Raw genomic sequence first — 112,661 nt, 5'->3', positions numbered from 1 at the left:
ATGATGTCGCGCTGGCCGGCGACCATGGCGGTCAGCAGGCCGACGACACCGACGACGACGAAGAAGCGGCCCCGGGGAGTGAGCAGCCGCCAGGGGCGTCCCACCGGACTCAGACCCGGCCCGTGGCACCGGCTCGCGCGGCGGGGCCGGGCCGGTCGGGCAGGCGGACCGAGGAGACGGCCGCGGCGATGATGTCGGTCACCGTCCGGCGGGCCAGCTGGGCCTCGGTCGAGAGCAGCACCCGGTGCGCGAGCACCGAGACGCCGAGGGCGGCGACGTCGTCGGGGCTGACGTAGTCACGGCCGGCCAGGGCGGCGTACGCGCGGCTGGCGCGGAGCAGCTGCAACGTGGCCCGGGGCGAGGCGCCGAGCCGGAGGTCACGCGAGTTCCGGGTGGCGTTCACCACCTGCACGAGGTAGTGCTTGACGGCCGGGCTCACGTAGATCGTCTTCACCGCGTCGATCAGCCCGCGCAGGGTCGCGGCGTCGGTGACGGGCGAGAGGTCGTTCAGGGGGTCCGCCGTGCCGTGCGACTCGAGCATGTCGAGCTCGGCGCTGGGCGTCGGGTAGCCCATCTCGATCCGGGCCATGAAGCGGTCGCGCTGGGCCTCGGGGAGGGGATAGGTGCCCTCCATCTCGATCGGGTTCTGGGTCGCCACCACCATGAAGGGCGCCTCGAGCAGGTACGTGGTGCCGTCCACGCTGACCTGGCGCTCCTCCATCGACTCGAGCAGGGCGGACTGCGTCTTCGGTGAGGCGCGGTTGATCTCGTCGCCGACGACGATGTTGGCGAAGATGCCACCCGGCTTGAACTCGAACTCGCGGGTCTCCTGGTTGAAGATCGAGACCCCCGTGATGTCGGAGGGGAGCAGGTCGGGGGTGAACTGGATCCGGCGGACCGAGCCGGCGATGGAGCGGCCGAGAGCCTTGGCCAGCATGGTCTTGCCCACGCCCGGCACGTCCTCGACCAGCAGGTGGCCCTCGGCGAGCAGCACCGTCAGAGCCATGTCGACCGAGCTGCGCTTGCCCTCGATCACCGACTCGATGGCCGCGCGCACCTGTCCCATCACCGCGACGACGTCACCGAGGGAGTAGGCGTTGCCTGCCTCGTCGAGGTCGGTCTTCTCGTAGCTCAGACTCACGCCTGCCTCCGTCCGGTGAGGACCCCGCCGGCGTCGATCCGCACGTCGTATGCGTCCCCGCGCCGCGCGCGGGCGTCAGCTCCGTCGCGGTCGTGGTCATCGTATGCGTCCTCTGATCGGGACGCTGCCAAACCCTACGCGGTCCTTCAGCACGCCAGCCGGGGTCGGAAGAGCCACCGGTGGGGTGTCCGGCGTGCTCAGGGGGTGCAAGTGGAGGGAAGTGGAGTAGAGTGGTGGAAATTGGAGCACGCGGGGGCGTATCGACCGGGTCACGGCCCGACCGGGTACCGGCTCGAGACCGACTGACTGACGGGCGAGGGAGGTGCAGCCGTGTTCCTGGGCCTGCACACCCCGAAGCTCGACGAGAAGGGACGACTGATCCTGCCCGCCAAGTACCGCCCGAACCTGGCCGACGGCCTGGTCATCACGCGGTTCCAGGAGCGTTGCCTGGCGATCTGGCCGATGGCGACCTTCGTCCGGCTGGCGCAGTCGGTCGGGGGCTCCTCGTCCAGCCAGCAGGTGCGGGACTACCAGCGGATGCTGGCCGCCGGCGCCTCGGACGAGACGCCGGACAAGCAGGGCCGGATCACCATCCCGCCGCACCTGCGGGCGTACGCGGGGCTGGACAAGGAGTGCGTGGTCTCCGGCGTCTTCGACCGGCTGGAGGTCTGGGACCCCGCCAGCTTCGAGCAGTACCAGCAGGACAAGGAAGCGGGCTTCGCCAGCTTCGACGAGGGCGGCTTTCCCCAGTCCGTCCGCACCACCACCTAGCTCCACCGAACGAGCAGCACCACCCAGCAGGACAGCAGGACCAGCACCACCCAGCAGGACCAGCAGGAGATCGAGTACGCGCGGCGCGTGTGCAGAGGCTTCAACCCGAGGGTCCGACACCCTGGCGCACCTTCCCCGGTGCCAGGTGGTCGATCCGGGCCCCGGGTTGAAACCCCCGCACACGGGTCGTCTGAGCTGAAGGGTCGAGATGTCGCCGTCGGACGAGCGGGTGCACGTGCCCGTGATGCTGTCCGAGGTGGTGGCGTTGCTCGCGCCGGCACTCACCCCGGCGGATGCCGACGCCGACGCCGACGCCGCTCCCGTCCTGGTCGACGGCACCCTCGGCCTGGCGGGGCACGCGGCGGCGCTGCTGGAAGCCTGCCCGCAGGCCCGACTGATCGGCCTGGACCGCGACCCCCAGGCGCTGGCCCGGGCGCGGGTCCGCCTCGCCCCCTACGCCGACCGGGTGACGCTGGTCGAGGCCGTCTACGACGAGCTGCCGGACGTTCTGGCCGACCTGGGTCACCCTCGCGTCCAGGGGGTGCTGCTCGACCTCGGGCTGTCCTCGCTGCAGATCGACGACCCAGCCCGCGGGTTCGCGTACGCCCAGGACGCCCCGCTGGACATGCGGATGGGACGGCAGCAGCTGACCGCCGCCGAGGTGCTGAACACCTACAGCGCGGCGGAGCTGGCCCGGATCCTGCGTCGTTACGGCGAGGAGCGCTTCGCCGACCGGATCGCCCGCCGGGTCGTCGAGGCCCGCAGCAGCGAGCCGTTCACCAGCTCCGGCCGGCTGGTCGAGCTGCTGTACGCCGCCATCCCCGCCGCCACCCGCAAGACCGGCGGCCACCCGGCCAAGCGCACCTTCCAGGCCCTGCGGATCGAGGTCAACGCCGAGCTGGCCGCGCTCGAGTCCGTGCTGCCGAGCGCCGTCGCGGCCCTCGCGATCGGAGGCCGGATCGCCGTCCTGGCCTACCACTCGCTGGAGGACCGGCTGGTCAAGCAGCTGCTGGCCGTCCGCTCGACCGACCGGGCACCACGCGACCTGCCGGTCGTGCCGGCCGGGATGGGTCCCGAGCTCCGGCTGCTCACCCGGGGGGCCGAGCGCCCCACCCCGGAGGAGTCCGCCCTCAACCCGCGCGCCGCATCGGCGCGGCTGCGGGCCGCTGTCCGTATCGACGAGCCCGGCCCGAGGGGTCGCTCGCACCAGGAGGTAGGCGCATGAGCGCACTGTGGGCACCGGTCGCACCCGGGCAGCTCGGGACCGGGGAGCTCGAGACCGGAGAGCGCCGGACCGGGGCGGACCGGCGTACCGGACGGCTGCGTGCCGTCCGGACCCCCGCCGGCCGGCTTCCCCGCGCGCCTTTCCTGCTGGTGCTGATCGGTGTGTTCGGCTTGGGCATGGCCGGTCTCCTGATGCTGAACACCACCCTGCAGAACCAGGCCTTCGCCTCCCGCACGCTGGACCGTCAGGCCACCGAGCTCGCGTACACCCAGGCCGACCTGGAGAACCAGATCGACGTGGTCTCCGCCGTTCCCGAGCTCGCGCGGCGCGCCTCAGAGCTCGGGATGCGGGCCAACCCGTACCCCGCGCTGCTGGTGGTCCCCAGCGGCAAGGTGATCGGGCCGGCCGCGCCGGTCGAGGGCGACGAGTTGAAGAGCCTGATCGTCTACACCCCGGCAGAGATCGCCGCGAACAAGGCCGAGGCAAAGGCGAAGGCGGCCGCCAAGGCAGCCGCGAAGAAGGCGAAGGCGAAGGCGGACGCAATCGAGGCGAAGGCCAAGGCCCTGCAGGCGGCGAAGAAGGCCAAGGTCGAGGCCGCCAAGGCCAAGGCGGCGGCCGCAGCGAAGGCCAAGGCCGAAGCGGCGGCCAAGAAGAAGGTCGCCACCGCCAAGAAGGCCGCCACAAACGACAAGACCACGAGCACGAAGAAGAAGGCGACCACCTCCACCGCGGCGGGGCACGGCTGATGCCGGAGCGCCGTCCGCACCCCAGCGCGCCGAGCCGGACCACCACCCGCCCGGCCGCGGGCTCGCATGGGGGAGCCCATCAGCCCCGCGCCGACGGGCGCACCGAGCGTCCGCTCCGTCAGCCGCGGTCCGGGGCTCGCCCGCCCGCCCGGGGCTCATCGGGTCGGGGTTCCTCAGCGACCGGCTCGGCCCGTTCGTCCTCGGCCCGCAGCGGCGCAGCCCAGCTGCGGTCGCGCTGGGGCCACCAGCTCGCGACCCTGCGGCTGCCGCTGGCCCCGTCCGGCCGCCGGCTGCACGCCGTCCTGCTGGTCGTGGCCGTCGGGTTGTCGCTCTGTGCCGGCCGCCTGCTGCAGCTGCAGGGGTTCGACTCCTCGGCCTACGCCGCGACGTCGACGGACCAGTTCACCCGCACCCTGCCGCTGCTGCCCTCGCGCGGGGAGATCACCGACCGGAACGGGGCCGTGCTCGCCTCGACCCAGCCGGCGGTCGCGGTGACGGCCGACCCGACCCTGACCCTCAAGAACGCCGTCGAGATCGCCGGGATCCTCAGCCCGTACCTCCAGATGTCGTCCGCCGACCTGCTGCCGCTGCTGACCAAGCCGAACACCCACTTCGTGTACCTGAAGAAGCAGGTCCCGGCCCTCACCTACAGCCGGCTCTCCTCGGACCTGTCCAACCGGGGCATCTACGGGGTCTTCCGCGAGAGCGACCCGATCCGTACCTACCCGGCCGGTTCGACCGCCGCCTCGGTCGTCGGCTTCGTCAACGGGGCCGGAACCGGCGTGGCCGGGATCGAGAGCGAGCTGAACTCCTCCCTCGCCGGGGTGGAGGGCAAGGAAACCTACGAGAGCGCGCCGAACGGCAACAAGATCCCGCTCGGGGGGAGCTCGCTCACGCCGGCGCAGAACGGCGTGGACGTCCAGCTCACCATCGACTCCGAGCTGCAGTACACCGCGGAGCGCCGGTTGGCGGCCGCGGTCGAGAAGACCGACGCCGACTCCGGGTTCGCGATCACCCTGGACGTGAAGACCGGGGAGGTGCTGGCGATGGCCAACGTGCCGACGTTCGACCCGGGGAACCTGACCGCGAAGGACCAGGACGACCGCGGGAACCGCGCCGCCGCCGCGACCTACGAGCCCGGCAGCGTGGAGAAGGTGCTGACCTCGGCCGCGTTGCTCGACTCCGGTGCGGTGACCATGAAGACCCACGTGAAGATCCCGAACCGGCTGTCCTCGGGCGGCGCCATGATCAAGGACCACTACGAGCACGAGGAGCTGCACTACAACCTCCGCGGCGTGGTGGCCAAGTCCCTCAACATCGGCACCGCCCTCCTGACCCGGCAGATCAGCAAGCAGCAGCTGCACGACTACCTGGTCAGCTTCGGTCTCGGCCGCCCGACCGGCATCGAGGTGCCGGGTGAGGCGTCCGGGATCATCCCGTCGGCCACGATGGACGACGCCCAGCGGGACCGGGTCGCCTTCGGCCAGGCGCTGTCGGTCACGGGCGTGCAGGAGGCGGCGGCGATCGCGGGCATCATCAACGGCGGCATCTACAACCCGCCCACGCTGGTCAAGAGCCAGACCACCGCGTCCGGGACTGAGCTGGCGAACCCGCAGAGGAACCCACGGCGGATCGTCTCGGCCGCCACCTCGGCGTCGGTGCGTGACCTGATGGCCGCCGTGGTCGACAACCAGCAGAACCTGGCGATGGACGCCTACGACACCGGCGGCAAGACCGGCACGGCCCAGCTGGCGAACTCCAAGTGCCACTGCTACCCGAAGGGCAGCTACGTCACCTCCTACGTGAACTTCGCGCCCCTGAACGACCCGAAGCTGATGACCTACGTGGTGCTCACCCACCCCCGCAAGGGTGACACCGGCAGCGGGACCGCCGGACCGGTCGTCCTGGACGTGATGAACCAGGCCCTGCCGCGCTACTCGGTGGCCCCGGACAAGACCATCCGCAAGCCCCTGCCGATCTCGTGGTGAGCCGTCGCGGCACCCGTCCGGGCGTCCTCCGCCGGCTGCGCCGCCCCTCCGGTCGGTAGCGTCGGACCGTGCTCCCTGCTCCGGTCCCCACGCTGCGGCCGCGTGCGGCCCGTGCGGTGCCGCTCCAGGTCCTCGCGACGCTGGCCGGGTCCTCGGTCGATGCCCGTGACGCCGCCGTCGAGGTCAGCGGGATCACCCTGGACTCGCGGTTGGTCGCGCCGGGCGACCTGTACGTGGCCCTGCCCGGGCAGCGCCACCACGGCGCCACGTTCGGTGCCGCGGCCGCCGAGGCGGGGGCGGTCGCGGTGCTGACCGACCCGGCGGGGCTGGACCTCGCGACACGGGCGGGCCTGCCCGTGCTCGTCGCGGATGCCGTCCGGGCGGTGATGGCCCAGGTCGCGGCCGAGGTCTACGGCCGGCCCGCGGAGCGGCTGACCATGTTCGGCATCACCGGCACGAACGGCAAGACCACCACCAGCTTTCTGCTCGACGCCGCCCTCCGCGCGGCAGGTCACCGCACGGGCAACGTCGGCACCATCGGCTTCCTGCTCGACGGCCGGCCTCTGGACGCCGCCCGGACCACCGTCACCACGCCGGAGTCCCCCGAGCTGCAGGCGCTGCTGGCCCACCTGGCCGAGGCCGGCGCCGATGCGGTGGTGATGGAGGTCTCGTCGCACGCGCTCGTGCTCGGCCGGGTCGACGCGATCGACTTCGACGTGGCCGCGTTCACGAACTTCGGCCGGGACCACCTCGACTTCCACGGTGACGAGGAGTCCTACTTCGCCGCGAAGGCCCAGCTCTTCACCCCTGCCCGGACCCGGCGGGTGGTGCTGAACCTCGACGACCCGCGCGGTCGGCAGCTGCTGGCGCAGGTCCGTCGTACCTCCGAGCTGGAGGTGCGGACGGTCTCGCTGCTAGACGACGGGGCCGACTACCGCGCGTGCTCGACCCGGCTGCTCCCGGACGGGGAGACGGCCGTCGTCGCCATCGCCGGAGGTCGCGAGGTCACCTTCACCCTCCGGCTGCCCGGGGACTTCAACGTCCGCAACGCCCTGACCGCCCTGGCCATGGTCGAGCTCGCCGGCTTCGACGTGACGGCGGCCGCGGCGGGCCTCGGCGGGGCCACGGTGCCCGGCCGGATGGAGCGGGTGCCGATGCCCGCCGGCGCCCCGGCCGTGGTGGTGGACTTCGCCCACACCCCGCAAGCGGTCGCCGCGGCCCTGCGCGCCCTGCACGGGCGGCGCTGCGTGGTCGTCCTCGGCTGCGGTGGGGACCGGGACCCGGACAAGCGGGCTCCGATGGGCGCTGCGGCCGCCGCCGACGCCGCGGTGGTCGTGGTGACCGACGACAACCCCCGTTCGGAGGACCCGGCCGCCATCCGCGAGATCGTGCTCCGGGGGGCGCGAGCCGAGGCGGGCCTGCGCGGCGCCCGGGTGATCGACGGCGGGGACCGGCGGAGCGCCATCCGGCAGGCCCTGGCCCTGGCCGGCCCGGACGACGTGGTCGCCGTCCTGGGCAAGGGGCACGAGACGGGCCAGCAGGTCGGTGCGCAGGTGCTGCCCTTCGCGGACGCCGCGGTGGTACGCGAGGAGTGGGACGTCCTGAGCCGGGAAGGTCCCTCGTGATCCCCGTGGCGCTGGGCGACCTGGTGGCCCTGCTCGGCGTCCCGCTGACGGCGGGCGACCCGGCCGCGCTGGTGACGTCGGTGGTGGCCGACTCCCGTGCGGTGGGTCCCGGCGCCCTCTTCGTCGCTCTGGTGGGAGCTCGGGTCGACGGTCATGACCACGTCCCCGGCTCCCTCGGACAGGGGGCCGTGGCCGCGCTGACCAGCCGGGACGTGCCGGGTGCACCGTGCCTGGTCGTCGAGGACCCGCTGGCCGCGCTCGGCCGGATCGCCCGCCTCGTCGTCGACCTCGGCGCGGGTCAGGGTGGCTCGGCCGGTCTGCAGGTGGTCGGCATCACCGGCTCGCAGGGCAAGACCTCGACCAAGGACCTGCTGGCCCAGGTGCTGGAGGCGGCCGGCCCCACGGTGGCACCGGTCGGGAACCTGAACAACGAGCTCGGCGTGCCGCTGACGGCCTGCCGGGTCGCGCCAGAGACCCGCTTCCTGGTGGCCGAGCTCGGCGCCCGAGGGATCGGCCACATCGCCTACCTCTGCCAGGTCGTGGCACCCCGGGTCGGGGTGGTGCTCAACGTCGGCCAGGCCCATGTGGGGGAGTTCGGCGGTCAGGACGCCATCGCCCGGGCCAAGGGCGAGCTGGTCGAGGCGCTGCCGGCTGAGGGTTGGGCCGTGCTCAACGCCGACGACCCGCGGGTCTGGGCGATGCGGTCCCGGACCCCCGCCGACGTGCTCGCCTTCTCCATCCGCGGTGCTCCCGACGGCCCCGGGCTCTGGGCCGGGGACTCGACCGCTGACCGGCTCGGCCGGCACCGCTTCCGGCTGCATGCGCGGACGGCCGGCGGGGCTGAGGAGCGGGCCGAGGTGGCGCTCCGGCTGACCGGCCGGCACCAGGTGGCCAACGCCGTCGCCGCCGCGGCCGCCGCCACCGCGGTCGGCCTGGAGCTGGGCGTGATCGCCGACAGGTTGAGCCGGGCCGGGGCCCGGTCCCGGTGGCGGATGGAGCTGGTCGAGCGCGCGGACGGCGTGGTCGTCATCAACGACGCGTACAACGCGAACCCCGACTCGATGCGGGCGGCCGTGTCCACCCTGGCCGAGCTGGGCCGGTCGTCCGGGGGCCGGACCTGGGCCGTGGTCGGGGACATGCTGGAGCTCGGCGACACCGCGTCCGCCGAGCACGCGGACCTCGGCCGGTACCTCGTCGAGCAGCACGTCAGCCGCATCGTCGCGGTCGGCGAGCACGCGGCGGGGATGGTCGACGCAGCGCTGGCGGCCGGCGCCGACCCGGCGTCCGTGCTGGCGACCACGGACAAGCAGCAGGCCCTCGCCGCCGTCCGCGCCCGGCTGGCGCCGGGTGACGTCGTGCTGGTCAAAGCCTCGCGTGGCTTAACCTTGGACACCGTGGCCGAGGCCCTGACGGTCTCCGCCGGGTCTGGGGAGCCACGTGACCAGCCGACCGCCCGCAGTGAGGATCCCGCGTGAAGACCATCGTTTTCGCGGGTTCGCTGGCTCTGCTCGGGACGCTGCTGGGCACCGCGCTGGCCATCCGGGTGCTGGTCCGCAAGGGCTACGGTCAGCTGATCCGCGACGACGGCCCCACCTCCCACCACGTGAAGCGCGGCACGCCGACCATGGGCGGCCTGGTGATCATCGCCGCCGTCCTCGTGGCCTACTTCGGCTCGCACCTGCTGACCTGGACCGTGCCGTCGGCCTCGGCGATGCTCGTGCTCTTCCTCTTCGCCGGGCTCGGCGTCGTCGGCTTCGCCGACGACTACATCAAGATCAGCAAGCAGCGTTCGCTGGGCCTGCGCAGCAAGGCCAAGATCGCCGGCCAGTCGGTCGTCGCGATCATCTTCGCCCTGCTGGCCCTGCAGTTCCCCGACGAGCGCCACATCACCCCCGCCTCGCCGGCCATCTCCTTCCTCCGCGACGTCAGCTGGCTCGACAAGCTGCCGATCGTGCTGGTCGTCGTCTGGGTGATGCTGCTGATCGCCGCCGCCAGCAACGGGGTCAACCTCACCGACGGTCTGGACGGCCTGGCCGCAGGCGCCTGCGTGATGATCTTCGGCGCCTACGCCTTGATCAACATCTGGCAGTACAACCAGTCCTGCGCCTACACGGCCTCCGCCGGGCCCAAGTGCTACGAGGTCCGCGACCCCTACGACCTGGCGGTGGTGGCCATCGCCCTGGCCGGCGCCTGCTTCGGCTTCCTGTGGTGGAACGCCGAGCCCGCCAAGATCTTCATGGGCGACACCGGCTCGCTCTCCCTCGGCGGCGCCCTGGCGGGGATGGCGATCTTCACCCGCACCGAGCTGCTGCTCTTGATCCTGGGCGGTTTGCTGGTGATCGAGGTCGGGTCGGTCATCCTGCAGACCAGCTACTTCAAGCTCACCCGCCGGATCACCGGCACCCCGCGCCGGCTCTTCAAGATGACCCCGTTCCACCACCACTTCGAGCTGCTGAACTGGGCTCAGGTGACCATCGTGATGCGCTTCTGGATCATCGCCGGCCTCTTCGTCTCCGCCGGCCTCGGCATCTTCTACGCCGAATGGGTGGCGGGAACGTGATGTTTGGTCCTCGCTCCGCTCGGACGTGCCCGGCGCTCAGACCCGCCGGTGTCGTCGCTCTTCGCGGGACGGAAAGCGTGTCCCGCTCATCACTCCTCCATCCGGCGGCGCGCCGGACCGTGCCTGATTGGGTGCCCCGATGACCTCACCTGATTGGCTCAGCTCGGCTGACGGCGCGTCGGACTGGTCGCAGGCGCACGTCGTGGTGGCCGGGGTCGGGGTCTCCGGCTTCGCGGCGGCGGACGGGCTGCTGCAGTTCGGGGCCCGGGTCACCGTGCTGGACGATCTGGCCAGCGAGGCGAACGCCGACAAGGGCGCGTTGCTGGAGGTGCTGGGCGGGACGGTCCGGCTGGGGCCGGGGTCGACCGCGGTGCTGCCCGCCGACGCCGACCTGGTCATCACCACCGGCTGGTCACCGACGGCTCCGTTGCTGACCCAGGCTGCCCAGCGCGCGGTGCCGATCTGGAGCGAGGTCGAGCTGGCGTGGCGGCTGAGCCGGCCGGCCAAGGCGATCCCGTGGCTCGGCATCACCGGCACCAACGGCAAGACCACCACCACCCAGATGCTGGCCGCGATGCTCAGCGCGTCGGGGCTGCGGACCGCGGCGGTCGGCAACATCGGCCGTCCGGTGATGGAGATCGTGCTCGACCCCGAGCCGTACGACGTGCTGGCCGTCGAGCTGTCCAGCCACCAGCTGCACTGGTCGCACTCGCTGGCCCTGCACTCGGCTGCCGTGCTCAACCTGCAGCCGGACCACCTGGAGTGGCACGGCTCCTTCGAGGCGTACGCGGCGGCCAAGGCCGGCATCTACGAGCGGGTCGCGGTCAGCTGCGTCTACAACGTCGCCGACCCTGCCACCGAGAAGATGGTCGAGGAGGCCGAGGTGGTCGAGGGCGCCCGCGCCATCGGCTTCACCCTCGGGACGCCCGGGCCGTCCATGGTCGGCGTCGTCGAGGACCTGCTCGTCGACCGCGCGTTCATCGAGCAGCGCCGCGACTCCGCACTCGAGCTGGCCAAGCTCAGCGACGTCACCCCGTTCGCCCCGCACAACGTGGCCAACGCGCTCGCCGCCGCGGCGCTGGCCCGTTCCTACGGGGTGCACCCGACAGCGGTCCGCGACGGTCTGCGCAACGTCACCCTCGGCTCGCACAAGATCCAGACCGTGACCACGCGGGACGGCGTCCGCTGGGTCGACGACTCCAAGGCCACCAACCCGCACGCCGCGGACGCGGCCCTGCGGGCGTTCGGCTCGGATGCGACCCCGCACGCCTTCGGCGGGACCGGGCCCGACGACCCAGAGCACACCGGAGGCCCGGGGGGCAAGGTGGTCTGGATCGCCGGCGGCCAGGCCAAGGGCACGACCTTCGACGAGCTCGTCAGCGCCCACGCCGACCGGCTGCGGGGCGCGGTGCTGCTCGGCGTGGACCGCGGGGTGATCGCCGACGCGCTCGCTCGACACGCGCCCGAGGTCCCCGTGCGGGTCATCACCTCAACAGAGACTGGTGCCATGACGCAGGCCGTGGCGGCGGCTGCGTCGCTGGCTCGGCCCGGCGACGTGGTGCTGCTCGCCCCGGGGTGCGCCAGCAAGGACATGTACAGCGACTACGCCGCCCGCGGCCACGCCTTCGTCGAGGCGATCCGGGCGCTCACGGCCGGACCCGGTACGGGCCCGGCCGGGACGGCGTAGCCGAGCGGCAGAAGGAGCACCCAGGCTGTGGCGACACTGATTCCCCCGCGAGTCCCCCCGCGGGAGAGCGCCCCCACAGCGGCCTCGGACAAGCGTCAGGTGCTGGCGACCCCGCCGCGTGCCGGGATGACGCGCGAGGTGCTCGGCTGGCTGCGTGCGGTGCTCGACCGGCCGATGACGAGCTACCACCTGGTGCTGGGCTCGGTCGCGCTGCTGCTGATCCTCGGGCTGATGATGGTGCTGTCGGCGTCCAGCGTCATCGCCTACGTCAACTTCGACGGCGACTCCTACCACTACCTGAAGCGGCAGGCCGCGTTCGTGGTGGCGGGCGTCATCGGCGCCGTGGTGATGATGCGGCTGCCGGCGAAGGCGCTGCGGGCCCTGGGCTGGTTCGGGATGGGGCTGGCGCTGGTGCTGCTCACGCTGACCTACAGCTCGCTGGGGCGGGAGATCAACGGCAACCGGAACTGGCTCTACCTGGGGTCGGACGCCTTCACCATCCAGCCGGCCGAGTTCGCGAAGCTGGCCATGATCGTCTGGGGTGCGGACGTGCTGGCCCGCAAGCAGCGGCTGTTGAACCGGCCGATGCACCTGCTGGTCCCGTACCTGCCCGTGAGCGGGCTGCTGATCCTGCTGGTGGTCTTCCAGGGCGACGCGGGGACGGCGGTCGTGATGGCCGCGATCGTCGCGGGCGTGCTGTTCATCGTCGGCGCCCCGCTCCGCGTGCTCGGCCTGCTGGGCGGCGTCGGGGGCCTCGGGGTGGTCGGGCTCTTCGTCACCAGCCCGAACCGGATGCGTCGGCTGGCCGCCTTCCTGAACTCCGGCGCCGACCTCGACGGGGCCAACGACCAGACCAACGCCGGCCTGGAGGCCATCGCCTCCGGCGGCTGGTGGGGGGTCGGCCTCGGCGGCAGCCGGCAGAAGTGGGGCAGCCTGCCCGAAGCCCACACCGACTTCATCTTCGCCGTCCTCGGCGAGGAGTTCGGCCTCTTCGGCAGCCTCGTGGTGCTCGGGTTGTTCCTGGTGCTGGGCTACGCCGGCATCCGCATCGCCACCCGCTCCGACGACCCGTTCGCCCGCTACATCGCGGGCGGGGTCACCACCTGGTTCATGGTCCAGGCCCTGATCAACCTGGCGGTCGTGCTGCGGCTGCTGCCGGTCGCGGGCGTGCCGCTACCCCTGGTCTCCTACGGCGGCTCGGCCCTGCTGGCCAACCTGCTGGCCGTCGGGCTGCTCCTGGGCTGCGCCCGCCGCGAGCCGGCCGCCCGCAAGGTGCTGGCCAAGCGGTCCTCCGGCGGCCGCGCCCGGGTCAGCACGGTGGTGGGCTCGCGCACCGGCCGCGCCCGGGCTCGCGGATGAGTGCGCGCCGGACCGGACTCCCACCCTCGGTCGTGCTCGCGGGCGGCGGCACGTCCGGTCACACCTCGCCTCTGATCGCGACCGCCGAGGAGCTGCAGCGGCAGCGCCCCGACGCGCGGCTGACGGCGGTGGGCACCGCCCGCGGGCTGGAGGTCACCGTGGTCCCGGCGGCCGGGCTGACGCTCGAGCTGATCCCGCCCGTCCCGCTGCCCCGCCGCCCCGGAGTCGACCAGGCCCTCGTCGGCGCCCGGCTGTGGCGGGCCGTCGACGCCTCGCGGGCGGTGCTGCGCCGGACCCGGGCCGACGTCGTGCTGGGCTTCGGCGGCTACGTGTCCACCCCGGTCTACCTGGCCGCCCGACGGCTCGGCCTGCCCATCGTGCTGCACGAGCAGAACGCCCTGCCCGGCCTGGCGAACAAGCTCGCGGCGCGGCTCACCCGGCACGTCTACACGTCCTTCCCCGACACCCCGCTGCCGCACGCCCGCTACCTCGGCCTGCCGCTGCGCCGCTCCATCACCACCCTCGACCGGCCCGCCGCTCGGGGACCGGCGCGCACCGGGTTCGGGCTGCCCGCCGAGGGTCCGGTGCTGCTGGTCAGCGGCGGCTCCCAGGGCGCGGCCAGTATCAACCGCGCGGTGCTCGGCGCCCGGTCCGCACTGCTCGCCGCGGGGATCTCGGTGCTGCACGTCCTCGGACCCAAGAACCTGACCGAGGAGACGTCGGGGCAGACCGACGGGGCCACGGGGGCGGTCTACCGGCCGCTCGGCTACGTGGACGCGATGGAGGACGCCTACGCCGCGGCGGACCTGATGCTCGGCCGCTGCGGCGCCAGCACCGTCCTGGAGACCGCTGCGGTGACCCTGCCGACGGTCTTCGTGCCCTACCCCCACGGCAACGGCGAGCAGGCCCGCAACGCCGCTCACGTGGTCTCGGCCGGCGCCGGCCTGCTGCTGGCCGACGCGGACTGCACCCCGGCCTGGGTCGAGGCGACGATCCCGGCGCTGCTGAGAGACACCGACCGGCTGGCCGGGATGACGGCGGCCCTCCGCGGTGTTGCCCGGCTGGACGCCGCGGCCGAGCTGGCGTCGCGGACGTTGGAGGTCTCCACCCATGCCACTCGTTGACCCGGTCGAGCTGGTCCCGGCGGCTGAGCTGGGCCCGGTCCACTTCATCGCCATCGGCGGCTCCGGGATGAACGGGATCGCCACCATGCTGGTCCAGCTGGGCGTACGCGTCAGCGGCAGCGACCGCAGCGACTCCGCCTACCTCCGCGCCCTCGAGACCGCCGGCGCCCGCGTGCACGTCGGGCACGCCGCCGACCAGCTCGGCGACGCCCGGACCGTGGTGGCCTCCTCGGCCATCCGCGAGGACAACCCCGAGCTGGCCGAGGCCCGGGGGCGGGGCCTGCGGGTGCTGCACCGCAGCGCCGCGCTCGGCTCCCTGATGCTCGGCCACCGCGGGGTGGCGGTGGCGGGGACGCACGGCAAGACGACCACCACGGCCATGCTGGCCCGCGTGCTGACCGGCTGCGGGCTGGACCCCTCGTTCGTCATCGGCGGTGCGCCGACCGGCACCAAGACCGGCGGGCACCTGGGCGGCGGTGAGGTGATGGTCGTCGAGGCCGACGAGAGCGACGGCTCGTTCCTGCAGTACCCGGCCGAGGTCGCGGTCGTCACCAACGTCGACCCCGACCACCTCAGCAACTGGGGCAACGCCGAGAACTACGCCGACGGCTTCCTCCGCTTCGCCACCGCCGAGCGGGTCCGGCTGCTGGTGGTCAGCGCGGACGACCCGGGCGCGGTCACCCTGACCCGGCGGGTCCGTGCCGCGGTGGCCGGCCGTGCCGAGCCGCTGCAGATCGTCACCTTCGGCGAGCATCCGGACGCCGACGTCCGGATCAGCGACGCCGGCTTCGCGGGTACGGGCTCCTCGTTCGTCCTCACGGCCGGTGACACGGGGGGACCGGTCGCGCTCGCCGTGCCCGGCCACTACAACGTGCTGAACGCCGCGGCCTGCTACGCCGTCGCCACCTGGCTCGGGGCTCCGGAGGCGGCCGTCCGCGAGCAGCTGGACGGCTACGCGGGCACCAACCGGCGCTTCCAGCTGGTGGGCACGGTGGACGGTATCCGCGTCTTCGACGACTACGCCCACCACCCCACCGAGGTCCGCAACACCCTGCTGGCCGCCCGGACCGGCGTGGGTGAGGGCCGGGTGGTCGTCTGCTTCCAGCCGCACCTCTACACCCGGACCCGAGACTTCTCCACGGAGTTGGCGGCGGCCCTCGAGCTGGCCGACGAGGCCGTGGTGATGGACGTCTGCGGGGACCGCGAGGATCCGATTCCCGGCATCGACGGCGCCCTCGTGGCCGACGCCGTCGGCGGCCGGACCCACGTCACCTACGAGCCGGACTGGGACGCCGCGGCGCCCACCGTGGCCCGGATCGCCCGCCCCGGCGACCTGGTGATCACCGTCGGCTGCGGGGACGTCACCCTGGTCGCGCCCCAGATCGTCACCGCCCTGACCCTGACCCGAGGAGCCGTATGAGCCCCACCGTCGTCGACACCCGACGGGCTCCCGGCACCGCCAGCTCGGGCGCCTCCGTCCCCGGGCCGTTGCGCGCCGAGCTGCAGCGGCGCCGCTCCCGGCGTCGGGCGCTGATCCGGGCCGGGTTGGTGCTCGTCCTCGTGCTGCTGCTCGCGGTCGCCGGCTGGCTGGTCGGGTTCTCCTCCGTCCTCGCCGCCCGGACCGTGACGGTGAGCGGGCAGCACCATGTCACCGCGGCCGAGGTGCGCACCGCCGCCGCGGTCCCGCTCGGGGTGCCGCTGGCCCGCCAGGACCTCGACGCCGTCGCGCAGCGCGTCGCCACGCTGCCGCGGGTCGACTCCGTGCACGTGGTGCGGGACTGGCCCCACACGGTGGCGGTGAGCGTGGTCGAGCGGCGGCCACTGCTGGCCGTCCCGCAGCCGGACGGCTACGCCCTGGTCGACGGGCACGGGGTCGCGTACGAGACCAGCAGCTCCATCCCGGACGGCGTGCTGCGGACCGACGCCGATCCCACCGCGACCCCGTTGATGGTGCAGCTGGGCGTCGTCGCGGCGGCGCTGCCCGAGGGGCTCCGTGGCCGGGTGACCCGGCTGCAGGCGACGTCGGTCGAGGACATCACCCTCGACCTGAGCGGCGGGATCGTCGTGCACTGGGGGAGCGCGAGCGAGTCCCCGCTCAAGGCCCAGGTCGTGACCGCCCTGCGCAAGAAGGCGAAGACCTCGATCGACGTGTCGGCCCCGCACAACCCGGCCGTCCGCTGACCTCATTCCTCCGCGCTCGGAGACGGGACGCCTCGGCGGTGCGGGAGTCGACCTCTAGTACAGGGTGAGCAATTGCGGTGATCCGCAGGTCCGTTGGCGTGTCACCGGCTCTCAGATGGACACTCCGTCCGTCCGTCTCATAGCCTCGTGCGCAACGCCGGTCGTCCCCTCCCGAGCCCCTTCCCCGTCGACTGCAGGTCGAGACTTTCCGTGCGCCAACCAGTCGGTCCCCAGCAAGAAGAAGAGGCGGAACAACCCGTGGTCTCTGCATCACAGAACTACCTGGCCATCATCAAGGTGGTCGGGGTCGGCGGCGGCGGCGTCAACGCCGTCAACCGCATGATCGAGGCCGGGCTCCGGGGGGTCGAGTTCATCGCGGTCAACACCGACGCGCAGGCGCTGCTGATGAGCGATGCCGACGTCAAGCTCGACATCGGTCGGGAGCTCACCCGCGGCCTCGGCGCCGGGGCCGACCCCGACAAGGGTCGGCAGGCGGCTGAGGACCACGCGCAGGACATCGAGGACGCCCTCAAGGGCGCCGACATGGTCTTCGTCACGGCGGGGGAGGGCGGCGGCACGGGGACCGGTGGCGCCCCCGTGGTGGCCCGGATCGCGCGGGCGCTCGGCGCCCTGACCATCGGGGTGGTGACGCGGCCCTTCTCCTTCGAGGGCAAGCGCCGCGCGACCCAGGCCGAGTCCGGCATCGCCGGCCTCCGCGAAGAGGTCGACACCCTGATCGTCATCCCGAACGACAAGCTGCTGCAGATGGTCGACCACCAGATCGCCATCCTGGACGCGTTCAAGCAGGCCGACCAGGTGCTGATGCAGGGTGTCTCCGGCATCACCGACCTGATCACCACGCCCGGCCTGATCAACCTGGACTTCGCCGACGTCAAGGCCGTCATGTCCAACGCCGGGTCGGCGCTGATGGGCATCGGTTCGGCCCGCGGTGAGGACCGGGCCCGGGCCGCCGCCGAGATGGCCGTCTCGTCCCCGCTGCTCGAGGCGAGCATCGACGGTGCCCGGGGCGTCCTGCTCTCGATCGCCGGCGGCTCCGACCTCGGCCTGTTCGAGGTCTCCGCCGCGGCCAACCTCATCCAGGCCGCCGCGCACGAGGACGCGAACATCATCTTCGGCACCGTCATCGACGACGCGCTCGGCGACGAGGTCAAGGTCACCGTCATCGCGGCCGGCTTCGAGGGCGGCCAGCCGCCGCGCCGCCAGCCGGGGATCAGCCGAGCCCCCGCGCTGCCCAACGGCGGTGCGCGGCCCAGTACGCCCGCCGCCGGACCGGGCCAGTCCTCCGGCTCCGGCCCGTCGACCTCGGCCGCGCCCCAGCAGAGCGGCCAGTTCCCCGCCGGGGCCGGTTCCGCGCCGCGCCCGGCGGCCCCGTCGACCTCCACGGTGCCCCAGCAGCAGCAGCCGCCGGCGCGTCCGAGCCGGCCGGCCGACGACGACGATCTGGACATCCCCGACTTCATGAAGTGAGCCGCCGGCGGGCTGCCGCCGAGGTCCGCGTGTCGGTGCTGCTCCTGACCGGCATCACCGGCGCCGGCCGGTAGCCTCAGCCGCAGCGCCGTCAGGTGCTGGGGAAACTGGTTCGGCTAGGCGAGGATGGGCAGATGGCGGAGAGACTGAAGCGAGCGGCAGCGTGGCTGGGTCTGGTCACCGACGACCGGTACGCCGACTACGACGACGCCGACGGCTCGGAGCGGACCGAAGGCATCAGCCGCGAGGAGCTGCTCGGTGAGCAGCAGCGGCAGCCGGCCAGCGTCACCCCGATCGAGGCCCGTCGGCCCGCGCCCGTCGCCCACGGGTCGACCCCTGTCCCGACCTCGGGAGCCACTGCGGCGCCCACCCCTCACCCTCGGACGGCTGACGTGTCCCGCATCATCACCGTGCACCCCCGGACCTACAACGAGGCGCGGACCATCGGTGAGCACTACCGCGACGGCGTCCCGGTGATCATGAACCTGACCGAGATGGAGGATGTCGACGCCAAGCGTCTCGTCGACTTCGCGGCCGGGCTGATCTTCGGCCTACGCGGCACCATCGAGCGCGTGACCAGCAAGGTCTTCCTGCTCTCCCCGCAGAACGTGACGGTCACCGCCGAGGACAAGGAACGTATCGCCGCGGGCGGGTTCTTCAACCAGAGCTGACCGCCGCGGCGGACCGACGGTGAAGCCCGTGCCGCCGTTGCGCCGAGGGCCTACGCTGGAGGTCTCCATATCGTCGCTCGACGCCGGTTGGCCGTACAGAACAGGTTGCCTTTCCCGTGATCATCATCGGTCTTCTCATCCGCTACGCGCTGAGTGCCTTCCTGCTGCTCCTCTTCGGTCGCATGATCCTGTCCTGGGTTCCGGTGCTGGTGCGCGACTGGCAGCCGCGGGGGCCCATGCTCGTGGTGGCCGAGGTCATCTACTCCATCACCGACCCGCCGCTGCGGGCGCTGCGCAAGGTCCTGCGCCCGGTCCGGATCGGCAACGTGATGCTCGATCTGGCCTTCATCGGCCTGTTCATCCTGGTCAGCATCCTGCAGCAGGTCAACGCTTCGATCTTCTTCCGCTGAGCCGGTCAGCCCGCCGGGAAAGGCGTCACGACAGGGGCGAGTGATGTGTGTTCGCCTGCCGGATTAGGTACGGTGACTGCGCCGGGTGAACCTACCCGGTCAACTGCCGAGTGTGCTGAGGTGAAGATGTCGCTGTCGTTGGACGATGTGCGCAACAAGCGGTTCCGCATGGCCCGCAAGTCCGGGTACGAGGTGCTGGAGGTCGACGAGTTCGTCGACGAGGTCGAGGAGACCTTCGGTCAGCTCTTCGAGGAGAACCAGAACCTCAAGAAGCAGGTCGAGGCTCTGAAGGCCGCTCCCGCCCCGCAGGCGAGCGCCGCCGCGCCGGCCGAGAAGGCTGTCCCGGTGGAGAGTGCCGCCCCGGTCGAGAAGGCCGCCCCGGCCGAGCCGCCGACCGCCGCAGCCCCCTCGCGGCCCGCCGGTGAACACATCGTGGTCACTACCGGCAAGGAAGCCAGCAGCGCCGTCGTCCGCCTGGTCGAGCTGACCACCCAGCAGTCCGAGCAGCTGGTGGCCGAGGCGACCGCCGAGGCGGAGCGGATCCGGCGCCAGGCCGGCGAGCACGCGTCCCAGGTCACCACCGACGCCCAGAACCGCGCTCAGAAGGTGGAAGGCGACGCCCGTACCCACGCCGAGCGGCTGCAGGCGGACGCGCTCAAGCGGGCCGAGTCGCTGGACCGCGAGACCGAGACCCGTCGTCGGGAGGTGTTCGGCGACCTCGAGCAGCAGCGCGACCAGCTCAGCTCGACCGTCACCGCGTTGCGGAACTTCGAGGCGACCTACCGGGGGAACCTGACCCGTCACCTGCAGAGCCAGATCGAGGTGCTCAGCTCCGGCCGGGAGGAGCCGGCCGACCCGCCGGCGGCCCTGGCCAACGGCTCCGCGTCCACGCAGGGCAACGCGGGCACTCCGGCCCCCGCAGGCGGCTCGGCCACCGCCGCGCAGGACGCTTCCACCCAGGGTGGCGGCACGCAGAGCGACACCCCCCGGCTGGACGCCCTGCTGGGCGACCAGCGCTGACCTTCGCACACGCCAGACCCGCAGGGCCCGCCTCGGCGGGCCCTGCGGCACGTCCGGGCCGGTCTCGCAGAGCGTCGAGCTCGCCCCGAGGCGAGCGGTGTGGCTAAGATTCGCGCCGATCGTTGAGTAAAGCGCGGACACCGCCTACTGTCTCTGCGTCACTCCAAACCCATAAGGGGTCCTCATTGTCCACGGCACGACAGGCACCGGCGATCCACGCCCTGCCGGTGAACGACTCCGCGCCCAGCAAGCACGTCGAGCCCACGAACGCCGGCTCGCTGCCGGTCCGGCCCGGTGAGGACGCGTGGACCGAGGCTGAGCTGGCCGAGGTGATCGAGGTCCTCGAGGCCGACATCGTCCGCTTCCGCGACCAGCTGGCCACCTCGACCGCCGAGCTCGTCGGTCTGCTGCGCGACGGCACCGAAGGTGCCGGCCGTGACCCCGCCGACGTCGGCTCGGCCAACTTCGAGCGGGACGCGGAGATGTCGCTGGCCAACAACGCCCGCGAGATGCTCGACCAGTCCAAGCTCGCCCTGCGGCACATCGAGCTCAGCACGTACGGCAGCTGCGACAACTGTGGCCAGCCGATCGGCAAGGGCCGGCTGCAGGCCTTCCCGCGCGCCACCCTGTGCGTCAAGTGCAAGCAGCGCGAGGAACGCCGATAGCGCAGACGGCGGCTGAGCAGCCCCCTCTCCTCACCGTCGGCCGACGACGTCGGCTGCTCGGGCTGTTCGCAGCCGTCGCCCTGACCGGGCTGGCGCTGGACGTCGTGACCAAGATCGTCGTGGTCGACCGGCTCCCGCCGCTGGTGCCGGTCCGGTTGCTGGGGGGTGCTCTCACCCTGCGGCTGATCCGCAACTCAGGAGCGGCCTTCTCCTCCGGCGAGCACTTCACCGCGCTGTTCGCGCTGGCCGCCTGCGCGGTCCTCGTCTTCGTCGGGATCAAGCTGGTCCCCCGGATCGGCCACCCGGCCTGGGCGGTGGCGCTGGGTCTGCTGTGTGCCGGCGTGGCGGGCAACCTGTCCGACCGGTTGTTCCGCGCGCCCGGCGTGCTGCGCGGCCACGTGGTCGACTTCCTCCAGCTACCGCACTGGCCGATCTTCAACGTGGCTGACATGTGCATCACCGGTGCGGCCGTGTTGATCATGGTCCTCGCGGTGATCAAGAACGTCGGGATCGGCGGCGAGCGGTACGCCCGCAGCGAGCGGCCGCGGCGTGGCTGAGCAGCGCGTCGTCCTCGTCCCGGACGGCCTCGAGGGCGAGCGGGCCGACGCGGCAGTGGCGCGGATGCTCGGTCTGTCCCGCAGCCGGAGCGCGGAGCTGATCGGACGCGGGCTGGTGCTGATGGACGGGACCGCGGTCGTCAAGTCGGACCGGGTCCTCGGCGGCGCGATGCTCGAGGTCGACCTCGACGAGGAGCCGCGCGAGGCCACCGTGGTGCCCGAGACGGTGTCCGGGCTGCGGATCGTGCACGACGACGACGACATCGTGGTGGTCGACAAGCCGGTCTGGGTGGCCGCCCATCCCAGCCTGGGCTGGACCGGCCCGTCGGTGCTCGGGCACCTCGCGGGAGCGGGCTTCCGGATCTCCACCTCCGGGGTGCCGGAGCGCCAGGGCATCGTCCAGCGCCTCGACGTCGGCACCTCCGGGCTGATGGTGGTGGCCAAGAGCGAGCGCGCGTACACCGTGCTGAAGCGGGCGTTCAAGAGCCGTTCGGTCGACAAGACCTACCACACGCTCGTCCAGGGGCATCCGGACCCGTTCACCGGCACGATCGACGCCCCCATCGGTCGCCATCCCGGGCCGGACTACAAGATGGCGGTCATCGCCGACGGCCGGCCCAGCGTGACCCACTACGACACGTTGGAGGCCTTCGTCGGCACCACGCTGCTCGAGGTCAAGCTGGAGACCGGCCGCACCCACCAGATCCGGGTGCACATGGCCGCGGTCAAGCATCCCTGCGCCGGTGACCCCACCTACGGCGCCGACCCCGTGCTCGCCGCGCGGCTGGGTCTGGAACGTCAGTGGCTGCACGCCGTCCGGCTCGGCTTCACCCACCCCACGACGGGCGAGCAGGTCGAGTTCACCTCGCCCTACCCGGCCGACCTGGAGCACGCCCTGGACGCCGTCCGCCAGCACTGACCCGCGCCCCGAGCCTGCCTCCGCTGGGCCTGCCGAGGGGTCGACGGCCTGGGAGAAGTCGCGGCTTCCGCCCACCGAACCAGTGGGCCGACCGGTCCGGACGTGCTCAGGTGGTCCCGCTAGTGTCGGATCGTGCGAAGAGCCAAAATTGTCTGCACGCTGGGACCTGCGTCCTCAGCGCCCGAACGTCTCATCGAGCTGGTCGCCGCGGGGATGGACGTCGCCCGGCTGAACATGAGCCACGGTGAGTACGCCGATCACGAGAGCAACCTGAAGAACGTCCGTGCCGCTTCCGTGGCCACGGGCCGTGCCGTCGGTGTGCTGGCCGACCTGCAGGGCCCCAAGATCCGGCTCGGCCGGTTCGCCAGCGGCAAGGAGACCCTGGTCGAGGGCGCGACCTTCGCGATCACCGTCGACGACATCGCCGGCGATGTGTCGCGGTGCTCGACCACCTACAAGGGACTGCCGGGCGACGTGACGGCGGGCGACCTGATCCTGATCGACGACGGCCGGCTGATGCTGAAGGCCACCGAGGTGACCGCCACCGACGTGGTCACCGAGGTGGTCGTGGGTGGACCGGTCAGCAACAACAAGGGCATCAACCTGCCCGGGGTCGCCGTCAGCGTGCCCGCGATGAGCGACAAGGACTGCGACGACCTGCGCTGGGCCCTGCAGCACGGGGTCGACATGGTGGCCCTGTCCTTCGTCCGCAGCGCCAAGGACGTCGAGATCGTGCACCAGATCATGGCCGAGGAGGGTCGGCGGGTCCCCGTGATCGCCAAGATCGAGAAGCCTCAGGCGGTCGACAACCTCGACGAGATCGTGGACGCCTTCGACGCCGTCATGGTCGCCCGCGGCGACCTGGGCGTCGAGCTGCCGCTCGAGGAGGTGCCGCTCGTCCAGAAGAGGATCGTCACCGCGGCCCGGCGCTGGGCCAAGCCCGTCATCGTCGCCACCCAGATGCTGGAGTCGATGATCTCCGCGCCCCGGCCGACCCGCGCCGAGGCCTCGGACGTGGCCAACGCCATCCTCGACGGTGCCGACGCGGTGATGCTGTCCGGTGAGACCAGCGTTGGTGAGTACCCGGTCGTCACGGTGCAGACCATGGCCCGCATCGTCGACAACACCGAGTCCCACGGCCTCGGCCAGGTCCAGGACATCGACTGGGACCCGCACACCACCAGCGGCGTCATCACCAAGGCGGCCGCCGAGGTGGGGGAGCGGATCGACGCGAAGTTCCTGGTCGCGTTCACCCACTCCGGCGACGCCGCCCGCCGGCTCTCCCGGCTGCGCTCCCCGATCCCGGTGCTCGCTTTCACCCCGATCGAACAGACCCGCGCCGCGCTGACCCTCAGCTGGGGCGTCGAGTCCTTCCTGGTCCCGATGGTCGGGCACACTGACGACATGATCCGCCAGGTCGACCAGGCCCTGATCGACACCGGTCGGATCTCCGAGGGCGAACGCGTCGTGATCGTCGCCGGCTCCCCTCCCGGCGTCGCCGGCCACACCAACATGGTCCGCGTCCGTCGCATCGGCGCGCCGCTCTGATGGTCTCCGCTTCGCTCCGGCTGCGGATCGGGCCATGTCGCGAATGGTCCGACTGAGCCGGGATCACGTGCGAGCGTCGCTAAGAGAGCGCCGCGTGGTGTCTGGACGACGAGCGAAGTGGACACGCTTTCCGTCCTCTGAGCGAGGAGGACGACAGCACGTTGAGGCGCGAACGAGCGTGAGCAGGACTGCACAGTGCCGGGGAGGGGAGTCGAACCCCCATGTCCTTGCGAACAGGCGGGTTTGAGCCGCCCGCGTATACCTTTCCGCCACCCCGGCCGGAGTGGAGTACCCGGCTGATCGTGCTCCGGGCGCGGATCAGTCTGCCACAGCGGGCGAGTCGGCCTCGGTCGTCGGTCCCAGCCTGAGGGTGCGGGGGGCGCGGGCCACGAAGCGCGGGTCGTGCGAGGCGACCAGCAGGGTGCGGCCGGCGGCGAGCTCGTCGAGGACGGCCGCGAGGACGGCGGTCGCGGAGGAGTCGTCCTGCTGGGAGGTGGGTTCGTCCAGCACCAGCAGTGGAGCATCGGCCAGCAGACAGCGGGCGAGCGAGGCCCGCTGCCACTCACCGCCCGACAGGTGGCTGGCCCGCCGGTCCAGCAGCGGGCCGAGACCGAGCGACTCGGCCAGCGCGTCCACCCGGGGCTGATCCACAGCCCGGCCGCGGACCGCCGCGCTGACCTGCAGGTTCTCACCGACGGTCAGCGTCTCGAGCAGGCTCCCGCGCTGGGGTGCGTAGCCGACCCAGTGCCGACGCAGCTGCGCCCGGGCCGTCCGGTCCTGGTCGCCCCACGAGGTGCCGCCGACCCGGACGGTGCCCGCGGTCGGGTCGCCCAGGCCGGCCACGAGGGCGAGCAGCGTGGACTTGCCCGAGCCGGACGGGCCGTCGACCACCGCCCAGTCGCCGGAGCCGAGGGTGAGGTCGAGGCCGGCGAACAGCGTCCGCTCGCCGTAGCGCACGCCGACCCCGCTGAGCGCCAGCACATCTGCGTCCGGGGGGACGACGACGGGCCGCGGCGGCGCAGGCGTCTCAGGAGACTGCTCGGGCGGAGCCGCACCGGCCACCGGACGCAACAGCAGGTCCGTCCCCCGCGTCTCGGCGACGTAGCCGGTGGGTGACCCGGCGGTGAGCAGCTCGGCCGGTACCCGGACCCAGCCGCGGCTGTCGGGCAGCTGCTCCTCGGCGGTGGATCCGGGATACCACTGCTCGGACGTCCGGCCGTGCCGGATGCGCACCGCCCGGTCGGCGAAGGCGATCGTCGCGGGGTCGTGGCTGACCAGGACGACGCCTGTCCCGGTGGCCGCGATGGCCGTGAGCAGATCGTGGACGGCCCGGGCGCCGGCCGCGTCCAGCGCGCCGGTCGGCTCGTCGGCCAGCACCAGCCGGGGACCGTGGGCGACCGCTGCGCAGATCGAGACGCGCTGCGCCTCGCCGCCGGAGAGCTCGGCGACCGGACGGCCGACGAGCCCGGCCAGACCCAGGTCGGCCAGCAGCTCCGCGGCCCGCGCCCGGGCCTGTCGCCGGGACGAGCCCGTCGTCCACAGCTGCAGCGCGACGTTGTCGACCACGCTCAGCTCGGGCAGCAGGCTGCGGTGGGCGTGCTGGTCGACCACCCCCACCGCGCGCGCCCGCCACCGCCGCCGATCGGCCGCGCCCATCGCCGTCAGGTCGGTCCCGGCCACCCGCACCGAGCCCGCGGCCACCGGCTGCTCGCCGGTCACGACCCGGAGCAGCGTCGACTTGCCCGAGCCGTTGGGCCCCTGGACGAGCAGCCGCTCCCCGGCGTCCAGGCTCAGGTCGGCCCCGCGCAGGGCCATCACCGGGCCGGCGTCCCCGGGGTAGGCCACGAAGGCATCGCGCACCTCGACCAGCGGGCCGCCGGTCACCGGGGCGCTCCGGTCGTGGTGGTGGGTCGGGGGCGGCGGTACGCGCCCGCCGTCAGGACGCCGATCCCGAGCAGAGCGACCAGCAGGCCGCCCAGACCGGCCGCCAGAGCCGGCAGCAACGGCAGCACCACCCGTAGCGGGGGGTCCACCGGCACGCCGCCCGGCCCGAGCGTGAGCACCCGGACGGCGACCCGGACCACCACCACGCCGCCCAGGGCTCCCAGCGGCAGGCCGATCAGCAGCAACGTGGCGCGGGTACGCAACACGCTCCGCAGTCCGGCCGGGCGCACCCCGTCCAGCTCCAGGGCGAGCTGGTCGGCAACCGAGGTCTCCAGGTCGGCGCGGACGGCGGTCAGCAGCCCCACCAGGGCCAGCAGCACGGTGGCCGCGCTGACCAGGCTGAAGAAGGCGGTCGTCCGGCTGCTGACGGGGTCGTCGTCGATCGCGGTCTCGAGGTCCGCCCGGTAGGAGAGCCCGACGTCGGCGGCCGCCGCCGGGGCCAGCGCGGTGCGGACGGCGGGCAAGGTGTCCGCCGGAGCGCTGACCCACAGCTGCGTCACCGCCGCCGTCCCCGGCGCGTAGCGGTCGAGGAGCGCGGCCACCTGTCCGCGTTCGGCCAGCACGAACCGGCCCTGGACCCCGGGGAGCCGGGGCAGCACGGCGACCACCCGGGCCGGCACCGACTGGCCGGAGACCGTCAGCGGGAGCCGGCCGTCCGCTCCGACCCGGGCGGCGGTCGTCGGGTCGACGGCGACCGGGATCGCGGGCCGCTCGGCCGCCGGGACGTACGTGGGGTCGAAGATCACGCGGGTCCCGGCGAGGCGGTAGTCCGCCACGAGCCGCTCCGCCGAGGCGCGGACGGTGGCCCGGTCGCTGCCCCAGGTGGCCCACGACCAGTCGAGGGACCCGGCGTCGACCTGGGCCGCGCCGAGCACCAGCCGGCCGCCGGCCAGCGCACGGTCCGTCGTGCCCTCGCCCACCCCGTGCTGCCGGTGCATCAGGTGCGAGGCCGACTCAGCCACCTCGATGGCCCGGACCTGCCGGGCCGGACCCGCGGGCAGGACGCCGGTGAGCACCGTGCCCGCGTGCCGCAGCGGCACCCGCTCCTCCCGTCCGTCCGCCCGTGCCGTCCAGAGGTCGACGGTGATGTCGTCGCTCCAGCCGCGGACCGCGAAGGAGATCCGACGCGCCTCGGTGGGCAGTACCGGGCCGGACGTCGACGCCGTCCCCGACGGGACCAGCCGGGCGGCGAGCTCCGCCGCGGACAGCTTGGAGCCGGTGGTGGCGGCGAAGCGGTGCACGGCGGGCAGGGCGTCCGGGTCCAGGCCGGTCAGCGGTACGGCGGCCGGGTGCTCGGTACCGGCGAAGACGGTGACGGAGCTGCCCACGACGGGGTGCACGGCGACCCCCGGAGAGACCGCGAGCAGGGCCGGGACGTCCACGGCGTCCAGCGGAGCGGGCACGGTGCCGCTGCCGTCGATCCGGACGTCGAGGGGGACGACGGCGGCCGCCTGGTCGGCGGCCGAGGAGTGCAGGCTGGACCGGTAGCCGGCGGTGAAGACCGCGAAGCAGCACGCAGTGGCGAGCAGCGCGGCCGCGGCCATCGGCAGCAGGGCCCGCCGCCGAGCCCCCAGGACGGCGACCCGGCGCAGGACCCCCGGCTGCCCACCGGCGCCCGCGGTGCCGGTCCCGGAGCGGTGAGCGAGGCTCAGCAGCGGTCGCCAGACGAGGGCGGTCAGCAGGCCGGTGGCGACCACGAGGGACATCACCAGCTGGGTCGGCAGGCTGCCCTCGGTGGCGGGGGTGCCGCTGGTCAGCACCAGCACCGGCAGCCCGACCGTGACCAGCAGCGCTGCGGCCAGGGCCCAGCCGGCCAGCGGCGCGGCGTCCGCGGGCCACCGGGTGACCAGGACGGTCAGCAGCACGGCGGCCACCGCCAGCGCCGCGAGGACGGGCCAGCAGGAGGTCACCGCCGCGAGCGCAGCCGACCAGGGTGCACTGCCGGCGAGCCGGCCGCCCAACCAGAGCACCGACCCGGCCGCACCCAGCAGCAGACCGGTGAGGACGGCGGCTGCGGCCTGCAGCACCAGCACCAGGTACACCTGGCCGGTCCGGGCCCCCCGGCGGGTGAGCACCCGAGCCAGGTGCTGGGTCCGCGGACGCAGCGCGGCGGCGACGACCACGCAGAAGCCGAGGACCAGCAGCCCCGACGCCGTCCCGAGAGCGCGTAGCCGCGTCGAGGCCTGCGCGGCCCGGTCGGCGGCTGCGGAGACGGCGGCCTCGGGCCAGCTCACCGCGAGCGGTCCGGCGTCGCCGACGGTCTCGGGCAACGCACCGAGGACCTGCGAGACGGTTCCCACGCCGCGTCGGGCCACGGCCCCGCCGTCGATGCTGCCGTACCAGGCGGTGTTGCGGCCGAAGAGCTCGAGAGCGCTCAGTCCGCCCAGCTGGTCCGGTTCGGCCGCGAGCAGCAGCGGCGCTCCCGGCGGGGCCAGCCCGAGGCCGGTGAGCCGGGAGTCGGTCAGCACCGCCGTCCCCGTCACGACCAGTCCGAGGCCGCGGGCGGCGCGTTGGGCGGCCGTGGTGACCGTCTGGCCGACGCCGGTGTCCGGGGTGACCGCCAGCACCTCGCACGAGGTGGGCCGGCAGCGGCTCGGCAGCCGCCCCGTCGTCAGCCGGACGCCGGCCGGCAGCGGGTCGATCGCCGCCACGGTGACGTCCTGACCGGCCAGCGCGAGCGGTCGGAACGTGAGGGAGTGGGAGGGGCGCTGCACCCCGACGTCTGTGAGCGCCGCCTGCACCTGCTGGCTGGCCCGGGCTGCGTCGGCGCCGGACATGACCCGGGTCGTCACCGCCAGCACGGACCGCTCCGAGGCCGGAAGCGCGTCCACCGCCGCCGTGGTGGCGGCGCGCGAGGCGTCCCCGGCCAGGCCCGCGGCGTAGACGGGCAGCAGCCCGGCGAGGCAGCTGCCCAGCGCGAGCAGCAGCCACAGGGCGGGCCGGTGCCGCAGCTCTGCGGCGGCCAGCGCGATCTCGACCCGCACTCGCCACCTCCTGGTGCGACCAGGGTGGGCGCGGGACCAGTATCGCGGGTTGCCCGAGCCCTCGACGGCTCCGCCGGACGCCGGCCGGCCGGCAGGTAACGAGCCGCGTAACACGGGCGTGGATAGAGTGTCCGCCGTGAGCAGTGATGACACGCCAGCACGCGGGGGCGCACCGACGCGCGTGGTCGTGGCCGAGGACGAGGTCCTGATCCGGCTCGACATCGTCGAGATGTTGACCGAGGAGGGTTACGAGGTCGTCGGGCAGGCCGGTGACGGTGAGGCTGCCGTCGCCCTGACCACCGAGCTGAAGCCCGACCTCGTGGTGATGGACGTGAAGATGCCGAAGCTCGACGGGATCAGTGCCGCCGAGCAGATCGCCTCGAAGCGGCTGGCGCCCGTGGTGATGCTGACGGCGTTCAGCCAGCGCGAGCTCGTCGACCGGGCCCGCGAGGCCGGGGCGATGGCCTACGTGGTCAAGCCGTTCGGCAAGGCCGACCTGGTACCCGCGATCGAGATCGCCCGGGGCCGCTTCGTCGAGATCCAGGCGGTCGAGGCCGAGGTGACCGACCTGACCGAGCGGCTCGAGTCCCGCAAGGCGGTCGACCGGGCCAAGGGCCTGCTGCAGACCGGCCTCGGGCTCACCGAGCCGGAGGCGTTCCGCTGGATCCAGAAGACGGCGATGGACCTGCGCAAGTCCATGCGCGAGGTCGCCGAGGGTGTCATCGAGCACGGCGCCGCGGGCAAGAAGCGCTGATCCACCGACGTGTCAGAACGTCAGGGGGTCAGAGCCTTCTGAGGTTCTGACAACTCGGCCTCAGAGACCCAGCCGACGGCGCGCGGTGCTCAGGCTGGCCTGGTGCTGGGCCTCGTAAAGGTCGAACGGGTCGTGCAGCGGCCGGGCGAGCACCCCTTCCAGCCATTCGGCGTCGAGGTCGGCGCCGGCCACGTCGGTGTCCTTGCTACCCGCCTCGCTGAGGTTGGAGACGAAGATCCCGGCGGCCGAGCGGGGCAGGAAGTCCTCGTAGACCACCGGGTCGGCGCGTAGCCAGCCGTCGCGCAGCAGCTCGGCGGTCGATCCCTCGGGCGCCCCGACCCCCGCGCGGTCGGGGACGGCCGTCACCGTGCAGACGCCGAGCCCCTCGGCGTAGAGCCCGGCCTCGGTGGCGGGGAAGAACCCCGCCCAGACGGCCGCGGCGTCGTCGCCACCGGACCCGGCCGCAGCGTCCACCGCGGCCACCGCCTCGTCGTAGCGGGCCCGGCCGGCCCGGGTGAGCGCGACGCCCCGGGCCTCCACCTCGCCGAACCGGACCCGCAGCGAGCCTTCGCTCACCGAGCCGTCCGCCTCCCGGAACTGCCGCGGCTCGGCCAGCGCGCGGAAGGAGGTCTGGCGCAGCAGGACGTCGGGGCCGGCCCAGCGCGGCGGCCCCTGGATCGCGTCGATCATGGCGATCCCGCGGGCCGACATGGCGGCGTAGAGCGCGTCGATGTCCAGCACCCGCGGAGTCAGGTGGTTGATGTGCGTCGAGCCCACACCGCCGATGTCGGCCGCCACCGCCGACACCTGTTCCAGCTCGCGGTACCAGGTGCGGTCGATCGGTTCGGCCGACAGCGCGAACGAGCCGGCGGCCAGGGTCAGGAACGTCTGCGCGTCCTCTTCGGACAGTCCGCCCTCGGCCACCGCACGGTCGGCCAGCTCGAGCAGCTCGTCGGCGAAGAGCCGCCGCCGGGACAAGAACGCCTGCAGCCGCGTCGACAGGTCCGCGCTGAAGAACCGTCGGTCCGAGGTCGCCAGCACCGAGGTGAACACCCGGAACGGGTTGGCGGCCAGCTCGTCGGCCTCCAGCGGGCGGAAGGCCGTCGAGACCACGGGCACCGAGCTCGCGGACGCGTCGCGCAGGTCGTAGTAGCCGGTCGGGTGCATGCCCATCGCCGCGAAGACCCGGGCCACCTGGGCCAGCTCGGCCGGGGTGCCGACCCGGATCGCGCCGTGCCGTTCGGCCGTCACCCGGTCCAGACTGCCCAGCCGCTCGGCGGACTCGCCCGAGCGGGCGACGACGTCGGCGTTGACCTGGTGGGCCACCTCGACCAGCGTGCGGTAGGCGGGGACCTCACGCCCGTAGAGCTCGGAGAGGACCACTGCGAAGCGCGCGCGCAACGCCGTCGAGCCCACCGTGGCCATGGTTCTCCTCACTCCCGCATCGCGGTCGCGACGGCCGGATGTCCTGGGGGACGATACTGGTTGCTTCTGCTCAGAACGAGTTCCAGGAGGGCGACGGCTGTGGGGACCCCGACCGAGCACGTCCGCGACGTCGTGATCATCGGCGGCGGCGTGATGGGCACCAGCAGCGCCTACCACCTCGCCCGCGCCGGCGTGAGGTCGGTGACCCTGCTGGAGTCGGGCGAGCTGGGGGGAGGGTCCTCGGCCAAGCCGCTGGGCGGGGTCCGTGCGGTGTTCTCCGACCCGGCCAACATCGCCCTTGGCGCCCGCAGCCTGGCCGCGTACACCCGCTTCGGCCGTGAGGTCGGGGTCGACATCGGGCTGCAGCAGGTGGGCTACCTGTTCGTCATCCGGAACGCCGCGGACGTGCCCGCCTTCGAGCACAGCGTCGCGCTGCAGAACGCGATGGGGGTGCCCACCCGGATCATCGGCCCGGCCGAGGCCGTCGCCCAGTGTCCCTACCTCTCGGGTGAGGACCTCGTCGCCGCCGTCTGGTCCCCGGACGATGGCTTCGCCCGGCCTGCCGACGTGGTCCGCGGCTATGCCGCCGGCGCTACCGGCCTCGGCGTGGAGATCCGTACCGGGGCCCCGGTCAGCGCGGTCGAGGCGACGCCCGACGGTCGGGCCCGGGTGCACACGACCGACGGGGTCTACCGGGCCTCCGCCGTGGTCTGCACCGCCGGAGCGTGGTCGGGCCGGGTCGCGACGTTGGCGGGGGTCGATCTGCCCATCCACCCGTTGCGCCGTCAGGTCGCCTTCACCGCACCGCTGACCCCGCCCCCCGGACGGGTGCCGTTCACCATCGACTACTCGACCACCGCATACTTCCACGGCACCGAGGACGGCGGCCTGCTGATGGGCTGGGCCGACCCGCTCCAGACGCCGGGCTTTGGTCGCGAGGTCAGCACCGACTGGCACGAGTCCCTGCGCGCGGCCGTCCGGACGATCGCGCCGGGGGTGGCCGACGCGCCCCTGGTCAGCGGCTGGGCCGGCCTGTACGAGATGACGCCGGACTGCAACGCCGTGATCGGTGAGAGCGACGCCGGCTTCCGGTTCCTCTACGCCGCGGGCTTCTCCGGCCACGGCTTCCTGCAGGCTCCGGCGGTGGGGGAGTGCGTCACCGACCTCTACCTCCGTCGGCGGCCGGTGGTCGACGTGTCCGGCTTCGCCCTCGAACGCTTTGGCCAGCCGGCGGTCCGGACCGAGCTCGCCATCGTCTGACCCGGCCGCGCCGCGCCGGCCGCACCCGTATCCCGTATCCCGTACCTGATCCTCAAACCCGCAACACCCACGAAGGACAACGACATGACCTCCACCCTCACCCGCCCCGGCTCCAGCACCGACCAGCTGAAAGATCGGGCCGCTGCCGCCCTCGCGCGCTGCGGGGCCGACCCGGAACGGCTGCCGGGCACTCGTCGGCTCCCCGTCCGGTCCCCGATCACGGGCGGCGTCGTCGCCGAGGTCCCGATGGCCGATGCCGGCGACCTCGACGAGGTGATCGCCACGGCGCACCGCGCGTTCCTCGCCTGGCGGGCGGTCCCGGCCCCCGTCCGCGGGTTCCTGGTCAAGCGGCTGGGCCAGCTGCTGAACGAGCACAAGAGCGACCTCGCCGACCTGGTCGGCATCGAGGCCGGCAAGATCCGCTCCGAGGCCCTCGGTGAGGTCCAGGAGATGATCGACATCTGCGACTTCGCGGTCGGTGTCTCACGCCAGCTCGAGGGCCGCACGATGCCCTCGGAGCGTCCCGGGCACCGGCTGATGGAGACCTGGCACCCCCTGGGCGTGGTTGCCGTCATCTCGGCCTTCAACTTCCCGGCCGCGGTCTGGGCCTGGAACACCGCCCTCGCCCTGGTCTGTGGCGACACCGTCGTCTGGAAGCCGTCCGAGGCCACCCCCCTGATCGCGGTCGCGGCCTCGGCACTGCTCGAGCGCGCCGCCGCCGAGATGGACGCCCCCGAGCACCTGAACACCGTGGTGGTCACCGACGCCGCGGGTGCAGCCCCGCTGGTGGACAGCCCGCTGGTCCCGGTGGTCAGCGCGACCGGCTCGGAGCGGATGGGTGCGGCGATCGCGCCCCGGATCGCGGCCCGCTTCGGCCGGGCCATCCTCGAGCTGGGTGGCAACAACGCGGCCGTGGTCAGCCCCTCAGCCGACCTCGACCTGGCCGTCCGGGGCATCGTCTTCGCCGCCGCCGGCACCGCCGGCCAGCGCTGCACCACCCTGCGTCGGCTGATCGTGCACGAGTCGGTCCTGGACGAGGTGGTCGAGCGGGTGGCGAACGCGTACCGGAACCTGCGGGTCGACGACCCGTTCGCCGACCACGCCCTGGTCGGCCCGCTGATCAACCGGGCAAGCTATGAGGCGATGCAGTCGGCGTTGGAACAGGCGGTCGCGGCCGGCGGTCGGGTCGTGGTCGGCGGCGACCGGGTGGACCAGGGGAGCGAGGACGCGTACTACGTCCGGCCCGCGCTGGTCACCATGCCCGAGCAGGCCGGCATCGTCCACCGGGAGACCTTCGCGCCGGTCCTGTACGTGATGTCCTACGCCACCTTCGACGAGGCTGTCGCGCTGCACAACGAGGTCCCGCAGGGACTCTCGTCCAGCATCTTCACCTCCGACCAGCGCGAGGCCGAGCGCTTCATGGCGGCCGAGGGTTCCGACTGCGGCATCGTGAACGTCAACATCGGCACCTCGGGCGCCGAGATCGGCGGCGCCTTCGGCGGCGAGAAGTCCACCGGCGGCGGCCGCGAGTCCGGCTCGGACGCCTGGCGCGGCTACATGCGCCGGGCCACCAACACCGTCAACTACTCCTCCGAGCTTCCCCTGGCTCAGGGCGTCGACTTCTCCTGACCCCTGACCGCCGACCGCCGACCGCCGACCGCCGACCCACCCTGAGCTGGGTCCTGACCCCCACTTCACAGGGGGTCGGTGCACCTCACAGCCTTTGGAGCGGGCGCAAAGGGCACCTCGAGCCTGTGACGTGGGGGTCGGCCGACGCACCCGGGGGCTGGCGGGTCAGGCGGGACCAGCAGCAGGGTGGGTGAACCGGGGGCGGCCGACGAAGAGGGCGACGACCGCCTGCAGGGCGGCGACCACCGCCACGGCGACCAGGGTCGAGCTCCAGCCGGCCGTCAGCCGGAAGAGCAGACCGGCGCCGAGGGGGCCGGCGACGGCGAGCAGGTAGCCGACGCTCTGGACCATGCCGGACAGCTGGGCGGTGTGCCGGGCGCTCCGCACCCGCTCGCCCACCAGGGCCAGGGCGACGACGAGTGAGCTGCCGCCGCCCAGACCGGCGAGGACGACCCAGACGAGCAGCCAGGACGGGGCCAGCAGCAGGCCGAGGGCGCCCAGCAGCACGGGGACGCTGACGGCGACGCCGACCAGCCGGTGGTCGGCGCGGGCGCGCATGAACGCCGTCACGCCGAGACCGGCCGGGATGCCGATCAGCTGGTAGAGGACCAGGTGCCAGCCGGCGGTGGTGGAACTGACTCCCCGGCTGACCTCGATGGTCGGCAGCCAGGTCACGAGCAGGTAGAACGTGGTGGCCTGGGTGGCCATGAACGCCGTCACCTGCCAGGCGACGGACGAGGACCACATCGAGGACTCCCGACGCTCCCGTGTTCCTCCCCCGATCTGGCGGGACCGCGACGTCGGGGCCCCCGCGCCGCGCCCGAGGCAGCCAGAGAACGGCCACCACGACGCTCAGCAGACCCCAGACGGCCACCGCGACCCGCCACCCGTACCGGTCCGCGAGCGGGACGGCGAACCCGGACGCCGTGGCGGCACTCACGCTCAGCACCGCGGAGTAGATGTCGGTGACCCGAGGGACGTCGGTGGCGAAGTCACGCCGCACGATGACGGGGACGGCGACGTTGGCCACCGCGATCGAGGCTCCGAGCAGGGCTGTCCCGACCCCGAGGGTAAGCAGGCCGCCGGGCAGCGACCTGAGCACCGTGGCCACGACCAGCGCCAGGGTGGCGACGAAGACCACCCGGTCCGCACCCCACCGGCGTACCGGCAGGTGCACCAGCGGCGACACGGCGGCGAAAGCCAGCAGCGGTGCCGCGCCCAGCAGCCCCAACGCGGTGGCCCCGAGTGAGAGGTCAGCCCCGATGACCCCGACCAACGGCCCGATGACGGTGATGGTCGGCCTGAGGTTGGCGCCCACCGCCACGACGGCGAGCAAACCCTTCCCGCGCACTGGGCTCCTCGGTCGTCGTGGTCGGGGACCGGTCCGGCCCGGCGGTTGCGCGGGAGACTAGCAGCCTGCCCGGGCCCCACGAAGCGACGCTCATCCCCATAGCCGACACAGATATTTCCCCGGCCAGAGGCACAACTGGGTTGAAACTTTGCGTGCCGGAGGCTTAACGGAGTCGCAACGTTGTGGTTACATGCCTAGGCGAGGCTGCACGAGTCTCGCTCAGCACTCGGGAGCCGACACCGTTCGTCACGTCGGTGCCCTGCCGGGCTGGGCGTGCGGGCTTTCGATGACGAGAGGTCCGGTGAGCGCACACTGCGCTCCGCCGCGTTTTCCTGAGGAGGAGTTTTGCCAGCAAGAACGATCACCCGCATCATCGCCCTGGGGGCGGTGGCGGCCCTGTCGATGACGGCCTGCGCCAAGAGTGGCGACACCGGCAGCGGGGGAAGCGGCAGCAAGGACCTGGTGATCTCCACCGACCTGCCCCTGCAGGGCTCGAGCGCGACCCAGTCCGACGACACCAACAAGCTGATCCAGCTGTACCTGGACCAGGTGGGCGGCAAGGCCGGCGACTACAACATCACCCTCAAGCCCTACGACGACTCGACGGCGGCCAAGGGCGCCTGGGACGACGCGGCCTGCGCGAAGAACGCCGTCGACCACGTCGCGAACACCGCGGAGGTGGCGGTGATGGGCACCTTCAACTCCGGCTGCGCCAAGATCGAGGTCCCGACGCTGAACAACGACAGCACCGGCCCGATGCTGATGGTCAGCCACGCCAACACCAACGTCGGGCTGACCAAGAAGTGGGACACCGGCGAGCCCGACAAGTACTACCCGACGGGCACCCGGAACTACGCGCGCGTCGTCACCACCGACGACTACCAGGGCCAGGCGGCGGCCACCTTCGCGGCCGATGACCTCAAGGTCAAGAAGGCCTTCGTGCTCAACGACAACCAGACCTACGGGCTCGGAGTCGCCAAGTCCTTCGCCACCTCGGCGAAGGCGGCCGGCATCGAGGTCGTCGGCGAGCAGTCGTGGGACGCCAAGCAGCCCAACTACACCGCCCTGTTCCAGGCGGTGAAGGCCTCGGGTGCCGACCTGGTCTACCTCGGCGGGATCTACGACAACAACGGTGGTCAGCTCATCAAGGACAAGGTCGCGGTGCTGGGTGACAACAGCAAGGTCAGGCTGTTCGCGCCCGACGGCTTCACCGGCTACGACGACCTGCTCAAGCTGCCGCAGGCGGCCGGCATGAACCTCACCTTCGCCGGTCTGACCCAGGACCAGCTCACCAAGGCCGGGGGCGCCAGCGTCAAGCTGCTCGACGCCTTCAAGGCGAAGTACGGCAAGGTCCCGCAGGGCAGCTACCCGCTCTACGGCGTCGCGGCCACGCAGGTCATCCTGGCGGCCATCGCCAAGTCCGACGGCACCCGGAAGAGCGTCACCGAGCAGGTGCTGGGCGGCGAAGGCATCACGATCCCCCAGGCCGAGTCGGTGACGGGCAAGGAGATCAAGATCGACCCGACGACGGGCGACACGACGGCGAAGGACATCACGGTCGAGATCGTCAAGGACAACGAGGAGACCTTCGTCAAGGCCGAGACGGTCCAGTAAGCAGCAGGAGCCGCCGGGTCCGGGTCCCACCGGACCCGGCGGTGCTCGTCCGCCTCCTCCCGCACATCAGTCGATGACCCGAACGTCTGCGAAAGGTTGACACGCAATGGCCGCAACGACCCTGGTGCTGGGTGGTACGCAGAGGAAGGCCAAGGTCCGGCTCGGTCCACTGGTGGAGCGGGTGCTCGGCTACATCATCCTCGGTCTGGTCCTGGTCTGGCTGGTGGCCAACATCGTCGCCGACCCGGGCCGGTTCCTCGGCACCGCGCTCGTCGGCCTGCAGAACGGTCTGCTCTACGCCCTCGTCGCCCTGGGCTACACGATGGTCTACGGCATCATCGAGCTGATCAACTTCGCGCACGGCGACCTGTTCATGCTCTCCACCATCGTGGCCGCCGGGGTGATGGTGGGCATCCTGGGCGTCGGGCAGCTCTCGGTCGCCAGCATCCTCCCGCTGGTCATCGCGCTGATCGTCTGCATGGCCTTCGGTGGGCTGGTGAACGTCTCCGCGGAGTTCCTGGCCTACCGACGGCTACGCTCGGCCCCCAAGCTCGCCCCCCTGATGACCGCGGTGGGCTTGAGCTTCATCTTCCGTGGGGTGGCCCAGCAGGACTACGTCAACGGCTCGGCCCAGAAGAACTGGCCGATCACCTGGGGCGGCCCCGTCATCGAGGGCGTCTACCTGTACAAGCTCGTCATGGTGCTGGCGGTGACCGTCCCGCTGCTCCTGGCGATGACCTACATCGTGTCCAAGACCAAGATGGGCAAGGCGATGCGCGCCGTCGCGCAGGACCAGGACGGCGCCCGGCTGATGGGGATCAACGTCAACGGCACCATCTCGTTCGTGTTCATGCTGGGCGGTGCCCTCGCCGGTGCGGCCGGCGTCCTCTACTTCCTGTGCCAGACCCAGACCTACTACGACACGGGCACCCAGCTCGGCCTGATCGCCTTCACCGCCGCCGTCCTCGGAGGCATCGGCAACCTGACGGGCGCGGTCGTCGGCGGCCTCGCCATCGGGATCGTGCAGGCCCTGAACGAGGGTGGCGCCTACGGGCTGGGCTCCAACTGGTCCCAGACCGTCGTCTTCCTCATCCTGATCGTGCTGATGGTGTTCAAGCCCGAAGGCATCTTCGGCCGGCCCACGACAGAGAAGGTGTAACGCCATGTCGGCAGCTTCTGCGGTGCACGTCGGGCCCCAGCGTTCGCTCCGTCGCTTCGCGTGGCCGATCGGCTACGTCGTCGTGATCCTCTTCCTCTTCCTGCTCTACCAGACGATCCTGCCCAGCCTGGTGAAGTCGGTCTCGGCTCCGGTGGTCGCGTGGCTGCCCGTCGCCACCATCAACGAGTGCCTGATGTGGGCGATCATGGCTCTCGGGCTCAACGTCGTGGTCGGCTACGCCGGCCTGCTCGACCTGGGCTACGTCGCCTTCTGGGCCCTCGGTGGCTACACCGCCGGTTGGCTGATGGCCTACCCGTTCAACTGGACCTGGACCTTCCACCTCTTCTCCCCGGTGAAGTCCACGGCTCCGGGCACCCACATCAACTTCTGGATCGTCATCCTGGTCGCCGGCGTGCTCTGCGCCATCCTCGGCCTGATCATCGGTGCGCCGACGCTGCGGCTGCGGGGTGACTACCTGGCGCTGGTCACGCTCGGCTTCGGTGAGGTCATCACCCAGTTCTTCCGCAACTCCAACAACATCGCCGGCTTCAACGTGGCCAACGGTGACCCGGGCATCTCCTCCATCGACCCGATCGGCACCGGTCCGCTCGGCGCCGCCGGGATCGCCCCGAAGCTGTTGACCAACTCCGCGGCCGGCAACATCTGGAAGATCCTGGTACTGGGCTTCCTGGTCGGCATCTGCATCTTCGTCTCGCTCCGGATCCGCGAGGGCCGGCTCGGCCGAGCCTGGCTGGCCATCCGTGAGGACGAGCTGGCCGCCAGCATGATGGGCGTCCCCCTCGTCCGCACCAAGCTGCTCGCCTACGCGGTCGGAGCCTTCTTCGGCGGCATCGGGGGTGTGGCCAACGCCTCGGGCATCACGACGGCCGTCTCGCCGTCAGGCTTCGACTTCGGCAAATCGGTGCTGGTGCTGCTGATGGTCGTCCTCGGCGGGATGGGCAACGTGTGGGGGGTCACCATCGGCGCCTTCCTGCTGTCCTGGCTGAACGGCAACGGCCTCAAGCAGATCGGCGTCCAGGCCGACTCGTTCTTCGGCACCCACCTCGAGGCCACCCTGCCGCGTTACAACTACATCATCTTGGGCCTGCTGCTCGTGCTGATGATGCTGTTCCGTCGCGAGGGCCTGATCCCCGAGGGCCGCACCAAGGCCTTGATGAAGACACCCTCGAGAACCGAGGCCGAGTCCCTCGGTGCCGACAGCCTCGAAGCCGCCGCCGAGACCGAGGCGGTCGAGCACGCCGACGCCGGCTCCGACGCCAAGATCGTGGCCTCGGCCGCGGCGGTCAGCGGCGTCCAGGCCCACTCCCGCGGGGAGGACGACCGATGACGGAGTCGCTGGCCGACGCCACCCAGCTCGGCGGCACACCGAACAGCCCGGACGCCCCGTCGGGTGGTCCGAGCGACCAGGGCCCGGTGAGGCGCGACGTCTCGACCTCCGGGCTGGACCCGGTGGAGGCGAACGTCCTCTACGCCGACCACATCACCATCCGCTTCGGCGGTCTCGTGGCGGTGAACGACGTCTCGTTCGCCATCCCGCCCAAGTCGGTGATCAGCCTGATCGGGCCGAACGGTGCCGGGAAGACGACCTTCTTCAACGTCCTCACCGGTCTCTACGAGGCCTCCGAGGGCACGGTCTACCTGAACGGCCGCGACGTCACGGCGGTCAAGCCGCACAAGCGGGCCTCGATGGGGATGGCGCGGACCTTCCAGAACATCCGCCTGTTCGGCCTGATGACGGCCGAGGAGAACGTGATGGTCGCCATGCACCCGCACCTGAAGGCCGGGGTGTTCTCCACCATCATCCGGACGCCCGGGCAGCGACGTGAGGAGCGGCAGGCCCGCGACACCGCGCGTGAGCTGCTCGAGTACGTCGGCATCGGCCACGCGGAGGGCGAGTTGGCCCGCAACCTCTCCTACGGCGACCAGCGGCGGCTCGAGATCGCCCGGGCGATGGCGCTGCGCCCCAAGATCCTGCTGCTGGACGAGCCCACGGCGGGCATGAACCCGCAGGAGTCGTCGAACTTCAACGACTTCGTCTACCGGGTCCGCGACGAGCGCGACATGTCCGTCCTGCTGATCGAGCACGACATGAGCGTGATCATGAAGATCAGCGAGCGGATCACGGTGCTCGACCGCGGCAACATGATCGCCGAAGGCACCCCGGACGACATCCGCAACAACCAGACGGTGATCGAGGCCTACCTCGGCAAGACCGGTACCCGCGAGGGAAAGAGGCAGCCGAAGTGAGCACCGAGGTCGTTCCCGGGACGGGCACCGCTCGTGGCAAGGGTGTCGACGCCCTGCTGGAGCTGAAGGGCGTCAACGTCAGCTACGGCAACATCGCGGCGGTCAAGGAGCTCTCGCTGACGGTGTACCCCGGCGAGATCGTGACGCTGATCGGCTCCAACGGGGCCGGGAAGTCGACCACCCTGCGGACCATCTCCGGCCTGCTGCGGCCGCGGTCGGGGGATGTGGTCTTCGAGGGCAAGCGGATCAACGGCGTGCCCGGCCACGACGTGGTCAAGCTCGGGATCTGCCAGTCGCCGGAGGGCCGCAAGATCTTCCAGCGGATGACGGTCTCGGAGAACCTCGACCTCGGCGCCTACACCCGCAAGGACACCGCGAAGATCGCGGAGGACCGGGAGAACGTGCTCGAGCTCTTCCCGCGGCTGCGGGAGCGGATCGACCAGAAGGCCGGCACCATGTCCGGCGGTGAGCAGCAGATGCTGGCGGTCGCACGGGCGCTGTTGGGCAGCCCGCGGCTGCTGCTGCTCGACGAGCCGTCGATGGGTCTGGCGCCGGTGCTCGTGGACGTCATCTTCGAGACCATCGAGCGGATCCGGGCGCAGGGCACCACCGTGCTCCTGGTCGAGCAGAACGCGCTGGCCGCCCTCGAGATCGCCGACTACGCCTACGTGCTCGAGTCGGGCCGGCTCAACCTCGAGGGGCCGGCGGCGGACCTGCTGGACGACCCGTCGGTGACGGCCGCCTACCTCGGCGGCCACTAGCACTCATCGTCGGTCCGGCACCACCTGGCAGGTCAGCCGCCCGGTGCAGACGCGCTGGCCGTCGTCGTCGACCAGCACGACCTCGTACGTGGCGACAGTCCGCCCGAGCCGCAGGGCAGTGGCCGTCCCGGTGACCCAGCCCGAGCGGGCAGTGCGGTGGTGGGTCGCGTTGAGGTCGACGCCGACCGCCACGTAGCCCTCACCGGCGTGCAGGTTGGCTCCGATGGAGCCGAGCGTCTCGATCAGGACGCCGGACGCGCCGCCGTGCCACAGCCCGAGCGGCTGGGTGTTCCCCGTGACCGGCATCCGCCCGACCACCCGCTCCGCGCTCAGCTCGATCGGCTCGAAGCCCATCTTGAGGTCGAGGGCGCTGGGTAGCAGGGCGTACCAGTCGGGCAGGTCGGGTGTGGTCACCCGCGACAGCCTAGGGAACGCAGGCTGTCGACACGTCGGGGGCGGAGTCGCCACGGAAGGGTCAACACTGCCGGACCGGCACTGTCAGTGGCCGCAGATAGAGTCGCCCCGTGCCTGGAAGAACCGCCCCCGTCAAAGCTGCCCCGGGATCCCGGGCCGCCAAGAACGCGGCCGCGGCCGCCGCAGCGCCGCCCTCACGTCCCAAGCTGCTGCTGATCGACGGTCACTCGGTGGCCTACCGCGCCTTCTTCGCGCTGCCGGTGGAGAACTTCTCGACCCAGACGGGCCAGCACACCAACGGCGTCTTCGGCTTCACCTCGATGTTGATCAACGTGCTGCGCGACGAGGCGCCCACCCATATCGGAGTGGCGTTCGACGTGTCGCGGCAGACGTTCCGCTCCGAGCTGTACACCGAGTACAAGGCCACCCGCAGTGCGACCCCGGACGAGTTCAAGGGTCAGCTCGACCTGGTCAAGGAGGTGCTCAAGGCCCTCAACATCCCCTACGTGGACAAGCCCGGCTTCGAGGCCGACGACGTGATCGGCACCCTGGCCACCCAGGCCGAGGCGCAGGGCTTCGACGTGCTGATCTGTACCGGCGACCGGGACGCCTTCCAGCTCGTGACCGAGAACGTCACGGTCCTCTACCCACGCAAGGGCGTCTCCGACCTGGCCCGGATGACTCCGGCCGTGGTGGAGGAGAAGTACTTCGCCACGCCGGCCCGCTACCCCGACCTGGCGGCCCTGGTGGGGGAGACCAGCGACAACCTGCCGGGTGTGCCGGGTGTCGGCCCCAAGACCGCGGCCAAGTGGCTGGAGACCTACGGCAGCCTGGAGGAGCTGGTCGCCCACGCCGGCGAGCTCAAGGGCAAGGCCGCGACGGAGTTCCAGGCCCGGACCGAGTCCGTGCTGCTCAACCGCCAGATCAACGCGCTGGTCCGCGACCTCGAGCTGCCGCTCAGCGTCGACGACATGGTCCGCCAGCCCTGGAACCGCGAGGCCACCCACCAGCTGTTCGACGGCCTGGAGTTCCGGGTGCTTCGAGACCGGCTGCTGGAGGCGCTGCCGAACGAGGACGAGATCGTCCCCGAGGGCGGGTTCGAGCTGACGGGGGAGGTGCTGGGGGCCGACCAGCTGACGGCATGGCTGTCCGAGCACGCGGCCGGCGCCCGGACGGGGCTGGACGTGATCGGGCACTGGGGCTCGGGGACCGGCGACATCACCGCGCTCGCCCTGGCCGCGGGTGACGGGGCTGCAGCCTACGTCGACGTGCTTGCCCTGACGCCCGCGGACGACCGCGCGCTGGCCGGTTGGCTCGCCGACCCGACCCGCAGCAAGGCGATGCACGACGCCAAGGGCGCGCTGCTGGCGCTCTGGGCTCGGGGCTGGGACCTCGACGGGCTCACCTCCGACACCCAGCTGGCGGCCTACCTGACCCGGCCCGACCAGCGCACCTTCGACCTGGCGGACCTGACGGTGCGCTACCTCAAGCGCGAGCTCCGGGTCGAGGGCGTGCCGGACGCGCTGGACCCCGAGCAGGACACGCTGGACTTCGGCGACGACGACTCCGGCACCCGGCTGGCGGCCGAGGCCGCGATGGTCCGGGCCAGTGCGGTGATCGACCTGGCCGACGCCCTGGACGCCGAGATCGAGCAGCGCAACGGCAGTAGCCTGCTGAACGGGGTCGAGCTGCCGCTGTTGCGCACCCTGGCCCGGATGGAGCAGATCGGCGTCGCCGTCGACCTGAATCACCTTGAGGCCCTGGAGTCCGACTTCGGCGCGACGGTGACCCGGGCGGCCAACGACGCGTACGCCGTGCTCGGCAAGCAGATCAACCTCGGCTCGCCCAAGCAGCTGCAGGTGGTGCTCTTCGACGAGCTCGGCATGCCCAAGACGCGCCGGACCCGGACCGGTTACACCACCGACGCGGACGCCCTGCAGGCGCTGTACGCCAAGACTGAGCACCCGTTCCTGGCGCACCTGCTGGTGCACCGGGACGCCATCCGGCTCAAGCAGACCGTCGAAGGCCTGCTCAAGTCGGTGGCCGACGACGGCCGGATCCACACCACCTACGTGCAGACCATCGCCGCGACCGGGCGGCTCTCCAGCACCGACCCGAACCTGCAGAACATCCCGATCCGGACCGAGGAGGGCCGCCGGATCCGGCAGGCGTTCGTGGTCGGGGAGGGATACGAGGCCCTCATGTCGGCCGACTACTCCCAGATCGAGATGCGCATCATGGCGCACGCCAGCGAGGACGCCAGCCTGATCGAGGCGTTCCGGTCGGGAATGGACTTCCACACGGTCACCGCCTCCCGGGTGTTCGGCGTCGAGCCGACGGCCGTGAGCCCGGCCGAGCGGGCCAAGATCAAGGCGATGAACTACGGCCTGGCCTACGGGTTGAGCGCCTTCGGACTGAGCCAGCAGCTGAGCATCGACACCTCCGAGGCCAAGGGGCTGATGGAGGAGTACTTCGAGCGCTTCGGCGGGGTCCGCACCTACCTGCACTCACTCGTCGCCGACGCCCGCAAGACCGAGTACACCGAGACCATCCTGGGCCGGCGCCGCTACCTGCCCGACCTGATGAGCGACAACCGGCAGCGCCGCGAGATGGCCGAGCGGATGGCGCTGAACGCCCCGATCCAGGGCTCGGCCGCCGACATCATCAAGGTCGCGATGCTCGACGTCGAGCAGGCGCTGCTCGAGGCCGGGATGCGGAGCCGGATGCTGCTGCAGGTGCACGACGAGCTGGTCTTCGAGATCGGACCGGGGGAGCGGCTCGCGCTGGAGGCGCTGGTCCGGGACAAGATGGGCCACGCCGTCGAGATGACCGTTCCCCTCGACGTCTCGGTGGGCGTCGGCCGATCCTGGCACGACGCGGCCCACTGACCCGGGCTTGCCGAAGGACGGCCACCGCAGCCCCCGTTGCCTGAGCCTGTCGCAGGGGCGTGAATTGACCCTGCTTTGGCCGGGAACTATTCTGAGATGTCGCTGTGGCCTACGTGACTTCGGACAGAGTAGGTCACGCTCGAGGGGTCGTGACGTTGTCGGCAGCAGGCTTGGCGTTTTGAGCACCGAAACGGTGTGGGGATCGCGAGTTGTGGGCAGCAGGACGTCCCTGGAGCGAAACGGCTGCAGCACACCGAAAACCACACCATCCATATCGGAGCCCTACTACATGACGTCCTCCCTAGAGGCACCCCCGCAGGTTGCGTTCGACGACTTCGACTCGCCTGAGGCATTTCTCGCGGCCATCGACGCGACCATCAAGTACTTCAACGACGGTGACATCGTCACCGGCACCGTCGTCAAGGTCGACCGTGACGAGGTCCTGCTGGACATCGGTTACAAGACCGAAGGGGTCATCCCCTCCAAAGAGCTCTCCATCAAGCACGACGTCGACCCGTTCGACGTCGTCAGCGTGGGGGATGTGATCGAGGCTCTCGTCCAGCAGAAGGAGGACAAGGAGGGTCGCCTGATCCTGTCCAAGAAGCGCGCGCAGTACGAGCGCGCCTGGGGCACGATCGAGAAGATCAAGGAAGAGGACGGTGTCGTCACCGGCCACGTCATCGAGGTCGTCAAGGGCGGCCTGATCATCGACATCGGCCTGCGCGGCTTCCTGCCCGCGTCGCTGGTGGAGATGCGCCGTGTCCGCGACCTGCAGCCGTACGTCGGCATGGAGCTCGAGGCCAAGATCATCGAGCTGGACAAGAACCGCAACAACGTGGTCCTGTCCCGCCGTGCGTGGCTCGAGCAGACGCAGTCCGAGGTCCGTCAGAACTTCCTCACGCAGCTGCAGAAGGGCCAGATCCGCAAGGGCGTCGTGTCCTCCATCGTCAACTTCGGTGCCTTCGTGGACCTGGGCGGCGTCGACGGCCTGGTGCACGTGTCCGAGCTGTCCTGGAAGCACATCGACCACCCGTCCGAGGTCGTCGAGGTGGGCCAGGAGGTCACCGTCGAGGTCCTCGACGTGGACATGGACCGCGAGCGCGTCTCGCTGTCGCTCAAGGCCACCCAGGAAGACCCGTGGCAGGCCTTCGCCCGGACGCACCAGATCGGGCAGATCGTGCCCGGCAAGGTCACCAAGCTGGTGCCGTTCGGTGCGTTCGTCCGCGTGGAGGAGGGCATCGAGGGTCTGGTGCACGTCTCCGAGCTGGCCGAGCGTCACGTCGAGATCCCCGAGCAGGTCGTCACGGTCAACGACGACGTCCTCGTCAAGATCATCGACATCGACCTCGAGCGTCGCCGGATCTCGCTGTCGCTGAAGCAGGCGAACGAGGGTGTCGACGTCAACTCCGAGGACTTCGACCCCACGCTGTACGGCATGGCGGCGTCCTACGACGACCAGGGCAACTATCTCTACCCGGACGGCTTCGACCCGGAGACGGGCGAGTGGCTCGAAGGCTACGAGGAGCAGCGCGCGGCCTGGGAGGCCCAGTACGCCGAGGCCCACGCCCGCTGGGAGGCGCACAAGAAGCAGGTCGAGGACGCGGAGAACTCCGAGGTCGCGGCTGCGGCTCCGGCCAGCTACTCCTCGTCGTCGTCGGCAGCCGGTTCCGCCTCTCCGGCCGAGACGGGTACGGCCACCGCCGCCCCCTCCGCGGCTCCGGAGGGCTCGCTGGCTTCGGACGAGGCGCTGCAGGCGCTCCGCGAGAAGCTCACCGGCGGCCAGTAACGGCTCTGTTCGGCTCACGAGCCCCGTCACCCTCTCGGGTGGCGGGGCTCGTGCGTTCCCGCCCGGACCAACCCAGGCCTAGTGTGGCGTCGTGCTGAGGGTGGGCCTGACCGGCGGGATCGCGTCCGGCAAGACAGCAGTGGCCGCCCAGCTGGCGGCCCGCGGTGCGGTGGTCATCGACGCGGACGTGCTGGCCCGGGAGGTGGTCGAGCCCGCGACGCCCGGACTCGACGCCGTGGTCGAGCGGTTCGGCCCCGAGGTCCTCGGCCCCGACGGCCGGCTGGACCGGACCCGCCTGGGTGCGCTGGTCTTCGCCGATCAGGGGGCCCGTCGCGACCTGGAGCAGATCATCCATCCCCTGGTCCGCGCGCGCGCCGCCGCGCTCGAGCGGCAGGCGGCAGCGGACGCGGTCGTGGTGCACGTCATCCCGCTGCTGGTCGAGACGGGGCAGCAGCACGACTTCGACGTCGTCGTGGTGGTCGACCTCCACCCCGCCGCCCAGGTGGAGCGGTTGGTGGCCCGCAACGGGCTGACCCCGGCGGAGGCCGGGTCCCGGCTGGCGGCGCAGGCCGACCGCGACCAGCGGCTGGCGGCGGCCGACCTCGTGGTCGACAACAACGGCACGCCGGAGCAGCTCGCCGATGCGGTGGCGTGTCTCTGGTCCGAACTCGGCACCCCTGACACTGCCGGCTGACATACTCCTGCTACTCCGGGCCGGGACCCCCGCCCACCGTCGAGGAGGTCGCTGTGGACTGCCCACGCTGCCGGGCCCAGCTGCCCGAGGTTGCGCACTTCTGTCACGTCTGCGGCCAGGACCTCCGGGCCGGTGACGCCGGTCGGCGCAAGTCGTTCGCCGTCCAGCCCGACGAGCCGGTGGCCTCGTTCGCGCTGATCTCCTCGATCATGCCGCGGGGAGCGGGCCAGCGGCCCCAGACCTACCGGGCGGCCCTCACGATCGCGCTGGTCGTGGCCCTGGTGGCCGCGATCTTCGGAGCGATGCCGATCGCCGTCCTGGTCGCCGCGTTCGCGATCCCGGTCGTCTACATCGTCTACCTCTACGACGTGAACCTGTGGGAGGACGAACCCGTCCCCGTGACGGCGCTGGCCTTCCTGCTCACCGGCGTGCTGGCCCTGCTCTTCACCGCGCTGTGGACGTTCCTGCGCGGTCCGATCCCGTTCGCGCCCGCCGGGCTGGACGGCACGATCAGCGCGGCCCCGCGTCTCGGGACGTTCCTGCTCGTCGCGGTCCTGGTCCCGGTGGTGGGCGAGGCGATCCGCCAGGTCGGTCCGGTGATGCTGGCCAGACGGCCGCGCTTCGACGACCTGATGGACGGCCTCACCTTCGGGGTCGTCAGCGGGGTCGCCTACTCCTGCTTCGACACCCTGGTCCGGCACTGGGACCTGCTCACGGGCGGCCTGCAGAACCCGGACGCAGGCCTGTGGGCCTCGCTGATCTTCCTCGAGGGCTTCGTCAAGCCGTTGATCATGGGCACCGCCACCGGGATCGCGTGCGCGGAGTTCTCCGGCCTGGGGCGTGGCTACGACGGCTTCACGCCGCGCTACTTCCGGGGCATCGCCGAAGCCGTGCTGGCCAACGTCGCCTACCAGGCGGGCACGTACCTCTTCTCCTTCGTGGGCAACCCGACCCTGGCGGTCGTGCTCAGCGCGCTCTGGGGCCTGGTCATCCTGGGCGTGCTCATCCTGCGGGTCCGCAACGTCCTGCACGTCGGCCTGATGGAGGCGGCGCTGGAGCGTTCGGCGCGCGAGCAGGGGATCGGGGAGGACGGCGACCTGCAGTTCTGCGCCCGCTGCGAGATGCCGCTGCAGGACCACGCAGCGTTCTGCACGGCCTGCGGCACGGCGGTCCGGGTCCAGCCCAAGTCGCACCAGCCGCGCGCGGCGAAGCCGGCGCCCGCGATGGCGGCGGGGGTCGCCGCGCCCGCCACGCCCCCCGAGGACACGAGTCCGCCGGGAGCGGACGTGGCGGCCGAGCACCAGGCGCGCGACCAGTTCTACGACGACGAGGAGGGCCGGTCGTGACCCAGCCACCCCAGCAGCCGCAGGGCAACCAGCCGCCCCACCCCCAGCAGGGCTACCCGCAGCAGGGCTATCCGCCGCAGCAGGGTCAGCCCCAGGGTGGGTACCCGCAGCAGGGCTACCCGCCGCAGGGTCAGCCTCAGGGTGGGTACCCGCAGCAGGGCTATGTGCCGCAGCAGGGCTACCCGCAGCAGGGTGGCTACGGCCCCCCTCAGGGCTATGCCCCGACGGGGTACGGCCAGCAGCAGCCGGGCGGTCGTCCGCCGGGGTCAGGACCCAGGAAGAAGAGCTCGGCCCTCATCCTCGGCATCGTGGGCGGGGCCGTCGTCCTGCTGGTCCTGGTCGGCGCCCTGTTCCTGGTGTTCGGCGGGAAGAACGACGACCAGGCCGGTTCCACCATCACCGCCAACCCGCCCAGCGTGCCGCCGGACGACCCTTCGACGGCACCCACCACCGACCCCTCGTCCAAGACCTCCCCGTCGACGAAGGCCTCGAGCGAGCCCAGCGCCAGCTCGACCTCGAGCAGCCAGCCGAGTGGCTCGAGCATCGACATCGGCAACGGTGTCTCGGTCGTGCCGGCCAAGGGCTGGAAGGTGGTCAAGAGCACGAAGAGCCTGGCGGAGCTCTCCGACGGCGAGAGCAACTTCCTGGGGCAGACGACCGTCCTGGACTCCGACACCAACGCCGGCCAGGTCTGCACGGCGTGGCACAAGCAGGTGGCCGAGGACGCCTCCGGGGCGAAGTACACCGACCCCAAGTCCTTCGACACCGGCACCTCGAAGCTGAAGGGCTCCACCTGTGGCGCGGTGCTCACCGCGAGCAGCGGCCAGGGCACGTCGCAGGTGGTGTTGGTGAGCGTGGTCTCGGTGCGCCCCGCCGACGGGCTGACGGCGCTCTCGACCGCCGAGTTCACCAGCAGCGCCGACACCGACCAGCTGGGTAAGGACTTCGGCGCGATGGTCGAGTCGGTGCTCAAGACCCAGGCCACCGGCTGACCGGGCCCCGTCGGGGACCTCGGATGTCGTCGCGTCATTTCTGTCAGTGGCCGCACCTAGGCTGAGCGCATGCGTCCGATCGAAGACCTCCAGCGCACCGTCGCCCCCTTCCACGTGGAGAGCGACTTCTCCCCGTCCGGTGACCAGCCGGCGGCGATCGCCGATCTCGAGCGGCGGATCGCCAGCGGTGAGCAGGACGTCGTGCTGCTGGGCGCCACCGGTACGGGGAAGACGGCCACCATGGCCTGGCTGGCCGAGCGGGTGCAGCGGCCGATCCTGGTCATGCAGCCGAACAAGACCCTGGCCGCGCAGTTCGCCAACGAGCTGCGGCACTTCTTCCCCAAGAACGCCGTGGAGTACTTCGTCTCCTACTACGACTACTACCAGCCCGAGGCCTACGTCCCCCAGTCCGACACCTACATCGAGAAGGACTCCTCGCTCAACGAGGAGGTCGAGCGGCTCCGGCACTCGGCCACCAACTCGCTGCTGACCAGGAGGGACGTCGTCGTGGTCGCGACGGTGTCGGCCATCTACGGCCTGGGCACCCCCCAGGAGTACGTGGACCGCATGGTCGCGCTCACGGTCGGCCAGGAGATCGAGCGCGATGCGCTGCTCCGCCAGCTCGTCGGCATCCAGTACGCGCGCAACGACCTCGCCGGCACCCGCGGCACCTTCCGTGTCCGGGGCGACACTCTCGAGGTGTTCCCGATGTATGAGGAGCTGGCCGTCCGGATCGAGTTCTTCGGCGACGAGATCGAGAAGCTCAGCACGCTGCACCCGCTCACCGGCGAGGTCGTGACCAACGACCAGCACGTCTACCTGTTCCCGGCCAGCCACTACGTGGCCGGGCCGGAGCGGATGGAACGGGCCATCGGGCGGATCGAGGCCGAGCTGGGGGAGCGGCTGGCCGAGCTGGAGTCCCAGCACAAGCTGCTCGAGGCCCAGCGGCTGCGGATGCGCACCAGCTACGACATCGAGATGATGCGCCAGATCGGCACCTGCTCGGGGATCGAGAACTACTCGAGCCACATCGACGGCCGGGGCCGGGGCACGGCCCCGTACTGCCTCCTGGACTACTTCCCCGAGGACTTCCTGCTCGTGGTGGACGAGTCGCATGTGACGATCCCGCAGATCGGCGGCATGTACGAGGGCGACATGTCGCGCAAGCGCACCCTGGTCGACCACGGTTTCCGGCTGCCGAGCGCGATGGACAACCGGCCGCTGCGCTTCGAGGAGTTCGTCGAGCGGATCGGTCAGACGGTCTACCTGTCGGCCACGCCCGGCAACTACGAGCTGGCCAAGTCCGACGGCTTCGTCGAGCAGATCATCCGCCCCACCGGTCTGATCGACCCGGAGGTCATCGTCAAGCCCACCCAGGGTCAGATCGATGACCTGATGGGTGAGATCCGGCTGCGCGTCGAGCGCAACGAGCGGGTGCTGGTCACCACGCTGACCAAGAAGATGTCCGAGGACCTGACCGACTACCTGCTCGAGAACGGGATCCGCACGCGGTACCTGCACTCCGAGGTCGACACGCTGCAACGAATCACCCTGCTGCGTGAGCTCCGGATGGGCGAGTACGACGTCCTCGTCGGCATCAACCTGCTACGGGAAGGCCTCGACCTGCCTGAGGTGTCGCTGGTGGCGATCCTGGACGCCGACAAGGAGGGCTTTCTCCGTAGCTCGAAGAGCCTGATCCAGACGATCGGCCGTGCCGCCCGGAACGTGTCGGGCCAGGTGCACATGTACGCCGACTCGATCACCGACTCGATGGCGGCCGCGATCGACGAGACCAACCGCCGCCGGGACAAGCAGATCGCCTACAACCTCGAGCACGGCGTCGACCCGCAGCCGCTGCGGAAGAAGATCGCCGACATCACCGACATGCTGGCCCGCGAGGACGCCGACACCGAAGAGCTGCTGAGCGGCCGCGGCAACGGGCGGAAGAAGTCGCCGGTGCCCGCGCTCGGCCTCAAGGACGGCCATGCGCACCGGCTCGGCGGGATGCCCGCCGGTGAGCTCGCCGACCTGGTTCAGGAGCTGACCACCCAGATGCACGGCGCCGCAGCTGACCTCCAGTTCGAGGTGGCTGCCCGGTTGCGCGACGAGATCTCCGACCTCAAGAAGGAGCTGCGTCAGATGGTCGAGGCGAGCCGCTGAGGAGCAGGCGGCTGCTCGGTCTCACCGGCCGCCGGCGACCCGGCTCCAGAGGCTGAACTTGGTGAAGATCAGCGAGACGAAGCGGTTGACGGTGTCGGCGGACATGCCGTGCCTGGCCCCGATCTCGCTGTCGGTGAGGCCGGCGACGGCGTCGTCGAAGATGGCCAGCTCTCGTGCACTGAGCCGTGGCCCTCTCGTCCTGCGACCCTCGCCGGAATCCCGGGCCGCGGCGTGACAACGGTCCACGAGCGCCGTCACCGCGACCGGATCGAGCCGGAGCGACCCTCGGGCTGCCTCGACGGCGGCCTGGACGATGCCGGTCGAGTCCAGCTGCTTGATGACGTAGCCGCAGGCGCCCGCCAGGGCGGCGGCCAGCAGGGCCTCACGGTCCCCGTGCCAGGTGAACATCAGGCAGGAAACGTCGGGGTGCTCCTCGCGGATCCGACGGGCGAGGCTCACCCCGTCGCCGTCGGGCAGGGTGATGTCGAGCAGGGCGACGTGGGGTTCAGCCTCGGCCAGTCGGTCGAGCGCGTCGCCGGCGCGGGTGGCGCCCCCGACCAGCTCCACGGTGGAGGAGGTCGTGAGCAGCGACCCGATTGCCTGGTGCACCAGCACGTGGTCGTCCACGACAAAGATCCGTACGGTGGCCACCCGGGTGGTCGTCACAGTCATCTGGTCTCGCCCTCGTGGTGTGGTGCTGAACGTGCAACGTTCCCCGAGGGTGAGCGCCCGTCCAGACCTCACCTGCGCTGCTGAAGCAAGTGGACGGGCGGCTCGCCCAGTGACCTGCGAGTCTTCGCGTGGCCGAGACGACTCGGCACCGAGGCGTCTGGCGGGGATTCTGTCACCGCGATGAGCTCATGGTCAAGTAATCTTGTCATCGAACTACGTAAGCTTCAACCGATCGTGAGGACCGACGATGGCAGAAATCGACCAGACGGCCATTCGTAGCCTGCGTTCCCTCATCCTGGCCGGTGAGCGGTACCGGCAGACCGTCGCCGAGCAGACCGGACTCGGCATCACCGAGACCCAGGCCATCAGCTCCCTGATCACCTACGGTGACCGCGGCCAGCACGAGCTGGCCGTCGACCTCGGGCTGAGCAGCGGCGCCTCGACGGCCCTGGTCGACCGGCTCGAGCGGCAGGGGATCGCCGAACGGTACCCCCATCCGACCGACCGACGCCGGACCCTCGTCCGGCTGACCGAGCAGGGGCTTGATGTCGTCCGTCGGAGCGGGGACTGGTTGGCCGCGGCCCTGCGTGACGTCGTCCCACCGTCGGAGATGGGGCGGCTGGCCGAGACCCTGACCACGATCGCCGAGCAGCTCAACCAGGAGTCGTCCCGGCTCGCGGCTAAGGAGGACGTGAGTCGCGAGGCCTGACGTCACGGCGTCGATCGCACGAGGAATCGAGTTTCGAGACCGGCCCTGCCATACTGATGGCGGAGGGGAGTATTCCCTCGCGGCAGCATCGTCATCACGGCTGAGTGTCGGCAGGGGCATCGTTCCTCCCGCTCAGCCCGGTGCCTCGGCCAGGATCCTGGCGGAAGAGACCTCCGAGACTTCGATGTCGCCCGACTCGTCTCGGAAGGTTCTCCCTGATGGCTGTTCACCTGTACGCCTGGATCATCACCGTCGTCGTGATGGTCGCCATCCTCACGGTCGACGTCTTCGTGATCGGCCGCCGGCCGCACGAGCCGTCGACCAAAGAGGCGTCGACGGCCATCGCCCTCTTCGTCGGGCTGGCCGTCCTCTTCGGCCTCGGAGTCTGGTTCGTCTCGGGGCCGCGCTACGCCGGTGAGTTCTTCGCCGGCTGGATCACCGAGTACAGCCTGAGCGTCGACAACCTCTTCATCTTCATCATCATCATGGCCAAGCTGAAGGTGCCGCGTGAGCTGCAGCAGTTCGCGCTCCTCGTCGGCATCCTGCTGGCCCTGGTCTTCCGCGGGGTCTTCATCGCCGTCGGCGCCGCCGCCATCGACCGCTTCGCGTGGGTGTTCTTCATCTTCGGCGCGTTCCTGGTCTACACCGCGGTCAAGCTGTTCCTCGACTACCGCTCACACAGTGACGACGAGCACGACGAGGACTCCCCGGACAACGCCCTGATGCGGGTGGTCCGGCGTCGGTTCCCCTCCACCAGCGACTTCCGCGGCACGAAGCTGACGGTGCGCGAGCAGGGCCGCCGGCTGATCACCCCGATGTTCTTCGTCATCGTCGCGCTCGGCAGCACCGACCTGCTGTTCGCGCTCGACTCGATCCCGGCGATCTACGGGCTGACCCAGGAGCCGTACCTCGTCTTCACCGCGAACGTGTTCGCGCTGATGGGGCTGCGCCAGCTCTACTTCCTGATCGGCGGGCTGCTCAAGCGGCTGGTCTACCTCTCGCTCGGCCTGTCGATCATCCTCGCCTTCATCGGGGTGAAGCTCGTGCTGCACGCGCTGCACGAGTACCACCTGGCCGACTGGGCCCCGTTCGGCGGCGAGATCCCGATCTGGCTGTCGCTGACGGTCATCGTGGCCACCCTGGCGGTGACGACGGTGGCCAGCCTGGTGAAGTCGCGACGCGACGCCTCGGCTGAGGCCAACATCGCGGGCTGGGAATGACGACGTGCCGGTCACCCTCGAGGAGGGTGACCGGCACGTGGACGCCTCAGGCTGCAGCGCGCGCTCCGGCAGCGGCCGGCTCGATGGCCTCGGCCACCAGGACGGCCACATCGCTCATCAGCCGGACGTCGATCGACTCCAGCACGTCGGCCGGGACGTCGTCGAGGTCGGGCTCGTTGCGCAGCGGCAGGAACACGGTGGTCAGGCCCGCGCGCTGAGCGGCCAGCAGCTTCTGCTTGGCCCCGCCGATCGGCATCACCCGACCGTTCAGGCTCACCTCGCCGGTCATGGCCACGTCCGAGCGGACCGGACGTCCGAGCGCCATCGAGGTCAGCGCCGTCACCATGGTGACGCCTGCGGACGGGCCGTCCTTGGGCACTGCGCCGGCCGGGACGTGGATGTGGATGGGCCGGTAGAGGACCGACGCATCGGTAATGCCCAGCTGTGCTGCGTGCGCCCGGACGTAGGACAGCGCGATCTGCGCCGACTCCTTCATCACGTCGCCGAGCTGACCGGTCAGGGTCAGCGTCGCCCCGTTCCCTGAGCCTGTCGAAGGGCCCGGGCCGGTCGAGGGGTCGACCGACGCCGCCTCGATGAACAAGACGTCGCCGCCCAGCCCGGTGACGGCGAGGCCCGTGGCGACACCCGGCACGGACGTGCGCTCGTGCGCCTCGGGGGTGAACCGCGGCCGACCGAGGAAGTCGCGCAGGTTGGCGACCTCGATGGCCAGGTGCTGCTCGCCCTCCTCGGCCCGCGCCAGCCGGGTGGCCGCCTTGCGCAGAGCCTTGGCCAGCAGCCGCTCGAGCTGTCGGACGCCGGGCTCGCGGGTGTAGTCGGCCGCGATCTCGCGTAGCGCGCCCTCGCTGACGCTCACCTCCTCCCCGGTCAGCGCGGCGAGGCCGAGCTGCCGAGGCAGGAGGTACTGACGCGCGATGGCGATCTTGTCGTCCTCGGTGTACCCGTCGAGCTGCACCAGCTCCATCCGGTCCAGGAGCGCCTGCGGGATGGTCTCGATGACGTTCGCCGTGGCCAGGAAGACCACGTCGGACAGGTCGAGGTCGACCTCGAGGTAGTGGTCGCGGAAGGTGTGGTTCTGTGCCGGGTCGAGGACCTCGAGCAGCGCCGCCGCGGGGTCGCCGCGGTAGTCGGCGCCGACCTTGTCGATCTCGTCCAGCAGCACGACCGGGTTCATCGAACCGGCCTCGCTGATGGCCCGGACGATGCGACCGGGCAGCGCGCCCACGTACGTCCGCCGGTGGCCGCGGATCTCGGCCTCGTCGCGGACGCCACCCAGCGAGACCCGGACGAACGTGCGGCCCAGGGCGCGCGCGACCGACTCTCCGAGGGAGGTCTTGCCCACCCCGGGCGGGCCGACCAGCGCCATCACGGCGCCCGAACCGCGACCGCCGACGACCTCGAGGTGGCGTGAGGCCCGCCGCGAGCGGATGGCCAGGTACTCCACGATCCGGTCCTTGACGTCGTCGAGGCCGTGGTGGTCGGCGTCGAGCACCTCGCGGGCCGCGACCACATCGGTGGTGTCGGTGGTGCGGACGCCCCACGGAAGCTCGAGCACGGTGTCCAGCCAGGTGCGCAGGTAGCCGGACTCGGGGCTCTGGTCGCTCGCCCGCTCGAGCTTGGCGACCTCACGCATGGCGGCCTTGCGGACGTCCTCGGGCAGGTCGGCCTCCTCGACCCGGGTGCGGTAGTCCTGCGCGCCCTCGGGCTCGCCCTCACCCAGTTCCTTGCGGATGGCCGCGAGCTGTTGGCGCAGCAGGAACTCCCGCTGGTTCTTCTCCATGCCCTCGCGGACGTCCTCGGCGATCTTGTCGTTCACCTCGGTCTCCGCGAGATGGTCCTTGGCCCACGTCACGAGCAGCCGAAGCCGGTCGGACACGTAGGGGTTCTCGAGCAGCTCACGCTTCTGCTCGTCGGTCAGCCAGGAGGCGTAGCCGGCCAGGTCGGCCAGGGCGGACGGGTCCGTCACCTTGTTGACCTGGTCGATGACCTGCCAGGCGTCACGCCGCTGCAGGGTGGCCACCACCAGCTGCCTGTACTCCGCGGCGAGCTCGCGGATCTCGGGCGTCTCCATCGTCGGGTCGAGCTCCTCGGCCTCGACCCAGAGCGCGGTGCCGGGCCCGGACACGCCGGAGCCGATCCGAACCCGCCGGTCAGCCTTGATCACCGCGGCCGGGTCGCCGTTCTGCAGCCGGCCGATCTGGACGATCGAGGCGACGACGCCGTAGGAGGCGTACCGGTCGCCGAGGCGCGGGGCAACGAGCAGCTGGTCGTCGCTGTGCGCCCGGGCGGCGTCGACGGTGGCCTGCGCCGCGTCGTCGAGCTCGATCGGCACCACCATGCCGGGCAGGACGACGAGGTCGGTCAGGAAGAGGACGGGAAGGCGGGTGGTCGACATGGGTCGGGACCTCCAAGTTGAGGTCGCTCGCACTTGAGCGACATCGACTCAAGGCTGACGTCGCCGGCTTTCTTCCTGCTGTTCTCCCTGGGCGAACGGATTGGACGCTGTGGGATCCGGAGCATCTTGTCGTTGTCCCGCTTTCTTGCCCTCACGCGGTCGTCTGTCCTGGTTTCTTGTCGTACTTCAACACTCGGGTGGTGGCCAGAAGCAGACGACGCTGGGTTCCGCTTCCTTGAAGACGGCGAGCAAAAGGTCACGAGAGCGCCGGCCGAAGTTGACGCACGCTGGTTGAGCGGGTCGCCAGACCGGTCTTCCCCGATTTGCAATGGCAGCGGAAGCAGCTAGCCGCGGTTGATGTGAACGGCCACGGCCATTCTGCTGACCGGCTACGAGAAGCGGCCAGGCTGAGCAGGACTGCTACCAGTGCAGGGTGAGGTAGTCGTCCTGGCGTTGCTGGACCTGAATGACGTGCGCGTAGCCGTCGCTGAGATTGTGGGCGAGCAACGCGACCTGCCACCGAGCGTTGAAGGCACAGATCCAGGCGGCGGCCCCGGCCGCGGTGGCTTGCTCGGCCACGGACAGCGGTTGAGCCCGGGCGGCGTCGTAGTCACGCATAAAGTCGGCGACGTCTTCTGGGGCCGAGAGGCTTCCGGCGCTTGTCTGCCTCTGAGCGTGGCAGGCGGCGGCAAAGCCGGCGATGACGGCCTCGGTGTCGGCGACCAGCTCCCAGTCGTAGGTTCCGACCAGCGCTCCGTCAGCCACGACGGTGTTCCCGGCGTACCAGTCGGCGTGGCCGACCACGACCGGGGCGCTGTCTCGGTGAGCAAGGATCTGGTCGGCGGCGCGGCGGCCGAAGTCGTCGAGCCACTCATAACCCGCAGTGGTAGTGCTGAAGTCGACGAGGGTGTCGTGGGGAACGGGCCACGGCCCCGCCTGGTAGTGGCACCATGACGGCCCAGGTCCGGCCTGTTCGACCAGGTCCGGCCGGGGGCGCAACAGTTCTATGTGCCGCGCCAGCCCCTCGGCGAGCAAGCGCCGAACGGCTGCGTCGCGACCATCGGGAACAGCGCCGACGATCAGCGTCTCGACTGTGAGGACGTGCCCGTCGAACTCATCCGGGCCCGACAGCGGAGTCGGACACGGGAAGTGTGCGGCGACGAGCACCCGCTTCGCCTCCGCGGTCGTGCGCAGGGCTTGCACATCAGCCGGCCGGCGGTGGGTCTTGATCACCACTGTGCGGCCGTCGGCGAGCTTGACCCCCCAAACAGCGTCGATCCGTCCAGCCCGGAAACGGACGCGGATGATCCCGCTCCCCAGCTGCTGGCGGGAGTAGTCGTCAAGGAACGCACGGATCGCCTCGGAGGTCTCCAGCCCGAAGACTGCGCGTTCGGTGCCGCTGGGCGCCGAGCCCACGATCGAATCGTCATCCTGCACCGACACGATGAACTCCCGCCCTCGAACGTGTGAAGCCCAGTCTCCAAGGAACAGAGCAGATGCACTTCCTGACCAGGAGGACTGTCCCACGATCGGTGGTCGGACGGACCATGCAGGCAAGCGTTGCACCACACGCGGCGGCAATCGCTGGTGCTACCACCTTGATCGGCGCGCTCCTCGCTGCCCGCGAACGTTCGAGCCGCCCTCTCGATCACGAAAGCCGGAGGAAATCGTCAAGATTGCGAGAAAACCAGGAGCCGCTCATTCTGTCGCTCCCCTAGCTACAGGCACCTAGCTGACGACAGATCAACCGAGAACCTACAATTGGACGACGCCGCGGTCCCCCGCGCGCCGCGCGCCCGCAGCGTTCGCCACGCCGTCCCCCGACTGCAACGACGACTAAGCCCCGCACCTGCAAAGTCGACCAAATTCAACTCGCACTGGTCGGTCGCGGGTCGGCTACCGTGGCGACACCGCGGCTGCTGAGTCGCAGGTCGCCTTCATTCGTGCCGACGTACCGCTGGACGAGCGCACCCTTGCCGCGATCCGTTGGACGAAGGGCCTCGAACAGTCGACGGGGCGCCGAGCTGGACTGGTGGCGCCGCTGGCGAGAGACCACAGCGACCCTCTCGAAGCCTTCGCCAGCGGCCGTCCGTCGACGTCGGTGAAAACCGCCGCCCCTCTCGGTCCCGGGCCGCTGCTCGCCTACTGCATCGGGCTGGAGGGACTCGTCAAGTTCGGCCACCGCCGCCCGCTCGTCTACGTTGCCTGGCCCAACGACGACTGGCTGGACGGGTGGGCTGCTGCCGTCGGAGCCGTCGACATCATGACCCGACAGCCCTTGGCAGGGCCCCAGAAGCCTGTGTCCGAGCTGCTAAAGGATCTCGACTTTGCCGGCAACAATGGCCGGTTCGACGCGTGGGGCAAGCGCGACGTCAGGCGGATCCTTCAGGAGCTGGACCAGCTGGTGGATCGGAACTACGCGGTTGGCGCGATGCTGGCGGCCGGCCACTCGAAGAAGTCACTGGACGGCCTGCGGAAGTTGTAGCCCGGGGTCGAGGGGTGCGTGGGCGGACCAATCGAGTTGCCGGCCAGAGGATCGCGCTGCGGAACTCTCAGCGCGCTCGGAGCTGCCGCCGGCGGTGGAGACAAGCCCGCCTGAAGCGGGCCGGGCCGGGCGGACAGCCGAGATGATTGGCCGCGCGATCGCGCGAGGGTTCGATCCGGCCCGAGGTCAGCAGGAAGTCGCGGTGGCGCTACCGCACGAGGTCCTTGACCGAGGAGACCGACAAGATTACGAGAACCGAGACTTCCGGACAACGCCACCACGGGCGGACGCCTGATTGGTGCCGACAATCCGCTCCCTGAAGCAGAGGTCACGGACGCAGCAGGGCTTTGATAGCGCGGCGCTCGTCCATCGCGCGGTAGACCTCGGGGAGCCTGGTCGAGCGATCGTCGGCCCGCTGCTCGGCGCAGCCATCCTCCAGCTCTCCGACTGGCCAGCTCGGCTGGGCTCAGGTCTCGCTCGTCAGCGTGTCCGGCTCCAGCCGGTTCCGCTGGGCTCACGCGCATCACTGGTCGGTCATGTGCGGCTCCTCCTGCCCGTTCGGCCGGTAGAGCCACTGACGCCGCTTCTGCGACAGTCCCCGTCTGACCGGGCCGAAGTCGGGAGGGCCAGAGGGACGGCAGATCTGATCTGGTAGCCGGCAGAGGTTGGAGTGAGGGAGTCGCGGTGCTTCGAGACACCTCAGGTCAAGAGTCTGTTCGGCGTCGGTCTCCCGTCGCGCCGGTGGTCTGCTCGCTCTGGGCGACCGCCAAGACCCGGTTGAGTCCTTCGCGGAGCGCGGTGAGCTCCTGGTCAGTGAGGTGGGCGCTGAACCGGTCTGCGATGCCGGCGAGGTAGACGGGTGCCGCAGCCCGCAGGGCTTGGCGTCCAGCGTCGGTGAGGGCTGCGAAGGATCCGCGCCGATCGGCGGAATCAGGCTCGCGGCAGGCGAGCCCAGCTGCGGTCAGCTCATCGACCACGCGGCTGGCGCGTGAGCGGGACAGCACCACCCGTGCGCCGAGGTCCTGCATCCGCAGCCGCCGCTCGGGGGCGGCGTTGAGCTCGAGGAGAACGTCGTACCAGGCCAGCGGCAAGTGGCCCTGACGCTCGAGGTCGCGGTTGAGTTGGGGGACGAGCGCCGCATGGGTCCGGAGCAGCAGCGACCAGACCGTCAGGCCTACCTGGTCCCTGTGGTCGCGGTTCTCGGTTGTCATTCGCCTCATCCACCCGGTTGACATGTGCGTACGCACGCATCTATTTTATGTGCATAAGCACACATCACGATGTAGAGGAGCACTGAGATGTCTCACCCTGTCCGGGTCATTGTTGCCTACCACTCCGGCTTCGGCCACACCGCGCGTCAGGCGCACGCGGTCGCCGAAGGCGCTCGCAGCCTGACCGGCACCCAGGTCGAGCTGCTGCCCGTCGATGAGCCCGACGACGAGCTGATCGCCGCCCTCGACCAGGCCGACGCGATCATCTTCGGCGCCCCCACCTACATGGGCGCCGCCTCCGCGGTCTTCAAGACCTTCGCCGAGGCCACGTCCAAGGCGTGGGGCGACGGACTGCGGTGGCAGGGCAAGGTGGCGGCCGGGTTCACCAACAGCCAGAACATCAACGGCAACAAGGAGAACACCCTGCTGGAGATGTTCGTGCTGGCCGCTCAGCACGGCATGCACTGGGTCAGCCTCGGCGCCTACGGCGGATGGAACACCACCACCGCCAGCCCCGACGACCTCAACCGGCTCGGCGGGTTCACCGGAGCGATGGCCCAGTCTCACGGCGACGCCGGCTCCGACCAGGCACCGCCGGCAGCCGACCTCGAGACGGCCGCGCACCTCGGACGCCGGGTCGCCGAGACCACCCAGCAGCTGGTCGCTGGCCGAAAGGCGCTGACCGCCTCGCCGCAGCCCTCCGCGGACGAGCAGCAGGCCTACGTGACCGCAACCACCACGGCGTGAGCAGCCGTCCGTCCCGGGAGCAGGGTCTTGCCCTGGTCCGCCGGCACGGCAGCGCCGATCGGTGGCTCGCGGTGCTCATCACCCGCCGCGCCGATGGCTCACCGGCCCCGTCAGTGGTCAACGCCGGGATCCTGCCGCACCCCCTGACCGGGCAGTCAGTCGTTGCCTTCGTCGCTCGCGGCCACACGGCGAAGCTGACCAACCTGCGCCGCGACCCTTTCGCGACCCTGGTCTTCCGCGCCGGCTGGGAGTGGGTGTCGGTCGCTGGGCCCGCCCAGCTCGTCGGTCCGGACGACCCCTTGCCCCCTCTGGATCCGGACGGCCTGCGTTCGCTGCTGCGCGACGTCTACTCCGCCGCCGGCGGCAGGCACGACGACCTCGACGTCTACGACCAGGTGATGGCCGTCGAGCATCGGACCGCGGTCCTCGTCGAGCCCGCCCGCTTCACCACCAACCCGACCGGCACCGAACACCAGGAGCACGGATGACCACCACCGACACCGACCAACCCACTGTCTCGCCCCCTCCCCCGGGGGTGCTGCAGCTCTGGTCGGACCTCCTGTGCCCGTTCACCCACGTGGCGCTGCATGAGCTGCGCGCCGCCCGGGAACGGCTAGGGCCAGGCGACCCGGCGCACAACGTACAGCTGGAACACCACGCCTTTCCGCTCGAGCTGTTCAACGGTCCTCACCTCCGACGCGGCACCGACACCGAGGCGGTCGGGCTCGGCCAGATTTGCCCGGCCGCCGGCTTTCGGGTCTGGACCGGCCCCGACGACTCCTACCCCCACACCGTTCTGACGGCGGCCGAGGCGGTCCTCGCCGCCGGCGCGCAGTCCAGGGTTGCCGGGGAGGCGCTGGACGCCGCGCTCCGCGCCGCGTTCTGGACCGGCGCCCGTTCCATCGCCCACCGCGCCGTCGTCCTCGAAGTCGCCGAAGAAGTCGCCGCCGGCGGGGCCCCGCTCGACACCGGCCGGCTCACCCAGGCACTCGACAGTGGCCGCCACCGGGCGGACCTGATGGCCGACGTCACCCTCGCCCAGACTGAGGCCATCCCCACCAGCCCCACCTTCGTGCTGCCCGACGGCACCGTCTGCGCCAATCCCGGCATCACCGTGCACTGGGAAGGGCCTTGGGCGGCCGGCTACCCCATCGTTGACGCCTTCAACGCGTCCGCCTACATCGACCTCCTTCGCGATGCCGCCCGCTGACCTAGCCCCCGACCCGTCCGCAGCCGATTTGGAGCTGGTCGACGACGCGCACGGCCTCGTGCTCCGACGCGTCGTCGTCGGACCGCTGGCTACCAACTGCTGGGCAATTCACCCGGTCGGCTTCCGCACATCCCTGCTCGTCGACCCCGGCGACGAACCCGATCGACTGCTCGACGCCGTCAGCGACCTCACCATCGCCGCGATCGTGGTGACCCACACCCACTTCGACCACGTCTTGGCACTACCCGAACTGGCCGACGCCACCGGCGCGCCGGTCTACGCGCACCCGGCCGAGCAACCCGTGTGGGTCCACGAGCTCGACACTCTGCAGCGCTGTGGTCACTTCGACGCCGGCACCGCCACCGCCGCGCTCCGCAGGGCCGGCCACAGCCTGCAACCCGACCAAGGGCAGTTGCTCTGGCACGGCCGCCCCGACCACCACCTCCAGGACGGGGACAGCCTTCACGCCGGGCCCCTCACCGTCCAGGCCCGGCACACCCCCGGCCACACCCCCGGCAGCATCAGCCTCACCCTCCCCGGTCATGTGCTCACCGGCGACACCCTGTTTCCCGGCGGCCCCGGGCTGACCGGATGGCCGCTGTCGGACTTCCCGACGATCATCACCTCGGTGCGCCGGATCCTTGACCTACCCGCCGACACGGTCGTCCACCCCGGGCACGGTCGAGACACCGACATCGCCACCGAACGACCTGCACTCGCCTCGTGGATGGATCGCGGTTGGTAGGGCGGCGAGGGTCACGGGCGATGCCGTCCTACCGATCGGAGAGACCGGTGCACCGGTAGGTCGTCGCGCCCCTCTTCTTGCTGATCGCCAGCCGGTGGTGGACGCAACCCCCGGTGGAGCGCGAGGGCACCCCGAGCTAGCGGGTCCGGGCGGGGGAGTCGAGGAAGGTGCGGACCGCGTCGGCGATCCCGGGGGAGTGGTCGTAGTGCAGGTAGTGGCTGCCGTCCATGACGATGAGCTTCGAGCGCACCAGCCCGTCTAGCTGTTCCTGGTGGGCCGGTAGCCACTCCGGCGAGACGTCGATGGTCTCCTGCGCGACGAAGGCCAGGACGGGGAGCTCAGCGGGGAAGGAGAGGCCCTTCGTCGCCTGGACGTTCTGGCGCATCCGGTGGCTCTCCTCGACCAGCGCGGGCGTGGAGTCGTTGCGCAGGACCAGCATCCGCAGCTGCCGCAGAGCAGCCTCGGAGTAGGTGTCCCGCGGTGCGCGCACGAAGAGCGTGGGCTCGACCATCGACACCCAACGCGTGACACCGCTGAGGGTCCACAGCCGGAGCCACCGACTCTGTGGCGCCTCCGCTGCGACGGCGTCGATCGGGGGACTGCCGTCGATCGTCACGACGGCCCGCACCTCGCCGGGGAAACGGTTGACGTAGTCGAGGGCGTAGAGCGCGCCGATGGAGTGCGCCACCAAGGTGTAGGGCTGGTGCACGTGCAGGGCCGCTAGCGACTGGTGCAGCTCGGTGGCCATGTTCTCGACCGTCCGGTCCGCCGAGGTCTGCCGGTCGCTCCAGCCGTACCCGAAAGGCTCGACCACGACGACCGTGGCGTGGTCGTCGAGGTCCTCCACCAGAGGGGCGAACTCGAGGACCGGCGAAGCCGACCCGAACCCCGGCATGATGACGAAGGTCTCCTCGCCGTTGCCGCTGACCGACGCGTTGACCTTGCCGCCGCCGGGAAGGGTGATCAGGTGGCCGTACGGCTGCGTGAGGCCTTCGCGCACCGTGAGGACGGCGTTCGCACCGGCGGACACGGCGAGCAGAACAGCCACGACCACCGCGAGCCGGGCGATCCGGCGCCCGGTCCGCCGGACCCGGGTGCGCGGGGGAGCCGGTTGGGACGCGCCTCCGGGGTGGGTGCCGTCGGCTGTGGTGACGGTCGGCGGGGGTGGGGAGAGCTGGGGCGTGGTCATGCCCATCACCCTGCTGCCGTGGCGGCCGCAGCACATCGGGCTGCAGAGGGCCCGGGTGGTGGTCGCGAGACCGACCGGTCCTGCACCTCTGGTCGTCCTGCGGACCGACGCGCCCGTACGGCAGCCGCCTGAGGCACGGGCCAGCCCACGGAATGTCACGGATGGTGGCCTCTCCTTGCCGAGGTTCCACGATCAGGTGCGGAGCCGGATTCGTTGCGGGTTGCTGCCCGAGATGCGTTCGACGAGGTCTCGGGCTTCGAGGTCGACCTTGGTGTAGGTGGCGTAGTTCCGCAGTCGGCCTCGGGGAAAGGCCGGGTGCTGGCCGAAGCGGGCCTGGGTGAGGGCCACGAGGTCCTTGAGGAGCATGCCGTCTGGTCCGGCGTCGGTGAGGGTGTCGATGATGTGGTCGCGGACGAGTTCGTACTGAGCGAGGTCCATGGTCCAGCCGTCGAGACCGTCGGGGCGGGTGGCGTTGAAGATCTCGACGCGGCCGCGACGGCGCGCGTGGTCGTCGGCGTTCCAGGCGACGTCGCTCACGGGGCCGGAGTGCGGGTCGCGGGCCCTCGCGCGGGAGTCGGCGGCGTCCCCGTTCATCGGGCGGGGGGCGCGGCTTCGACCGGCTGCTTGACCAGCCGGAGGTCGTCGAGGCGGTCGTCGACCTCCGGGGTCGTCTCGTGGCCGGCGGAGCCCTGGTCACGGAGGCGGTACTCGACGCGGCCGGCTCGGATCAGGGTGAGGGGCATGGGCTCGTGTTCGTCGGCGATCGCAGCCTGCACCCGAGGCGGTGGTCGGTCGACGGCGATGCTCCCGGTCCGGAGCCTGTCACTCGGTGGCGGCGCCGATGGCCATGGCCAGGGCGTTCGACGACGCGTGCCAGCAGATCGTCTGATGCCGCCGTCTGCTGCTCGTCCAGCAGCAGATCGGCAGGGGTCCCCCTCGATCAAGTGGAACCCTGTCACCGGTTCATCAGCCCGGCTTCGTAGGCCGTGATCGTCAGCTGGACGCGGTCCCGGGCTCCCAGCTTGTCGAGCAGGTGGCTGACGTGGGTCTTGGTGGTGGAGAGGCTGATGTAGTGCTCAGCGGAGATCTCGGCGTTGGTGAGCCCACGCGCCACCGCGGTGAGCAGCTCGACCTCGCGGGCGGTCAGCGCCTGGACGCGCGCCACATGCTGAAGGCTTGGCTTGGCCTGGCTGGCGTAGTGCTCGATCAGCCGCCGGGTGATCCGCGGCGACAGCAGGGCCTCCCCGGCGGCGATCACCTTGATCGCCGTCAGCAGGTCGGCCGCCAGCACGTCCTTGAGCAGGAACCCGCTGGCCCCGGCGTGGAGCGCGTCGTGCACGTACTGGTCAGCGTCGAACGTGGTCAGGATCAGCACCTTCACGTCCGCGGTGGTCGGGTCGGCGCCGAGCCGGGCGGTGGCGGCCACCCCGTCCAGCCGGGGCATCCGGATGTCCATCAGCATCACGTCCGGACGAGCGGCCCGGGCCAGCTCGACGGCCTCGACGCCGTCCGCCGCTTCCCCCACGACCTCGATCTCCGGGTCCGAGCGGAGCAGAGCGACGAAACCACTCCGGACCAGCGCCTGGTCCTCGGCGACCGCCACCCGGATCGGCACCGCCACCCCTGAGACCTCCGAGAGGCTGGTCACCGACCAGGCTCGTACGGGATGGTGGCCGACACCGCGAACCCGCCGGACGGGTCGGGACCGGCCCGGAAGGTGCCGCCGAGCAGCGCGGTGCGCTCGCGCATCCCCACCAGTCCGTGCCCGGTGCCGTGCGGAGCCGGCAGTCGAGCGAGGAGCCCGTCGTCGTGCACGTCGACGGTCAGGGCGTCGGCCCCGTAGCTCAGCCGGACCACCGCGTCGGACGGGCCCGCGTGCTTGAGCGTGTTGGTGAGCGACTCCTGCACGATCCTGTACGCGCAGAGATCAGCCGACGCCGACAACCTGCGCGGTGCCCCGCTGATCTCGGTGTGGACGGGAAGGCCCGCCGACCCGTACCTCTCCACCAGAGGCACGAGGTCGGCCAAGCCCCGAGCCGGCTCGTAGGAGACGGTGTCCGCCGCGGCTGGTGACGAGCGGTCGCGGAGCAGGGTCAGCAGCTGGCGCAGCTCCTGCATCGAGGATCGGCTGACGTCCCCGATGGTCTGCAGCGCCTCGCGGGCGGCAGGCGGGTCGGTCGCGGCGAGATGCTCGCCCACGGTCGCCTGGACCGAGATCACGCTGATCGAGTGAGCCAGCACGTCATGCAGCTCGCGGGCGATCCGGAGCCGCTCCTCCACCTGCGCCAGGGTGCCCCGGTCCCGCTCGGCGGCCGCCTGCTCGCGCTCGACCGCGGCCTGCCGCTCCGCGGCGTCGACCTGAGCCAGGAGCACCTCCCGCCGGGCCCGGCTCAACCGACCCAGCACCCAGGCGGTGAGAAAGATCCCCGTCGACTGCAGCACGCTCCGGCTCCCAAGGTCGGGAGCTCGGCTGAACGCGGCCACGACCAACGCCGCAGACGCGAACACGATGCCCGTCACCGCCGGGCGACGGGGGAGCCGGCCGACCATGAACAACAATCCCGTCACCACGAAGGGAAGGACGTCCACGCGCTGGTCCAGCCAGGCCAGCAGCGTGGAGCAACATCCGGTGACCACCAGTGCGGCCAGCGGCCGGCGTCGGCCCCCCAGCACCGCCGCGCCACCCAGACCCGTCAGCGTGTAGCCCAGCGCGTCCGGTCGCTGGAAGCCGGCTGTCGTACCCGCCGAGCCCAGCACCCACACGCTGAGGATCGTCGACACGGCGGCCAGCAGCCCCTCGGGCAGGCCGGGCCACCACCGCCGACCGACCAGCGAGGTGGCGGGCAGCGACATGGATCTCAACCTAGGGTGCCCGGCCTGTCATCGCATCGGTCCACAGGATGACGCCCAACGGTGCCGCATCGGGCGCGAGACCTCGCTCGAGCTGCACCTCGCGCCCGAGGTGAGCGGCTGGCGGTCCAGGACAGGGTGAGGCATGACCACCTCGCCTGCCCGACAGCTGCTCCGAAACCACCCGGTCCTGGCCTTCTTCGTCCTCACCTACATCCTCACCTGGGCGTTGGTACTGCCGTTCGGACTGTTTTTCCCTCCCGGTTGCCTGCTGGCCGCCCTCATCGTCGTGGGTCTGACCCAGGGTCGAGCGGGCTTCGCCGAGCTCGGCCGACGGATGACCCGATGGCGGGTCGGGGCCGCCTGGTACGTCCTGGCGGTCGCGGTGCCGGTGGTGGTCCAGCTGCTCACCTTCGGCACCAACCTCGCCCTCGGAGCCGGAACGCCCACCTCAGTGGCTCAGCTGGCTCCACTGTCCGTCCTGGGCGCGTTCGCCGTCCGGCTGGTCAACCCTCTCGACGGGCCGCTGGCCGAGGAGCCGGGCTGGCGGGCCTTCGCCCAGCCACGGGTACAGATCGGCCGCTCCCGCCTGGCCGCCACCCTGATCCTGGCCGTGCTCGTCGCCTGCTGGCACCTGCCGCTGTGGCTGCTGCCTTCGTTCGGCGCCACCCCGAGCGTCATCGTCGCCGACGTCCTGGGCACCGTTGCCGTCACCATCTGGTACTCCTGGCTCTTCAACCACTCGGGCGGCAGCGCGTTGCTGACGCTGATTGCGCACTCGGTCGAAGGTCTGGTGCACCCGCAGCTGTTCTGGTCCGACCCTGCGGTCGCCTCCAAGGCCACCTCGGTCTACGCCGCCGTGTGGGTCCTTGCCGCCCTCGTGCTGATCGTCGCCGACCGGGAGTTCTGGGGCGACAGGTCGCGCCTCGATGACGACACCAGACCGGCAGCGACAGGGAGTCCAGACCGCAGCGACCCGCTCTCAGCGCACCGCGCCAGGTCCGAACGCGTCCCTGCTCTGGGTACCCGGCGGTGAGAGGCCGGTCCCGGCGTCAAGCCGCCATCCCCGGCCTCATCCCCGGCCTCCCCGCGGCTGAAGAGCGGGCCACGCCACGATGATCGACTTCTTCCCTGTCCGCTCGAGCACGGTCTTGCCCCGAGTCCGGGCCTCGATCCTGGCGACTGAACGACGTCCGAGCCGGTCTGGTCGAAAACCCCTACAGCCGGCCCCGGCCGCGAAACTAGGCTGCGCCTCGTGACCGACGACGACTGGAGAGACGGCGGGTTCCGACAGCGTCGGCCCTCGGAAGAGACGCTCGCGTGGGTGGCGGCCTCGGTGGGGAAGGGCTCTGTGGTCGTCGGGTTTCGCCGACTGACGGGTGGCGTCTGCTCAGCGGTCCACCGGGTCACGGTGGAGCGAGCCGGAACGCGGTCGTTCGTCGTACTGCGTCAGTACCCGGCCGGGCTCGGCCTGGAGCAGAGCGTGGAGAAGGAGGTCGCCAACCTTCGGGTGGTGGCGCACGGCGGGATCCCGGTTCCTGCGGTCCTGGCCGCTGATGTCGATGGCGGTTCGACAGGAGGCGCGCCCGCCATGCTGATGACGCAGCTGCCGGGGCAGGTCGACGTGAGTCCGACCCATCCCGAGTCCTGGATGACCGAGATGGCCGAGATGGCCGTCCGGCTGCATGCGCTCGATCTCCCTGCCAAGACGTTCGACCCGTGGACGGACTCCTGGATCGCTCCCCGAGACGGGTTCCGGGTGCCGGCCGACGCACCCAGGCCCGCCGTCTGGGAGGCGGCGTTCCGGGCGATGACCGCACCACCACCAGATGATCCTGCTGTTTTCCTCCATGGTGACTTCCTGCCCGTCAACATGTTGTGGTCTCGAGGGAAGATCACGGGACTGACAGACTGGAACGGCATCCATCGCGGGTCCCGAGCAGTAGACGTCGGGCACTGTCGGCGGTATCTGGCGGCTCTCTACTCGCCCGGCTGGTCGGAGCACTTTCGGTCGCTCTATGAGTCGACCGCCGGGGTGTCTCTCGATCCGTGGTGGGACCTGTATGCCCTGCTGCACTACGACGACAGCGCGGCGAAGTGGATCTCCGGTCAGGTCGCGGGGCGCCGTCTCGTCGACGTCTCCGGCATGACGTCTCGGATCGAGGTCGCCATCGAGGCCGGGCTGCGGCGGCTTGGCTGACCGCCGCACTCGTCCTGCTCATCCGGTGTCCCTGAGCGCCGAGGCGGATGGGCTGCGGTCGGGCCGTGAACCGCGCTTCGCCTCCGGTCGCACTCGCTGCTGCTGAGCGACGCGCGTCTGACCCTCAGAAACCCGCGCATCCAGCCTCCGCACCGACGCCTCTGAAGCGTCGAGAGGGCTCACGAGCCCGGGTCTTCGCCTTTCGGCTCACTCGCCTAGCATCGGGATCATCCTACCCGGTCGGACGGAAGGGTCCGGCAGGGTCGCCGACGTCAGGAGATCGCATGGACCGTCGTGATCTGGTCGACCCCGAGTCCCGGGTACCCCTGGAAGGACTGCTCCAGGTCATGCCGGGCGGATTCAACGCCATTCCGGACATCGTGCAGCGCCGGGCGACGGTCGCGGGCATGTTCGCCATGCTCGAGGCCCCGGCGAACCCGAACGTCACCGACGAGGACCGGACGGTGCCCGGGCCGGACGGCGCCCCGGACATCAGCGTGCGGATCTACCGCCCCGTCACCTCGAGCGGTCCGCTGCCCGGGATCTACTACATCCACGGCGGTGGCATGGTGCTGGGAGACGTTGCCGGTGAGGACGCGAACGCTCGGCGCCTGGCCGAGGAGGTGGAGGCTGTCGTCGTCTCTGTCGAGTACCGGCTCGCACCGGAGCACCCGCACCCGGCCCCGGTCGAGGACTGCTACGCCGGGCTGGTCTGGACGGCGGCGAACGCGGCCGGGCTGGGGATCGACCCCGAGCGTCTCGCGCTCTACGGCGGCAGTGCCGGTGGCGGGTTGGTCCTCGGCTGCGCCCTGCTGGCCCGGGACCGCAGCGGGCCAAGCCTGACGTTCATGATGCCGATCTACCCGATGATCGATGACCGGAACGAGACCCCGTCCAGCCGGGAGATCACCGACGTCGGGATCTGGGACCGGGCCGGGAACATCGAAGCCTGGGCGTGGTACCTCGGGGGTCAGGAACCCGACCAGTACGCGGCACCCGCTCGGGCGCAGGACCTGTCCGCGCTACCCCCGGCCTTCATCGACGTCGGCACCGTCGACCTGTTCCGCGACGAGGACATCGCCTTCGCGCAACGGCTGATGCAGGCGGGCGTGCCCACCGAGCTGCACATCAACCCCGGCAGCTACCACGCCTCCGAGACCTTCGCACCCGAAGCTGCCCTCTCGCAGCGCATCTGGGCGATGCGGGTCGACGCGCTCCGGCGCGCGCTCGGCTGACGGGCCCGCTCGGCGTGGCCGTCGGCACCGAGGCCTGGTCGCGAAGCTGTGTCGCACCGCCGCCCGTGACCGCCCCGCCCGCAGCCCTCGTCGCCGCGCCTGCGGCCTGATTCCGCTCCCCGCACCCCTGGAGGCGTGTCGAGAGCAGGAGCCCTAGGACCCGGGGACCGCCACGGTGGGTAGGTGCACCACCCGGGTGGCGTGGCGTTTCGACGTCTCCACCAGTCGGGCGTTGTCGCCGTCCGGGCCGTGCGAGCGCTGGTGGGCCTCCTCCGGCGGTCGGCCGAACCGCACGTGGCGGGCGATGAGCCGCCGGAGTCGCTCGTCGTCCCCGGGCTCGACGTACCAGGCCTCGTCGAGCAGGTCGGCCACGGGCTTCCAGCCGGGGTGGTCGACCAGCAGGTAGTTGCCCTCGGTGATGATCAGCGGGACGTCGCGCTCGACCCGGACGGCCGACCCGATCGACTCCTCGATGCTCCGGTCGAAGACCGGCGCGTAGACCGCCTCGTCGGTACGGTCCCGTAGCCGGTGCAGCAGGTGGACGTAGCCGGCGACGTCGAAGGTGTCGCTCGCGCCCTTGCGGTGCAGGCGGCCCAGCCGTTGCAGCTCGTCGTTCCTGAGGTGGAAGCCGTCCATGCCGACGAGCGCTGCGTCCGGGGCCAGCTCGGCCGCGAGGGCCTCGGCCAGGGTGGACTTGCCGGCACCGGGCGCTCCCGTGATTCCTAGGAAGTGGCGCTCCCCGGGACGGATGAGGCGACGGGCGGCCGCCACCAGCTGGTCGAGGGACTGGCCGCCGCCCGTGCCGGTGCCCGGTGGCGACGGGTCTTCACGCGTGGCCACGGTGCTCTCCTCGCTCCTTCGTGCCCCAGCAGAGGTCCGGACCTCCCGCGGAGCTGATGCTGTCCTGGTCATCGACCCTGATCTCGATGATCGGGTCGACCTGAGCCGGGTGTACGCGGCTCAGGTCTACCCAATCCGGTCACCGGCGTGGTGGAAGCCGCTCAGCCGCTCAGGACGTCGGCCGCCGAGGTCCAGGGCAGGTCGTGCGCGGTGGCCACGGCCTCGTTGATGAGCAGGCCGCCGAGGGTGGTGAGGCCGGCGGCGAGCGGGGCCGAGGTCTTCGCGGCAGCCTTGACGCCGGCGGCGGCGACGGTCAGCGTGTAGGGCAGGGTGGCCGAGGTCAGGGCCAGCGTGGAGGTGCGAGCCACGGCGCCCGGGATGTTCGCCACGCAGTAGTGCACGACGCCCTCCTCGACGTAGGTGGGGTCCGAGTGCGTGGTGGCGCGGCTGGTCTCGAAGCAGCCGCCCTGGTCGATGGCGATGTCGACGGCGACGCTGCCCGGGCGCATCGAGGCGATCACCTCGCGGCTGACCAGCTTCGGTGCCTTCGCTCCCGGGACCAGGACGGCACCGATCAGCACGTCGGAGTCGGCGATGTAGGAGGCGAGCCGGGCCCGGTTCGGGACGACCAGGTCGAGCCGACCCTCGAAGACGTCGGACAGGTAGGCCAGTCGCGCCGGGTTGGTGTCGAAGACGCGCACGATCGCGCGCATGCCGACGGCGATCTTCGCGGCCTCGGTGCCGGCGACCCCGCCGCCGATGATGGTGACCTTCGCCGCCGGCGTGCCGGGCACCCCGCCGAGCAGGACGCCGGACCCGCCGCGCGGGCTCTCGAGGTGGTGGGCGGCCGCCTGCACGGCCATCCGGCCGGCCACCTCGCTCATCGGGGTGAGCAGCGGGAGCTTGCCGTCCGGCGTCTGCACCGTCTCGTACGCGATCGCGTCGATGTGGCGCTCGAGCAGGAAGTCGGTCAAACCGCGGCCGGCGGCCAGGTGCAGGTAGGTGAACAGCTGCTGGCCCTCGCGGAAGCGGTGGTACTCCGCCGCCACCGGCTCCTTCACCTTGAGGATCAGGTCGGCGCGGGCGAACACCTCGTCCGCGGTCGCGACCACCGTCGCACCCGCAGCGGCGAACTCCTCGTCGGCGAAGCGGGAGCCCCGCCCGGCGCCGGCCTCGACCAGCACCTCGTGCCCGGCGTGGACCAGCTCCGCCGCACCGTCGGGCTGCACGGCGATCCGGTTCTCGTTGTCCTTGATCTCGGCGGGAACCCCGACGGTCAGCGTCATGTCCATCTCCTCGGTTCGGGCGGTCGCAGCCTGCCCGCCACCGTACGGGGTCGTCGGCGCGACGAGGTGACAGGACTCGCTCGTGCTGGGCTCGGCGGCGGACAGCGGCACGCCGAGCCCGGTCAGAGCTCCGAGCGCCTGCGCCGAGAACCGGTGGGTCGAGGACGGAGGACGAGCGCTCCGAGCGTCAGCGTGAGCGCAGCCAGCGCGGCGGTCGCCGTCGCCGTCGTCGCGTCCGGGCGGACGACCGACTGTCCGCGCAGGGCCTGCCAGGTCAGGATGGCGAGCAGGCCGACGTAGGCGGCCGCCGCCAGCAGGACGAGGCGCAGCCGGACGGTCTCGGCGGCGAGCAGGGGGAACCGTTGTCCGAGCAGAGCGAGTACGAGCCCGAGGACGATCATGGTCTGCAGCCCGTGGAGGCCGACGAAGTGCGGGATGCGCAGGTCGCCGCCGACGGTGCTCCAGCCGAGGAACGGCAGGCCCGGCCCGCCGTCGGGCAGGCCGACGGTGTGGGCCCCGACCACCGCGGCCGCTCCGCCGGCCGCCATCGACTCGCGCTGGGCCGGCGTCGGGAGCGTCATGAGGAAGGCGAGGGCCATCCCGATGACAGAGATGATCATGCCGAGCCGCAGCGTCCAGGTCAGTACCAGGTCCGGCAGTCGCTGGGTGAGCAGCCAGACGACGAGGGCGACGTTGGCCAGCCACAGGGTACCGACCATGACGGCCATGGCCTGGTAGACCGCGGCGTCGAACGGCGTCGCGAAGTCGAAGTGGCTCGTCCGGCCGCGGACGACCTGGGTCACGATCGCGACGAGCTCACCGGCCAGCATCACGGCGCTCACGGTCCCGAGGACCGAACCAAGGCGCCGGCGCCGCGGCATCAGGGAGATCAGCCACCCGAGGGTGAAGGCGTAGACCGCGACGGACAGCGCGAACTTGGCCGGCTTCTCCCAGATCGGGACGCCGGTGAGCACGCGCGGGTCGAGGACGTACCCGGCCACGCTGACCACGAGGAGCGCGGACGACGCACCGCTCAGCAGCATCAGCGGGCGGTGCCAGCGGTAGGCCCGAGCCAGCGCGGCGAGCCAGGTGAGAGCCCGGGTGGAGGCGGCATCGGTGGGAGCGGGAGCAGGAGCGGGTACGGAGGTGCCGGGCGGGTCGGTCGACAGGGTCATGACCACGATCGTGCCCACGTCGAGGGACCAGCACATCGTCCCGCGCGGCAGCAGGGCATCGGCCGTGCGGACGGTCGGGGGGCGGCCGCGCGGCCGATGTGTCAGGTGCCGACCCTCATGACGATCGGCGGAGTGAGGGCTTCCCTGGGCGCGTACCGGTGACGAGACGGCGCAGAGACCTGCTACCCGAGCTGGTGTGGCTGGTGCCGGTGGTACTTGCCGTCGGGGTCACCTGCGTGACCTCGCGCCAGCTGTCCGTCGTCGGGCCGCTGATGGCCGTCGCTCTTGGGCCGTGGCTGCTGCACGTGCTCGGCCGCCCCCTGCCCGCATGGCTGTTCGGCGTCGTGGCGATGGCGCCGGTCGTCGCGATCCTCGTGGTCGACGAGCTGAACGCGAGCGTCTTCTTCGCCACGACGGCTTTGTCCCTGCTCGCCAGCCGCGCCGACCGCTCGTGGCAGATCGTGGTGTGGGCCGTCGTCGGGGTGGCGCTGCCGTTCGCGAGCCTCGGAAACAGAGAGCCCTTCAACGCCGGCTGCTTCTACTTCGCCATCGGTGACCTCTTCGGTATCGCCGTCGGGATGCTGCTCGGTCACGCCCGCCGGCTGGACGCTCGACTGCGGACGGCCGACGCCCGTCTCGCCGCCGCGGCCGCCACCGAGGAACGCACCCGGCTGGCCCGTGACGTCCACGACCTCGTCGCGCACTCGCTCACGGTGGTCGTGCTGCAGGTGGGCGGGGCACGGCGGGTCCTGCGCGCGGACCCTGTGCGGGCCGAGCTGGCGCTGAAGCAGGCCGAGCAGGTCTGCCGGGAGAGCCTGGACGGGGTGCGCGAGGTGGTCGGCCTCCTCCGCGCCGGCGATGGGCCGTCCGGGGCTGGCGGTGGACCTGCACCGGCTGGTCGAGACCTACCGGGCTGCCGGCGTCGAGGTCGGGCTCGAGACCGACGCCGACACGTCGAGGCTGCCCCTGCTCGTGCGTGGGACGCTGTACCGGGTCGTCCAGGAAGCGCTGGCCAACGCGGCCCGCTACCGGACCCCGGGCTCCCCGGTGAAGGTATGTACGACGGTGGATCCTGGCGGGGTGACCGTCTCGGTCGCCAACGCCGGTGCGCCGACCCGGCCGTCGTCCTCCGGCGGCTACGGACTCACCGGGCTGCGTGAGCAGGTCAGCGCGATCGGCGGCACCCTGCGGAGCGGTCCGGACGGGGGCCGGTGGCTCGTCGAGTGCCGGCTGCCGCAAGACGCGAGCGCCGTGCGCCCGACTCTGGTGACGCCATGAGTGCCCCCGGGAACGGCCTGCGCGTCGTGCTCGCCGACGACCAGGCGATGGTCAGGTCCGGCCTGGCGCTCGTGCTGAGCAGCGAGCCCGACATCGACGTGGTCGCGGAGTGCGCCGACGGACGGGAGCTGGTGCGTGCGGTGGGTGAGTACCGTCCCGACCTCGTGCTGACCGACGTCCGGATGCCCGCAATGGACGGCATCGAGGCCGCTCGCCAGCTCCGCCGGCTGTCGGAGGCGCCACCGATCCTCGTGCTCACGACGTTCGACGACGACGAGGTGCTGTGGCCGGCCCTCGCCGTCGGCGTGGAGGGTTTCGTGCTGAAGGACAGCCCCGCCGAGTCGCTCGTCGCCGCTGCGCGCGCCGTCGCCCGCGGGGGTACCTGGCTCGACCCCCGCGTCCTGCCCCGGGTGGTCGCCCGGGCGGTCTCCAGCCCCGTCGCGGCGCCGGCCGCGGCCCAGACGATGGCGCGGCTCACTCCGCGGGAGCGTGAGGTGCTCGACTCCATCTGCCTCGGGGCGAGCAACGCCGAGATCGCCGGGACCCTCAGGACGACGAAGCGAACGGTGAAGTCCCAGGTCTCCTCGATCCTGCAGAAGCTCGGGGCCCGGGACCGCGCCGCGGCCATCATCACCGCCTACGAGGCCGGGTGGCGCCGGCCGCCTGGATGACGGCGCAACGCCGCGGCCGTCGCGAGCTGCCATGCAGCAGTCGCACGAGGTCCGCGCCGACCTCGCCCTCGACATATCTCCGTGAATACTCTTCCGGGGAGATCCGAGGAGACGACGATGAGAGCGGTCTACTACGACCGGCAGGGCGCCGCCGGTGAGGTGCTGCAGCTCGGCGAGCTGCCCGACCCCGAGCCGGGACCGGGAGAGGTCCGGGTGCGGCTGCGCTACTCCGGGATCAGCCCCGGCGACACCAAGAAGCGTGCCGGCTACTTCGGCTCGGCCATGCCCTACCCGCGGGTCGTCCCGCACAGCGACGGCTCCGGCACCATCGACCGGGTCGGCGACGGCGTCGAGGCGAGCCGGGTCGGCCAACGGGTCTGGGTCCACCACGCCCAGTCCTACCGCCCGTTCGGCACGGCCGCGGAGCTCACCGTCGTCCCCGCCGTCACCGCCGTCCCGATGCCCGACGAGGTCGACGACCGGCTCGGCGCCTGTCTCGGCATCCCCGGCATCACCGCCCACCGGGCGGTGTTCGCCGACGGGCCAGTCCGCGGCCGGACGGTCCTGGTGCACGGCGTCCTCGGCGCGGTCGGCTCGCTGGCAGCCCAGCTCGCCGCCTGGGGTGGGGCCACCGTGCTCAGCACGGTTCGCCGGCAGGCGGACCTGGCCGACCTGAGCGGCCCGGCCGCCGAGCGCGCCGTCGCCCTCGACGATCCCGAGGCCGAGCGGCTGATCCGGGAGCACGCTCCGGACGGGGTCGACCGGATCGTCGAGGTCGCCTTCTCCGACAATGTCGCCCTCGACGCCCGGGTGGCCGCCAACGGGGCGGTGATCGCCGCCTACGCCACCCGTGACTCCCAGCCCCGGCTCGACTTCTGGCCGATGCTGTTCGACAACCTCACCATCCGCCTTCTCGGCAGCGATGACTTCCCCGCAGCCGCCACGACCACGGCCGCGGCCGACCTCACCGCCGCCGCCCGCGAGGGTCGGCTCAGCGTCCGCATCGCCGAGCCGCTGCCGCTCGCGGCGGCCGCGGCGGCACACGACCAGGTCGACACCGACAACCGGCGACGGGTGCTGCTGAGCCTGGCGGGCTGAGAACGCCGCCGTCGAGGACGGGGGTCCACGGTTCCGACGGCGGGTACGCTCAAGCGCTGGTCGCCACCAGCTGGCCCCGAGACGGGATGCCGTCACCGACAGGAGCGCTACCGTGATCGACCGAACCGTCCGACGCCGAGCCGGCTGGTGCTCACTCGCCGTCGCGACCAGCCTGCTCGTGGCCGGCTGCTCCGGCAGCGCCGGCGATGCCTCGTCGGCTCCGCCGACCACCGCCTCGAGCGCGCCGTCCTCGGCCGCGACGTCGGCCTCCGCCGGCGGGAGCGCAACCCCCACCACCTCCGACAGTCCGACCGCCGGTGCGGACCCATCGGCCACGGGTTCACCCACCTCCGACCCCTCGTCGTCCGGGACGCCGGTCCAGGCCCTGGCCAGCCGCGAGTTCACCGTCAACGGCACCTACGTCAAGTCGAGGCTCCGGATGCGGTTCGACGTCGTCGAGCTCAAGCGCCGGGGCGACCTGCTGGACCTGACGGCCTCGCTGACCAATCTCGAGCAGGACCGCGACCGCGATCTCCGGTGGCAGGTCGGCACCCGGTTCGACGGCGCCTACCGGAAGGACATCAGCGCCGGCGCCAACTTCTCGGGCGTGGTGCTGACGGACCTGGCGGGCAAGAAGCGCTACCTCGTGGCCGCCGACTCCGGCAACGCGTGCGTGTGCACGGTCGAGCTGGGGTCGGTGTTCGTGGACGCCGGCCAGAGCGTCGAGCTGAGTGCCACCTACGCCGCCCCGCCTGCTTCCACCACCAAGCTCGACGTCACAGTCAGCTCGCTCGGGACGTTCCGTGACCTCCCCATCAGCTAGAGCGCTGCGCCGGGGCGCTGCGACCGGGGTGCTCGCGCTGGCGCTGTTCGGCGGGGGGCCGTCCGCGGTGGTCTGGGCCGACGGGACGTCCAGCCCGGGACCCACCCCGACCGTCGGGGCGACCGCCACCACCCTGTCCGGGCTGAGTGCCCCGGTCCACGACATCCGCCGTGGGCCTGTCTACGACATCGTCGTCACGACCGAGTCCATCGACGGGACCGAGACCCAGAAGGACACGACCACCAAGCGCACCGTGATCCTGGACAGCAAGGTGCTCTTTCCCGAGGACTGGGCCACGCTGTCGGGGGCCGCGCGGTCCCGGCTGCGGTCGGTGGCCGGTCAGATCAAGGACAGCTCGGCGACCGGCACGGTCCAGGTCGACGGCTACACCGATGACCAGGGCTCGGCCCAGCACGGGTTGGTGCTGTCCCGGCAGCGCGCCCAGGCGGTGAAGAAGGTGCTGACGCCGCTCCTGGTCGGTACCGACGTCCGCATCGCGACCCGGGGGCTGGGCGAGGCCAACCCGCGCTTTCCCAACCTCGATAAGGCCAAGCGGCCGATCCCGGCCAACCGGGCCAAGAACCGACGGGTCGAGATCAGCTTCCATCCCGGCCGCTGACGCCCGGACCCCTCCGCGCCGAGGGACGAGAGCGTCTGGTCATGCAGCAGCAGGCGCGCGCCCCGCAGTCCCGGCCGTTCGGCCCCGAGGCGTTCGAGCCGCAGGAAGGCACGGTCCCGCGGCTGGACGCCGTGCTGGTCACCCACAGCGACAACGACCACGTCAGCGTCCCCACCTGCCGGGCGCTGGCCACGGTGACGACGACCTTCCACTCGACCCGCTACGTCGACACCCTGGCTCGCGCCGAGGGCCTGCCGTCGGCCGGGCACGCCATCGGGGACCGCTTCGCCGTCGGTGACCTCCAGGTCGAGGTGACTCCCGCGGACCGCGCCTGGCAGAACGACTCGCCGGGCGCGACGGTCTGGGCGCCGGGAGACTCCCGGCTCATCCCCGAGCACCACCTCGCCATGCCGGCGCCGGACGCGATGCTGTTCGACTTCTCCGACTCGAGTGGCACGTCGGCCTCGACGGTGCCGCCGCGATGGCCAACGCCTACCCCGACACGCGCCTGCTGCTGCAGCACTGGGGCTGCGTCGACGCCCCGGACTTCCGCCGTTCAACGGCGGCCCCGCCTCACCCTTCAGCGTTGGCGACGCTGGGCCGCCATGATGGGCGGGTGCCCTTTTCGGAACGCGCCTCCCGTCGCCCGCTGGACCGAGCCGACCTGCCCGCCGAGCTCACCGCCGACACGCTTCGCGGACTCAGCTTCATGACCCTGCGCCAGCTCGCCGACCACCGTAACGGCGTGCTGGACGCCGACGAGCAGCAGCAGTTCGACGCCGCGCTCCGCGAGGTGATGCGGGGGACCGCGTCGCGGGTGACCGAGGCGGTGCAACGCGCGCCGCGCGGCGGGCCGGCCCCCCGCGACCCGGGCCTGCGCCGCTCCTACGAGCGCACCCAGCAGCGGCTGGCCGAGCAGACCCGGCGGGCGCAGGAGAGGTTTCCCGAGCTCGCGCTCGACCTCCCCGACGAGCCGTCGGAGGGGACCGGGCCGTCCTCGGCAACGGAGCCGTCCCCGCCGACCACCGCGCCGGGGCCGTCCCCCTCAGACGGCGCGGTGACGGCCACGCCGACCGCGTCCGGCACCCCGACCGACGACGACGTCTCCCCGAGCGCCCTGGCCCAGGAGGTCGAGCAGACGTCGGAGACCCTCGACATGCTGGAGAAGATCGCGTCCCTGCAGGAGCAGCAGCTCAAGCACCAGGAGAGCCAGCTGCTCACCGAGACCCGCGGCGTCTTCTTCGCCTTCCTCGTCTCGGTCGCGGTGATCGTCGCCGGCATCGCTCCGCTCGTCGAGGCCGAGCCGCACGAGCGGGTGCTGATCGTGGTCTGGACGGTCGTCGTGATCGCCGCCGCCGGGCTGGTGTACGCCCTCGTCCGACGCGTGCAGGGGCGCTGACGGTCAGGTCCCGATGTCAGGGGGCCGCTCCCTCCGTGCCGCCGCAACCTGGCGACCACCACCGTGGCGGAGTTCGACCGGTACCTCGCCAGCCCCGACGCCGACGTCAGCGCGACCTCCTACCGCCGGTACGGCCTCTGGCTCAGCGACGGGGAACGCGACCAGCTCAGCCGCGAGCTCGAGGCGCTGGTGGACCGTTACGCCTCAGGTCCGCCCAGCCCCGGACGGCGGCGGCACCTGCTGACCGCCTCCCTGTTCCCGACGCCGTAGGGGTAGGAAGGACCATGGACGCGAACCACCGGCTCGTCACGGCCTGCCCGCAGGCGGGCTGAGCTGTGCCCCTCCACCTCGTGCCGCTCCACCTCGTGACCCTCCACCTCGTTCCCTGGCACGGGGTCGTCCTCGTCGTCGGTGGCGTGGTCGCCGGCATCAGCGGCACGGCGGGCGGCATCACCTCCCTCGTCGCCTACCCGCTGTTGCTGGCCGTCGGCATCCCGCCCCTGACCGCCAACACCACCGGCTCGGTGGCGATGCTCGGCTCAGGCATCGGGTCGACGCTCCGTGCGGGGCCCGAGGTCGCCGGTCACCGTCGGACGCTGCTGCGCTGGCTGCCCGTGGCCGTCGCCGGATCCGCGCTCGGGGCGGTGCTGCTGCTCGCGACGCCGGCCGGCCTGTTCGCCCGGATCGTCCCCTTCCTCGTGGCCGCCGGAGCCGTGCTGCTGCTGGTCCAGCCGCGGATCGCCCGCTGGAACGACCGCCGTCGCGCCCGCGTGCCCACCGGCCTGACGGCCGCGGCGATCACCGGGGTGACGCTCTACAACGGCTACTTCGGGGCGGGGTCCGGCGTGCTGATGATCGCCGTCCTGCTGCTGAGCGTCGAGCCCCGGCTGCTGCGGGCCAACGCGCTCAAGAACGTCCTGCTGGTGACCGCCGACCTGCTGCCCGCGGTGCTCTTCGCCTTCTTCGGCCACGTCGTCTGGTCGGCGGTGCTCGCCCTGGGCGTCGGGACCCTGGTGGGCGGGCTGCTCGGCCCCGGCATCGCCCGCCGGATCCCGCAACGGCCGCTGCGGCTCTTCATCGCCGGATCGGGGTTCGTGCTGGCGGTGTGGCTGTTCCTGCAGGCGCCCTGAGCCTCGCCTAGGCTGCGGATCGTGACCGTTCTCGAGGCTGACCGCATCGCCGCCCTGCGGGATGCGGAGACCAAAGCCGTGCAGCTGTTCGAGGAGGCGATCGCCCGAGGTCTCGTCGTCCCGGGTGTGGGGGAGCGAGCCCTGTCCGACCAGGTCCGGGACCTCGCGAACGAGATGTTCGGCGTCCGCAAGTTCTGGCACAAGCGGATCGTCCGCTCCGGGGTCAACACCCTCGAGCCGTACCGGTCGAACCCGCCGGACCGCACGCTCGAGGCCGACGACATCCTGTTCTTCGACTTCGGTCCGATCTTCGAGGACTGGGAGGCCGACGTCGGCCGGACCTACGTGCTGGGCGAGGACCAGCACAAGCACCGGCTCGCTGCTGACCTGCCGGTGATCTGGACCCAGGCACGGGACCACTTCGCGGCGACGCCCGACATCACCGGCGACGAGCTGTTCGGCCATGTGCTCGAGCTGCTGACGGCTCGGGGGTGGGGCCACGGCGCCCGGCACGCGGGTCATCTGGTGGGGGAGTTCCCGCACGAGCGGATCGAGGACGACCAGACCACCTCCTACATCACCACCGGCAGTGACCGGCCCATGCGTCGCCTCGACGCCGCCGGCCAGCCGTGCCACTGGATTCTCGAGGTCCACCTGACCGACCGTGCTCGCGGCTTCGGCGGCTTCTACGAGCAGCTGCTCGATGTCTGAGCCGAGGACGGGAGGAGCGCGGACCGTGGGCATCCTGGCCTTCGACGGCATGGAGGTGCTCGACTTCGCCGGCCCGTACGAGGTGTTCAACGTCGCCGGCGAGGTCGGGTCAGCGGTCGGGTTCGAGGTGATGGCCGTCGGGCTCCGGCCGGGACCGGTCGTCGGGCGCGGCGGCTTCACGGTGCTGCCGCCCGTGAGCATCCTCGACAGCCCACGGCTCGACGTCGTCATCGTCCCGGGTGGGGCCGGCACTCGGCCGCTGGTGCGCGATGCTGCGCTGCTCGACTGGCTCCGCGGGACGGCGGCGACGGCCGAGCTGGTGGTCTCGGTCTGCACCGGCGCACTGGTGCTGGCCGCGGCGGGGCTGCTGCAGGGCTGCCGCGCCACCACCCACCACGAGGCGTTCGACGAGCTCTCGGCGATCTCGCCCTCGACCGAGGTCGTCCGAGGCCGCCGGTTCGTGCAGGGCTCGGAGCGGGTCTGGACCTCCGGCGGGATCTCCGCGGGCGTCGACCTCTCGCTGCACCTGGTCGCCCGGCTGGCCGGGGAGCGGGCCCGGGATCTCGTAGTCACCGAGATGGAGTGGGGCTGGCCGTAGCTGATCTTGCTGTGCGTAGCTGATCTTGCTCTGCCGAGACCGGCCCCCATGATCAACAAGGTCGTCGAGATGTTGATCACCGGCTGGCGTTGATCAACTCAGCTCGGCGGCTGCCGCCAGGATCCAGTTCCGGTACTCCACCGCGAAGTGCTGCAGGTGGTGCTCGACCACCTCGGGCCCGCAGGTGCTCGGCAGCGTCACCGAGAGACGGAGGGTGAAGCCGTCCTCCTCGTCGCGGAACCAGTTGGCGATCGAGCCGACGACGGTGCCGTCCTCGAGCACGAGGTGCGACCGGCGGGCGGGCGGGCCGTAGCCGTCGTCCTCGGACGCGGGGGTCGGCTCCGGGGTGGCCGACTCGTCCCACTCGCGCATGAAGAACGAGCAGACGTGATCGCCGAGGGTCTCGACGATGTTGACCCGGCCGCCGCCGGCGTGGATCGAGTAGTGCTCGGGGTGGGCGGCGAGCAGGACGTCCTCGCGGCCGAAGGCGGTCGAGAGCCAGCCGGCGAACGCGTTTGCCCCGATGCCGCGCGCCCGCAGCCTCGTCGCACCGGTGATCTGCTGTCCGGCCGAGCGCTCGACGTTGGTGCGCAGGAAGGTGGTGCCTGCGGCGACCTCATCCCGCAGCAGCTCGAGCAGCCGTTCGCGGCCGAGCCGGCGTTTCAGCAAGGCCAGGGCTCGTCGCGCCGCGACCACCTCGAACCCCGTGATGCTGCTGTCGTCGGTTTCCTCGTTCAGTCGCACCGACGGTCCGGTCGTCGACATCGTGGCCACGGGGCTGGTCATCGAGATCTCCTCTGGACCGGGAGCTGCAGGTACGAGGCGTGTGCGCCGCCGGTGTGGATGACGTGCCGGCCCTGGTTGGCCCCGACGTACTCCGCGATGCCGGGCATCATCGGGCCCAGCAGGTTCCGTGCGCTGATCACGAACCGGAGCTGCTCGCCGGGGTGGAACGCCAAGCCGACCGGCAGCAGGTCGATCTCGACGTCCACGACCTCGCCGGGGATGAGCTTCTCGACCCGGTCGAAGCTGTGGGCGGGCACCTCGTCGGTCGCCAGCTGTTCGTCCAGGTGCCGCGCGGAGACGCGCAGCCGGCCGTCGGATCCCTTGTAGCGCAGGATGGTGGCGCCATGGTCGGTCAGGTCGTGGACCCGCGCGTTCTGGTTCGGGACGGTGAAGGCGGCCAGCGGCGTCCCGTAGGCGTCCAGCTTCTGGACCAGGACGAAGAGGTCCAGGTCGTCGGCGCCCTGGGCCTCGACCCACAGGTGCGCCTTGGGGTAGCCGACCAGCACGGTCTCGACGTCGAAGCGCGCGAGGAAGGACACGGCGGCCTGGTTCGTCGCGACGTCGTAGGGGGTAGCCACCTCGGCGGTCGGGACGGTGGGGGTCAGCTTCCGCGACAGGCCGTCGAGGTAGAACCTCGTCGACGTGACGTCCTCGGGCGGGAACCGGTCGGCGGGCACGCCGCCCCGGTCGCCGCCCTGCAGGTCGAGGACGGAGTAGCGCACCCGGGGCGTCTGCTCCCAGCCGTTGTCGAGATCACGGAGGTAGTGGTCGAAGAAGCGGCGCAGGTCGTCCACGTTGGCCTCGTCGTAGTAGTCGGGCCACTCCTGGCTGTGGTGGATCCGCAGCCACTTCTGCTCCGAGGCCATCCGACGCCAGGCCCGGAACGTGCCGGCGGTGTGCAGGGTGTTGGAGTAGCTGGCGACGACGTACGCAGGAACGGTGATCTGGTCGAACGCCGGGATCTTGTCCTCCCAGAGCTCGTTGACCAGCGGGTACCGCTCCGCCTCGCCGAGCAGGTCCTCCTTCTGGTTCCGGCCGAAGAAGCTTCCTTCCTGCAGCATGCGGGCGAAGCCGGTGTCGGGCATGCCACCCCTCATCACCAGGTCACGGTAGACGTCGCTGACGCCCTCCCACGGGTTGATCGCCGCGAGGTGCGGCGGCTGCTCGGCCGCGGTGAACCACTGCGCCACGGCCAGGTACGAGGTGCCGCTCATCCCGACCCTGCCCGAGCACCACGGCTGGTCGGCCAGCCACTCGACCAGGTCGTGGCAGTCCCGGCCCTCCTGGCGGTCCCAGAGCACGCTGTCGCCGTCGGAGTCCACGACTCCCCGCACGTCCGGGTTGCAGACCGCATAGCCGTGGGCGCACCAGTAGGCGGGGTCCGGGCCCTCGAACTTCTCCAGCCCGGAGACGATGCCGTTGTCCAGGCCGACCAGCCCGAAGACCCCCATCACGCTGACCGAGGTGCCCTGGGCCTTGCCGTAGGGACTCCACGCCACGATCACCGGGACCGGGTCGGTTCCCGCGGGCCGGAAGACGTCGACGTGGATGGTCACGCCGTCGCGGAGGGTGACCGCCACGTCCTTCTCGAGCACCACGTCGACGGGCAGCGCCCGAAAGGGCGGCGCCACCCGGAAGCCGGCCTCGAGCGTCCGGGTGCCTGGGTCGTACGGCGTCAGCACGCCGGTCCGGGCCGGCGGCAGCGGCCGGGACGGCACGGTCATCTTCTGGACGGCGCTCATCCGGGCTCCTCCTCAGCGGCGGGGCCGGTTGTGCTCCCGCATCCAGGTGAGCGTAGGACCGACCGGCGGAAATCTCAACAGCCGTTGAGAATCGCCGACGGCTCGGGCTAGGTTGGGTCCGTGACCGCACGGACATCCGAGCCGCCGAGCCCGCGTCGCGGCCGCCGGCCGGGTACGGGCAGCACCCGCCAGACGGTGCTCGAGGCGGCCCGCGTCCGCTTCGCCAGTGACGGTTTCGCGGCGACCACGATCCGACGGGTGGCCGCGGACGCGGGGGTGGACGCCTCGCAGGTGATGCAGTTCTTCCGCTCCAAGGACGAGCTGTTCGCCGCGGTGATGGCGGTGCCGCGCTCGGCCCTGAGACGGTTCGACACCGCGTTCGAGGGCCCCGACGAGCACCTCGGCGAACGCGTCGTCCGCGCCTACCTGAGCGCGTGGGAGGGCTCGGCCGAGGAGTCGGAGCCCCTGATGGCGATGCTGCGCGGCGCGATCGTCCACGATCAGGCCAGCACCCAGCTGCGCGACTTCATCCAGTCCCGGCTGCTGCACGGGACCGAGAACCGCATCGACCAGACCGATCACGACGACGCCATGCTCCGGGCCGGCCTCGCCTCCGCCATGCTCGTCGGCATCATCACCAGCCGACGCATCATCGGTGTCCCGGTCCTTCTCGCCGCCGACACCGAGCAGCTCGTCGCCGTCGTCGCCCCGGCCATCCAGCAGGTCCTGGTGGGCCAGGTCCCCTCGGGCCTTCGGAGTGCGGACGTGTCGACGTCACCAGGGCCCGGATCCGGCCGATGACGCCGCTTCTCGTCGCCCTGGGGATCGACGCGGTCGCGCCTTCGCGGCTGGCGTCGTTCTGGGCGGGACTGCCCGGCCGGGACCCCCACGACGCGGGTGCTGCCGTGGCCTGGCCGGCGACGAGACCCAGGTGGGTCTGCGGTCTGTCCCGAGCCGGGCCCAGCGCCATCAGCCCAGGCTCGCGGGTCCGCGCCAGGGTTACGCTGCCCGCGGGAGGCGGGTCGAGATGCGCAGACGACGGAGCAGCGCGGTCGGGCTGCTGGCCGCGCTCGGCCTGGCTGCCGGCGGTCTGACCGGCTGCAGCTCGGTGATGTCGGCCGGCTCGATCCAGGGGGTCCGCTCCGATCCTGACCACCAGGGACTCGTCGTCAGCTATCTCGGCGGTGGGTGCGACGGTCCGGTGCGGCTGAAGCTGAAGGAGACCCCGACCCGGATCGACGCGGACCTGGTCATGGGCCCGGGCGGTGGGGGCACCTGCGCCGCGGTCGGCTACCCCAGGACCGTGACCGCGCGGCTGGCCCAGCCCATCGGCAAGCGGACCATCTGGTCCGGCGGCGACGAACAGATTCCCTTCGACGGCGCCGATCTGCTGGTCCCGACCGACCTGCCGCAGGGCTTTGCCGCGCCGAGCGAGTCGGGCGACGGCGACGGCTGGTCGCCGGATCCCGAGGCGGCGGTGGCGACCAGCACCTGGACGACCCAGTGGTCCCCGGAGAAGACGGCCGGCGCCGCCGGTGAGTGCCGGCCGACCCGGGGCGAGCTCGCCATCCGGCTCGGCCCGGGCTCGACCAACCGCTACCTCGGCTCGACCAAGGTCGGTACGGCCCGGATCGGTGCGGCCACGGCCAGCATCTACCGTCTCGGCAGCAGTCGGAGGCCCGTCGGCTGGGCGTACGTCTGGACCCGTGGCCGCCTCGGCGTCGAGCTCGCGAGCAGCGCCACCTGCCGGGGCGACCAGCCGCTGGACCGCACCGATCTGCTCCGGGTCGCGAGGTCGTTGCGGCCGGCGTGAGCGGCGTCCGTGCTCAGCGGGCCGGCGACGACGTCAGAGCCCTGCGGCCAGCTCGGCCAGCGCGTTGTCGAGGGTGACGGCCGGCGTCCAGCCCCAGCCACGCGCCCGGTCGGTGAGGATCTGACCGGTCCAGGCCGGGAGGTCGTTGTCGAAGTCGGTCGGCACGCCGAGCGCCTGCGCCACCGTCCCCACGTAGTCGGCGACGGTGGCTGGACTGCCGGCGACGTTGACTGCCGTGCAACCGTCCACGACCGGACCGGTCGCGACGTCGGGGCCGCTCAGCACCCGCCCCGTCGCGAGGTCGGTCACCAGGCCGGCGAGGTCGTCGACGTGCACCCACGCGAAGGTGCCCGCAGCGTTCGCACGGCGCAGCCGCTCGTCGTCGCGGATCGCCGCAGGTCGCAGGACGTTCCACACCGAGGTCTCGCCCGGGCCGAGGATGGCTGGTGGCCGCACCAGCACCCGGGTGATGCCCTCCACCTCGGCCAGGGCGGCGTCGGTGTCGCGCTTGGTCACGGCGTAGACGTCGCCGTCGTCGCCCACCAGCGCCGACGTCTCGGCCACGTCCCCGAGCCCGGGACTGCGGTCGTACACCGCGCAGGTCGAGACGTGCACGAACCTGGCCACCCCGGCGTCCCGGGCGGCTCGCGCGAGCAGCGGCGTGCCCACGACGGCGACCTGTTCCTGGGTCGCCCGGTCCGAGCCCATCGGGTGCACCGTGGTCACCACGGCGTCCGCCCCCACCAGGACCTCCGCGGCGAGGTCCGCGTCCGCGAAGTCCCCGACGTGCTCGGTGAGCCCGGGGAGCTCCGGTGCCGTCCCCGCCCGCCGGACCACCGCTCGTACGGTCGCCCCCCGCTCGGCGAGCGCCGCGCAGACGCGGGCCCCGACCAACCCGTTCGCGCCCGTCACGACGACGACGGGAGAGGCGGGGACGACAGCGGTGGGAGAGGTCACCCGACCACCCTGCCACGCCGCCCAGACACCGCGACCCAGACACCGCGACCCGGCCACCGCGGTCCGACCACCAGGATGGGGAGATGGAAGATGTGGTCGCGGTCCGGCTCGAGCTCGCCGAGGGTGGTCGGCGCTACATCCTGACCTGGGGACGGATCCAGGAGCCGGTCGACCCGGGCCCGCTGGAGGCGCTGGTGCTGCGGCACTGTCGACGGTTCGCGCTGGGCGGGGAGCCCGTGGGGGCGTCGTCTGCGGGTCACTGCGCGAGGCGGCCGACTCGGCGGAGGCGCCGTACTTCTTCGAGCATCTGCTCTGGTTCTCCTGGCGCCCCATCCCCTTCGGTCCGGATCATGAGTCCTGGCGGGCCGAACGCGACGTCGCCCAGGAGGCGGGGCGGGAGCTGTTCTACTGCGGTCGCCCCGGCTGACCGGTCCTGGGGTCCTCCCTCCGGCTCAGCCGGCGACCGCGTTCTCGGCGATGAGCTGGTCCAGGTTGCCGCAGGTGTCGTCGAGGACGGCGATGACCGCCCGGCCGGTGGGTCGAACCAGGCGGACCTCCTGCCCGTACGCGGGCACTCGCGGCCTGTCCGGCCCGGAGCTACGCCGGCAGTCGTCGTCGCAGCGGCTCCCCGAGCACGATGTCGTGAGGCAGCCGTTCCAGCTCGTCACCGCTCACCGCGACCCCGTTCCTGTGCAGCTCCCCGGCCAGCCGGTCCCAGTGCGCGCTGCGTTCCTCCTCCTGGGTGCGGCCGGGGGCCGGCTCGTCGGGACCGACCACGTCCCGGGCGGTGGCGGCGATCTCCTCGACCGACATCCGCGCCCAGAGGTCGGGCGGACCCGACGCGCTCCAGCCCCGGTCGTTCAGCAGCAGCACCCGTCGACCGTCGGCCAGCACGGCCTCGAGCCGCGCGGACACCGACAGCTGCCGTTCGTGGCTGTGCTCCTCGTCGAGGTCGACGGTGGTCAGCAGCCGGTCCACGGTCGCCGGCCCGTCGTCGCGGTCAGCCACCGGCGGAATGCTCCGCGCAGGCGGCTCGGGCTGCGGCGACCACGACCGGGTCGAGGCAGCCGGACGCGTAGCCGCGGATCCGCCGGTCGATGTCGCGCTGCAGCAGCCAGCGCCCGATCCGGTCGGCGATCGGCTCGATCAGCCGCGGCCGGGTGGCGAAGTTGTAGCGCCAGGTGACCGCGGTCGTCCCTGGCGAGTTCCCGGGGGCGAAGCGCCAGCCGCCGCCGAACCGACGGAAGAACCACGGGCCCTCGACCATCGTCATGCCGACGTTGCTGGGGCGGAGAACGAGACGTACGTGCTGACCATCCGCAGCCCGTGGCGGGAGGTGGTGGCCGTCCGGACCCCGACGGCCGGCGTGCTCGCCCCGTCCAGGAGCTGCTGGTACCGGACGAACGGGTCCCACCGGTAGCGGATGGGCGCGGTGGTCTGCGACACCCAGAAGGCGAGTTCGGGCTCGAGGGGGACCGTCGTACGCGACTCGACCACCGGCATCGGCTCATCATGCCTGGTCAGGACTCCTTCGAGGGCTCGACGGTCCGGTTCAGGATCCAGGCGTGCAGCCCGACCTGCCGCACCCGCACGAAGCCGTGGTCCTCGAGCAGCTCGGCGGTCCCGCTGAACAGGAAGCGTCCGTGCGCCTCCCGGCCCGCCGTCACCTCCGAGATCGCCTCCACGAGCCCGCCGCCGGCCCGGGCGACCAGCTCGAGTGCCCCGCCGAGGGCGACCCGGGCCACGCCCTGGCCGCGGTGCCGGCGGTCGACGTAGAGGCAGGCGATCCGCCAGTCCGGGTGCGGCGGTGGCTCCTTCGCGTACGCGCGCCGGTGCTTAATGCCGGGAAGCTCCTCGGGCGGACCGTACTGGCACCAGCCCTGGACGGCGCCCCCCGGGTCGAGGACCAGGGCGGCCTGGGCCCGGCCGTCGCGGACGAGCTGCTCCTTGACGTCGCGGTGGCTGATGCCGCGCTGGCCGCACTCGGGATGCCAGCCGATGCACCAGCAGCCGCCGAAGATCCCGTTGTTGCGCTCCACGAGGTCCGCGAAACCGTCCCACCGCTCACCGTCGAGCGGCACGACCGACCATGCGGCCGTCTCCGCTGCGGCCGCGCTCACGCGAGGCCGTCCGCCGCGACGGCCAGCAGCCGGGCCAGCTCGGCCGGCTGGGTGAACATCGGCCAGTGACCCGAGCCGAGGTCGACGAGCTCGACGTGGCTGGCGCGGGCCAGCTCGGGCAGCTCGCCGGAGTCGATCCACTCCTGCGCCTGCGCCGGGTCGAACTCCGGACAGACCAGCACCACCGGCACCTCGAACCGTCGCTCGTCGCTCAGCCGGAGGACGCCGCGGGCGACTGCTTCCGGGACGGGGATGGCCGCGGCGCTGAAGCGCTGCCGGGCCGCCTCGTCGAGGTCGTCGGCGTCCGGTCCCTCGAACGGCTCCCAGCCGGGGAAGGGCATCGCGCCGTCGACGACCGGGAAGAAGTCGGCGTAGCGCTCACCGTCCGCGCTCGGGAAGCCGCCGATGAGGACGACACCGGCCACCTTCTCCGGGCGGCTGTCCGCGGCCAGCCAGGCCAGGCTGCAGGCCGCTGAATGGCCCACCACCACCGGCGAGCCGGAGGCGGCGTCGACCGCCGCGAGCACGCTCGCCACCTGGTCGTCGAGCGTGGCGGTGGTCGAGCCGTCGCCCTGGCCGGGCAGCGTGACCGGGACGGGGCGGTGGCCGAGGGCTTCGAGAGCGGGTACCACGTCGGCCCAGGCCGACCCGTCCAGCCAGAGGCCGGCGATGAGCACGATGTCGGTCATGGGTTGACGCTAGAGGCGGTTCCGGACGATCCGCGACCGGTAACCGATACCTTGCTCAGGTGCCGCACGAGATCAGCCCGACCGCGCGTGCCCTGCGCGCGCTGGAGATCCTGCAGGCCCGCCCGGGCGTGACGGCCGACCAGCTCGCCGATGGGCTGGGGGTGACTGAACGTGCGGCCCGCCGCTACGTCGCGATCCTGCGCGAGGCCGGTATCCCGGTCGAGTCGGTCCGCGGCCCGTACGGCGGCTACCGCCTCGGGCGCGGGATGCGCTTGCCGCCGGTCGTGTTCACCGAAGCCGAGGCGCTCGAGCTGGTGATGGCGGTCCTCGACGGCCAGCACACGGCGGCCGACGCGGGCGACCTCGTCGCGACGGCGCTGGGCAAGGTGATCCGGGCGCTGCCCGAGAACATCGGTCGGCAGGCTGCCGTCCTCCGCGAGCATGCCGCCGCGGCCCCCGACCGGCGGTCGGCCCGCCCGGACCCGGCCGTCACCAGCGCCCTCGTCGCGGCCGTCGCGGCCCGGCGTCGGGTGCGGCTGGAGTACCGGAACCGGGATGGGGATGAGTGGGAGGCCGAGGTCGACCCCTGGTCGGTGGTAGTCCGGCACGGACGCTGGTACCTGCTCTGCCACTCCTACCGCGCGGACGCCGTCCGCAGCTACCGGCTCGACCGGGTTCAGACCGTGCAGCAGACCCCGCACGCCTTCACCCCGCCCGCCGGTCTCGACCCCGTGGCCGCGCTCGAGGCGAACCTCGGCTCGGGCTGGGCGTTCGACACCCGTGTGGTCTTCGAGGCTCCGCTGGCCGAGGTCGCGCCGTGGGTCCGGACGCCGATGGGACGGCTGGAGCCGCACGGCGCGGGCTGCGTGCTCGTGGGCAGCACCGGCAACCCGGCGATGTACGCGCAGGAATGGCTGGCGACCATCCCCTTCGCGTTCCGGGTGGAGGAGGGACCCGAGCTGCGGGCCGCTGTGGCCGAGGTCGCCCGTCGCTTCGCCGCCGCGGTCGGGGTCTGAACCGACCTCCGGCCCCGGATCGGCCCACCACGCCACTGCTGCCTTCGGTCAGGCCTTCCCGCGGAAGGAGTAGTGATCTGCCGCGTAGTCGCGGCAGATCACTACTCGTTGTCCGGGCAGTCCTAGCTGAGCTCGGCCCGACCGTCGCGCCAGTAGCCCATGAACGACGCGCTGCCGCGGTCCAGGCCGTGCTCGGTGAGCAGCAGCCGGCGGAGGTCGCGGACGGTGCCGGCCTCCCCGGCGACCCAGGCGTAGCAGGGCTCCGGCTGCGGGGTGGCGTGCAGGCCCAGGTAGGAGGGGGTGTCCCAGAGCACCTCGGCGTCGATGTCCACCTCAGGCACCGGCGCCGCGGGGGCGGGCCCGTGCAGCGGCTCGACGGCCAGCAGGGCGCGGACCGCCAGCCGGAGCCGCTCCCCGTAGGGCCGGTCACCGCGGGAGAGCCAGGTCACCTCGACGTCCCGGGCGGCCCGCAGGTCGACGAAGTCGCTCGCACCGGGAACCTCGAGCAGCGCGTGGCCGCGGTAGCCGGCGGGCAGGGACTCCAGCACCGCGCTGATCGCCGGGACCGCCGTCTCGTCGCCGACCAGCAGCACCCGGACCGCGACGTCGGCCGGGGCGGGCGGCAGCCACTCGATCCCCGCCGCCTCGCCGGTCGCCCGGTTGGGGCCGAGGACGGTGATCCGGTCGCCCGGCAGGGCCTGCGCCGCCCACGTCGCCCCCGGGCCTGCTGGGCCGTGGTCGCCGTGCAGCACCAGGTCCAGGTCGACCTGAGGGTCTGGACCTCCGAGCCGCGCCGACCGGATCGTGTACGTCCGCAGGTGTCCGCGGACCGACGGCGGCAGGGCCCGCCAGCGCAGGTACCAGCCCGGCGACAGCTGGCCCAGGATGCGCGGGTCGGGAGCGGGCCCGCCGGGCTCGGGCAGCACGAGCTTGATCCGCTGGTCCCGGGTGCCGAGCGGGCCGCCGGGGTGGAAGTCGGCCAGCGCCGGACCGGCCAGGGTGACCCGGACGAAGCTGGGGGAGAGCCGGACCGACGCCCGGACCTGCAGCGGGAAGGCCAGCAGCGGCGACGCGGTGGTGGTGACGGTCATGCCGGCACCCCCGCCGCTGAGTCCGCCGCCGACTCCACCGGGACCTCCGCGGACGCCGCCGTCGGGATCGCCCGGGCCGCCGTCCGGTGGCGGCCGATCGGCACCACGAGCGGCGTCCCGGTCACCGGGTCGGGCAGCACCCGGCTGTCGAGGCCGAAGACCGTCCGGACCAGCGCCTCGGTCACCACCTCGCCCGGCGGGCCGGCCGCCACCACCCGCCCGGCCTGCATCGCGACCAGGACGTCGCTGTAGCGGGCGGCCAGGTTCAGGTCGTGCAGCACCAGGACGACCGTGGTGCCCCGGGTGGCGTTCAGCTCGGTCAGCAGGTCGAGCACCTCGATCTGGTGGGCGAGGTCGAGGAAGGTCGTGGGCTCGTCGAGCAGCAGGATGTCGGTCTGCTGGGCCAGGGCCATGGCGATCCAGACCCGCTGCCGCTGGCCGCCGGACAGCTCGTCGACCTCGCGGTCGGCGATGCTGTGCGTGTCGGTCGCGGTCAGCGCGGTGGCGACGGCCGACTCGTCGTCGCTGGACCAGCGCCGGAGCCAGCCCTGGTGCGGGAACCGGCCGCGGGCCACCAGGTCGGCGACGGTGATGCCCTCGGGCGCGGTCGCCGTCTGGGGCAGCAGTCCCAGGACACGGGCCACCTCCCGGGTCGGCCGCGCCGAGATGGCCACCCCGTCCAGCAGCACCGCCCCGGACGTCGGAGCCAGCAGCCGCGACAGGCCGCGCAGCAGCGTCGACTTGCCGCAGGCGTTGGGGCCGACGATGGTCGTCACGCGGCCGGGCGTGATGCTCAGGGTCAGGTCGTCGACGACCTGGCGCTGGTCGTAGGCCAGGGACAGCCCCTCGGCCGTGAGGGTGTGGGACGTGCTCACGTCAGCCTCCTCGTCCGCCGCGGTTGGCGGCGGCCAGCAGATACAGCAGGAACGGGGCGCCCAGCGCGCCCGTGACGACACCGACCGGCAACGGGGTGTCGGCCAGCAGGTTGGCGGCGACGAAGTCGCCGCCGAGGACGACCAGTGCTCCGACCAGGCCGGCCGCGGCCAGCGAGGTCGCCCCGCCCAGCAGCCGGCGGGCGATGGGACCGGCCAGGAAGGCGACGAAGGAGATCGGACCGGCTGCCGCCGTGGCCACCGCGGCCAGAGCCACCGCCAGCGCCAGCAGCCCGAACCGGACGCGGCGGACGGGCAGACCGGTGGCCGCGGCGACGTCGTCGCCCAGCTCCAGCCCACGCAGCCCCCGGGTCAGCGCGGCGGTGAACGGCAGCAGCACCACCGCGGCGACGCCGGCCCAGCCCGCCCGCGGCCAGCTGGCGTGGTTGAGCGAACCGGTCAGCCAGACCAGGGCGTCCGCCGCCGTCCGGAGGTCGGCGCTGGTCAACAGATAGCTGGTGACGGCGTTCAGCACCGCGGCCAGGCCGATGCCCACCAGGACCAGCCGCTGTCCGGCGACTCCGGAACGGGCGGCGAGCAGCTGCATGGCCACCGCGGTGAGCGCGGCTCCGACCAGGGCGGCGAGGGGCACCGAGACGCCGCTGCCGCCGAGCACGACGAGGGCGAAGACGGCCGCCGCGCTGGCCCCGGAGGTGACGCCGACGACGTCCGGGCTGGCCAGCGGGTTGCGCAGCAAGGTCTGGAAGATCGCGCCCGACACCCCGAAGCCGACGCCCACCAGAGCCCCCACCACGGCTCGCGGCAGCTTGTCGTCCAGGACGATGAACGAGGCGCCCGGGATGCGGTGGCCGGCCAGGATGCGGACGAAGTCGGCGATGGTGACAGTGTAGCGGCCGAGCAGCACGTCGACCCCGAGCATCACCACGACCGCCAGCCCGAGCAGGACGAGCACCCGCAGCCGACGGTGAGCGGCGCGCCGCCGGACCGACGCCGGGGACGGGCCGGCCGGGGCCGCGACCGGCGTCGCCACGGCGGTCACCCCGTCACCGCCCGGCGGCGTCGGACCAGCCAGACCAGCACCGGCGCGCCGAGGAGCGCGGTGAGCAGTCCCGCCGGCACCTCGCCGGGCGGCTGGAGCAGGCGGCCCACGACGTCGGCGCCCAGCAGCAGGATGGCGCCGAGCAGCATCGACAGCGGGAGCACGCGCCGGAAGTCCGGGCCCACGAGCAGCCGGGCCACGTGCGGCACCACCAGGCCGACGAACGCGATCGGACCGGCCAGGGCGGTGGCGGCCCCGCAGAGCAGCACCGCGCCGAGGGCGGTGACCGCCCGGCCCAGCGCCACCCGCTGACCGAGGCCGCGGGCCAGGTCGTCCCCCAACGCGAGGCCGTTCAGGACCGAGCCGGTCCCCAGCGCCAGGGCGGCACCGACGGCCAGGAACGGAGCGGTGCCCGCGATCTGCTCCCAACTGCGACCGGCGACGGCACCGACCGCCCAGAACCGGTAGGTGTCCCAGGTGGCGGTGCTCGCCACCAGTACCCCGTTCAGCACCGAGAACAGTCCGGCGCTGACCGCGGCGCCGGCCAGGGCGAGCTTGACCGGGGTCGCGCCGCCGCGGCCCATGCTGGCGACCCCGTAGACCACGACCGCGGCGACACCGGCCCCGACCAGGGCGAACCAGACGAAGCCGGCCTGGTCGGCCACCCCGAACACCTCGATGCCGGTGACCACGGCCAGCGCGGCACCCGCGTTCACGCCGAGGATCCCAGGGTCGCCCAGCGGGTTCCGGGTGACCCCTTGCATCGCGGTCCCGGCCAGGCCGAGCGCCGCCCCGACCAGCAGGCCGGCGACGGTCCGCGGGGCCCGTGCCAGCACGACGGCCTGGTCGCCGTCACCGGCCACCGGGTCGGTCCAGGTCTGGACCACCGTGGACCAGGCGGTCGGCCGGGCCCCCAGGACGAAGGACGCCACGACGGCCGCCGCCACCCCGAGCAGAGCCAGCCCCAGGACGACTCCCAGGGGGAGCGTCCGGCGCCTGCTCGGGGTGGGGGTGGCCGGCCGGGTCGGGACGGCCGTCGCGGCGGCCGGGGACATCAGCTCGCCTTGTCCGCCGCGGCCCCGAGCTGGGGCAGGAAGGTGTCGAGCGCCCAGGGCAGGCTCAACGGGCTGGACGCCGAGATCGCCAGGGTCAGGGTGTTGTCGGAGTCGGCGACCAGGGCACCGCGTTTCACGGCCGGGATCTGCCCCAGCAGCGGGTCGGTGCTGATCTTGTCCGCCGACGCGCTGTCCGGCACCCAGGTGGCGAACACATCTGACGCGAGCTCGTCGGCCCGCTCGGCCGACCAGTCGAAGTAGAAGGCCGCGTTCTTGGTGTTCTTGGCCACCACCGGTGCCTGCGTCATGCCGAGTGAGGTCAGGAAGCGGGGACGGTTGTCGTTGGCGGTGTAGATGCTGATACCGCCCTTGGCCGGGTCGAGGTTGCCGTAGATGAACGAGAGGCCCTTGAGCTGCGGGTAGGCCGCGGCCTTGTCGGTGATCGTCTTCTCGGTCGTGGCGATCAGGTCGGCGGCCTGGGCGCCACGGCCCAGGGCCTGCCCGATCAGCGTGGTGGAGTCCTGCCAGGAGGTGCCGAAGGCCACCTCGGGGTAGGCCACGACCGGGGCGATCTTGCTCAGCTTGTCGTAGTCCTCCTTCGTCAGCCCGGAGTAGGCGGCCAGGATGACGTCGGGGGTCGCCGTGGCGATCGCGTTGAAGTTGACGCCATCGGCCTCGGAGTACTGCGCCGGCGCCTTTTCGGTGCCGATCGCCGCTCCGAGAGCCGCCAACGCCGTGTCCTTCCACGGGGTCGAGCCGGCCGCGTTGCCGCCGTACTCGTCCTTCGGCATGCCGACCGGGACCACCCCGAGGGCGAGCGCGACGTCGGCGTTGACCCACGAGACCGTCGCCACCCGCGTCGGGGCCGCCGGGATGGTCGTCTCACCGAACGCGTGCTTGACGGTCACCGGGTATGCGGCGGAGGCGGGTGCGGAGGCCGCGGGCTGGGACGTCGTGGTCGGGCCGGTGGAGCAGGCGGCCAGGGGCAGCGCGGCGGTCACGGCGGCTGCGCTGCCCAGCAGCTGGCGTCGGGTCAAGGGCATCGGTCTTCTCCTCGGTGGCGCGGAAACAGCAGGTTAGGTGAGGCTAACCTACTCGCCTGAGAGAAGGTCAAGTCACGGACTTGCGCACGTCGACTGGGCGGCGGGTCTGGCACCCTGGGGGCCATGACCGCCCTCCTCCGACGTGTTCCCTGGGTGGTGGCCGGACCTTTGCTCGCCGTGCTGGTGCTGGTGCTCACCTGGGGCCGTGACCTGCCCGGACTGCTCGTCGCCCTCGTGGCCCTCGTCCTGGGCGGGGCCGTGCTGTCCGCCGTGCACCACGCGGAGGTGGTGGCCCACCGGGTGGGGGAGCCGTTCGGCTCGCTCGTGCTGGCGGTCGCGGTCACGATCATCGAGGTGGCCCTGATCATCACCCTGATGCTGTCCGGCGGGCCAAGACGGCGTCCCTGCCGCGCGACACCGTCTTCGCCGCCGTGATGATCACCTGCAACGGGATCGTCGGGTTGTCGCTGCTGCTGGGGGCGGTCCGCTACAGGATCACGCTGTTCAACGCCGAGGGGACGGGGGCGGCGCTCGCGACCGTGGCCACGCTGGCCACCCTCAGCCTGGTGCTGCCGACCTTCACCACCAGCCGTCCGGGGCCGGAGTTCTCCCCGTCGCAGCTGGCCTTCGCGGCGCTCGCCTCGCTGATCCTCTACGGCGCCTTCGTGCTCACCCAGACCGTCCGGCACCGCGACTTCTTCCTGCCGGTGACCTCGGCAGGGGTGGTGGTCGAGACCGAGGAGCACGCCGACCCGCCCACCAACCGGGCGGCCCTGACCAGTCTCGCCCTGCTGCTGGTTGCGCTGGTGGCCGTGGTCGGGCTGGCCAAGGTGGAGTCACCCGCCATCGAGGCCGGCGTCGAGGCCGCGGGCCTGCCGCCGTCGTTCGTCGGCGTGGTGATCGCCCTGCTGGTGCTGCTGCCCGAGACCCTGGCCGCCTCCCGCAACGCCCTCCGCGACCGGATCCAGACCAGCCTCAACCTCGCCCTCGGCTCGGCCATGGCCAGCATCGGCCTGACCATCCCGGCCATCGCCCTGGCCAGCGTCTGGATCGACGTCCCGCTCGAGCTCGGGCTCGGGCCCACCCAGATGGTGCTCCTCGCCCTGACCGTGGTGGTCGGCGTCCTGACCGTCGTCCCGGGGCGCGCCACCCGGCTGCAGGGCGTCGTCCACCTCGTGCTGCTGGCCGCCTTCGGCTTCCTGGCCGTCAACCCCTGACGCCAGGAAAGCAACTGCTGAGAGACGACGCCGCCGACCGGTGTGTCGCCGGTCAGCCTTCAGCAGTTCGTCCGCGTCGCTCAGTCGCGCTCCTGCCAGGTGCAGAGGCAGACCTTGTTGCCCTCGGGGTCGGCGAGCACCCAGAAGCTCGGCGCGCTCTCGGCGCTGACCAGGCTCCCGCCGGCGGCCAGGGCGGCGTCGATCCGTGGCTGCACCTCGGCGGGGTCGACCCAGAGATCGGGGTGCCAGCGCTGACGAGGCTCCTCGCTGCCCGAGGCCTGGAACCACAGGGTGGGCAGGGCGGTGGACGGGTCGGGCAGCTCGTCGGGCTGTTCAGGCAGTTCCAACGCCAGTACCGCGGCCCAGAACGGCTGCAGGCCGCCGGCGTCCGGGGTGTCGAGGCCGAGCTCGAAGCGGGTCAGCCCGGCCGGCTCCAGCTCGAGGCCGGCCGCCGTGACCAGCGTGGTGATACGCCGGGCCAGCCGGATGTCGCGGCCGCTGAGGCCCCCGACGTCGTGGCTCGACAGGCGGATGCCGACGTGGCCGTAGCGCAGGTCGAGGTCGGGATGGTGGTCCAGCTGCTCCGCCTCCGCACCGATGGCGTTGACCAGGGCGAGCCCGGTGGCGAAGTCGGCGGTGACCACCCGGGTCTGCAGGGCGCCGAGCAGGTTGACCCAGCCGGTGAGCTCGGCTTCAGCGACCTGGACGGCGGTGAGGTTCGTCATGGAGCCATGCTGCCCGTCCGGCCGGCCCACGTCGAGGCTGAACCTCCGTAGGCGACGCAGGGGGAGAGCTCGTGCTCGTGCGGCAGGCTGGGCGCCCGGTAGCGGGTCTGTTCGACCAGCCCGAGCCGGCGCATGACCGCCTGCGAGGGCGTGTTCGTCACCGTTGTGATCGACCAGACGCGGTCCTCGCCGAGGGTCTCGAACCACACCTGCAGCGCGGCGATCGCCGCCTCAGTGGCGTAGCCGTGACCCCAGGCCGGACGGGCCAGCCGCCAGCCCACCTCCATCTCACCGGCTCCGGGCGTCCCGGGCGGCATCGGGTTCAGTCCGGTGAAGCCGAGGAACCGGCCGTCGGAGAGCCGTTCGAGAGCCCACAGGCCGTAGCCCTGCTCGTCGAACCGGGTCTCGATCCGGTCCACCAGGGCGTCGCTCGCCGCCGGGTCCAACGGGCTCACGAAGTACCGCATGACGTCGGGGTCGGCGTTCATCGCGGCGAACGGCTCGCGGTCGGCAGGCCGCCAGCGACGCAGCCGCAGCCGGGGCGTGAGCAGCTCGTCGAACCGTCGGGGCACGCTCTCGACCGTACTGTCCCAGCACGGTCACGGTCTCAGAACGCGTCGGCCACCGCCTGGCGGGCCGCGGCGACCGCCCGCAGCCGGACGCCGTCCCGGTACGGCGCGCCGATGAGGGCGGTCGGCCGCACCAGCAGGCCGCGGTCGCCCGGGTCCAGCCGCTCGGCCACCCGCTCCAGGAAGCCGGGCGTGCTGCCCCAGGGCCCGCCCAGGAGAAGGCCTTGCGGGTCGAGCAGGGCGACCACCGAGCTCAGGGCTCCGGCGACGGCGGTCGCGATCGCGTCGCCGGTCCGGCGGTCCGGCGCGGAGGTGCTGGTCAGCAGCCGGCGGACCCGGTCGACGTCGATCGCCTCCGACCCGGGCCGCATCAGGCCCCAGTCGGTGAAGGACTCGACGAGCGTCCGGCTCTGTCCGGCCGGCCCGGCGGTGCGGACGTGGGCCAGCTCGCCGGCCAGCCCGCTCGCGCCCCGGACGACCCTGCCGCCGAGGACGACGGCGCCGCCGATGCCGGCACCCAGGTAGGCCAGGACGAAGTCGTCCAGGTCCGCGGCGTTGCCGTCCCGCTGTTCGGCCAGGGCCGCCCAGTTCACGTCGTTGTCGACCTCGACGTCGGGGGCGAGGCCGTGCAGCACCTCGGCCGCAGCGAACTCCCCGAGCAGGAACGGGGCGTGTGGCAGCGGCAGCAGCGCGCCCGTCCGCCGGTCGACGGGGCCCGCGACGCTGACCGCGCAGCTGCGGACCGGCCCGGGCGTCCGGGCGACCGCCGAGTCGACGGCCGCCCGCAGGACCGGAGCGAGGTCGCGGCCCTCGAGGGGGGGCGGGGGCACGGGTTGCTCGACGTGGGCGATCGGGTCGCCCATGAGGTCGAAGGTGTCGACCACCACCCCGTCCGGCCCGACCGAGACCGCCAGGCCCGTTGCCGCGTCCGGACGCAGCCGACAGGACGTCCCCGCCCGGCCGCGACCGCCGACCTCCGGCCCGTCCTCGGCCACCACGCCCGCCTCGATCAGCCGACGGACGCTCTCGGAGATGGTCGGCTTGGAGATCCCCGTCCGGGCGGCGATCGCCGCGCGCGTCAGGGTGCCGGCCTCCAGCAGCGCAGCGAAGACGCGACGATCGGTCAGCTGCCGCACCATCCCCAGCGAGGGACGCGACGGCTCCTCGCTGAGGATCGGGGTGGGCGCGTCCACCGGGAGGGGCGGGGTCATCCGGGCCGGCAGGGTCACAGGCCGAGCCCGCGACGGCCGATCTCGTTCAGCTGGTCGGGGCGGAAGCGGTCGGGCCAGGACACCTCGTAGTCCTCTTCGGGGAAGTCCGACGGGCTGCGGCCGGACGTGAACGCCTCGCTGACGAGCCCGGCGTAGTCCTCGTTCTTGCGGCACCAGGGGGCGGCCGGGATGTACATCACGTTGCCCCAGCCCTGCTGCTGCTGCACGGGTGCGACGGAGTGGACCATGTCGCAGTGCCACCAGACCGAGTCCCCGGGCTGCACGCTCGGGATCGACGACACGGCGTCGGTGAGGAGGTCGTGCCACCTGCGGGTCGTGGGGAAGGTGTGGTTCGGCTTGACCCCGCACATGTCGTCCTCGGCGACGTCGCTCAGCAGCGGCCGCAGCATGAGGTAGGCCATCGCCTTCGGGATCGGGACGGTGTGCAGGACGCCCTGGTCGTTGGCCATCTCGCTGAGGGCGGTCCAGCCCTGGAAGGTGCGGAACGCCGAGCACATCGTGGAGCCCGGGTACTGTGCCGCCTCGGTGCGGTAGGCCGCGTCCCAGGGGTCGTACGCGGCGAAGTCGCCCGCGAACAGGTGCCGGAAGGTCTGCTGGTAGCCCTCGGTCATCCACAGGTCGAGCGTGCCGGGGTCGGAGTGGGTGCCGAGGCCGCCCGAGTCGACGCCGGGCGGACGGCGGCGGATCCGGTCGGGGTAGAGGCTGTCCCGGTCCGGGTCGAACCAGCTGCGGCCCTCCCCGTCGGAGGTCCAGCGGGCGTTGAGGAACGACTGGACGGCGGCCATCCGCGGGTGCTGCCGGGCCTCCATCTGCGCACTCGACCAGTACACCGGGTAGATCTCGGGCTTGGACGCCTCGAGGTCGCCGAAGAAGTCATCGGCCGGACCGGCGTAGTTCTCGAAGAAGTGGTTGCCGTCGACGTAGTCGACGATGGCCGCGTCCCACCGCTCGGCCTGCTCGCGCGTGAAGTGGCGGCGGATCACCGCGCAGCCCCGGCGCTGCACCAGCGCCAACGTCTCCTCGCTGACGGTGCCGGCCTCGACATCGGTGTAGTCGATCACCGGCCACACCTCCTCGCCCCGCTCGCGGGTGGCGCGGATGTCGGCGACCTCGGCCCGGAGGAACTCCTCGACCTCGGCGACCACCTCCTCGACGGTGCGTCCGGACGCGGCGATCCGGTCGCGGATGGCCGCCTTGACCTCGACGATGGCCGCCGGGAGGTCCTCGGGGAGCGACTCCCAGTGAGGCAGGCCGCTGAGCTCGCTGCGGTGGGTGCTGGTGCTGGTGCTGGTCATGGTTTCGTCCTCCGGTCGACGAGTAAGGAGACCTAACCCGACTAATGTAAAGGTTCCTTACGAAGCCTGGCAAGAGTCGGGTCTCCCGGACTCAGCGGTGCAGGCGGAGCACCGTCACGGTCAGGTCCCCCGGGCGCAGCCGGCGAGCGGCGACGGTGGCCAGCAACGCGTCCAGCACCGCCTGCGCGGTGACGTCGGCCGGCTGCGTCGTCGCGGTCGTGATGTCGACGTGGATGTCCACCAGGCCGTCCCGCTGGGTGAGGTCCACGCCGTCGACGGGGGAGAAGGCCGCGCGTCCGGACAGGGGGGCACCGCGCCGGGTGGCGGTCCGCAGCTGCCGGAGGGCACTGGTCAGGGTGGGCTCGAGCCGGACGACGTGGGGGACCGCCGTGACGGCGTCGGCCGCGGCCTGCCGCAGAGCCTCAGCACCGGTCTCGGCGCCGGCTTCCGGCCGGAGGTCAGGCATCGTAGAGGTCCTCGACCGTGACGTCGATCCTGCTGGTGTGCAGGCCGGTCTCATCGGCCACGTGCCGACGCAGGTGGTCCCGCAGCCGGCCGGTGACCTCTGGGATGGAGACCCCCGCCGCCAGGGCGACGTGCAGCTCGATCCGGACGGTGCCAGCCTCGCCGGGGCGCTGCTCCGTGAGTTCGGCGACCACCGCGCAGTGCCGCCCACGGACGCCCGGGATCGCGTCGGCGCCCTGCCAGACCACGTCGAGGACCGCCTGCTCGCTGATGGCGAGCCGCGGCACGAGAGCCTCCGTCTCGGGCACCCGCAGCGGGAGGGCGCGCCCCCGCCGGACCTCGATGTGGACCAGCTGCATGACGAGGTCCTTGACCGCCACGCTGGGGACGTACTCGGGGTCCTGCTCCTCATACCCCCGAAGGGCGTCGGTGGCCTCGGAGAGCCCGAGCATGGTGGCCCGCGCCTGCTGGCAGAACGGGCAGGTCTGCTCGTGGGCGTCCGGGGGCCGGTCGGCGTCGGCCCACACGTCGTCGACGAGGCGGCCGCAACCCAGGCGGGACTCCTCGTTCACCGCCATGAGGCCATCCTCTCCGCCAGGTTCTGCCGGGCCCGGGCGATCCGGCCGCGCACCGTGGAGGGCGGCACTCTGAGCGCGACGGCGACCTCGTCGTAGCTGAGCCCGTCGATCTGGTGCATCGACCAGGCCGCCCGCTGCTCGGGCGGCAGCGTCGCGAGTGCCGCCTGCAGCGCCTGGACCTGCGCCCGGCGCACCACCATCTGGGCCGGGTCGTCCCGATCGCGCGCCGCGTCGCCGAGGCTACCGCGTCGCTCGTCCTCCTCGTCCGGCGCCGTCGGCTGGGGACGGCGGACGCGCAGCAGGTCGAAGCTGCGCCGGGTCGCGATCTGGTAGAGCCAGCCGCGGAACGCGGCGGTCGAGGTGAGGGTGGGCAGCCCCCGCCACGCGCCGACGAAGGTCTCCTGGACGACGTCCTCGGCGCTGCCCCGGTCGCCCAGCAGCCGGTAGGCGTAGCGGAAGAGCGGCGTCTGGTAGTGGTCGACCAGGGCCTCGAACGCCTCGACGTTCCCGTCGCGGGCCCGTGCCACCACGGTCGCCTCATCCGGGAGCAGCGCGGTTTGCGCGCCCGCAGGCCGGACGGCGTCGTCCGCGTCCACGTGCCCTCCCTGCTCGTCGTCCCGGGCCTTCGCCCCGAGCACCGTTCAGCGTAGGACATCACCGCGCAGCGAACCGGGGCGGAGCGGACCGGGGAAGATTTCGAGGATCCGGCCGTGACGATCTCCGCCGGTCCGCGACTTACCTGATGACAGCAGTCCACCGAGTTCAGGAGTTTCCATGTCGCAGTCCGTCGTCCAGCCCACCGGCGAGGAGCGCCGCCAGGCCGAGGCCAAGGCGGCCGAGCAGGCCGAGCAGCACGCGCCGAAGGTCCTCGACGCCCTCCACACCGAGCACGGTGACACCACCATCGCCGAGACCGTGGTCGCCAAGATCGCCGGCATCGCCACCCGTGAGGTGCCGGGGGTGTTCGCGATGGGGAACGCGGCCCGTCGCGCGCTCGGCAACCTGCAGCAGCGCATCCCCGGAGGTAGCTCCGCCGGCAGCGTCACCGGCGGCGTCAGCGTCGAGAAGGGCGAGAGCCAGGCGGCGGTCGAGGTCTCCGTGGTCGTCGAGTACGGCGCGTCGATCGTCACCGTCAGCGAGCAGATCCGCGAGAACGTCATCCGCGCCGTCGAGCACGGCACCGGCCTGGAGGTCGTCTCCGTGGACGTCAATGTCACCGACGTTCACCTGCCCGAGGAGGACGCCGCGGACCTGCCCGCCGTCGCCTCGGCTCCGCTACGCTGACCGACCCGCCACGATCCCCCGGCCGTCGTCGCCCGTACCCCTCCGGACGGCGGCCGCCGGGCTCGGTGCCCACGACCCGCACCCGCACCCACGACCACTCACCCACAGCCAGCCAGCCAGAGGAAGTTCTCATGTCCCGCACCACCACCGCCCTCTTCGTGGGGCTCGTCCTGGGCGTCACCGCCGCGTTCGGGACGTTCGGCTCGTTCGTCATCGTCCTGCTCTTCGGCTTGGTCGGCCTGCTGGTCGGCATGGTCCTCGACGGCCGGATCGACGTGGCGAGCACCCTCGGCCGGGCCACCGAGAAGCGATGAGCGCCCTCACCCTCCCCACGTCGGGCTTCCCGGTCTCCCCGCGCCACCGCGGCCGGCTGGTGCTGGCCCAGCGGGTGGTGGAGAAGGTCGCGGCGCAGGCCGCGGCCGAGCTCAGCCTCACCTCGGGCCGCTCCGGCGGCCTGCTGGGCTTCGGTAGCGACGCTGACGCCGGGGCCCGGCCCAAGGTCGACGTCCAGCTGTCGGGTCGGTCCGCCGATCTCACCCTCGAGGTCGGCATCGCCTACCCCGGGTCGATCCGCAGCGCCACCCACCTGGTGCGGGAGCACGTGACCCGGCGCGTCGAGGAGCTGACCGGCGTCGACGTCCGGCGCGTCGACGTCGAGGTCGCCTTCCTCACCTCCCGGGCGGCCGGCCCGGCGCGGGTGCTGCGATGAGCCGCAGCAACGCCCGGTCCCGCAGCCTGCGGCGACGCTCGAGCCGGGCGGTGCCCGCCACCGTCGTGGCCGTGGTCCTGCTCGCCGTCGGGGTGTTGGCCGCCCTCATCGGCTTCGCCCGGCTGGTGGACGGCAGCTGGCCGTCCGCACCGACCACCGCGGCGCGCGCGGTCGCCGGACTGACCTGGGTCTCGTCCGCGGTGGTGGCCACCGGTGCCGTGCTGGCGCTCGTCGGCCTGGTGCTGCTGCTGGCCGGGCTCACACCGGGACGTTTCCGGACCGCTCGGATGCAGGCCGGCACCGCCGGTGCCGACGGCGCCGGGGCCACCGACCTCGTCATCTCCACCCGGGCCCTGGCCCGCCTCGCGGCCGCTCGTGCCGACCGGGTCGACGGCGTCGACCGCGTCTCGGCCTCCGCGTCGGACCGCCGGGTTCGGCTCGACGTCATCACCACGTCCGAGCAGGTCGAGCAGATCCGCAGCCAGGTCAGCCGCGGCGTCGCGGAGACACTCGCCGCAACCGGCGTGCACCCCGTGCCGCGGGTCACCACCACCGTCCGTACGAAGGGGATCTGATGCGCCAGACCGCCACCGCCCTCAACCGGGCCTGGCTCAGCGTGGTCGGCCTGCTGACCCTGCTGTCCGGCCTGGCCGTCGTCCTGATCGGGACGGGGCTGCTGGCGCCGCTGGCCGCAGCCGCCCGGCTCGAGGTCAGCCGTCCGCGGCCCGCCGACCGACTCTTCGGGGCCGCCACGGCGTCGGCTCTCGGGCTCACCTGGGTGGCGCTCCTGATCGCCGTGCTCGGCGTGGTCGTGGCCCTGCTCGGGCTGGCCTGGCTCGTAGCCCAGGTCCCGCGCACCAACTCGGCCAAGCCGTTCCGGCTGCACGACGACACCGCGGGCGGGCTCACCAGCTGTGCCCCCGCCGTCCTCGCCGACGCGGTCGAAGCCCAGATCGCGACACTGCCCGACGTCCAGGAAGCCTCCGCCGTGATCCGCGGCACGGCCCAGCAGCCCGAGCTCACGGTGAAGGTCACCGCCACCGACCAGGCCGACGTGCCGCGGCTGCTCGAGGCCCTCCAGACCCAGGTGGCGACGGATCTCGGCGGCGCCCTCGACACCCGGCTCGCCCGGCTCGGGGTCCAGATCGAGATCGGCGCCACCAGGAGCAGCTCCGGCGAAGTCGTCCTCGAACCCCGCTGAGGCCCGGCCGGGAGGACCGTGAGGTCAGAGGTCGGCAGGAGCCGGGCGCTGAGCTCGGTGTCGTGAGAGACGCGTCCTCGACGTGTCCGACGGTCAGCCGAGTCGGAGCCCGCGATGGGACTGCAGCGTCAGGAGGGCCTCGACGGTGACGACGCCACGCCATTCCCAGGCTGCCGCGGGGTTCCACTTCGTCCAGGTGAAGTCCCAGCCACCGTCGCCGCGCTGACCGCCCTCGAGGTGGTCGAGGGCCCGCTCGAGCGCGGCTGCGCCCAGGAGGCGGGTGCCGGCATGGTCAGGTGAGGGTGCGAGGGCCAGGGGATCGAGCTCTTCGCCTGGCGCGCCTTCCTCGACCCCGAGGCGGCCGTCGGCGGGAACCAGATCGGCCAGCCGCTGAAGCTGCTGGTCGGCCCGATCCCGGTCGGGCACGACGTCGAGCAGGTCGACGACGTACTTGAAGGTGTAGGCGTCCCCGGGGGAGACGTCGTCGATCCGGGCCCAGCAGTACTCGCCCGCCCGTTCCAGCCACGGGTGGTCGAGCCCGAGGCGCGTCGCGCCGGCGAGCAGCTGGGCGGTGGCGAGCAGGGAGGACTCCGGGGTGGCTCGCATCCACGGCGCGGCCGGCTGCTCGTCCGCGCCCGGCAGCACGAACGGCACGCCTCCGTCGTCGTTGGTGACGGTCGACAGCCAGTCGAGGGCACCCAGGCCCAGTGCTCGGGTCTCGCCCGTGGACGGCACGGTGGCGAGGACGTCCATCGCGTAGCGCAGCGGGATCGGTTGGCTCGCGGGAGTCCGCAGGTCCGGCTCCAGGGCGCCGAAACCGCCGTCGGGGTTCCGGTAGGCGGCGAGCGCGGTCACGACCAGCTCAGCCGGCGCGTCGTCGAAGGCGTGCTGGAAGCGGCGGCGATCGATCAGTCGGGCGTGGCTGTGGACGAAGGTACGGGCAGCGTCGAGGTTGATCACGGCAGCCAGCCTGGCGAACGAACGGCACCAGTGGCTAGAACGTTCCGGACATCGACTCCCCTGCCGGTGTCGCTCCCTCGTCCCGCAGCTGTGCCGGCGTGCGTCCCGTGAGGCTGCGGCACTCCCGGCCGAGGTGAGGCTGGTCGGCGTAGCCGGCCGCCGCGGCCAGCTGGGCCAGCGTCCTCGCAGCCGGCTCTCCCTCGATCAGGCGGAGGAACCGCTGCAGTCGCAGAATCCGCTGCTGCGTGCGCGGGCCGTAGCCGACCGCACGCTCGATCCGGCGTCTGAGCTGACGTTCCCCGAGCCCGAGCTGACGACCGACCCCAGCGAGCGGCTGCTCGACGGAGAGCAGTGCAGCGCGGCGGGCCAGGACGTCTGGCGTCCGAACCGGCTCGGCGAAGGAACGGGTCAACACGCTCACCGCCCGTTCGGGGCCGGCGCCCAGCACGGCGGCGGTCAGACGGCGCGCTGGCCGAGCGCCGATGACGTCCTCGATCGGGACCGTCTGGTCGCGCAGCTGGTCGGCCGGGATGCCGAGACCCACCTCGGCCGCACCGACGCGAAAGCGCACACCGCAGCCGTGCTGGCCCGGAGTAGGTGCCACCACGACCACCCCGGTGGCCGGGCCCGCCACCACGACCCGGCCTCCGCTGAGCACCACATCCACGCAGCCGTCCGGCAGCACCCTCGCGCCGGACCCGTCACTCACCCACGCGCAGGCGACGTGCGCGAGCCACGGCGGGGGACGCAGCTCGCGGTACACGAGCCCATTCCACTACAGCCCCACCTCGGCGGTCGAGGACCGGGTGAGCACCGACGCGAGGAGCTCGGCCGCCTCTCGATGCCTGGCCGCTCGTCAGCCCGGCGCAGCGCCGCGGGGTACGGACGCCTTCAGGAACGCCCGCCAGGCACCGGCCGAGTCGTTCAGGTCGCCCCCGTGGCCGATGCGGTCCAGCACCCGGCGGCTGGCGGCCCGGGTGCCGGCGTCCCAGGCGCCGGTGACCTCGACCGGCTCGTCCCAGAGGTGGGTGCAGATGGCCTGGACCGCCTGCAGCTGCGAGGTCGACGAGGTCGACAGCTTCGACAGGCCGCTGCCCGAGCGTCCGTTGTCGACGTGGATGTGGTTGGCGTGGGTGGCGTTGTACTCATAGGTCAGCACGTAGGCGAAGTCGTGGTGCAGACTCGCGGCCAGGGCCCAGTACCGCCGCAGCGCCCGCCGGAGCTCCTCTCCCGAGCTCGAGCGCCAGCGGTCGTGGCGGCAGGAGACGAAATCCACACCAGGCAGTCGTAGCCGCGACAGGTCGAACGCGCGACCCGCCGCGTGCCACGAGCTGCAGTCGGACCCGCCGTCGACGTAGGCGCCGTAGGTCCAGACCTGGTCGGGCGCGGCCAGGCCGGACTCCTTCCGGTACGCCCTGAGCCACCGGCCGAGCTGACCGAAGAAGCCGGGCTCGAAGGCGAACGACTCCCGCCGCTGGCTGATCTCGTAGACCAAGGGCAGCTTCTCGAGCGTCTTGTGCTCGGCCAGCGTGCTTCGGGCCACGCAGTGGTCCGGGGCGTCCGCCCCGCTGGAGCCCGACCCGTCGGGGGAGCGGGAGCAGCCGCCGACGAGCAGTGCGGCGCTGCTCGCCCCCGCCCAGCGGAGCAGCTGGCGACGCTTCACCCCGCTCCTCGACGCCGGCGACCCGACCTGGCCCTAATTTCTCACTCCAGTCGTCCCGACACGCCGACCATCCCGGCGTGTCGGGACAACTGGAGTGAGAAAACCAGGGCTTCACGCCTTCGAGGATTTCAGCCGGAGCCCAGCGGCCGCGTCGGACCGCGGTCCGGTTGGGGTAGGACCAGGGTGCCCCGCCGTATGCTCGGCACGTCGTTGACCGCCGACGAAGCAGAGGACCCCCCGTGCGCCCGCTCGCTGCCTTCGTGGCCCGGTACCGCTACCTCGTCGTGGTGCTCTGGGTGCTGCTCGCCGCGGCTGGCGCCGTGGCCGCCCCGCGGGCCGTGGACGCGCTGACCTACGACTTCAGCCTGCCCGGGCAGCCGGGCTTCGAGGCCAACCAGCGGCTCGCCGACGAGGTCGGCTCTGGCGCGGACGACGCGCCGCTGCTCCTGGTGGTCGGCGACGGCACCACCCAGGTCGACGAGCGGGCCGCGACCGGGCTGACCCGGGCCGTTACCGGAGCGCTCCCGGGTGCCCGCATCGTCTCCTTCGTCGACGAGCCGCAGCTGCGCTCGGCCGACGGCACGACCGGCGTCGTGCTGGTCTACCCGCGCCCGGTCCCCGGCCCCGACGCGTACGCGGCGGCCCTGCCCACCCTGGAGGGGATCGCGGCGTCGTCGACCACGGTGCCGGTGGCGGTCACCGGACAGGACGCGCTCGCCGCCGACACCGAGTCCGGCGGGGCGGGCGTCCTCGCCGAGGTGCTGTTCGGAGCGGTCGGGGCGCTGGTCGTGCTGCTGCTCGTCTTCGGCTCGGCCCTGGCCCTGATGCCCCTGGTCGTTGCGGCCGGCTCGATCCTGACCACCTTCGGGATCGTCTGGGCCCTGACCGAGGTCACCGACGTGTCCTTCATCGTCCAGTACCTGCTGTCCCTGATCGGGCTGGGCGTGGCCATCGACTACGCGCTGCTCATCGTCACCCGCTGGCGCGAGGAACGCGCCCACGGCGGCACCGAGGCCGAGGCGATGGAGCGGACGCTGCGCACGGCCGGCCGGTCGGTCCTCTTCTCCGGGGTCACCGTCGCGGTCAGCCTCGCCGCCCTGATCGCGCTGCCCGTGCCCTTCCTGCGCAGCGTCGGCTTCACCGGCCTGCTGATCCCGGTGATCAGCGTGGTCGCGTCGATCACCCTGCTGCCGGCCCTACTGCTGATGGTGGGCCGTCGGCTGGAATGGCCCCGTCGGTCCCGGGGAGGCCGCGGCCTCGGCAGCTCCGAGAGCCGGCTCTGGCGGCGGATCGGCTCCGCCGTCGTCGGGCACCGCTGGCTGTCCGCCCTCGCGGCTGCCGCGGTGCTGCTCGCGCTGGCGGCTCCGGTCCTCGGACTGCGGCTCGGGACGCCGAGCGCAGCGTCGCAGGCCCCCACCGCGGGCACGGCCGGCACCGCCTTCACCCGGCTGGCCGACTCGGGCGTGGGCGCGGGGCTGCTGAGCCCGGTCGAGATCCGCACCACCGACGTCGACGCGGTCCGGACGGCGGTGGCCGACCTCCCGGGCGTGGCCGGCGTGCTCGCGCCCGCCTCGTGGGTCGCCGGGGACGCGCGGGTCGTCGACGTCTGGACGGTCGCCGACACCTCCGACGCCGCCGGGTCGGACGCCGCGGCCGCGGTCCGGACGGCGGCCGAGCGGACGGGGGCGCAGGTCGGCGGGGTACCCGCCCAGGACGCCGACTTCCTCGTCGCCGTCTACGGCAACGCGCCCCTCGTCCTCGGTCTGATCGTCCTGGTCACCTTCGTCCTGCTCGCGACGGCGCTGCGGTCGGTCTGGCTGCCCGTCAAGGCGCTGGTACTCAACGTGATCTCGATCAGCGCCGCCTACGGGGTCACCGTGCTCATCTGGCAGCACGGCTACGGCACGTCGCTGCTCTTCGGCCAGCAAGCCTCCGGCACGATCACCACCTGGGTCCCGATCGCCGTGTTCGCCTTCCTCTTCGGGCTGTCGATGGACTACGAGGTCTTCCTGCTGTCCCGGATCCGAGAGGAGTACGACCACCACCACGACACCGACCAGGCCACCGTCGCCGGCGTGGCCCGGACCGGACGGCTGGTCACCTCCGCGGCCCTGATCCTGTTCCTGGCCTTCATCGCGCTGTCCCGGGTGCCGTCCACCGACGTCAAGATCCTGGCCACCGCGCTGGCCCTCGGCATCATCCTCGACGCGACCCTCGTCCGCGGCGTGCTGGCTCCCGCGCTGGTGGCGCTGCTGGGTCGGGCGAACTGGTGGTGGCCCGGCCGGCCCCGGCCGCGTCGGGCCCTCTGAGCGCTACCGGTCGGCGTCGGCGGTCCGCCAGAGCACCGTGCCCAGCAGGGCCAGCGTGCAGACGTGCACCGCGGTGCACCACAGGCAGAGGGCGTTGACCCGGAACAGCTCCACCCAGACGAGGTAGACCACGCTCAACACCCCTGCGCCCACGCCGGCGAGCCGGACCAGGTCGAGCCGACGGTGCTGCCAGGCCGCGGGGGTGAGCAGTGCCACCATCCCCACGAAGTACGCGAGCCCGAGCACGGCCACCGGGACCCCGGCGACCTCGCTGTAGGGGCTCGAGGTCACCTTGGCGCAGTTGACCACCGCGCCCTCGGGGCAGGCCAGCAGAGCTGAGGAGGTGAAGTGCTCGACGGTCAGGTACGCCGAGACGGCGAGCCCGACCAGCGCGACCACCAACGACGGCTCGACCCGGGTCCGCGTCCGGTCGGCGTCCGTCACCGGGCTCACGACAGCGTCTTCGCCGCGGCCAGCACCCCGGCCGAGGTGCAGACGTTGCTGGGCTTGTTGTCGGTGCTGGCGCAGATGGCCGCCGTGATCGCGTTGGCCGTCCCGTCGACGGCCTTGGCGATGTCGGAGCTCGGGTCGGACAACGCCGCCGCCACCTGGGCGTGGGTCTTGCCCGCCAGGACCTGCGGATCGTAGGAAGCGCCGCTGATCAGGTACGTGCCGGCGATGTCGACGAACGGGTACGAGCCGCCGCTCAGCGTCGAGAAGGTCTGCTCGTCCTCCGCCGTGGGGGTGTCGAGCGTGGCGTACCCGCTGCCGGACCGCTCGTTGCTCTCGGCCTCCACGCCGGTGAAGGCGATGGTCTTGCTGGTGTAGCTCGAGCCGTGGAAGGTCAGCGTCGGCGTGCTGGGGTAGACATCGGTGGAGCTGGAGGCGGTCTGGCCGAGGCCGGTGAAGGTGCCGAACCGGGACAGCGCGACCACCATCGGCCACCGTTCGGCCGCGCAGTAGGGGCAGTACTCCGCGCCGACGTAGAGGATCTTGGGCTTGCCGTCCGCGGTCAGCGCCGCTCCGCCGCCCGCCTTGGGCGGGGTCTTCATGGTGCCGGTGCCGACCTGGTCGAGGACGGTGGCCGGCACGGAGGTGACACCCGCGATGACCCCGCTGTCGGTGACACCGCTCGCGGTCGGGGACGTCGAGGAGCCCAACCCTGTCAGCCGGACGACCACGAGGGCGGCCACGGCCACCAGGACCACGGCCAGAGGGATGATCACCAGCATCCGCTGACGCCGCCGGCGCTCCTGTCGCGCCTGCTCGGCGGCCAGCCGTGCCCTCGCCGAGGCGGCACCCTTGGCCGCGTTGGCCGCCGGTCGCGGGGTGGCGGGTCGGGGCGGTGTCCGCGTGGCCTGCGGACGGGCGGCGGCTGGCGTGCGCTTGGGGGGCTGGCTCATGGCACCAGTCTGAACGACCGGACCGGGGTCAGGCGTTCCCCGCGAGAACCGGGTCCTCCTCTTCCTCGAGGTCCTCGGCGACCATGGTCTCGATCGCCGCCGTCGGCTGCACCGTGCTGACGGTGAAGAAGTAGACGATGAGCGCGAACACCGCGACGATCAGCGCGTCCCAGTCGTCCGGCATCACCTTGGCGGCGCCGTCGCCGTAGTTGCCGAGGTAGCCCAGCACGATCAGTCCGATCTGCCAGGGCCAGATCCACAGCGCCGAGCGGAACCGCGCGCGGGGCACGTCGACGTTGCGGGCGCGGACGGCCACGGCGATGAAGAAGACGACCTGGCCCAGCAGCAGACCGATGGCCAGCTTCCAGGTGGCCGCGAAGCCGCCCCAGTAGATGATCAGGTTCGCGAACGCGAAGCCGAGCGGCAGCATGACCTTGGGGAACGGCACGCGGTAAGGGTGCTCGCGGCTGGGGTCGCCCTTCATCAGCGCACCCAGCGACACGGGCGCGAACGCGTACATGATCGCGGTGGCGCCGGTGATCAGGGCGACCAGCTGCTGCCAGCTGGGGGCAGGTGCCAGGAAGACCATGCCGAAGACGGTCGCGACGACGATCGACCACACCGGCACCCCGCGCTTGGAGACCCTGGTCAGGGCGTCCGGCAGGCCCAGCGCGTAGGAGATCCGGGCGGTCGTGCCCACGTAGATGAGCCCGGTGCCGCCGGGGGAGATGACGGCGTCGATGATCAGGATGACCGCCAGCCAGGCGACGCCGGACTGGATCGCGAGTGTGTAGTACGGGCCGTAGTCTCCGGCGCCGATCGGGCTGGCCCAGCCTCCGCTGGCCAGCTTGGCCGGGTCGAGCGCGCCGACGAAGGCGATCTCGAGGCCGATGTAGACGACCGTGCCGATGAGCATGGCCAGGATGATCGCCTTCGAGACGTGCTTCTTCGGGTTGACCGACTCACCAGCCATCTGGGTGGCCTGCTCGAACCCCTGCAGGGCGAAGACCACGCCCGCCGGCAGGGCCGCGAAGACGCCGTGGAAGCCGAACGGGGCGAAACCGCCGCCGGCGGTGAAGTTGCCCGGGTGGAAGTCGATCAGCAGCAGCGTGACGATGGTGAGCACCGGCACGAAGATCTTCCACAGCACGATCCCGGTGTTGCTGTCGGACAGCCACC

111 protein-coding genes, 1 tRNA gene and 4 pseudogenes (2 of these 116 running past the window's edge) are annotated in these 112,661 nt (G+C 72.0%); 67 read left to right on the top strand and 49 right to left on the bottom strand.

All coding sequences use genetic code 11. The features are described from left to right. Both ACFE7W_RS02145 and ACFE7W_RS02140 read right to left on the bottom strand, forming a co-directional pair. A protein-coding gene (locus ACFE7W_RS02145; protein ID WP_375423117.1) for a DUF58 domain-containing protein crosses the window boundary here: on the bottom strand, nt 1–104 show its 5' end (the start). Its footprint begins 1,159 nt before the window's first position; the window shows 104 of its 1,263 coding nt (coding positions 1–104); the start codon lies at nt 102–104; its stop codon lies beyond the left edge, outside the window. Nucleotides 105–109: 5 nt separating this feature from the next. Beyond that, nucleotides 110–1,066: an AAA family ATPase gene (locus tag ACFE7W_RS02140; protein ID WP_375423525.1), complete on the bottom strand. Its 957-nt coding sequence runs from the start codon at nt 1,064–1,066 to the stop codon at nt 110–112. A 405-nt stretch (nt 1,067–1,471) separates the two neighbouring features. Between ACFE7W_RS02140 and mraZ the strand changes: the two genes are divergently transcribed. The 20 genes and pseudogenes from mraZ (at nt 1,472) to pyk (ending at nt 23,685) form a co-directional block, all read left to right on the top strand. Beyond that, nucleotides 1,472–1,912, top strand: a complete 441-nt coding sequence (mraZ, locus tag ACFE7W_RS02135; protein ID WP_375423116.1) for a division/cell wall cluster transcriptional repressor MraZ — start codon at nt 1,472–1,474, stop codon at nt 1,910–1,912. Between the two features lie 208 nt (nt 1,913–2,120). After that, the gene (rsmH, locus tag ACFE7W_RS02130; RefSeq protein WP_375423115.1) at nt 2,121–3,137 is read left to right on the top strand and encodes a 16S rRNA (cytosine(1402)-N(4))-methyltransferase RsmH; all 1,017 of its coding nucleotides are present in this window, start codon (nt 2,121–2,123) and stop codon (nt 3,135–3,137) included. After that, nucleotides 3,134–3,883 carry a hypothetical protein gene (locus ACFE7W_RS02125; protein WP_375423114.1) on the top strand — a complete coding sequence of 250 codons (750 nt, stop codon included), beginning with the start codon at nt 3,134–3,136 and terminating at the stop codon, nt 3,881–3,883. The genes rsmH and ACFE7W_RS02125 overlap by 4 nt, the downstream gene beginning before the upstream one ends. Next, the gene (locus ACFE7W_RS02120) at nt 3,883–5,871 is read left to right on the top strand and encodes a peptidoglycan D,D-transpeptidase FtsI family protein (RefSeq protein ID WP_375423113.1); all 1,989 of its coding nucleotides are present in this window, start codon (nt 3,883–3,885) and stop codon (nt 5,869–5,871) included. Before ACFE7W_RS02125 ends, ACFE7W_RS02120 begins: the two co-directional genes overlap by 1 nt. Nucleotides 5,872–5,987: 116 nt before the next feature. Beyond that, nucleotides 5,988–7,496 carry a UDP-N-acetylmuramoyl-L-alanyl-D-glutamate--2,6-diaminopimelate ligase gene (locus ACFE7W_RS02115; protein WP_375423524.1) on the top strand — a complete coding sequence of 503 codons (1,509 nt, stop codon included), beginning with the start codon at nt 5,988–5,990 and terminating at the stop codon, nt 7,494–7,496. After that, the gene (gene murF, locus ACFE7W_RS02110; RefSeq protein WP_375423112.1) at nt 7,493–8,971 is read left to right on the top strand and encodes a UDP-N-acetylmuramoyl-tripeptide--D-alanyl-D-alanine ligase; all 1,479 of its coding nucleotides are present in this window, start codon (nt 7,493–7,495) and stop codon (nt 8,969–8,971) included. The genes ACFE7W_RS02115 and murF overlap by 4 nt, the downstream gene beginning before the upstream one ends. Beyond that, on the top strand, nt 8,968–10,056 hold the full coding sequence (mraY, locus tag ACFE7W_RS02105; RefSeq protein WP_375423111.1) for a phospho-N-acetylmuramoyl-pentapeptide-transferase: 1,089 nt from the start codon (nt 8,968–8,970) through the stop codon (nt 10,054–10,056). Before murF ends, mraY begins: the two co-directional genes overlap by 4 nt. 139 nt (nt 10,057–10,195) lie before the next feature. Then, nucleotides 10,196–11,743: a UDP-N-acetylmuramoyl-L-alanine--D-glutamate ligase gene (murD, locus tag ACFE7W_RS02100; RefSeq protein WP_375423110.1), complete on the top strand. Its 1,548-nt coding sequence runs from the start codon at nt 10,196–10,198 to the stop codon at nt 11,741–11,743. A 99-nt stretch (nt 11,744–11,842) separates the two neighbouring features. Then, complete coding sequence (gene ftsW, locus ACFE7W_RS02095) at nt 11,843–13,102, top strand: putative lipid II flippase FtsW (RefSeq protein WP_375423109.1); 1,260 nt, start codon at nt 11,843–11,845, stop codon at nt 13,100–13,102. After that, a complete protein-coding gene (locus ACFE7W_RS02090; protein WP_375423108.1) occupies nt 13,099–14,226 on the top strand; it encodes a glycosyltransferase in 1,128 nt (375 codons plus the stop codon). The genes ftsW and ACFE7W_RS02090 overlap by 4 nt, the downstream gene beginning before the upstream one ends. Continuing rightward, a complete protein-coding gene (murC, locus tag ACFE7W_RS02085; protein WP_375423107.1) occupies nt 14,213–15,646 on the top strand; it encodes a UDP-N-acetylmuramate--L-alanine ligase in 1,434 nt (477 codons plus the stop codon). The genes ACFE7W_RS02090 and murC overlap by 14 nt, the downstream gene beginning before the upstream one ends. Beyond that, the gene (locus tag ACFE7W_RS02080) at nt 15,643–16,407 is read left to right on the top strand and encodes a cell division protein FtsQ/DivIB (protein ID WP_375423106.1); all 765 of its coding nucleotides are present in this window, start codon (nt 15,643–15,645) and stop codon (nt 16,405–16,407) included. The genes murC and ACFE7W_RS02080 overlap by 4 nt, the downstream gene beginning before the upstream one ends. Before the next feature lie 258 nt (nt 16,408–16,665). Further along, a pseudogene (ftsZ, locus tag ACFE7W_RS02075) lies at nt 16,666–17,743 on the top strand (cell division protein FtsZ); the annotation flags it as partial. Nucleotides 17,744–18,272: 529 nt separating this feature from the next. After that, nucleotides 18,273–18,566 (top strand): annotated as a pseudogene (locus ACFE7W_RS02070) (cell division protein SepF); the annotation flags it as partial. A gap of 116 nt (nt 18,567–18,682) precedes the next feature. Further along, nucleotides 18,683–18,976, top strand: a complete 294-nt coding sequence (locus ACFE7W_RS02065) for a YggT family protein (RefSeq protein WP_375423105.1) — start codon at nt 18,683–18,685, stop codon at nt 18,974–18,976. Between the two features lie 126 nt (nt 18,977–19,102). After that, nucleotides 19,103–19,996, top strand: coding sequence for a DivIVA domain-containing protein (locus ACFE7W_RS02060; protein WP_375423523.1), 894 nt, complete (start codon nt 19,103–19,105; stop codon nt 19,994–19,996). A 185-nt stretch (nt 19,997–20,181) separates the two neighbouring features. Then, complete coding sequence (locus tag ACFE7W_RS02055) at nt 20,182–20,661, top strand: TraR/DksA family transcriptional regulator (RefSeq protein WP_375423104.1); 480 nt, start codon at nt 20,182–20,184, stop codon at nt 20,659–20,661. Then, entirely contained in the window at nt 20,634–21,218 is a 585-nt protein-coding gene (locus ACFE7W_RS02050) for a signal peptidase II (protein WP_375423103.1), read from the top strand. Before ACFE7W_RS02055 ends, ACFE7W_RS02050 begins: the two co-directional genes overlap by 28 nt. Next, nucleotides 21,211–22,137, top strand: coding sequence for an RluA family pseudouridine synthase (locus tag ACFE7W_RS02045; protein ID WP_375423102.1), 927 nt, complete (start codon nt 21,211–21,213; stop codon nt 22,135–22,137). The genes ACFE7W_RS02050 and ACFE7W_RS02045 overlap by 8 nt, the downstream gene beginning before the upstream one ends. A 132-nt stretch (nt 22,138–22,269) precedes the next feature. Continuing rightward, the gene (gene pyk, locus ACFE7W_RS02040) at nt 22,270–23,685 is read left to right on the top strand and encodes a pyruvate kinase (RefSeq protein WP_375423101.1); all 1,416 of its coding nucleotides are present in this window, start codon (nt 22,270–22,272) and stop codon (nt 23,683–23,685) included. A 196-nt stretch (nt 23,686–23,881) separates the two neighbouring features. Here the strand turns inward: pyk and ACFE7W_RS02035 are convergent. The 3 genes from ACFE7W_RS02035 to ACFE7W_RS02025 all read right to left on the bottom strand — a co-directional run bounded on the left by ACFE7W_RS02035 (nt 23,882) and on the right by ACFE7W_RS02025 (nt 28,613). Further along, a tRNA-Leu gene (locus tag ACFE7W_RS02035) sits at nt 23,882–23,964 on the bottom strand. Nucleotides 23,965–24,003: 39 nt separating this feature from the next. Beyond that, the gene (locus ACFE7W_RS02030) at nt 24,004–25,569 is read right to left on the bottom strand and encodes an ABC transporter ATP-binding protein (protein ID WP_375423100.1); all 1,566 of its coding nucleotides are present in this window, start codon (nt 25,567–25,569) and stop codon (nt 24,004–24,006) included. Next, complete coding sequence (locus ACFE7W_RS02025) at nt 25,566–28,613, bottom strand: hypothetical protein (protein ID WP_375423099.1); 3,048 nt, start codon at nt 28,611–28,613, stop codon at nt 25,566–25,568. Before ACFE7W_RS02025 ends, ACFE7W_RS02030 begins: the two co-directional genes overlap by 4 nt. Nucleotides 28,614–28,740: 127 nt before the next feature. On the opposite strand from ACFE7W_RS02025, the gene ACFE7W_RS02020 reads away from it, so the two are divergent. After that, nucleotides 28,741–29,367 carry an ANTAR domain-containing response regulator gene (locus ACFE7W_RS02020; RefSeq protein ID WP_375423098.1) on the top strand — a complete coding sequence of 209 codons (627 nt, stop codon included), beginning with the start codon at nt 28,741–28,743 and terminating at the stop codon, nt 29,365–29,367. 60 nt (nt 29,368–29,427) lie between these two features. On the opposite strand, the gene ACFE7W_RS02015 is transcribed toward ACFE7W_RS02020, so the two are convergent. Further along, on the bottom strand, nt 29,428–30,792 hold the full coding sequence (locus ACFE7W_RS02015; RefSeq protein ID WP_375423097.1) for a 2-oxoadipate dioxygenase/decarboxylase family protein: 1,365 nt from the start codon (nt 30,790–30,792) through the stop codon (nt 29,428–29,430). A 99-nt stretch (nt 30,793–30,891) separates the two neighbouring features. On the opposite strand from ACFE7W_RS02015, the gene ACFE7W_RS02010 reads away from it, so the two are divergent. Together ACFE7W_RS02010 and ACFE7W_RS02005 are read left to right on the top strand one after the other, a co-directional pair. After that, nucleotides 30,892–32,052, top strand: coding sequence for an NAD(P)/FAD-dependent oxidoreductase (locus ACFE7W_RS02010; RefSeq protein ID WP_375423096.1), 1,161 nt, complete (start codon nt 30,892–30,894; stop codon nt 32,050–32,052). An 84-nt stretch (nt 32,053–32,136) separates the two neighbouring features. Then, nucleotides 32,137–33,681: an aldehyde dehydrogenase family protein gene (locus ACFE7W_RS02005; protein WP_375423095.1), complete on the top strand. Its 1,545-nt coding sequence runs from the start codon at nt 32,137–32,139 to the stop codon at nt 33,679–33,681. A 165-nt stretch (nt 33,682–33,846) separates the two neighbouring features. Here ACFE7W_RS02005 and ACFE7W_RS02000 read toward each other — a convergent pair whose 3' ends face one another. Both ACFE7W_RS02000 and ACFE7W_RS01995 read right to left on the bottom strand, forming a co-directional pair. After that, nucleotides 33,847–34,428, bottom strand: coding sequence for an MFS transporter (locus ACFE7W_RS02000; RefSeq protein WP_375423094.1), 582 nt, complete (start codon nt 34,426–34,428; stop codon nt 33,847–33,849). A 67-nt stretch (nt 34,429–34,495) separates the two neighbouring features. Further along, nucleotides 34,496–34,999: pseudogene (locus ACFE7W_RS01995) on the bottom strand (MFS transporter); the annotation flags it as partial. A 378-nt stretch (nt 35,000–35,377) separates the two neighbouring features. Between ACFE7W_RS01995 and ACFE7W_RS01990 the strand changes: the two are divergent. From ACFE7W_RS01990 to ACFE7W_RS01970, 5 genes are all read left to right on the top strand, one after another. After that, entirely contained in the window at nt 35,378–36,646 is a 1,269-nt protein-coding gene (locus tag ACFE7W_RS01990) for a branched-chain amino acid ABC transporter substrate-binding protein (protein WP_375423093.1), read from the top strand. A gap of 106 nt (nt 36,647–36,752) precedes the next feature. Further along, nucleotides 36,753–37,805, top strand: a complete 1,053-nt coding sequence (locus ACFE7W_RS01985; RefSeq protein WP_375423092.1) for a branched-chain amino acid ABC transporter permease — start codon at nt 36,753–36,755, stop codon at nt 37,803–37,805. Between the two features lie 4 nt (nt 37,806–37,809). After that, nucleotides 37,810–39,153, top strand: a complete 1,344-nt coding sequence (locus tag ACFE7W_RS01980) for a branched-chain amino acid ABC transporter permease (RefSeq protein WP_375423091.1) — start codon at nt 37,810–37,812, stop codon at nt 39,151–39,153. Further along, nucleotides 39,150–40,073 carry an ABC transporter ATP-binding protein gene (locus tag ACFE7W_RS01975; RefSeq protein ID WP_375423090.1) on the top strand — a complete coding sequence of 308 codons (924 nt, stop codon included), beginning with the start codon at nt 39,150–39,152 and terminating at the stop codon, nt 40,071–40,073. Before ACFE7W_RS01980 ends, ACFE7W_RS01975 begins: the two co-directional genes overlap by 4 nt. Next, a complete protein-coding gene (locus ACFE7W_RS01970; RefSeq protein WP_375423089.1) occupies nt 40,070–40,834 on the top strand; it encodes an ABC transporter ATP-binding protein in 765 nt (254 codons plus the stop codon). The genes ACFE7W_RS01975 and ACFE7W_RS01970 overlap by 4 nt, the downstream gene beginning before the upstream one ends. 3 nt (nt 40,835–40,837) lie before the next feature. Here the strand turns inward: ACFE7W_RS01970 and ACFE7W_RS01965 are convergent, their stop codons facing one another. After that, nucleotides 40,838–41,248, bottom strand: coding sequence for a PaaI family thioesterase (locus ACFE7W_RS01965; protein WP_375423088.1), 411 nt, complete (start codon nt 41,246–41,248; stop codon nt 40,838–40,840). A gap of 206 nt (nt 41,249–41,454) precedes the next feature. On the opposite strand from ACFE7W_RS01965, the gene polA reads away from it, so the two are divergent. The 6 genes from polA (at nt 41,455) to uvrB (ending at nt 51,114) form a co-directional block, all read left to right on the top strand. Then, nucleotides 41,455–44,136 carry a DNA polymerase I gene (polA, locus tag ACFE7W_RS01960; protein ID WP_375423522.1) on the top strand — a complete coding sequence of 894 codons (2,682 nt, stop codon included), beginning with the start codon at nt 41,455–41,457 and terminating at the stop codon, nt 44,134–44,136. Between the two features lie 289 nt (nt 44,137–44,425). Next, on the top strand, nt 44,426–45,922 hold the full coding sequence (rpsA, locus tag ACFE7W_RS01955) for a 30S ribosomal protein S1 (RefSeq protein ID WP_375423087.1): 1,497 nt from the start codon (nt 44,426–44,428) through the stop codon (nt 45,920–45,922). 91 nt (nt 45,923–46,013) lie between these two features. Then, nucleotides 46,014–46,616 (top strand): dephospho-CoA kinase, encoded by a 603-nt coding sequence (coaE, locus tag ACFE7W_RS01950; protein WP_375423086.1) that lies wholly within the window; start codon nt 46,014–46,016, stop codon nt 46,614–46,616. A 53-nt stretch (nt 46,617–46,669) separates the two neighbouring features. Next, nucleotides 46,670–47,962 (top strand): PrsW family glutamic-type intramembrane protease, encoded by a 1,293-nt coding sequence (locus ACFE7W_RS01945; protein ID WP_375423085.1) that lies wholly within the window; start codon nt 46,670–46,672, stop codon nt 47,960–47,962. Then, nucleotides 47,959–48,954 carry a hypothetical protein gene (locus ACFE7W_RS01940; RefSeq protein ID WP_375423084.1) on the top strand — a complete coding sequence of 332 codons (996 nt, stop codon included), beginning with the start codon at nt 47,959–47,961 and terminating at the stop codon, nt 48,952–48,954. The genes ACFE7W_RS01945 and ACFE7W_RS01940 overlap by 4 nt, the downstream gene beginning before the upstream one ends. A 69-nt stretch (nt 48,955–49,023) precedes the next feature. Continuing rightward, entirely contained in the window at nt 49,024–51,114 is a 2,091-nt protein-coding gene (gene uvrB, locus ACFE7W_RS01935; RefSeq protein WP_375423083.1) for an excinuclease ABC subunit UvrB, read from the top strand. Nucleotides 51,115–51,135: 21 nt separating this feature from the next. On the opposite strand, the gene ACFE7W_RS01930 is transcribed toward uvrB, so the two are convergent. Beyond that, the gene (locus ACFE7W_RS01930; RefSeq protein ID WP_375423082.1) at nt 51,136–51,786 is read right to left on the bottom strand and encodes a response regulator; all 651 of its coding nucleotides are present in this window, start codon (nt 51,784–51,786) and stop codon (nt 51,136–51,138) included. 247 nt (nt 51,787–52,033) lie between these two features. On the opposite strand from ACFE7W_RS01930, the gene ACFE7W_RS01925 reads away from it, so the two are divergent. Together ACFE7W_RS01925 and ACFE7W_RS01920 are read left to right on the top strand one after the other, a co-directional pair. After that, entirely contained in the window at nt 52,034–52,495 is a 462-nt protein-coding gene (locus tag ACFE7W_RS01925) for a MarR family winged helix-turn-helix transcriptional regulator (RefSeq protein WP_375423081.1), read from the top strand. A gap of 218 nt (nt 52,496–52,713) precedes the next feature. Beyond that, a complete protein-coding gene (locus tag ACFE7W_RS01920) occupies nt 52,714–53,715 on the top strand; it encodes a TerC family protein (RefSeq protein ID WP_375423080.1) in 1,002 nt (333 codons plus the stop codon). A gap of 46 nt (nt 53,716–53,761) precedes the next feature. Here ACFE7W_RS01920 and lon read toward each other — a convergent pair whose 3' ends face one another. Next, complete coding sequence (gene lon / locus ACFE7W_RS01915; RefSeq protein WP_375423079.1) at nt 53,762–56,128, bottom strand: endopeptidase La; 2,367 nt, start codon at nt 56,126–56,128, stop codon at nt 53,762–53,764. Nucleotides 56,129–56,548: 420 nt separating this feature from the next. After that, nucleotides 56,549–57,655, bottom strand: a complete 1,107-nt coding sequence (locus ACFE7W_RS01910) for a hypothetical protein (protein ID WP_375423078.1) — start codon at nt 57,653–57,655, stop codon at nt 56,549–56,551. Between the two features lie 505 nt (nt 57,656–58,160). On the opposite strand from ACFE7W_RS01910, the gene ACFE7W_RS01905 reads away from it, so the two are divergent. Next, nucleotides 58,161–58,613 (top strand): hypothetical protein, encoded by a 453-nt coding sequence (locus ACFE7W_RS01905; RefSeq protein ID WP_375423077.1) that lies wholly within the window; start codon nt 58,161–58,163, stop codon nt 58,611–58,613. A 704-nt stretch (nt 58,614–59,317) separates the two neighbouring features. Here the strand turns inward: ACFE7W_RS01905 and ACFE7W_RS01900 are convergent. Then, on the bottom strand, nt 59,318–59,824 hold the full coding sequence (locus ACFE7W_RS01900) for a MarR family winged helix-turn-helix transcriptional regulator (RefSeq protein ID WP_375423076.1): 507 nt from the start codon (nt 59,822–59,824) through the stop codon (nt 59,318–59,320). An 87-nt stretch (nt 59,825–59,911) separates the two neighbouring features. Between ACFE7W_RS01900 and ACFE7W_RS01895 the strand changes: the two genes are divergently transcribed. From ACFE7W_RS01895 to ACFE7W_RS01880, 4 genes are read left to right on the top strand one after another with little or no spacing between them, the layout of a single operon-like run. After that, entirely contained in the window at nt 59,912–60,571 is a 660-nt protein-coding gene (locus ACFE7W_RS01895) for a flavodoxin family protein (protein WP_375423075.1), read from the top strand. Next, nucleotides 60,568–61,059 (top strand): pyridoxamine 5'-phosphate oxidase family protein, encoded by a 492-nt coding sequence (locus ACFE7W_RS01890; protein WP_375423074.1) that lies wholly within the window; start codon nt 60,568–60,570, stop codon nt 61,057–61,059. Before ACFE7W_RS01895 ends, ACFE7W_RS01890 begins: the two co-directional genes overlap by 4 nt. Next, a complete protein-coding gene (locus ACFE7W_RS01885) occupies nt 61,056–61,781 on the top strand; it encodes a DsbA family protein (RefSeq protein WP_375423073.1) in 726 nt (241 codons plus the stop codon). The genes ACFE7W_RS01890 and ACFE7W_RS01885 overlap by 4 nt, the downstream gene beginning before the upstream one ends. Continuing rightward, nucleotides 61,768–62,526: an MBL fold metallo-hydrolase gene (locus tag ACFE7W_RS01880; protein ID WP_375423072.1), complete on the top strand. Its 759-nt coding sequence runs from the start codon at nt 61,768–61,770 to the stop codon at nt 62,524–62,526. The genes ACFE7W_RS01885 and ACFE7W_RS01880 overlap by 14 nt, the downstream gene beginning before the upstream one ends. A 136-nt stretch (nt 62,527–62,662) precedes the next feature. Here the strand turns inward: ACFE7W_RS01880 and ACFE7W_RS01875 are convergent, their stop codons facing one another. From ACFE7W_RS01875 to ACFE7W_RS01855, 5 genes are all read right to left on the bottom strand, one after another. Then, entirely contained in the window at nt 62,663–63,715 is a 1,053-nt protein-coding gene (locus ACFE7W_RS01875) for an alpha/beta fold hydrolase (RefSeq protein WP_375423071.1), read from the bottom strand. Nucleotides 63,716–63,907: 192 nt separating this feature from the next. Beyond that, nucleotides 63,908–64,252 carry a DUF6958 family protein gene (locus ACFE7W_RS01870; protein ID WP_375423070.1) on the bottom strand — a complete coding sequence of 115 codons (345 nt, stop codon included), beginning with the start codon at nt 64,250–64,252 and terminating at the stop codon, nt 63,908–63,910. 53 nt (nt 64,253–64,305) lie between these two features. Next, a complete protein-coding gene (locus ACFE7W_RS01865) occupies nt 64,306–64,458 on the bottom strand; it encodes a hypothetical protein (protein WP_375423069.1) in 153 nt (50 codons plus the stop codon). Nucleotides 64,459–64,670: 212 nt separating this feature from the next. Then, the gene (locus tag ACFE7W_RS01860; RefSeq protein ID WP_375423068.1) at nt 64,671–65,363 is read right to left on the bottom strand and encodes a response regulator; all 693 of its coding nucleotides are present in this window, start codon (nt 65,361–65,363) and stop codon (nt 64,671–64,673) included. Beyond that, nucleotides 65,360–66,568 (bottom strand): sensor histidine kinase, encoded by a 1,209-nt coding sequence (locus tag ACFE7W_RS01855; RefSeq protein ID WP_375423067.1) that lies wholly within the window; start codon nt 66,566–66,568, stop codon nt 65,360–65,362. The genes ACFE7W_RS01860 and ACFE7W_RS01855 overlap by 4 nt, the downstream gene beginning before the upstream one ends. 142 nt (nt 66,569–66,710) lie before the next feature. On the opposite strand from ACFE7W_RS01855, the gene ACFE7W_RS01850 reads away from it, so the two are divergent. From ACFE7W_RS01850 to ACFE7W_RS01840, 3 genes are all read left to right on the top strand, one after another. Beyond that, the gene (locus ACFE7W_RS01850) at nt 66,711–67,601 is read left to right on the top strand and encodes a CPBP family intramembrane glutamic endopeptidase (protein WP_375423066.1); all 891 of its coding nucleotides are present in this window, start codon (nt 66,711–66,713) and stop codon (nt 67,599–67,601) included. Nucleotides 67,602–67,820: 219 nt separating this feature from the next. Next, nucleotides 67,821–68,765, top strand: a complete 945-nt coding sequence (locus tag ACFE7W_RS01845; protein WP_375423065.1) for a phosphotransferase family protein — start codon at nt 67,821–67,823, stop codon at nt 68,763–68,765. A gap of 284 nt (nt 68,766–69,049) precedes the next feature. Next, nucleotides 69,050–70,000 carry an alpha/beta hydrolase gene (locus ACFE7W_RS01840; protein WP_375423064.1) on the top strand — a complete coding sequence of 317 codons (951 nt, stop codon included), beginning with the start codon at nt 69,050–69,052 and terminating at the stop codon, nt 69,998–70,000. A 153-nt stretch (nt 70,001–70,153) separates the two neighbouring features. Here ACFE7W_RS01840 and ACFE7W_RS01835 read toward each other — a convergent pair whose 3' ends face one another. The 4 genes from ACFE7W_RS01835 to ACFE7W_RS01820 all read right to left on the bottom strand — a co-directional run bounded on the left by ACFE7W_RS01835 (nt 70,154) and on the right by ACFE7W_RS01820 (nt 74,005). Then, nucleotides 70,154–70,840, bottom strand: a complete 687-nt coding sequence (locus ACFE7W_RS01835; protein WP_375423063.1) for a nucleoside/nucleotide kinase family protein — start codon at nt 70,838–70,840, stop codon at nt 70,154–70,156. 161 nt (nt 70,841–71,001) lie between these two features. Beyond that, nucleotides 71,002–72,126 (bottom strand): alanine dehydrogenase, encoded by a 1,125-nt coding sequence (gene ald, locus ACFE7W_RS01830; RefSeq protein WP_375423062.1) that lies wholly within the window; start codon nt 72,124–72,126, stop codon nt 71,002–71,004. 122 nt (nt 72,127–72,248) lie between these two features. Beyond that, complete coding sequence (locus ACFE7W_RS01825) at nt 72,249–73,301, bottom strand: hypothetical protein (protein ID WP_375423061.1); 1,053 nt, start codon at nt 73,299–73,301, stop codon at nt 72,249–72,251. A gap of 182 nt (nt 73,302–73,483) precedes the next feature. Continuing rightward, nucleotides 73,484–74,005 carry a hypothetical protein gene (locus ACFE7W_RS01820; RefSeq protein ID WP_375423060.1) on the bottom strand — a complete coding sequence of 174 codons (522 nt, stop codon included), beginning with the start codon at nt 74,003–74,005 and terminating at the stop codon, nt 73,484–73,486. A 9-nt stretch (nt 74,006–74,014) separates the two neighbouring features. Here ACFE7W_RS01820 and ACFE7W_RS01815 point away from each other — a divergent pair. From ACFE7W_RS01815 to ACFE7W_RS01760, 12 genes and pseudogenes are all read left to right on the top strand, one after another. Then, nucleotides 74,015–74,098 (top strand): annotated as a pseudogene (locus ACFE7W_RS01815) (hypothetical protein); the annotation flags it as partial. A 61-nt stretch (nt 74,099–74,159) separates the two neighbouring features. Then, complete coding sequence (locus ACFE7W_RS01810; protein ID WP_375423059.1) at nt 74,160–74,579, top strand: sensor histidine kinase; 420 nt, start codon at nt 74,160–74,162, stop codon at nt 74,577–74,579. Then, complete coding sequence (locus tag ACFE7W_RS01805) at nt 74,576–75,250, top strand: response regulator (protein ID WP_375423058.1); 675 nt, start codon at nt 74,576–74,578, stop codon at nt 75,248–75,250. Before ACFE7W_RS01810 ends, ACFE7W_RS01805 begins: the two co-directional genes overlap by 4 nt. Nucleotides 75,251–75,367: 117 nt before the next feature. After that, entirely contained in the window at nt 75,368–76,348 is a 981-nt protein-coding gene (locus tag ACFE7W_RS01800) for an NADPH:quinone reductase (protein WP_375423057.1), read from the top strand. Nucleotides 76,349–76,460: 112 nt separating this feature from the next. Beyond that, nucleotides 76,461–77,171 carry a hypothetical protein gene (locus ACFE7W_RS01795; protein ID WP_375423056.1) on the top strand — a complete coding sequence of 237 codons (711 nt, stop codon included), beginning with the start codon at nt 76,461–76,463 and terminating at the stop codon, nt 77,169–77,171. Then, nucleotides 77,152–77,790 carry an OmpA family protein gene (locus ACFE7W_RS01790; protein WP_375423055.1) on the top strand — a complete coding sequence of 213 codons (639 nt, stop codon included), beginning with the start codon at nt 77,152–77,154 and terminating at the stop codon, nt 77,788–77,790. The genes ACFE7W_RS01795 and ACFE7W_RS01790 overlap by 20 nt, the downstream gene beginning before the upstream one ends. Nucleotides 77,791–77,831: 41 nt before the next feature. Continuing rightward, nucleotides 77,832–78,503, top strand: a complete 672-nt coding sequence (locus tag ACFE7W_RS01785) for an MBL fold metallo-hydrolase (protein WP_375423054.1) — start codon at nt 77,832–77,834, stop codon at nt 78,501–78,503. Beyond that, nucleotides 78,407–79,189 (top strand): hypothetical protein, encoded by a 783-nt coding sequence (locus ACFE7W_RS01780; RefSeq protein ID WP_375423053.1) that lies wholly within the window; start codon nt 78,407–78,409, stop codon nt 79,187–79,189. Before ACFE7W_RS01785 ends, ACFE7W_RS01780 begins: the two co-directional genes overlap by 97 nt. 63 nt (nt 79,190–79,252) lie before the next feature. After that, nucleotides 79,253–79,459 (top strand): hypothetical protein, encoded by a 207-nt coding sequence (locus ACFE7W_RS01775; RefSeq protein WP_375423052.1) that lies wholly within the window; start codon nt 79,253–79,255, stop codon nt 79,457–79,459. A 95-nt stretch (nt 79,460–79,554) separates the two neighbouring features. Then, nucleotides 79,555–80,319 (top strand): sulfite exporter TauE/SafE family protein, encoded by a 765-nt coding sequence (locus tag ACFE7W_RS01770; protein ID WP_375423051.1) that lies wholly within the window; start codon nt 79,555–79,557, stop codon nt 80,317–80,319. Nucleotides 80,320–80,340: 21 nt separating this feature from the next. After that, entirely contained in the window at nt 80,341–81,030 is a 690-nt protein-coding gene (locus tag ACFE7W_RS01765) for a M24 family metallopeptidase (RefSeq protein ID WP_375423050.1), read from the top strand. Beyond that, nucleotides 81,023–81,628, top strand: a complete 606-nt coding sequence (locus tag ACFE7W_RS01760) for a DJ-1/PfpI family protein (protein ID WP_375423049.1) — start codon at nt 81,023–81,025, stop codon at nt 81,626–81,628. The genes ACFE7W_RS01765 and ACFE7W_RS01760 overlap by 8 nt, the downstream gene beginning before the upstream one ends. A 93-nt stretch (nt 81,629–81,721) precedes the next feature. On the opposite strand, the gene ACFE7W_RS01755 is transcribed toward ACFE7W_RS01760, so the two are convergent. Both ACFE7W_RS01755 and ACFE7W_RS01750 read right to left on the bottom strand, forming a co-directional pair. After that, nucleotides 81,722–82,414 carry a hypothetical protein gene (locus ACFE7W_RS01755; protein WP_375423048.1) on the bottom strand — a complete coding sequence of 231 codons (693 nt, stop codon included), beginning with the start codon at nt 82,412–82,414 and terminating at the stop codon, nt 81,722–81,724. Continuing rightward, nucleotides 82,411–84,156, bottom strand: coding sequence for a CocE/NonD family hydrolase (locus ACFE7W_RS01750; protein ID WP_375423047.1), 1,746 nt, complete (start codon nt 84,154–84,156; stop codon nt 82,411–82,413). The genes ACFE7W_RS01755 and ACFE7W_RS01750 overlap by 4 nt, the downstream gene beginning before the upstream one ends. Before the next feature lie 120 nt (nt 84,157–84,276). Between ACFE7W_RS01750 and ACFE7W_RS01745 the strand changes: the two genes are divergently transcribed. After that, nucleotides 84,277–84,957 (top strand): TetR family transcriptional regulator, encoded by a 681-nt coding sequence (locus ACFE7W_RS01745; RefSeq protein WP_375423046.1) that lies wholly within the window; start codon nt 84,277–84,279, stop codon nt 84,955–84,957. Nucleotides 84,958–85,183: 226 nt separating this feature from the next. Beyond that, nucleotides 85,184–85,969 (top strand): hypothetical protein, encoded by a 786-nt coding sequence (locus tag ACFE7W_RS01740; protein WP_375423045.1) that lies wholly within the window; start codon nt 85,184–85,186, stop codon nt 85,967–85,969. Nucleotides 85,970–86,002: 33 nt separating this feature from the next. Here the strand turns inward: ACFE7W_RS01740 and ACFE7W_RS01735 are convergent, their stop codons facing one another. The 7 genes from ACFE7W_RS01735 to ACFE7W_RS01705 all read right to left on the bottom strand — a co-directional run bounded on the left by ACFE7W_RS01735 (nt 86,003) and on the right by ACFE7W_RS01705 (nt 89,735). Beyond that, nucleotides 86,003–86,926 carry an NAD-dependent epimerase/dehydratase family protein gene (locus ACFE7W_RS01735; protein WP_375423044.1) on the bottom strand — a complete coding sequence of 308 codons (924 nt, stop codon included), beginning with the start codon at nt 86,924–86,926 and terminating at the stop codon, nt 86,003–86,005. Nucleotides 86,927–87,378: 452 nt separating this feature from the next. After that, entirely contained in the window at nt 87,379–87,501 is a 123-nt protein-coding gene (locus tag ACFE7W_RS01730; RefSeq protein ID WP_375423043.1) for a hypothetical protein, read from the bottom strand. A 22-nt stretch (nt 87,502–87,523) separates the two neighbouring features. Beyond that, nucleotides 87,524–87,934, bottom strand: coding sequence for a hypothetical protein (locus tag ACFE7W_RS01725; protein ID WP_375423042.1), 411 nt, complete (start codon nt 87,932–87,934; stop codon nt 87,524–87,526). Then, on the bottom strand, nt 87,927–88,199 hold the full coding sequence (locus ACFE7W_RS01720) for a hypothetical protein (RefSeq protein WP_375423041.1): 273 nt from the start codon (nt 88,197–88,199) through the stop codon (nt 87,927–87,929). Before ACFE7W_RS01720 ends, ACFE7W_RS01725 begins: the two co-directional genes overlap by 8 nt. Continuing rightward, a complete protein-coding gene (locus tag ACFE7W_RS01715) occupies nt 88,196–88,429 on the bottom strand; it encodes a hypothetical protein (RefSeq protein WP_375423040.1) in 234 nt (77 codons plus the stop codon). Before ACFE7W_RS01715 ends, ACFE7W_RS01720 begins: the two co-directional genes overlap by 4 nt. Nucleotides 88,430–88,446: 17 nt before the next feature. Then, nucleotides 88,447–89,046, bottom strand: a complete 600-nt coding sequence (locus tag ACFE7W_RS01710) for a GNAT family N-acetyltransferase (protein WP_375423039.1) — start codon at nt 89,044–89,046, stop codon at nt 88,447–88,449. Then, the gene (locus tag ACFE7W_RS01705; RefSeq protein WP_375423038.1) at nt 89,043–89,735 is read right to left on the bottom strand and encodes an alpha/beta fold hydrolase; all 693 of its coding nucleotides are present in this window, start codon (nt 89,733–89,735) and stop codon (nt 89,043–89,045) included. Before ACFE7W_RS01705 ends, ACFE7W_RS01710 begins: the two co-directional genes overlap by 4 nt. A gap of 59 nt (nt 89,736–89,794) precedes the next feature. Here ACFE7W_RS01705 and ACFE7W_RS01700 point away from each other — a divergent pair, with 59 nt between their 5' ends. Continuing rightward, nucleotides 89,795–90,751, top strand: a complete 957-nt coding sequence (locus ACFE7W_RS01700) for a helix-turn-helix transcriptional regulator (RefSeq protein WP_375423037.1) — start codon at nt 89,795–89,797, stop codon at nt 90,749–90,751. Between the two features lie 122 nt (nt 90,752–90,873). Here ACFE7W_RS01700 and ACFE7W_RS01695 read toward each other — a convergent pair whose 3' ends face one another. Genes ACFE7W_RS01695 through ACFE7W_RS01675 form a run of 5 tightly spaced genes read right to left on the bottom strand, consistent with a single transcriptional unit; the run spans nt 90,874 to nt 95,872 of the window. Continuing rightward, the gene (locus ACFE7W_RS01695) at nt 90,874–91,842 is read right to left on the bottom strand and encodes a siderophore-interacting protein (protein WP_375423036.1); all 969 of its coding nucleotides are present in this window, start codon (nt 91,840–91,842) and stop codon (nt 90,874–90,876) included. Then, entirely contained in the window at nt 91,839–92,717 is an 879-nt protein-coding gene (locus ACFE7W_RS01690; RefSeq protein ID WP_375423035.1) for an ABC transporter ATP-binding protein, read from the bottom strand. Before ACFE7W_RS01690 ends, ACFE7W_RS01695 begins: the two co-directional genes overlap by 4 nt. A 1-nt stretch (nt 92,718) precedes the next feature. Next, complete coding sequence (locus tag ACFE7W_RS01685; RefSeq protein ID WP_375423034.1) at nt 92,719–93,774, bottom strand: FecCD family ABC transporter permease; 1,056 nt, start codon at nt 93,772–93,774, stop codon at nt 92,719–92,721. Beyond that, nucleotides 93,771–94,829: a FecCD family ABC transporter permease gene (locus ACFE7W_RS01680; RefSeq protein WP_375423033.1), complete on the bottom strand. Its 1,059-nt coding sequence runs from the start codon at nt 94,827–94,829 to the stop codon at nt 93,771–93,773. The genes ACFE7W_RS01685 and ACFE7W_RS01680 overlap by 4 nt, the downstream gene beginning before the upstream one ends. Further along, complete coding sequence (locus tag ACFE7W_RS01675; protein ID WP_375423032.1) at nt 94,829–95,872, bottom strand: ABC transporter substrate-binding protein; 1,044 nt, start codon at nt 95,870–95,872, stop codon at nt 94,829–94,831. The genes ACFE7W_RS01680 and ACFE7W_RS01675 overlap by 1 nt, the downstream gene beginning before the upstream one ends. Nucleotides 95,873–95,995: 123 nt before the next feature. On the opposite strand from ACFE7W_RS01675, the gene ACFE7W_RS01670 reads away from it, so the two are divergent. Together ACFE7W_RS01670 and ACFE7W_RS01665 are read left to right on the top strand one after the other, a co-directional pair. Next, a complete protein-coding gene (locus ACFE7W_RS01670; RefSeq protein WP_375423031.1) occupies nt 95,996–96,307 on the top strand; it encodes a hypothetical protein in 312 nt (103 codons plus the stop codon). Then, nucleotides 96,307–97,089 carry a calcium:proton antiporter gene (locus ACFE7W_RS01665; protein ID WP_375423030.1) on the top strand — a complete coding sequence of 261 codons (783 nt, stop codon included), beginning with the start codon at nt 96,307–96,309 and terminating at the stop codon, nt 97,087–97,089. Before ACFE7W_RS01670 ends, ACFE7W_RS01665 begins: the two co-directional genes overlap by 1 nt. 80 nt (nt 97,090–97,169) lie before the next feature. Here ACFE7W_RS01665 and ACFE7W_RS01660 read toward each other — a convergent pair whose 3' ends face one another. From ACFE7W_RS01660 to ACFE7W_RS01630, 7 genes are all read right to left on the bottom strand, one after another. Beyond that, nucleotides 97,170–97,814: a 4a-hydroxytetrahydrobiopterin dehydratase gene (locus ACFE7W_RS01660; RefSeq protein WP_375423029.1), complete on the bottom strand. Its 645-nt coding sequence runs from the start codon at nt 97,812–97,814 to the stop codon at nt 97,170–97,172. Further along, nucleotides 97,811–98,386 (bottom strand): GNAT family N-acetyltransferase, encoded by a 576-nt coding sequence (locus ACFE7W_RS01655; protein ID WP_375423028.1) that lies wholly within the window; start codon nt 98,384–98,386, stop codon nt 97,811–97,813. Before ACFE7W_RS01655 ends, ACFE7W_RS01660 begins: the two co-directional genes overlap by 4 nt. 35 nt (nt 98,387–98,421) lie before the next feature. Beyond that, nucleotides 98,422–99,594, bottom strand: coding sequence for an ROK family protein (locus tag ACFE7W_RS01650; RefSeq protein WP_375423027.1), 1,173 nt, complete (start codon nt 99,592–99,594; stop codon nt 98,422–98,424). A gap of 14 nt (nt 99,595–99,608) precedes the next feature. Continuing rightward, entirely contained in the window at nt 99,609–100,910 is a 1,302-nt protein-coding gene (locus tag ACFE7W_RS01645) for a YbiU family protein (protein WP_375423026.1), read from the bottom strand. A gap of 91 nt (nt 100,911–101,001) precedes the next feature. Next, entirely contained in the window at nt 101,002–101,376 is a 375-nt protein-coding gene (locus tag ACFE7W_RS01640; protein WP_375423025.1) for a hypothetical protein, read from the bottom strand. After that, nucleotides 101,369–101,953 (bottom strand): Asp23/Gls24 family envelope stress response protein, encoded by a 585-nt coding sequence (locus ACFE7W_RS01635; RefSeq protein WP_375423024.1) that lies wholly within the window; start codon nt 101,951–101,953, stop codon nt 101,369–101,371. Before ACFE7W_RS01635 ends, ACFE7W_RS01640 begins: the two co-directional genes overlap by 8 nt. Beyond that, a complete protein-coding gene (locus tag ACFE7W_RS01630; RefSeq protein ID WP_375423023.1) occupies nt 101,944–102,591 on the bottom strand; it encodes an RNA polymerase sigma factor in 648 nt (215 codons plus the stop codon). The genes ACFE7W_RS01635 and ACFE7W_RS01630 overlap by 10 nt, the downstream gene beginning before the upstream one ends. Nucleotides 102,592–102,727: 136 nt before the next feature. Between ACFE7W_RS01630 and ACFE7W_RS01625 the strand changes: the two genes are divergently transcribed. From ACFE7W_RS01625 to ACFE7W_RS01605, 5 genes are all read left to right on the top strand, one after another. Next, the gene (locus ACFE7W_RS01625) at nt 102,728–103,237 is read left to right on the top strand and encodes an Asp23/Gls24 family envelope stress response protein (protein WP_375423022.1); all 510 of its coding nucleotides are present in this window, start codon (nt 102,728–102,730) and stop codon (nt 103,235–103,237) included. Nucleotides 103,238–103,368: 131 nt separating this feature from the next. Beyond that, a complete protein-coding gene (locus tag ACFE7W_RS01620) occupies nt 103,369–103,551 on the top strand; it encodes a hypothetical protein (protein WP_375423021.1) in 183 nt (60 codons plus the stop codon). Further along, nucleotides 103,548–103,946: an Asp23/Gls24 family envelope stress response protein gene (locus tag ACFE7W_RS01615; protein ID WP_375423020.1), complete on the top strand. Its 399-nt coding sequence runs from the start codon at nt 103,548–103,550 to the stop codon at nt 103,944–103,946. Before ACFE7W_RS01620 ends, ACFE7W_RS01615 begins: the two co-directional genes overlap by 4 nt. Continuing rightward, complete coding sequence (locus tag ACFE7W_RS01610; protein WP_375423019.1) at nt 103,943–104,521, top strand: DUF6286 domain-containing protein; 579 nt, start codon at nt 103,943–103,945, stop codon at nt 104,519–104,521. Before ACFE7W_RS01615 ends, ACFE7W_RS01610 begins: the two co-directional genes overlap by 4 nt. Beyond that, nucleotides 104,521–105,147: a hypothetical protein gene (locus tag ACFE7W_RS01605; RefSeq protein WP_375423018.1), complete on the top strand. Its 627-nt coding sequence runs from the start codon at nt 104,521–104,523 to the stop codon at nt 105,145–105,147. The genes ACFE7W_RS01610 and ACFE7W_RS01605 overlap by 1 nt, the downstream gene beginning before the upstream one ends. A gap of 93 nt (nt 105,148–105,240) precedes the next feature. Here ACFE7W_RS01605 and ACFE7W_RS01600 read toward each other — a convergent pair whose 3' ends face one another. The 3 genes from ACFE7W_RS01600 to ACFE7W_RS01590 all read right to left on the bottom strand — a co-directional run bounded on the left by ACFE7W_RS01600 (nt 105,241) and on the right by ACFE7W_RS01590 (nt 107,770). Beyond that, nucleotides 105,241–106,107 (bottom strand): hypothetical protein, encoded by an 867-nt coding sequence (locus tag ACFE7W_RS01600; protein WP_375423017.1) that lies wholly within the window; start codon nt 106,105–106,107, stop codon nt 105,241–105,243. A 34-nt stretch (nt 106,108–106,141) separates the two neighbouring features. Continuing rightward, entirely contained in the window at nt 106,142–106,870 is a 729-nt protein-coding gene (locus ACFE7W_RS01595) for a helix-turn-helix domain-containing protein (RefSeq protein ID WP_375423016.1), read from the bottom strand. Nucleotides 106,871–106,963: 93 nt separating this feature from the next. Continuing rightward, nucleotides 106,964–107,770, bottom strand: coding sequence for an extensin family protein (locus ACFE7W_RS01590; RefSeq protein ID WP_375423015.1), 807 nt, complete (start codon nt 107,768–107,770; stop codon nt 106,964–106,966). 239 nt (nt 107,771–108,009) lie between these two features. Between ACFE7W_RS01590 and ACFE7W_RS01585 the strand changes: the two genes are divergently transcribed. After that, a complete protein-coding gene (locus tag ACFE7W_RS01585; protein ID WP_375423014.1) occupies nt 108,010–110,079 on the top strand; it encodes an MMPL family transporter in 2,070 nt (689 codons plus the stop codon). A 3-nt stretch (nt 110,080–110,082) separates the two neighbouring features. On the opposite strand, the gene ACFE7W_RS01580 is transcribed toward ACFE7W_RS01585, so the two are convergent. The 3 genes in view from ACFE7W_RS01580 to ACFE7W_RS01570 are tightly spaced (at most 28 nt apart) and all read right to left on the bottom strand, a layout consistent with a single transcriptional unit that may run on beyond the window. Then, a complete protein-coding gene (locus tag ACFE7W_RS01580) occupies nt 110,083–110,532 on the bottom strand; it encodes a vitamin K epoxide reductase family protein (RefSeq protein WP_375423013.1) in 450 nt (149 codons plus the stop codon). Beyond that, nucleotides 110,529–111,482, bottom strand: coding sequence for a DUF929 family protein (locus ACFE7W_RS01575; protein WP_375423012.1), 954 nt, complete (start codon nt 111,480–111,482; stop codon nt 110,529–110,531). The genes ACFE7W_RS01580 and ACFE7W_RS01575 overlap by 4 nt, the downstream gene beginning before the upstream one ends. A 28-nt stretch (nt 111,483–111,510) precedes the next feature. Continuing rightward, nucleotides 111,511–112,661, bottom strand: the 3' portion of a protein-coding gene (locus tag ACFE7W_RS01570) for an APC family permease (protein WP_375423011.1). Its footprint extends 502 nt past the window's final position; the window shows 1,151 of its 1,653 coding nt (coding positions 503–1,653); the start codon falls outside the window, past its right edge — the gene reads right to left on this strand; its stop codon occupies nt 111,511–111,513.

The sequence above is a fragment of the uncultured Friedmanniella sp. genome, assembly GCF_964244285.1.
Lineage (GTDB): Bacteria > Actinomycetota > Actinomycetes > Propionibacteriales > Propionibacteriaceae > Microlunatus.
The sequence above is the reverse complement of the archived record's forward strand: the minus strand, read 5'-3'. Positions and strand labels throughout refer to the sequence as shown.

Coding starts and splice junctions, on each gene's coding strand:
- ACFE7W_RS02140 (WP_375423525.1), bottom strand. CDS start 1,066: ATGGGACAGGTGCGCGCGGCCATCGAGTCGGTGATCGAGGGCAAGCGC.
- rsmH (WP_375423115.1), top strand. CDS start 2,121: ATGTCGCCGTCGGACGAGCGGGTGCACGTGCCCGTGATGCTGTCCGAG.
- ACFE7W_RS02125 (WP_375423114.1), top strand. CDS start 3,134: ATGAGCGCACTGTGGGCACCGGTCGCACCCGGGCAGCTCGGGACCGGG.
- ACFE7W_RS02120 (WP_375423113.1), top strand. CDS start 3,883: ATGCCGGAGCGCCGTCCGCACCCCAGCGCGCCGAGCCGGACCACCACC.
- murD (WP_375423110.1), top strand. CDS start 10,196: ATGACCTCACCTGATTGGCTCAGCTCGGCTGACGGCGCGTCGGACTGG.
- ACFE7W_RS02090 (WP_375423108.1), top strand. CDS start 13,099: ATGAGTGCGCGCCGGACCGGACTCCCACCCTCGGTCGTGCTCGCGGGC.
- murC (WP_375423107.1), top strand. CDS start 14,213: ATGCCACTCGTTGACCCGGTCGAGCTGGTCCCGGCGGCTGAGCTGGGC.
- ACFE7W_RS02080 (WP_375423106.1), top strand. CDS start 15,643: ATGAGCCCCACCGTCGTCGACACCCGACGGGCTCCCGGCACCGCCAGC.
- ACFE7W_RS02060 (WP_375423523.1), top strand. CDS start 19,103: ATGTCGCTGTCGTTGGACGATGTGCGCAACAAGCGGTTCCGCATGGCC.
- ACFE7W_RS02015 (WP_375423097.1), bottom strand. CDS start 30,792: ATGGCCACGGTGGGCTCGACGGCGTTGCGCGCGCGCTTCGCAGTGGTC.
- ACFE7W_RS02005 (WP_375423095.1), top strand. CDS start 32,137: ATGACCTCCACCCTCACCCGCCCCGGCTCCAGCACCGACCAGCTGAAA.
- ACFE7W_RS02000 (WP_375423094.1), bottom strand. CDS start 34,428: ATGTGGTCCTCGTCCGTCGCCTGGCAGGTGACGGCGTTCATGGCCACC.
- ACFE7W_RS01985 (WP_375423092.1), top strand. CDS start 36,753: ATGGCCGCAACGACCCTGGTGCTGGGTGGTACGCAGAGGAAGGCCAAG.
- ACFE7W_RS01980 (WP_375423091.1), top strand. CDS start 37,810: ATGTCGGCAGCTTCTGCGGTGCACGTCGGGCCCCAGCGTTCGCTCCGT.
- ACFE7W_RS01975 (WP_375423090.1), top strand. CDS start 39,150: ATGACGGAGTCGCTGGCCGACGCCACCCAGCTCGGCGGCACACCGAAC.
- rpsA (WP_375423087.1), top strand. CDS start 44,426: ATGACGTCCTCCCTAGAGGCACCCCCGCAGGTTGCGTTCGACGACTTC.
- uvrB (WP_375423083.1), top strand. CDS start 49,024: ATGCGTCCGATCGAAGACCTCCAGCGCACCGTCGCCCCCTTCCACGTG.
- ACFE7W_RS01930 (WP_375423082.1), bottom strand. CDS start 51,786: ATGACTGTGACGACCACCCGGGTGGCCACCGTACGGATCTTTGTCGTG.
- ACFE7W_RS01925 (WP_375423081.1), top strand. CDS start 52,034: ATGGCAGAAATCGACCAGACGGCCATTCGTAGCCTGCGTTCCCTCATC.
- ACFE7W_RS01920 (WP_375423080.1), top strand. CDS start 52,714: ATGGCTGTTCACCTGTACGCCTGGATCATCACCGTCGTCGTGATGGTC.
- lon (WP_375423079.1), bottom strand. CDS start 56,128: ATGTCGACCACCCGCCTTCCCGTCCTCTTCCTGACCGACCTCGTCGTC.
- ACFE7W_RS01900 (WP_375423076.1), bottom strand. CDS start 59,824: ATGACAACCGAGAACCGCGACCACAGGGACCAGGTAGGCCTGACGGTC.
- ACFE7W_RS01895 (WP_375423075.1), top strand. CDS start 59,912: ATGTCTCACCCTGTCCGGGTCATTGTTGCCTACCACTCCGGCTTCGGC.
- ACFE7W_RS01885 (WP_375423073.1), top strand. CDS start 61,056: ATGACCACCACCGACACCGACCAACCCACTGTCTCGCCCCCTCCCCCG.
- ACFE7W_RS01880 (WP_375423072.1), top strand. CDS start 61,768: ATGCCGCCCGCTGACCTAGCCCCCGACCCGTCCGCAGCCGATTTGGAG.
- ACFE7W_RS01875 (WP_375423071.1), bottom strand. CDS start 63,715: ATGACCACGCCCCAGCTCTCCCCACCCCCGCCGACCGTCACCACAGCC.
- ACFE7W_RS01865 (WP_375423069.1), bottom strand. CDS start 64,458: ATGCCCCTCACCCTGATCCGAGCCGGCCGCGTCGAGTACCGCCTCCGT.
- ACFE7W_RS01855 (WP_375423067.1), bottom strand. CDS start 66,568: ATGTCGCTGCCCGCCACCTCGCTGGTCGGTCGGCGGTGGTGGCCCGGC.
- ACFE7W_RS01850 (WP_375423066.1), top strand. CDS start 66,711: ATGACCACCTCGCCTGCCCGACAGCTGCTCCGAAACCACCCGGTCCTG.
- ACFE7W_RS01840 (WP_375423064.1), top strand. CDS start 69,050: ATGGACCGTCGTGATCTGGTCGACCCCGAGTCCCGGGTACCCCTGGAA.
- ald (WP_375423062.1), bottom strand. CDS start 72,126: ATGACGCTGACCGTCGGGGTTCCCGCCGAGATCAAGGACAACGAGAAC.
- ACFE7W_RS01825 (WP_375423061.1), bottom strand. CDS start 73,301: ATGACCCTGTCGACCGACCCGCCCGGCACCTCCGTACCCGCTCCTGCT.
- ACFE7W_RS01810 (WP_375423059.1), top strand. CDS start 74,160: ATGGGCCGTCCGGGGCTGGCGGTGGACCTGCACCGGCTGGTCGAGACC.
- ACFE7W_RS01805 (WP_375423058.1), top strand. CDS start 74,576: ATGAGTGCCCCCGGGAACGGCCTGCGCGTCGTGCTCGCCGACGACCAG.
- ACFE7W_RS01800 (WP_375423057.1), top strand. CDS start 75,368: ATGAGAGCGGTCTACTACGACCGGCAGGGCGCCGCCGGTGAGGTGCTG.
- ACFE7W_RS01785 (WP_375423054.1), top strand. CDS start 77,832: ATGCAGCAGCAGGCGCGCGCCCCGCAGTCCCGGCCGTTCGGCCCCGAG.
- ACFE7W_RS01760 (WP_375423049.1), top strand. CDS start 81,023: ATGTCTGAGCCGAGGACGGGAGGAGCGCGGACCGTGGGCATCCTGGCC.
- ACFE7W_RS01755 (WP_375423048.1), bottom strand. CDS start 82,414: ATGACCAGCCCCGTGGCCACGATGTCGACGACCGGACCGTCGGTGCGA.
- ACFE7W_RS01750 (WP_375423047.1), bottom strand. CDS start 84,156: ATGAGCGCCGTCCAGAAGATGACCGTGCCGTCCCGGCCGCTGCCGCCG.
- ACFE7W_RS01740 (WP_375423045.1), top strand. CDS start 85,184: ATGCGCAGACGACGGAGCAGCGCGGTCGGGCTGCTGGCCGCGCTCGGC.
- ACFE7W_RS01720 (WP_375423041.1), bottom strand. CDS start 88,199: ATGACGATGGTCGAGGGCCCGTGGTTCTTCCGTCGGTTCGGCGGCGGC.
- ACFE7W_RS01715 (WP_375423040.1), bottom strand. CDS start 88,429: ATGCCGGTGGTCGAGTCGCGTACGACGGTCCCCCTCGAGCCCGAACTC.
- ACFE7W_RS01705 (WP_375423038.1), bottom strand. CDS start 89,735: ATGACCGACATCGTGCTCATCGCCGGCCTCTGGCTGGACGGGTCGGCC.
- ACFE7W_RS01695 (WP_375423036.1), bottom strand. CDS start 91,842: ATGACCGTCACCACCACCGCGTCGCCGCTGCTGGCCTTCCCGCTGCAG.
- ACFE7W_RS01680 (WP_375423033.1), bottom strand. CDS start 94,829: ATGTCCCCGGCCGCCGCGACGGCCGTCCCGACCCGGCCGGCCACCCCC.
- ACFE7W_RS01675 (WP_375423032.1), bottom strand. CDS start 95,872: ATGCCCTTGACCCGACGCCAGCTGCTGGGCAGCGCAGCCGCCGTGACC.
- ACFE7W_RS01670 (WP_375423031.1), top strand. CDS start 95,996: ATGACCGCCCTCCTCCGACGTGTTCCCTGGGTGGTGGCCGGACCTTTG.
- ACFE7W_RS01665 (WP_375423030.1), top strand. CDS start 96,307: ATGATCACCTGCAACGGGATCGTCGGGTTGTCGCTGCTGCTGGGGGCG.
- ACFE7W_RS01660 (WP_375423029.1), bottom strand. CDS start 97,814: ATGACGAACCTCACCGCCGTCCAGGTCGCTGAAGCCGAGCTCACCGGC.
- ACFE7W_RS01650 (WP_375423027.1), bottom strand. CDS start 99,594: ATGACCCCGCCCCTCCCGGTGGACGCGCCCACCCCGATCCTCAGCGAG.
- ACFE7W_RS01645 (WP_375423026.1), bottom strand. CDS start 100,910: ATGACCAGCACCAGCACCAGCACCCACCGCAGCGAGCTCAGCGGCCTG.
- ACFE7W_RS01640 (WP_375423025.1), bottom strand. CDS start 101,376: ATGCCTGACCTCCGGCCGGAAGCCGGCGCCGAGACCGGTGCTGAGGCT.
- ACFE7W_RS01635 (WP_375423024.1), bottom strand. CDS start 101,953: ATGGCGGTGAACGAGGAGTCCCGCCTGGGTTGCGGCCGCCTCGTCGAC.
- ACFE7W_RS01625 (WP_375423022.1), top strand. CDS start 102,728: ATGTCGCAGTCCGTCGTCCAGCCCACCGGCGAGGAGCGCCGCCAGGCC.
- ACFE7W_RS01620 (WP_375423021.1), top strand. CDS start 103,369: ATGTCCCGCACCACCACCGCCCTCTTCGTGGGGCTCGTCCTGGGCGTC.
- ACFE7W_RS01615 (WP_375423020.1), top strand. CDS start 103,548: ATGAGCGCCCTCACCCTCCCCACGTCGGGCTTCCCGGTCTCCCCGCGC.
- ACFE7W_RS01610 (WP_375423019.1), top strand. CDS start 103,943: ATGAGCCGCAGCAACGCCCGGTCCCGCAGCCTGCGGCGACGCTCGAGC.
- ACFE7W_RS01605 (WP_375423018.1), top strand. CDS start 104,521: ATGCGCCAGACCGCCACCGCCCTCAACCGGGCCTGGCTCAGCGTGGTC.
- ACFE7W_RS01575 (WP_375423012.1), bottom strand. CDS start 111,482: ATGAGCCAGCCCCCCAAGCGCACGCCAGCCGCCGCCCGTCCGCAGGCC.